The 115,343-nt window shown below is 44.1% G+C and carries 108 protein-coding genes (2 of these 108 running past the window's edge); 62 read left to right on the top strand and 46 right to left on the bottom strand.

Annotation, left to right across the window (positions count from 1 at the left end):
• The 14 genes from rseP to AC3CIA_RS11965 form a co-directional block, all read left to right on the top strand.
• Positions 1-159 carry the 3' portion of a sigma E protease regulator RseP gene (gene rseP / locus AC3CIA_RS12030; protein WP_488518162.1) on the top strand. 1,200 nt of this gene lie to the left of the window's left edge, so the window shows 159 of its 1,359 coding nt (coding positions 1,201-1,359); its start codon lies beyond the left edge, outside the window; it ends in the stop codon at positions 157-159.
• 48 nt (positions 160-207) lie between these two features.
• On the top strand, positions 208-2,613 hold the full coding sequence (bamA, locus tag AC3CIA_RS12025) for an outer membrane protein assembly factor BamA (RefSeq protein ID WP_004734344.1): 2,406 nt from the start codon (positions 208-210) through the stop codon (positions 2,611-2,613).
• Between the two features lie 27 nt (positions 2,614-2,640).
• A complete protein-coding gene (locus AC3CIA_RS12020; RefSeq protein WP_004734343.1) occupies positions 2,641-3,141 on the top strand; it encodes an OmpH family outer membrane protein in 501 nt (166 codons plus the stop codon).
• 4 nt (positions 3,142-3,145) lie between these two features.
• Positions 3,146-4,177, top strand: coding sequence for a UDP-3-O-(3-hydroxymyristoyl)glucosamine N-acyltransferase (gene lpxD, locus AC3CIA_RS12015; RefSeq protein WP_114633898.1), 1,032 nt, complete (start codon positions 3,146-3,148; stop codon positions 4,175-4,177).
• Positions 4,178-4,270: 93 nt separating this feature from the next.
• On the top strand, positions 4,271-4,723 hold the full coding sequence (gene fabZ, locus AC3CIA_RS12010) for a 3-hydroxyacyl-ACP dehydratase FabZ (RefSeq protein WP_004734341.1): 453 nt from the start codon (positions 4,271-4,273) through the stop codon (positions 4,721-4,723).
• Between the two features lies 1 nt (position 4,724).
• Positions 4,725-5,513, top strand: coding sequence for an acyl-ACP--UDP-N-acetylglucosamine O-acyltransferase (gene lpxA / locus AC3CIA_RS12005; RefSeq protein WP_004734340.1), 789 nt, complete (start codon positions 4,725-4,727; stop codon positions 5,511-5,513).
• 129 nt (positions 5,514-5,642) lie between these two features.
• Positions 5,643-6,839, top strand: a complete 1,197-nt coding sequence (gene lpxB, locus AC3CIA_RS12000) for a lipid-A-disaccharide synthase (RefSeq protein WP_004734339.1) — start codon at positions 5,643-5,645, stop codon at positions 6,837-6,839.
• A 33-nt stretch (positions 6,840-6,872) separates the two neighbouring features.
• On the top strand, positions 6,873-7,493 hold the full coding sequence (gene rnhB / locus AC3CIA_RS11995) for a ribonuclease HII (protein ID WP_488518161.1): 621 nt from the start codon (positions 6,873-6,875) through the stop codon (positions 7,491-7,493).
• A gap of 193 nt (positions 7,494-7,686) precedes the next feature.
• Positions 7,687-11,166, top strand: a complete 3,480-nt coding sequence (gene dnaE / locus AC3CIA_RS11990; protein WP_488518160.1) for a DNA polymerase III subunit alpha — start codon at positions 7,687-7,689, stop codon at positions 11,164-11,166.
• A 45-nt stretch (positions 11,167-11,211) separates the two neighbouring features.
• Positions 11,212-12,171: an acetyl-CoA carboxylase carboxyl transferase subunit alpha gene (gene accA, locus AC3CIA_RS11985; RefSeq protein WP_004734336.1), complete on the top strand. Its 960-nt coding sequence runs from the start codon at positions 11,212-11,214 to the stop codon at positions 12,169-12,171.
• Positions 12,172-12,295: 124 nt separating this feature from the next.
• Entirely contained in the window at positions 12,296-13,630 is a 1,335-nt protein-coding gene (gene tilS / locus AC3CIA_RS11980) for a tRNA lysidine(34) synthetase TilS (protein ID WP_488518159.1), read from the top strand.
• A 58-nt stretch (positions 13,631-13,688) separates the two neighbouring features.
• Positions 13,689-14,000: a c-type cytochrome gene (locus AC3CIA_RS11975; protein WP_029222103.1), complete on the top strand. Its 312-nt coding sequence runs from the start codon at positions 13,689-13,691 to the stop codon at positions 13,998-14,000.
• A gap of 130 nt (positions 14,001-14,130) precedes the next feature.
• On the top strand, positions 14,131-14,469 hold the full coding sequence (gene glnB / locus AC3CIA_RS11970; RefSeq protein WP_004738609.1) for a nitrogen regulatory protein P-II: 339 nt from the start codon (positions 14,131-14,133) through the stop codon (positions 14,467-14,469).
• Between the two features lie 61 nt (positions 14,470-14,530).
• Positions 14,531-15,373 (top strand): endonuclease/exonuclease/phosphatase family protein, encoded by an 843-nt coding sequence (locus AC3CIA_RS11965; RefSeq protein WP_237299971.1) that lies wholly within the window; start codon positions 14,531-14,533, stop codon positions 15,371-15,373.
• Positions 15,374-15,473: 100 nt separating this feature from the next.
• Here the strand turns inward: AC3CIA_RS11965 and AC3CIA_RS11960 are convergent, their stop codons facing one another.
• From AC3CIA_RS11960 to gloB, 3 genes are all read right to left on the bottom strand, one after another.
• Positions 15,474-16,160, bottom strand: a complete 687-nt coding sequence (locus tag AC3CIA_RS11960) for a YIP1 family protein (RefSeq protein ID WP_004734331.1) — start codon at positions 16,158-16,160, stop codon at positions 15,474-15,476.
• Entirely contained in the window at positions 16,157-17,731 is a 1,575-nt protein-coding gene (locus AC3CIA_RS11955; RefSeq protein ID WP_488518158.1) for a LysM peptidoglycan-binding domain-containing protein, read from the bottom strand. Before AC3CIA_RS11955 ends, AC3CIA_RS11960 begins: the two co-directional genes overlap by 4 nt.
• Positions 17,732-17,801: 70 nt before the next feature.
• Positions 17,802-18,560, bottom strand: coding sequence for a hydroxyacylglutathione hydrolase (gene gloB / locus AC3CIA_RS11950; RefSeq protein ID WP_004734329.1), 759 nt, complete (start codon positions 18,558-18,560; stop codon positions 17,802-17,804).
• Between the two features lie 53 nt (positions 18,561-18,613).
• On the opposite strand from gloB, the gene AC3CIA_RS11945 reads away from it, so the two are divergent.
• Positions 18,614-19,396: a class I SAM-dependent methyltransferase gene (locus tag AC3CIA_RS11945; RefSeq protein ID WP_237290338.1), complete on the top strand. Its 783-nt coding sequence runs from the start codon at positions 18,614-18,616 to the stop codon at positions 19,394-19,396.
• A gap of 78 nt (positions 19,397-19,474) precedes the next feature.
• On the opposite strand, the gene rnhA is transcribed toward AC3CIA_RS11945, so the two are convergent.
• Positions 19,475-19,939 carry a ribonuclease HI gene (gene rnhA / locus AC3CIA_RS11940; RefSeq protein WP_004734327.1) on the bottom strand — a complete coding sequence of 155 codons (465 nt, stop codon included), beginning with the start codon at positions 19,937-19,939 and terminating at the stop codon, positions 19,475-19,477.
• Between the two features lie 56 nt (positions 19,940-19,995).
• Between rnhA and dnaQ the strand changes: the two genes are divergently transcribed.
• Complete coding sequence (gene dnaQ / locus AC3CIA_RS11935) at positions 19,996-20,763, top strand: DNA polymerase III subunit epsilon (RefSeq protein WP_017084141.1); 768 nt, start codon at positions 19,996-19,998, stop codon at positions 20,761-20,763.
• A gap of 9 nt (positions 20,764-20,772) precedes the next feature.
• On the top strand, positions 20,773-22,020 hold the full coding sequence (locus tag AC3CIA_RS11930) for a TIGR03503 family protein (protein ID WP_488518157.1): 1,248 nt from the start codon (positions 20,773-20,775) through the stop codon (positions 22,018-22,020).
• 191 nt (positions 22,021-22,211) lie between these two features.
• Here AC3CIA_RS11930 and fadE read toward each other — a convergent pair whose 3' ends face one another.
• The gene (fadE, locus tag AC3CIA_RS11925; protein WP_488518156.1) at positions 22,212-24,677 is read right to left on the bottom strand and encodes an acyl-CoA dehydrogenase FadE; all 2,466 of its coding nucleotides are present in this window, start codon (positions 24,675-24,677) and stop codon (positions 22,212-22,214) included.
• Positions 24,678-25,004: 327 nt separating this feature from the next.
• Between fadE and lpcA the strand changes: the two genes are divergently transcribed.
• Positions 25,005-25,580 (top strand): D-sedoheptulose 7-phosphate isomerase, encoded by a 576-nt coding sequence (gene lpcA / locus AC3CIA_RS11920; protein WP_017084137.1) that lies wholly within the window; start codon positions 25,005-25,007, stop codon positions 25,578-25,580.
• A 65-nt stretch (positions 25,581-25,645) separates the two neighbouring features.
• Complete coding sequence (locus AC3CIA_RS11915; protein WP_017079424.1) at positions 25,646-26,491, top strand: class II glutamine amidotransferase; 846 nt, start codon at positions 25,646-25,648, stop codon at positions 26,489-26,491.
• Between the two features lie 141 nt (positions 26,492-26,632).
• Here the strand turns inward: AC3CIA_RS11915 and purN are convergent, their stop codons facing one another.
• Both purN and purM read right to left on the bottom strand, forming a co-directional pair.
• Positions 26,633-27,307, bottom strand: a complete 675-nt coding sequence (gene purN, locus AC3CIA_RS11910; RefSeq protein WP_019821628.1) for a phosphoribosylglycinamide formyltransferase — start codon at positions 27,305-27,307, stop codon at positions 26,633-26,635.
• Positions 27,308-27,439: 132 nt separating this feature from the next.
• On the bottom strand, positions 27,440-28,480 hold the full coding sequence (gene purM, locus AC3CIA_RS11905; RefSeq protein ID WP_008222945.1) for a phosphoribosylformylglycinamidine cyclo-ligase: 1,041 nt from the start codon (positions 28,478-28,480) through the stop codon (positions 27,440-27,442).
• 169 nt (positions 28,481-28,649) lie between these two features.
• On the opposite strand from purM, the gene upp reads away from it, so the two are divergent.
• Complete coding sequence (gene upp, locus AC3CIA_RS11900) at positions 28,650-29,276, top strand: uracil phosphoribosyltransferase (RefSeq protein ID WP_017060716.1); 627 nt, start codon at positions 28,650-28,652, stop codon at positions 29,274-29,276.
• A gap of 147 nt (positions 29,277-29,423) precedes the next feature.
• Here the strand turns inward: upp and AC3CIA_RS11895 are convergent, their stop codons facing one another.
• Complete coding sequence (locus AC3CIA_RS11895) at positions 29,424-30,662, bottom strand: uracil-xanthine permease family protein (protein ID WP_488518155.1); 1,239 nt, start codon at positions 30,660-30,662, stop codon at positions 29,424-29,426.
• Positions 30,663-30,940: 278 nt separating this feature from the next.
• Here AC3CIA_RS11895 and AC3CIA_RS11890 point away from each other — a divergent pair, with 278 nt between their 5' ends.
• Entirely contained in the window at positions 30,941-32,194 is a 1,254-nt protein-coding gene (locus AC3CIA_RS11890) for a DUF2066 domain-containing protein (protein ID WP_019821629.1), read from the top strand.
• A 110-nt stretch (positions 32,195-32,304) separates the two neighbouring features.
• On the opposite strand, the gene AC3CIA_RS11885 is transcribed toward AC3CIA_RS11890, so the two are convergent.
• The 4 genes from AC3CIA_RS11885 to bepA all read right to left on the bottom strand — a co-directional run bounded on the left by AC3CIA_RS11885 (position 32,305) and on the right by bepA (position 35,267).
• On the bottom strand, positions 32,305-32,742 hold the full coding sequence (locus AC3CIA_RS11885) for a DUF2069 domain-containing protein (protein WP_019821630.1): 438 nt from the start codon (positions 32,740-32,742) through the stop codon (positions 32,305-32,307).
• On the bottom strand, positions 32,739-33,332 hold the full coding sequence (wrbA, locus tag AC3CIA_RS11880; protein WP_171316963.1) for an NAD(P)H:quinone oxidoreductase: 594 nt from the start codon (positions 33,330-33,332) through the stop codon (positions 32,739-32,741). The genes AC3CIA_RS11885 and wrbA overlap by 4 nt, the downstream gene beginning before the upstream one ends.
• Positions 33,333-33,338: 6 nt before the next feature.
• Positions 33,339-33,689, bottom strand: a complete 351-nt coding sequence (gene arsC / locus AC3CIA_RS11875; RefSeq protein ID WP_017086244.1) for an arsenate reductase (glutaredoxin) — start codon at positions 33,687-33,689, stop codon at positions 33,339-33,341.
• Between the two features lie 123 nt (positions 33,690-33,812).
• Positions 33,813-35,267, bottom strand: coding sequence for a beta-barrel assembly-enhancing protease (gene bepA, locus AC3CIA_RS11870; RefSeq protein WP_488518154.1), 1,455 nt, complete (start codon positions 35,265-35,267; stop codon positions 33,813-33,815).
• Positions 35,268-35,445: 178 nt separating this feature from the next.
• Between bepA and AC3CIA_RS11865 the strand changes: the two genes are divergently transcribed.
• Both AC3CIA_RS11865 and AC3CIA_RS11860 read left to right on the top strand, forming a co-directional pair.
• The gene (locus tag AC3CIA_RS11865) at positions 35,446-35,685 is read left to right on the top strand and encodes a sulfurtransferase TusA family protein (RefSeq protein ID WP_017107216.1); all 240 of its coding nucleotides are present in this window, start codon (positions 35,446-35,448) and stop codon (positions 35,683-35,685) included.
• Complete coding sequence (locus AC3CIA_RS11860; RefSeq protein WP_054547617.1) at positions 35,678-36,754, top strand: AI-2E family transporter; 1,077 nt, start codon at positions 35,678-35,680, stop codon at positions 36,752-36,754. Before AC3CIA_RS11865 ends, AC3CIA_RS11860 begins: the two co-directional genes overlap by 8 nt.
• Positions 36,755-36,892: 138 nt before the next feature.
• Here AC3CIA_RS11860 and bcp read toward each other — a convergent pair whose 3' ends face one another.
• Both bcp and AC3CIA_RS11850 read right to left on the bottom strand, forming a co-directional pair.
• The gene (gene bcp / locus AC3CIA_RS11855) at positions 36,893-37,363 is read right to left on the bottom strand and encodes a thioredoxin-dependent thiol peroxidase (protein ID WP_017079430.1); all 471 of its coding nucleotides are present in this window, start codon (positions 37,361-37,363) and stop codon (positions 36,893-36,895) included.
• 12 nt (positions 37,364-37,375) lie between these two features.
• Entirely contained in the window at positions 37,376-37,918 is a 543-nt protein-coding gene (locus tag AC3CIA_RS11850; RefSeq protein WP_017079431.1) for a glycine cleavage system transcriptional repressor, read from the bottom strand.
• Positions 37,919-38,291: 373 nt separating this feature from the next.
• Here AC3CIA_RS11850 and dapA point away from each other — a divergent pair, with 373 nt between their 5' ends.
• Complete coding sequence (dapA, locus tag AC3CIA_RS11845; protein ID WP_004734279.1) at positions 38,292-39,170, top strand: 4-hydroxy-tetrahydrodipicolinate synthase; 879 nt, start codon at positions 38,292-38,294, stop codon at positions 39,168-39,170.
• 49 nt (positions 39,171-39,219) lie between these two features.
• Positions 39,220-40,266, top strand: a complete 1,047-nt coding sequence (gene bamC, locus AC3CIA_RS11840; RefSeq protein ID WP_054547618.1) for an outer membrane protein assembly factor BamC — start codon at positions 39,220-39,222, stop codon at positions 40,264-40,266.
• A gap of 165 nt (positions 40,267-40,431) precedes the next feature.
• Here the strand turns inward: bamC and AC3CIA_RS11835 are convergent, their stop codons facing one another.
• The 4 genes from AC3CIA_RS11835 to AC3CIA_RS11820 form a co-directional block, all read right to left on the bottom strand.
• A complete protein-coding gene (locus tag AC3CIA_RS11835) occupies positions 40,432-40,641 on the bottom strand; it encodes a DUF2897 family protein (RefSeq protein ID WP_004734277.1) in 210 nt (69 codons plus the stop codon).
• A gap of 8 nt (positions 40,642-40,649) precedes the next feature.
• On the bottom strand, positions 40,650-41,324 hold the full coding sequence (locus AC3CIA_RS11830) for a M15 family metallopeptidase (protein WP_488518153.1): 675 nt from the start codon (positions 41,322-41,324) through the stop codon (positions 40,650-40,652).
• A gap of 46 nt (positions 41,325-41,370) precedes the next feature.
• The gene (dapE, locus tag AC3CIA_RS11825) at positions 41,371-42,507 is read right to left on the bottom strand and encodes a succinyl-diaminopimelate desuccinylase (protein ID WP_054547621.1); all 1,137 of its coding nucleotides are present in this window, start codon (positions 42,505-42,507) and stop codon (positions 41,371-41,373) included.
• A 99-nt stretch (positions 42,508-42,606) separates the two neighbouring features.
• Positions 42,607-42,954 (bottom strand): ArsC family reductase, encoded by a 348-nt coding sequence (locus tag AC3CIA_RS11820; protein WP_054547622.1) that lies wholly within the window; start codon positions 42,952-42,954, stop codon positions 42,607-42,609.
• Positions 42,955-43,159: 205 nt separating this feature from the next.
• Here AC3CIA_RS11820 and AC3CIA_RS11815 point away from each other — a divergent pair, with 205 nt between their 5' ends.
• Positions 43,160-43,447 carry a winged helix-turn-helix domain-containing protein gene (locus tag AC3CIA_RS11815; RefSeq protein WP_004734273.1) on the top strand — a complete coding sequence of 96 codons (288 nt, stop codon included), beginning with the start codon at positions 43,160-43,162 and terminating at the stop codon, positions 43,445-43,447.
• A gap of 104 nt (positions 43,448-43,551) precedes the next feature.
• Here AC3CIA_RS11815 and AC3CIA_RS11810 read toward each other — a convergent pair whose 3' ends face one another.
• Together AC3CIA_RS11810 and AC3CIA_RS11805 are read right to left on the bottom strand one after the other, a co-directional pair.
• Positions 43,552-43,884: a DUF4156 domain-containing protein gene (locus AC3CIA_RS11810; protein ID WP_054547623.1), complete on the bottom strand. Its 333-nt coding sequence runs from the start codon at positions 43,882-43,884 to the stop codon at positions 43,552-43,554.
• A gap of 12 nt (positions 43,885-43,896) precedes the next feature.
• Entirely contained in the window at positions 43,897-44,241 is a 345-nt protein-coding gene (locus tag AC3CIA_RS11805) for a DUF2956 domain-containing protein (RefSeq protein ID WP_054547624.1), read from the bottom strand.
• A gap of 109 nt (positions 44,242-44,350) precedes the next feature.
• On the opposite strand from AC3CIA_RS11805, the gene AC3CIA_RS11800 reads away from it, so the two are divergent.
• The 4 genes from AC3CIA_RS11800 (at position 44,351) to AC3CIA_RS11785 (ending at position 48,487) form a co-directional block, all read left to right on the top strand.
• Entirely contained in the window at positions 44,351-44,812 is a 462-nt protein-coding gene (locus tag AC3CIA_RS11800; RefSeq protein WP_065205012.1) for a DUF2919 domain-containing protein, read from the top strand.
• Between the two features lie 65 nt (positions 44,813-44,877).
• Positions 44,878-45,801 carry a Dyp-type peroxidase gene (locus AC3CIA_RS11795; RefSeq protein ID WP_171308057.1) on the top strand — a complete coding sequence of 308 codons (924 nt, stop codon included), beginning with the start codon at positions 44,878-44,880 and terminating at the stop codon, positions 45,799-45,801.
• A gap of 121 nt (positions 45,802-45,922) precedes the next feature.
• Positions 45,923-47,056, top strand: coding sequence for a flagellin (locus tag AC3CIA_RS11790; protein ID WP_488518152.1), 1,134 nt, complete (start codon positions 45,923-45,925; stop codon positions 47,054-47,056).
• Positions 47,057-47,353: 297 nt separating this feature from the next.
• A complete protein-coding gene (locus AC3CIA_RS11785; protein ID WP_237297507.1) occupies positions 47,354-48,487 on the top strand; it encodes a flagellin in 1,134 nt (377 codons plus the stop codon).
• A gap of 597 nt (positions 48,488-49,084) precedes the next feature.
• Here the strand turns inward: AC3CIA_RS11785 and crr are convergent.
• The 5 genes from crr to cysZ form a co-directional block, all read right to left on the bottom strand.
• Positions 49,085-49,594 carry a PTS glucose transporter subunit IIA gene (crr, locus tag AC3CIA_RS11780; protein ID WP_004737851.1) on the bottom strand — a complete coding sequence of 170 codons (510 nt, stop codon included), beginning with the start codon at positions 49,592-49,594 and terminating at the stop codon, positions 49,085-49,087.
• 106 nt (positions 49,595-49,700) lie between these two features.
• A complete protein-coding gene (gene ptsI / locus AC3CIA_RS11775) occupies positions 49,701-51,425 on the bottom strand; it encodes a phosphoenolpyruvate-protein phosphotransferase PtsI (RefSeq protein ID WP_017079443.1) in 1,725 nt (574 codons plus the stop codon).
• A gap of 137 nt (positions 51,426-51,562) precedes the next feature.
• Positions 51,563-51,820 carry an HPr family phosphocarrier protein gene (locus AC3CIA_RS11770; RefSeq protein WP_004734263.1) on the bottom strand — a complete coding sequence of 86 codons (258 nt, stop codon included), beginning with the start codon at positions 51,818-51,820 and terminating at the stop codon, positions 51,563-51,565.
• Between the two features lie 302 nt (positions 51,821-52,122).
• Positions 52,123-53,091, bottom strand: a complete 969-nt coding sequence (cysK, locus tag AC3CIA_RS11765) for a cysteine synthase A (RefSeq protein ID WP_017079444.1) — start codon at positions 53,089-53,091, stop codon at positions 52,123-52,125.
• Positions 53,092-53,314: 223 nt separating this feature from the next.
• On the bottom strand, positions 53,315-54,073 hold the full coding sequence (cysZ, locus tag AC3CIA_RS11760) for a sulfate transporter CysZ (RefSeq protein WP_488518151.1): 759 nt from the start codon (positions 54,071-54,073) through the stop codon (positions 53,315-53,317).
• 229 nt (positions 54,074-54,302) lie between these two features.
• On the opposite strand from cysZ, the gene zipA reads away from it, so the two are divergent.
• The 5 genes from zipA (at position 54,303) to cueR (ending at position 60,493) form a co-directional block, all read left to right on the top strand.
• On the top strand, positions 54,303-55,346 hold the full coding sequence (gene zipA, locus AC3CIA_RS11755) for a cell division protein ZipA (protein WP_428783325.1): 1,044 nt from the start codon (positions 54,303-54,305) through the stop codon (positions 55,344-55,346).
• Positions 55,347-55,438: 92 nt separating this feature from the next.
• On the top strand, positions 55,439-57,451 hold the full coding sequence (gene ligA, locus AC3CIA_RS11750; protein ID WP_065205006.1) for an NAD-dependent DNA ligase LigA: 2,013 nt from the start codon (positions 55,439-55,441) through the stop codon (positions 57,449-57,451).
• 524 nt (positions 57,452-57,975) lie between these two features.
• Positions 57,976-59,076: a porin gene (locus AC3CIA_RS11745; protein WP_108122502.1), complete on the top strand. Its 1,101-nt coding sequence runs from the start codon at positions 57,976-57,978 to the stop codon at positions 59,074-59,076.
• Positions 59,077-59,173: 97 nt separating this feature from the next.
• Positions 59,174-59,977, top strand: a complete 804-nt coding sequence (locus AC3CIA_RS11740; protein ID WP_054547632.1) for a DUF2057 family protein — start codon at positions 59,174-59,176, stop codon at positions 59,975-59,977.
• Between the two features lie 123 nt (positions 59,978-60,100).
• Positions 60,101-60,493 (top strand): Cu(I)-responsive transcriptional regulator, encoded by a 393-nt coding sequence (cueR, locus tag AC3CIA_RS11735; protein ID WP_054547633.1) that lies wholly within the window; start codon positions 60,101-60,103, stop codon positions 60,491-60,493.
• Positions 60,494-61,074: 581 nt separating this feature from the next.
• On the opposite strand, the gene AC3CIA_RS11730 is transcribed toward cueR, so the two are convergent.
• The 5 genes from AC3CIA_RS11730 to AC3CIA_RS11710 all read right to left on the bottom strand — a co-directional run bounded on the left by AC3CIA_RS11730 (position 61,075) and on the right by AC3CIA_RS11710 (position 65,689).
• Complete coding sequence (locus AC3CIA_RS11730) at positions 61,075-61,524, bottom strand: NfeD family protein (protein WP_017079451.1); 450 nt, start codon at positions 61,522-61,524, stop codon at positions 61,075-61,077.
• Between the two features lie 3 nt (positions 61,525-61,527).
• Positions 61,528-62,457 carry an SPFH domain-containing protein gene (locus AC3CIA_RS11725; RefSeq protein WP_004734251.1) on the bottom strand — a complete coding sequence of 310 codons (930 nt, stop codon included), beginning with the start codon at positions 62,455-62,457 and terminating at the stop codon, positions 61,528-61,530.
• 197 nt (positions 62,458-62,654) lie between these two features.
• Entirely contained in the window at positions 62,655-63,509 is an 855-nt protein-coding gene (locus AC3CIA_RS11720) for a co-chaperone YbbN (RefSeq protein ID WP_054547634.1), read from the bottom strand.
• 394 nt (positions 63,510-63,903) lie between these two features.
• A complete protein-coding gene (locus AC3CIA_RS11715; RefSeq protein WP_488518150.1) occupies positions 63,904-64,731 on the bottom strand; it encodes an SDR family oxidoreductase in 828 nt (275 codons plus the stop codon).
• Positions 64,732-64,774: 43 nt separating this feature from the next.
• The gene (locus tag AC3CIA_RS11710) at positions 64,775-65,689 is read right to left on the bottom strand and encodes a TIGR01777 family oxidoreductase (protein WP_488518149.1); all 915 of its coding nucleotides are present in this window, start codon (positions 65,687-65,689) and stop codon (positions 64,775-64,777) included.
• 300 nt (positions 65,690-65,989) lie between these two features.
• Between AC3CIA_RS11710 and AC3CIA_RS11705 the strand changes: the two genes are divergently transcribed.
• Genes AC3CIA_RS11705 through yfcE form a run of 5 tightly spaced genes read left to right on the top strand, consistent with a single transcriptional unit; the run spans position 65,990 to position 68,852 of the window.
• The gene (locus AC3CIA_RS11705) at positions 65,990-66,724 is read left to right on the top strand and encodes a DUF1538 domain-containing protein (protein WP_017079455.1); all 735 of its coding nucleotides are present in this window, start codon (positions 65,990-65,992) and stop codon (positions 66,722-66,724) included.
• Entirely contained in the window at positions 66,721-67,515 is a 795-nt protein-coding gene (locus AC3CIA_RS11700) for a DUF1538 domain-containing protein (RefSeq protein ID WP_017090179.1), read from the top strand. The genes AC3CIA_RS11705 and AC3CIA_RS11700 overlap by 4 nt, the downstream gene beginning before the upstream one ends.
• Positions 67,505-67,855: a P-II family nitrogen regulator gene (locus AC3CIA_RS11695; protein ID WP_054547637.1), complete on the top strand. Its 351-nt coding sequence runs from the start codon at positions 67,505-67,507 to the stop codon at positions 67,853-67,855. The genes AC3CIA_RS11700 and AC3CIA_RS11695 overlap by 11 nt, the downstream gene beginning before the upstream one ends.
• Complete coding sequence (locus tag AC3CIA_RS11690; RefSeq protein ID WP_050651629.1) at positions 67,852-68,259, top strand: CBS domain-containing protein; 408 nt, start codon at positions 67,852-67,854, stop codon at positions 68,257-68,259. The genes AC3CIA_RS11695 and AC3CIA_RS11690 overlap by 4 nt, the downstream gene beginning before the upstream one ends.
• A gap of 47 nt (positions 68,260-68,306) precedes the next feature.
• A complete protein-coding gene (gene yfcE / locus AC3CIA_RS11685; RefSeq protein WP_479301274.1) occupies positions 68,307-68,852 on the top strand; it encodes a phosphodiesterase in 546 nt (181 codons plus the stop codon).
• 30 nt (positions 68,853-68,882) lie between these two features.
• On the opposite strand, the gene AC3CIA_RS11680 is transcribed toward yfcE, so the two are convergent.
• The 3 genes from AC3CIA_RS11680 to AC3CIA_RS11670 form a co-directional block, all read right to left on the bottom strand.
• The gene (locus AC3CIA_RS11680) at positions 68,883-69,113 is read right to left on the bottom strand and encodes an Rdx family protein (protein ID WP_488518900.1); all 231 of its coding nucleotides are present in this window, start codon (positions 69,111-69,113) and stop codon (positions 68,883-68,885) included.
• A gap of 236 nt (positions 69,114-69,349) precedes the next feature.
• Positions 69,350-69,865, bottom strand: a complete 516-nt coding sequence (locus tag AC3CIA_RS11675) for a regulatory protein ToxS (protein ID WP_054547640.1) — start codon at positions 69,863-69,865, stop codon at positions 69,350-69,352.
• A gap of 1 nt (position 69,866) precedes the next feature.
• Positions 69,867-70,778, bottom strand: coding sequence for a transcriptional regulator (locus tag AC3CIA_RS11670; RefSeq protein WP_054547641.1), 912 nt, complete (start codon positions 70,776-70,778; stop codon positions 69,867-69,869).
• A 269-nt stretch (positions 70,779-71,047) separates the two neighbouring features.
• Between AC3CIA_RS11670 and htpG the strand changes: the two genes are divergently transcribed.
• The 3 genes from htpG to hemH all read left to right on the top strand — a co-directional run bounded on the left by htpG (position 71,048) and on the right by hemH (position 75,225).
• Positions 71,048-72,952 (top strand): molecular chaperone HtpG, encoded by a 1,905-nt coding sequence (gene htpG, locus AC3CIA_RS11665; protein ID WP_479301272.1) that lies wholly within the window; start codon positions 71,048-71,050, stop codon positions 72,950-72,952.
• A gap of 388 nt (positions 72,953-73,340) precedes the next feature.
• Positions 73,341-73,985: an adenylate kinase gene (adk, locus tag AC3CIA_RS11660; protein ID WP_004734238.1), complete on the top strand. Its 645-nt coding sequence runs from the start codon at positions 73,341-73,343 to the stop codon at positions 73,983-73,985.
• 277 nt (positions 73,986-74,262) lie between these two features.
• Positions 74,263-75,225, top strand: a complete 963-nt coding sequence (gene hemH / locus AC3CIA_RS11655; RefSeq protein ID WP_054547642.1) for a ferrochelatase — start codon at positions 74,263-74,265, stop codon at positions 75,223-75,225.
• 90 nt (positions 75,226-75,315) lie between these two features.
• Here the strand turns inward: hemH and AC3CIA_RS11650 are convergent, their stop codons facing one another.
• On the bottom strand, positions 75,316-76,701 hold the full coding sequence (locus AC3CIA_RS11650; protein ID WP_004734236.1) for a peptide MFS transporter: 1,386 nt from the start codon (positions 76,699-76,701) through the stop codon (positions 75,316-75,318).
• Positions 76,702-77,203: 502 nt separating this feature from the next.
• Here AC3CIA_RS11650 and rfaH point away from each other — a divergent pair.
• Positions 77,204-77,710: a transcription/translation regulatory transformer protein RfaH gene (rfaH, locus tag AC3CIA_RS11645; protein ID WP_114633863.1), complete on the top strand. Its 507-nt coding sequence runs from the start codon at positions 77,204-77,206 to the stop codon at positions 77,708-77,710.
• A gap of 87 nt (positions 77,711-77,797) precedes the next feature.
• On the opposite strand, the gene asnB is transcribed toward rfaH, so the two are convergent.
• From asnB to nagA, 4 genes are all read right to left on the bottom strand, one after another.
• Positions 77,798-79,468, bottom strand: coding sequence for an asparagine synthase B (gene asnB / locus AC3CIA_RS11640; protein WP_004734234.1), 1,671 nt, complete (start codon positions 79,466-79,468; stop codon positions 77,798-77,800).
• Positions 79,469-79,702: 234 nt separating this feature from the next.
• On the bottom strand, positions 79,703-81,289 hold the full coding sequence (locus tag AC3CIA_RS11635) for a cation:proton antiporter family protein (protein WP_017079462.1): 1,587 nt from the start codon (positions 81,287-81,289) through the stop codon (positions 79,703-79,705).
• A gap of 84 nt (positions 81,290-81,373) precedes the next feature.
• Positions 81,374-82,588 (bottom strand): DNA-binding transcriptional regulator NagC, encoded by a 1,215-nt coding sequence (gene nagC / locus AC3CIA_RS11630; RefSeq protein ID WP_004734232.1) that lies wholly within the window; start codon positions 82,586-82,588, stop codon positions 81,374-81,376.
• A gap of 2 nt (positions 82,589-82,590) precedes the next feature.
• Positions 82,591-83,727: an N-acetylglucosamine-6-phosphate deacetylase gene (gene nagA / locus AC3CIA_RS11625; RefSeq protein WP_017079464.1), complete on the bottom strand. Its 1,137-nt coding sequence runs from the start codon at positions 83,725-83,727 to the stop codon at positions 82,591-82,593.
• 517 nt (positions 83,728-84,244) lie between these two features.
• On the opposite strand from nagA, the gene nagE reads away from it, so the two are divergent.
• Together nagE and glnS are read left to right on the top strand one after the other, a co-directional pair.
• Complete coding sequence (nagE, locus tag AC3CIA_RS11620) at positions 84,245-85,762, top strand: N-acetylglucosamine-specific PTS transporter subunit IIBC (protein WP_488518899.1); 1,518 nt, start codon at positions 84,245-84,247, stop codon at positions 85,760-85,762.
• A 302-nt stretch (positions 85,763-86,064) separates the two neighbouring features.
• Entirely contained in the window at positions 86,065-87,732 is a 1,668-nt protein-coding gene (glnS, locus tag AC3CIA_RS11615; RefSeq protein WP_017085952.1) for a glutamine--tRNA ligase, read from the top strand.
• A 199-nt stretch (positions 87,733-87,931) separates the two neighbouring features.
• On the opposite strand, the gene fcrX is transcribed toward glnS, so the two are convergent.
• Positions 87,932-88,381, bottom strand: a complete 450-nt coding sequence (gene fcrX, locus AC3CIA_RS11610) for a ferric iron uptake transcriptional regulator FcrX (RefSeq protein WP_004734226.1) — start codon at positions 88,379-88,381, stop codon at positions 87,932-87,934.
• A 207-nt stretch (positions 88,382-88,588) separates the two neighbouring features.
• Between fcrX and AC3CIA_RS11605 the strand changes: the two genes are divergently transcribed.
• On the top strand, positions 88,589-89,095 hold the full coding sequence (locus tag AC3CIA_RS11605; protein WP_114633860.1) for a DUF4442 domain-containing protein: 507 nt from the start codon (positions 88,589-88,591) through the stop codon (positions 89,093-89,095).
• A 96-nt stretch (positions 89,096-89,191) separates the two neighbouring features.
• Here AC3CIA_RS11605 and fldA read toward each other — a convergent pair whose 3' ends face one another.
• The 3 genes from fldA to AC3CIA_RS11590 form a co-directional block, all read right to left on the bottom strand.
• Positions 89,192-89,725, bottom strand: a complete 534-nt coding sequence (gene fldA, locus AC3CIA_RS11600) for a flavodoxin FldA (RefSeq protein WP_004734224.1) — start codon at positions 89,723-89,725, stop codon at positions 89,192-89,194.
• A gap of 57 nt (positions 89,726-89,782) precedes the next feature.
• Positions 89,783-90,001 (bottom strand): DUF2788 domain-containing protein, encoded by a 219-nt coding sequence (locus AC3CIA_RS11595; protein ID WP_004734223.1) that lies wholly within the window; start codon positions 89,999-90,001, stop codon positions 89,783-89,785.
• Between the two features lie 108 nt (positions 90,002-90,109).
• The gene (locus tag AC3CIA_RS11590) at positions 90,110-90,871 is read right to left on the bottom strand and encodes an alpha/beta fold hydrolase (RefSeq protein WP_488518898.1); all 762 of its coding nucleotides are present in this window, start codon (positions 90,869-90,871) and stop codon (positions 90,110-90,112) included.
• Between the two features lie 93 nt (positions 90,872-90,964).
• Here AC3CIA_RS11590 and seqA point away from each other — a divergent pair, with 93 nt between their 5' ends.
• Both seqA and pgm read left to right on the top strand, forming a co-directional pair.
• On the top strand, positions 90,965-91,504 hold the full coding sequence (gene seqA, locus AC3CIA_RS11585; protein WP_004734221.1) for a replication initiation negative regulator SeqA: 540 nt from the start codon (positions 90,965-90,967) through the stop codon (positions 91,502-91,504).
• A gap of 92 nt (positions 91,505-91,596) precedes the next feature.
• Positions 91,597-93,243 carry a phosphoglucomutase (alpha-D-glucose-1,6-bisphosphate-dependent) gene (gene pgm, locus AC3CIA_RS11580; protein ID WP_054547181.1) on the top strand — a complete coding sequence of 549 codons (1,647 nt, stop codon included), beginning with the start codon at positions 91,597-91,599 and terminating at the stop codon, positions 93,241-93,243.
• Positions 93,244-93,380: 137 nt separating this feature from the next.
• Here the strand turns inward: pgm and AC3CIA_RS11575 are convergent, their stop codons facing one another.
• Positions 93,381-94,139: a DUF1853 family protein gene (locus tag AC3CIA_RS11575; RefSeq protein WP_488518148.1), complete on the bottom strand. Its 759-nt coding sequence runs from the start codon at positions 94,137-94,139 to the stop codon at positions 93,381-93,383.
• Positions 94,140-94,229: 90 nt separating this feature from the next.
• On the opposite strand from AC3CIA_RS11575, the gene AC3CIA_RS11570 reads away from it, so the two are divergent.
• Positions 94,230-94,988, top strand: coding sequence for a Nif3-like dinuclear metal center hexameric protein (locus AC3CIA_RS11570; protein ID WP_488518147.1), 759 nt, complete (start codon positions 94,230-94,232; stop codon positions 94,986-94,988).
• 136 nt (positions 94,989-95,124) lie between these two features.
• Here the strand turns inward: AC3CIA_RS11570 and AC3CIA_RS11565 are convergent, their stop codons facing one another.
• A complete protein-coding gene (locus AC3CIA_RS11565; RefSeq protein ID WP_004734217.1) occupies positions 95,125-96,414 on the bottom strand; it encodes a citrate synthase in 1,290 nt (429 codons plus the stop codon).
• A 414-nt stretch (positions 96,415-96,828) separates the two neighbouring features.
• Between AC3CIA_RS11565 and sdhC the strand changes: the two genes are divergently transcribed.
• From sdhC to sucD, 8 genes are all read left to right on the top strand, one after another.
• Positions 96,829-97,221: a succinate dehydrogenase cytochrome b556 subunit gene (gene sdhC, locus AC3CIA_RS11560; RefSeq protein ID WP_012604532.1), complete on the top strand. Its 393-nt coding sequence runs from the start codon at positions 96,829-96,831 to the stop codon at positions 97,219-97,221.
• On the top strand, positions 97,215-97,562 hold the full coding sequence (gene sdhD / locus AC3CIA_RS11555; RefSeq protein WP_004734215.1) for a succinate dehydrogenase, hydrophobic membrane anchor protein: 348 nt from the start codon (positions 97,215-97,217) through the stop codon (positions 97,560-97,562). The genes sdhC and sdhD overlap by 7 nt, the downstream gene beginning before the upstream one ends.
• The gene (sdhA, locus tag AC3CIA_RS11550; protein WP_009847321.1) at positions 97,563-99,329 is read left to right on the top strand and encodes a succinate dehydrogenase flavoprotein subunit; all 1,767 of its coding nucleotides are present in this window, start codon (positions 97,563-97,565) and stop codon (positions 99,327-99,329) included. It abuts the gene before it with no gap.
• Positions 99,330-99,341: 12 nt separating this feature from the next.
• A complete protein-coding gene (locus AC3CIA_RS11545) occupies positions 99,342-100,055 on the top strand; it encodes a succinate dehydrogenase iron-sulfur subunit (protein ID WP_004734213.1) in 714 nt (237 codons plus the stop codon).
• A 97-nt stretch (positions 100,056-100,152) separates the two neighbouring features.
• Positions 100,153-102,972: a 2-oxoglutarate dehydrogenase E1 component gene (gene sucA, locus AC3CIA_RS11540; protein WP_017079473.1), complete on the top strand. Its 2,820-nt coding sequence runs from the start codon at positions 100,153-100,155 to the stop codon at positions 102,970-102,972.
• A gap of 21 nt (positions 102,973-102,993) precedes the next feature.
• Positions 102,994-104,202, top strand: a complete 1,209-nt coding sequence (gene odhB / locus AC3CIA_RS11535; RefSeq protein WP_114633858.1) for a 2-oxoglutarate dehydrogenase complex dihydrolipoyllysine-residue succinyltransferase — start codon at positions 102,994-102,996, stop codon at positions 104,200-104,202.
• A gap of 206 nt (positions 104,203-104,408) precedes the next feature.
• On the top strand, positions 104,409-105,575 hold the full coding sequence (sucC, locus tag AC3CIA_RS11530) for an ADP-forming succinate--CoA ligase subunit beta (RefSeq protein WP_004734210.1): 1,167 nt from the start codon (positions 104,409-104,411) through the stop codon (positions 105,573-105,575).
• A complete protein-coding gene (gene sucD, locus AC3CIA_RS11525; protein WP_004734209.1) occupies positions 105,575-106,447 on the top strand; it encodes a succinate--CoA ligase subunit alpha in 873 nt (290 codons plus the stop codon). Before sucC ends, sucD begins: the two co-directional genes overlap by 1 nt.
• A 175-nt stretch (positions 106,448-106,622) precedes the next feature.
• Here the strand turns inward: sucD and znuB are convergent, their stop codons facing one another.
• Complete coding sequence (znuB, locus tag AC3CIA_RS11520) at positions 106,623-107,408, bottom strand: zinc ABC transporter permease subunit ZnuB (protein WP_004734208.1); 786 nt, start codon at positions 107,406-107,408, stop codon at positions 106,623-106,625.
• Complete coding sequence (znuC, locus tag AC3CIA_RS11515) at positions 107,408-108,187, bottom strand: zinc ABC transporter ATP-binding protein ZnuC (protein WP_004734207.1); 780 nt, start codon at positions 108,185-108,187, stop codon at positions 107,408-107,410. The genes znuB and znuC overlap by 1 nt, the downstream gene beginning before the upstream one ends.
• Before the next feature lie 83 nt (positions 108,188-108,270).
• Here znuC and znuA point away from each other — a divergent pair, with 83 nt between their 5' ends.
• From znuA to feoB, 4 genes are all read left to right on the top strand, one after another.
• Entirely contained in the window at positions 108,271-109,155 is an 885-nt protein-coding gene (gene znuA / locus AC3CIA_RS11510; protein ID WP_171308848.1) for a zinc ABC transporter substrate-binding protein ZnuA, read from the top strand.
• A gap of 269 nt (positions 109,156-109,424) precedes the next feature.
• Positions 109,425-112,784: a helix-turn-helix domain-containing protein gene (locus tag AC3CIA_RS11505; protein WP_488518897.1), complete on the top strand. Its 3,360-nt coding sequence runs from the start codon at positions 109,425-109,427 to the stop codon at positions 112,782-112,784.
• 657 nt (positions 112,785-113,441) lie between these two features.
• Positions 113,442-113,663: a FeoA family protein gene (locus AC3CIA_RS11500; RefSeq protein WP_004734203.1), complete on the top strand. Its 222-nt coding sequence runs from the start codon at positions 113,442-113,444 to the stop codon at positions 113,661-113,663.
• Positions 113,664-115,343, top strand: partial view of a Fe(2+) transporter permease subunit FeoB gene (gene feoB, locus AC3CIA_RS11495; protein ID WP_488518146.1) — the 5' portion only. 594 nt of this gene lie beyond the right edge of the window; the window shows 1,680 of its 2,274 coding nt (coding positions 1-1,680); the start codon lies at positions 113,664-113,666; its stop codon lies off the right edge, out of view. It abuts the gene before it with no gap.

The raw sequence follows: 115,343 nt of genomic DNA, 5'->3' as shown, positions 1-115,343 counted from the left end.
CCTATGCTTGATGGCGGACATTTGCTCTTTTTCGCTATTGAGGCCATTACTCGTAAACCTGTCCCTGAAAAAATTCAGGAAATGGGATACAGAGTGGGAGGTGCAATCCTCTTCTCTTTGATGGCTCTGGCAATATTTAATGATTTTACTCGTCTGTGAATGGTTTCTCACAGGCATTGGTAGTAGCAAGGAATAATTAGAATAAGTATGGCGATTAAGCAAATTCTGTTCGCAAGTCTATTGGCCACTAGTGTGGCTGCGAACGGAGCACAAAACTTTGTAGTTCAAGATATCAAGATCGAAGGTTTACAGCGTGTTGCACTTGGTGCAGCTCTACTGAAAATGCCAGTGCGTATTGGCGATGAAGTGGATGAAGGCGATGTATCTGAGATCATTCGTGCACTGTATGCTTCAGGTAACTTTGAGGATGTTAAGGTCCTTCGCGATGAAGGTGTTTTAGTTGTTCAAGTAAAAGAACGACCGACCATCGCAAGCATTTCATTTTCAGGGAACAAAGCGATCAAAGAAGAGCAGCTTCAACAGAACCTAGATGCATCTGGTGTTCGTGAAGGTGAAGCCCTTGACCGCACAACGCTGAGTAACATCGAGAAAGGCCTTGAAGATTTTTACTACAGTGTTGGTAAATACAACGCGACAGTAAAAGCGGTTGTGACACCTTTGCCACGTAACCGTTCTGACCTTAAGTTTGTATTTACTGAAGGCGTATCCGCTAAGATTCAGCAAATCAACTTTATTGGTAATGAAGTCTTCTCTGATGCTGAGCTACTGAGCCGTTTCAACCTGAATGTTGATGTTGCATGGTGGAATTTCCTTGCGGATGAAAAATACCAGAAGCAAGTATTAGCGGGTGATATCGAAGCGTTGAAATCGTACTACCTTGACCGGGGTTACCTTAAATTTAAGGTGGATTCTACACAAGTAGCGATCTCTCCAGATAAGAAAGGCGTTTACATCACGCTTGGTATTGATGAAGGCGAAGCCTACACCGTTAAAGATGTCGCGTTTCGCGGTGAGCTGATTGGCCGTGAGGCTGATTTTGAAGCATTAGTACCATTTGAAGACGGCGATACGTACAACGGCTCTTCTGTTACATCACTAGAAGAGGGCGTAAAGCGTATTCTTGGTGAGTCTGGTTATGCGTACCCACAAGTACGTACTATTCCTGAATTTGACGATGAGACCAAAGAAGTGTCATTGGTTATTAATGTAGAAGCGGGCAGCCGTATCTACGTTCGTGATATTCGATTTACAGGTAATAACTCGACCAAAGATGAAGTACTACGTCGTGAAATGCGTCAAATGGAAGGCAGCTGGCTTAACTCTAAGTCAATTGACACCGGTAAGAGCCGCCTTAACCGTTTAGGTTTCTTTGAAACGGTTGATGTACAAACAGTGCGTGTTCCTGGCAGTGAAGACCAAGTTGACTTGGTTTACAACGTTAAGGAAGCGAACTCAGGCAGCATCAACTTTGGTGTTGGTTACGGTACCGAATCAGGTGTCAGCTTCCAAGTCGGTTTGCAACAAGATAACTTTGCGGGTTCAGGTAACCGTGTTGGCGTAAGTGCCATGATGAACGATTACCAAAAGAACGTGAGCTTAGACTACCGAGACCCATACTGGAACCTTGATGGTGTGAGCTTAGGCGGTAAGATCTTCTATAACGAATTCGAAGCCTCTGAAGCGGGTATTGTCGACTATACCAACCAAAGTTACGGCACCAGCCTGACATGGGGCTTCCCTATGGATGAACTGAACCGTATCGAATTTGGTGTTGGCTATACGCACAACAAGATCGGTAACGTTCCGACTTATATCCAAGTGGAACAGTTCGCGAGAAGTATTGACCAATATGGTGACGAAAACATCTTAACCGATGACTTCGATATCAATATCTCTTGGACTCGTAACAACCTTAACCGCGGTTTCTTCCCAACCGAGGGTAACCACCAACGTGCTTTCGCCAAAATGACTGTACCAGGCTCTGACGCTAAGTACTTCAAAGCTCAGTACGATGTAAAACATTACATCCCGCTGACCAAAAAGCATGAGTTCACACTTTTGATGCGTGGCCGATTAGGCTATGGTAATGGTTACGGTCAAACGGATGGTAATGATAACTTGTTCCCATTCTACGAGAACTACTACGCAGGTGGCTTTACAACGTTGCGTGGCTTTGGCTCTAACTCAGCGGGTCCAAAAGCCGTTTACGGGAGCAGTACGGGTAACAACCCTACGTACAGCTCTGCAACCGATGATTCGGTTGGTGGTAATGCGGTTGCCTTGGCAAGTTTAGAGTTAATTGTACCTACGCCGTTTGCTTCTGATGAAGCACGTAGCCAGATTCGAACCAGTGTATTCTTCGACATGGCAAGTGTATGGGATACCGAGTTCGTAGACCGTGGTGCACCTAACAGTGGCAGCCAGTATTACTACGATTACTCTGATCCAACAAATTACCGTTCATCTTATGGTGCAGCCCTTCAATGGATGTCGCCGATGGGCCCATTGGTTTTCTCTCTAGCGAAACCCGTTAAAATTTACGAAGGTGATGATGAGGAATTCTTCACATTTACCATTGGTAGAACTTTCTAATATTTAAAGGACAATATTTTGAAAAATATGATTAAAGCAGCAGGTTTAGGCCTTGTAGTTCTTAGCTCTTCTTTCTTTGCAACAGCTGCTGAAGCTGCGCAAAAAGTGGGTTATGTAAACACTGCACAAGTATTCCAGGCTCTACCTCAGCGCGAAGTTGTTCTTCAAAAAATGCAGGAAGAGTTCAAAGATAAAGCTGCTGAGCTGCAGAGCATTCAAGCAGAAGCAAAAACTAAGATTGAAAAGCTTAAGCGTGATGGTGAACTACTAGGTCCTGACGAAGTTGAGAAGCTTCGTATCGAAGTCGGTCAACTAGATAGTAAGTACAAAATCAAAGCTCAAGCACTAGAAAAAGCAAGCCAACGTCGTGAAGCACAAGAGAAGCAGAAGCTATTCAAAGTGATTCAAGATGCTGTAACTAAAGTTGCAGAGAAAGAAGGCTACGACATGATTGTTGATATTCAAGCTCTGCAGTACGGCAAGCCGGAATACAACATTTCTGAGCAAGTAATTAAATCACTGAAATAAGTTTATGAAGAACCTGACTTTAGCCGAATTGGCAACGATTACCGGGGGAGAGCTACACGGAGACGGTACGGTTACCGTTTCAGCAGTTGCTCCTATGGATAAAGCGCAAGAAGGAAACATTACGTTCCTTTCGAACGTGAAGTACAGCAAGCACCTTGGTGACTGTAAAGCATCCGCTATTATGGTTAAAGAGAGTGAGCGCGAACTGTGTAAGACCAACGTGATTGTGGTCAGCGACCCTTACGTTGCTTTTGCTAAAGTTGCTCAAGCGCTTGATACTACTCCTGCACCCGCAGCGGCTATCGCTGATTCTGCTTCAATTTCAAGCGATGCAACCATTGGACAAAATGTGTCTATCGGTGCGAACGCTGTGATTGAGTCTGGTGTGGTACTTGGTGATGATGTGATCATCGGAGCTGGTTGTTTTATCGGTAAAAATGCAAATATTGGCACAGGCACTAAGCTATGGGCTAATGTAAGTGTTTACCATGAAGTCGTGATTGGTGACGCGTGTTTGATTCAATCAAGCACTGTCATTGGCTCTGATGGCTTTGGTTATGCGAACGAGAAAGGTGAGTGGGTTAAGATTCCACAAGTCGGTTCAGTTCGCATTGGTAACCGTGTAGAAATTGGCGCGTGTACAACCATCGACCGTGGCGCATTAGATGACACAATCATTGAAGATAACGTTATCTTAGATAACCAGCTTCAAATTGCTCACAATGTTCACATCGGATATGGTTCTGCTATTGCCGGTGGTACTATTATCGCAGGCAGCACGACGATAGGTAAGTACTGTATTATTGGTGGCGGTTGTGTGATTAATGGTCATATTGAAATCGTTGGCGGCGTTACAATCACCGGTATGGGGATGGTAATGCGCAGTATCACTGAGAAAGGTATGTACTCTTCGGGTATTCCTTTACAGCCAAACAAAGATTGGCGTAAAACAGCAACGCGTGTACATCGTATTGATGAAATGAACAAGCGTTTGAAAACCGTTGAAAAACTTATCGAGAAGAGCGCGGAAGCATAATTCCAGCATTTCTAATAAAAGGCTCGCGTACAGCGAGTCTTTTTCGTTTATAATCCTTCTAATTAAATAAAGAATATACATAGGAATACGACTTTGACTACTGAACAGACAACGATGAACATTACTGAAATTCAGGAACTATTACCTCATCGCTACCCATTCTTAATGGTTGATCGTGTGACTAGCTTTGAAAAAGAAAAAACACTGACTGCGATTAAGAATGTCTCTGTTAACGAACCTCAGTTCACAGGCCACTTCCCTCAACTTCCTGTATTCCCAGGCGTGTTGATCTTAGAAGCAATGGCGCAAGCAACTGGTCTTCTAGCATTTAAATCATTTGGTGCCCCTTCTGGTAACGAGCTTTACTACTTTGCAAGTGTAGATAAAGCTAAATTCCGCAAGCCTGTAGTGCCAGGTGACCAACTGATTATCGAAGTTGAATTCTTAAAAGAGCGTCGTGGTATTGCATCGTTTAACGGCGTTGCTAAAGTTGACGGCGTAGTTGTATGTTCAGCTGAACTTAAATGTGCTCGTAGAGAGTTTTAATATGATTCATGAAACAGCGAAAATTCACCCGGCAGCAGTAATCGAAGGTGATGTAACTATCGGTGCTAACGTGACGGTTGGGCCTTTCACTTACATTGCTGGTAACGTGACAATTGGTGACGACACTGAAGTGATGTCGCATGTGGTGATCAAAGGTCACACAACCATTGGTAAAGAAAACCGCATCTTCCCACACGCTGTTATCGGTGAAGAGAACCAAGATAAGAAGTACGGTGGCGAAGAGACAACAGTTGTGATCGGTGATCGCAACGTGATTCGTGAGGCGGTTCAAATCCACCGTGGTACAACTCAAGACAAAGCAACCACAGTGATCGGTGATGACAACTTACTTTGTGTTAATGCTCACGTAGCACACGATGTTATTGTTGGTAACCATACTCACATTGGTAACAACGCTATTCTTGGCGGTCACGTAACAGTGGGTGACTACGCTGGTGTAATGGCGCTATCTGCGATTCACCCGTTCTGTTCAATAGGTGCTTACGCCTACATTGGCGGCTGTTCTGCTGTTGTTCAAGATGTACTGCCGTACGTGCTTGCACAGGGTAACCATGCGGCTCCATTTGGCCTTAACTTAGTGGGCCTGAAGCGTAACGGATTTGAGAAACCAGAAATTCGTGCACTACAGAAAGCGTACAAAGAGTTATACCGTTCAGGTAAAACACTTGAAGAAGCGAAAGCGGCTTTAGTTGAAATGGCAAAAGAGTTTACTTCGGTTACTCCTATGCTAGAAATGCTAGAGAACTCTGAGCGCGGTATTATTCGTTAATACTTGATATGATTGTTTACCAATCAGCTCAAGTACGACAATAATGACTTAATCAGATTGGTATAACAAAAAGATCGCTACTCATTGGGCGGTCTTTTTTGTTTTAGGCAAGAAGGGAATTGGAAAACTATGGCACAGCAAGAAGCAGCAACCAATAGCTCGGACTTTGTTTCGAATGAACCTCTACGCGTAGGTATCGTCGTCGGAGAACTCTCGGGTGACACGCTTGGCGAGGGTTTTATTAAAGCGGTCAAATCACAATATCCGAATGCTGAATTCGTCGGTATTGGCGGACCAAAAATGAAAGCGCTTGGTTGTGAGTCTCTTTTCGAAATGGAAGAGCTTGCCGTGATGGGCTTGGTTGAAGTACTGGGACGTTTGCCTCGCTTACTTAAAGTGAAAGCGGAACTGGTTAAGTATTTCACTCAAAACCCGCCAGATGTCTTCGTTGGTATTGATGCGCCAGACTTCAACCTAAGACTTGAATTGGATCTTAAGAACGCGGGTATTAAGACCGTTCATTACGTGAGCCCTTCAGTATGGGCATGGCGTCCAAAGCGTATCTTTAAAATCGACAAAGCAACCGACTTGGTACTGGCTTTCTTGCCGTTCGAAAAGGCATTCTACGATAAATATAATGTTGCTTGTGAATTTGTTGGCCATACATTGGCAGACACCATTCCACTAGAACCGAATAAAAAAGAAGCTCGCGAGCTTTTAGGTTTAGATCAAGATAAGCCTTGGTTAGCCGTATTACCGGGCAGTCGCGGTGGTGAGATGAGTTTGATTGCTCAACCCTTTATTGAAACTTGCCAGCGTATTAAGCAAAAATACCCTGATATCAATTTTGTTGTTGCGCTCGTTAATGAGCAGCGTAAAAAGCAGTTCACTGAAATTTGGCAATCGACGGCACCTGAACTTGAATTTACGTTGGTAGAAGATACCGCCACCAACGTGATTACCGCTGCTGATTCTGTTCTGTTAGCTTCGGGTACTGTTGCTCTCGAATGCATGTTGCTGAAACGCCCGATGGTCGTTGGCTACAAAGTCAACAAGCTCACTGGCTATATCGTTAAGAAATTGTCGATCACAGAATTTGTCTCGTTACCGAATATCCTAGCGGGTGAAGAAATCGTAAAAGAGCACATTCTTGAAGAGTGTCACCCAGACTTCTTGTTTCCGTCTGTCGATAAGATGCTATCCGCTGATAACAGCGCATTAATCGAACGCTTTACCGAGATGCATCATTGGATTCGTAAAGACGCGGATAAACAAGCCGCTAATGCGGTATTGAAATTGATAGATCGACCATGTGTTGAGTCATAAAGTGCTTGTTTACAGAACATTAAGAGAAGAATTATGGCAGTAAAAGAGAAAAAAGAGCTTCCTCCTTTTGAGTATCCTCAAGGCTACCAGTTATTTGCTGGTGTTGATGAAGTAGGGCGCGGGCCGTTAGTTGGCGATGTTGTTACTGCTGCGGTTATCCTCGATCCTAATAATCCAATCGAAGGTTTGAACGACTCAAAGAAACTGTCTGAGAAGAAGCGTCTGGCTCTATTTCCTGAAATCAAAGAGAAAGCCTTGGCTTGGTCTGTTGGCCATTGTTCCCCGCAAGAAATTGATGAGTGGAATATTCTGCAAGCGACCATGGTTGCTATGCAGCGAGCGGTCGCAGGGCTAAGCGTTCAACCTGATATGGCACTAATCGATGGAAACCGCGTTCCTGAACTGCCGATGGATGGTCTTGCGATTGTAAAAGGGGACTTGCGAGTTGCTGAAATCAGTGCGGCATCTATCATCGCTAAAGTCGTTCGTGACCAAGAGATGGAAGAACTTGATAAACTTCATCCAGAGTTTGGTTTTGCTAAACATAAAGGTTATCCGACCAAAGCGCATTTCGAAGCGATTGAAAAACACGGTGTAACCGAGCATTACCGCAAAAGCTTTAAGCCAGTAAAGCGCATTTTAGGTCTCGACTAAAACTCGTCGGCTAAGGCTGTATATTGATTAGGGCTTAGTATTGGTTAGAGCTTTATATTGATTAGAGCTTTATATTGCTTAGACTCATGTTGACCGGAGCAAGGCATCGAATAAAGTTGCTTATTTGCGGTAGAAAAAAATAGAATACACACAGTTGTAATCCTAGGCCTAAACCTAGAACTCAGGAAAAATAATGTCAGATCCAAAATTTGTTCACCTACGCGTACACAGTGATTTTTCGATGGTGGATGGCCTCTCTAAGGTGCCACCATTAGTTAAGAAAGTCGCTGAAATGGGTATGCCCGCTCTAGCATTGACCGACTTTACTAACCTATGTGGCTTGGTGAAATTTTACGGTACTGCCCATGGGTGTGGGGTTAAGCCAATTATTGGTGCTGACTTCTTGATGCAGTCTCCGGATTTTGGCGATGAATTAACCAAACTCACTGTTATTGCAACGAATAATAAAGGTTATAACAACCTAACATTATTGATTTCAAAAGCTTACCTTCGTGGTCATGTTCAACATCAGCCAGTTATTGATAAAGAGTGGCTGATTGAACATGCCGAAGGCCTGATTCTTCTATCGGGAGCAAAAGAGGGTGAGATTGGTAAGGCGCTGCTGAAAGGCAATCGAGAGTTGGTTGCAAGCAGCGTTGAGTTTTACAAAACACATTTCGCAGACCGTTTTTATCTGGAGCTCATTCGTACTGGGCGCCCGGACGAAGAGTCTTATCTGCACTTTGCACTAGAGCTTGCTGAACAAGAAGACCTGCCTGTTGTCGCGACCAACGAAGTGGTTTTCATATCTGAAGACTTGTTTGACGCCCATGAAATTCGTGTGGCGATTCACGACGGTTTTACAATGGTTGATCCACGTCGACCTAAAAACTACAGCTCACAACAATACTTGCGTAGTGAAGAAGAGATGTGTGAGTTGTTCTCAGACATCCCTGAAGCACTGGAAAACAGTGTCGAGATTGCTAAGCGTTGTAACGTAACTGTTCGACTGGGCGAATACTTCTTACCTAACTTCCCAACGGAAGGTTTGGCGATTGAAGACTTCTTGATTAAAAAATCAGAAGAAGGCCTTGAGCGTCGTTTAGCGTTTCTATTCCCTGATGAGAAAGTTCGAGCTGAACGCAGACCTGAATACGATGAGCGACTTAAGATTGAACTTGAAGTTGTCAACAATATGGGGTTCCCGGGTTACTTCTTGATCGTAATGGAGTTCATCCAGTGGTCAAAAGATAACGACGTACCAGTAGGCCCAGGTCGTGGTTCTGGTGCCGGTTCTTTGGTGGCTTACGCATTGGATATCACCGATCTTGATCCACTTGAATATGACTTGCTGTTCGAACGTTTCTTGAATCCAGAACGTGTATCTATGCCCGATTTCGATATCGACTTCTGCATGGACAAACGCGACCAAGTTATTGATCACGTAGCCGAGATGTACGGTCGTGATGCCGTTTCTCAGATCATCACCTTTGGTACTATGGCGGCAAAAGCGGTAATTCGTGACGTTGGTCGAGTATTGGGCCACCCGTTTGGTTTCGTTGACCGTATTTCTAAGCTGGTTCCGCCTGATCCGGGCATGACGCTAGAGAAGGCCTTCCTTGCTGAGCCTGCATTGCCAGAACTCTACGACGGTGATGAAGAAGTACGCGAACTGATTGATAAGTGTCGTATTCTTGAGGGGTGTACGCGAAATGCCGGTAAGCACGCGGGTGGTGTTGTTATCTCACCCACCACGATCACTGACTTTGCACCCATCTATGCCGATGCAGAAGGTAACTTCCCAGTAACGCAATTCGATAAGAATGACGTTGAAACCGCCGGTTTGGTTAAATTCGACTTCTTGGGTCTACGTACCCTGACTATCATCGATTGGGCGTTAGGCCTCGTAAACCCACGCTTGAAGAAAGAGGGTAAAGAGCCGGTTCGTATTGAATCTATTCCTCTAGATGACCAAGCGTCATTTAACCTGTTACAAAATTCTGAAACGACGGCGGTATTCCAACTGGAATCACGCGGTATGAAAGATCTGATCAAGCGTCTACAACCCGACTCTTTTGAAGATATCATCGCATTGGTAGCTTTGTTCCGTCCGGGCCCTCTGCAATCAGGCATGGTAGATAACTTTATCGACCGTAAACACGGCCGAGAAGCTGTATCTTACCCTGATGAAACGTGGCAACACGAATCACTTAAAGAGACACTTGAGCCTACGTACGGCATCATCCTGTATCAAGAACAGGTAATGCAAATCGCACAGATCCTTGCGGGCTATACGCTTGGCGGAGCGGATATGTTGCGTCGTGCAATGGGTAAGAAAAAGCCTGAAGAGATGGCAAAACAGCGCGGTACCTTTAAAGAAGGTGCTGAAGCCAATGGTGTTGATGGCGAACTGTCCATGAAGATCTTTGACTTGGTAGAGAAGTTTGCGGGCTACGGCTTTAACAAATCTCACTCGGCTGCATACGCACTGGTTTCTTATCAAACGCTATGGCTTAAAACGCATTACCCTGCAGAATTCATGGCGGCAGTAATGACCGCGGATATGGATAACACCGAGAAGGTTATTGGCCTTGTTGATGAATGTTTCCGTATGAAGCTCAAGCTTCTTCCACCCGATATTAATTCCGGTTTATACCGTTTTAATGTGGATGAAGATGGTGCGATTGTTTATGGCATCGGTGCGATTAAAGGGGTGGGTGAAGGCCCAATTGAAGCCATTATTGAAGCGCGTAACAAAGGAGGTTACTTTAAAGACTTGTTCGACTTCTGTGCACGACTTGATCTGAAAAAAGTGAACAAGCGTGTTATTGAAAAGTTGATTCTGTCGGGCGCCTTAGATAGATTAGGTCCTCACCGAGCGGCGATGATGGCATCATTGAAAGATGCGGTGAAGGCTGCGAGCCAACATCACCATGCCGAGTCGTTTGGTCAATCGGATATGTTCGGTGTGTTAACCGATGCTCCGGAAGAGGTTGAACACAAGTATACCCAAGTAGCTAAATGGCCTGAAAAAGTTTGGCTTGAAGGTGAACGTGAAACGCTGGGCTTGTATTTAACAGGTCACCCGGTTAATGCTTACATTAAAGAGTTAGCCAAATACACTAGCTGTCGTTTGAAAGACGCTACGCCAACTCGTCGTGATCAGTCTTTAACGATTGCAGGTTTGGTGATCGCAGCTAGGGTAATGACCACGAAGCGTGGAACTCGAATTGGTTTGATGACTCTCGACGATCGATCGGGACGAATGGAAGTGATGTTGTTCTCTGATGCGCTCGATCGCTACGCTGAATTGCTTGAAAAAGACAAAATTGTGGTCGTTTCTGGACAGGTCAGCTTTGATGATTTCAATGGTGGGCTTAAAATGTCCGCGCGCGAGGTCATGGACTTAGGAAGCGCCCGTGAGAAATATGCTCGTGGGGTGTCGATATCTATCGACCAATCCCAAATTAATGGTCAATTTTTTGAACGCTTTAGTCAAATCTTAGAACCTTATAGAGCCGGAACGGTCCCAGTCAATGTATACTACCAGCGTGCCGACGCTAGAGCGCGGTTAACATTGGGCACAGAATGGCGTGTGACGCCAAGTGATACATTACTAGACGAATTAAAACAGCTGCTTGGAAATAGCCAAGTAGAACTCGAATTTAACTAAAATTTAGCTCCATGAATGCGGAGCTGAATCAACAAGGATTCATAGATGAGCCTGAACTTTCTAGAATTTGAAAAGCCTATCGCTGAACTTGAAGCAAAAATCGAAGCGCTACGTGACGTTTCACGTCACGGTGGTGACACAGCGGTAGATCTAGACAAAGAAATTGAACAACTAGAGAAAAAAAGCTTAGAGCTTAAACAGAAAATCTTTAGTGACCTAGGTGCATGGCAAGTAGCTCAACTTGCTCGTCACCCGCAACGTCCGTACACCAAAGATTACCTGGAGCATGCCTTCACAGAATTTGAAGAGATGGCGGGCGATCGCGCTTTCGCTGACGACAAAGCAATTGTGGGTGGTATGGCTCGTCTAAATGGTCGTCCTGTTATGGTTATTGGTCACCAGAAAGGTCGTGAGACTAAAGAAAAAGTGATTCGTAACTTTGGTATGCCAAAGCCAGAAGGTTACCGTAAGGCACTTCGCCTAATGGAAACAGCTGAGCGTTTCAACATGCCAATCATTACTTTCATCGACACAGCGGGTGCATACCCAGGTGTTGGTGCTGAAGAACGTGGTCAATCTGAAGCTATCGCAAAGAACCTTAAAGTTATGGCTGGCCTATCTGTGCCAGTTATCTGTAACGTTGTTGGTGAAGGCGGTTCAGGTGGTGCACTGGCGATTGGTGTTGGTGACTACGTGAACATGCTTCAGTACTCTACGTACTCAGTAATCTCTCCAGAAGGTTGTGCTTCAATCTTGTGGCGTGATTCAGATAAAGCACCACAAGCTGCTGAAGCGATGGGCCTAGTTGCTCCTCGTCTGAAAGATCTTGAGCTTATCGACGAAATCATTCCTGAGCCTCTAGGTGGCGCGCACCGCGATCCAGTACAAACGGCTCAGAACATGAAAGACATGCTAGTTAAACAGCTAGAAGAGCTAGAGCAGTTTGATAACGAAGCACTACTTGAGCGTCGTTACCAACGCCTAATGAGCTACGGTTACTGCTGATAAGCGTGCCTTGAAATGAGGCAGCTTCAAGTAACAAGATGATGAAAGGGTTGGACTCAGTGCCAACCCTTTTTTATTATTAGAACATTCTCCCTTCAAACCTATTCTCATGGTTCACTCACTCATGACTCACATAATCGAAACCTTCACATCTGTACTTCATCAAAGCGCACTCAAGCCTAATCGGTTGATCGTGGCTTTCAGTGGCGGTGTTGATTCTCGAGTTTTGTTAGAGTTAGCAGCGCAGTACGCGCAAACGCATGGCATTGAGTGCTGCGCGGTGCACGTTCACCACGGTTTAAGCAAGAATGCTGATCACTGGGCTGAGCAGTGCCAAACATGGTGTGATGCTTTGTCAGTTTCGTTAGCTGTAGAGCGAGTCTCGCTGGATATCGACAGTGGTGAGAGCGTAGAAAAGCTGGCTCGAGATGCTCGCTATTATGCGTTTCAGAAGCACCTGAGTTTTGGCGATGTTCTCATTACAGGTCAACACATCGATGATCAACTTGAGACTTTCTTGTTGGCGTTGAAGCGTGGCAGTGGTCCGAAAGGGCTCTCTTCAATGGCGAAAATGATGCCGTTTGCTAATGCTCATATCGTTCGCCCACTGCTGTCGGTGACGAGAACTGATATAGAAGGGGCGGCGCGCGATATGGCTTTAACTTGGGTGGAAGATGAGAGTAATCAAGACGTTCGCTTTGACCGCAATTTTATTCGTCATCAAGTCACTCCGACACTGACCGAGCGTTGGCCTAGTTTCCGAGAATCGGTCAGTCGCAGCGCTCAGCTATGTGCAGAGCAAGAGTTACTGTTGGATGAGTTGCTTGAATCACACTTTCAGCAAGCTTTAGGGGATAGCCAAAACTTAAGCGTTGAGGCGTTATCTCAACACTCAGACTTGTTACGAGCACGCCTGCTAAGAATGTGGTTGAGTCATTGCAATCAACCGATGCCGAGTAAAAAGCAGCTCAAGCTTATTTGGGATGAAGTCGCATGCGCTCAGGCGGACGCCAACCCTAAGCTGGTGTTGAATGATGCCGAAGTTCGACGCTTTAATCATCAGCTCTATTTGGTGAGAGAGACCAAAGACTTGTCGAACTGGCAAAGCGATATCTCGATGGAAGGGAGCTTAGTTTTGCCTGACGGCTTAGGGGAGCTACGCTTAAATTCAGCACTGAGTGATGACGCATCGAACAACCGTGATGTGCAAAGCTTTAGTTTGTCGGATACAAACGCAACACTAAGAGTGATCTTTAGCCCTGAGGGATTGTCTGCACATCCTGTTGGGCGCGGGCATAGTAGAAAGCTCAAGAAGCTGTTTCAGGAATACCAAGTACCCAGTTGGTTAAGACGCAGAACGCCGATATTAATGGATGGCGATCGAGTGATCGCTGTTTTAGGCTTATTCGTAGATAAAAACTACGAAGGTCAAGATTGTGAAGCGCTTTGGAGCAAGTAGAAAAAGTTTGTGTCACAATTCACCGTCACTTTAATAAAAATAATTAATGGAATATGCAATGAAGAAAATTACACTAGGATTAGTTCTCGGACTTGGACTATTGAGTGGTAACGCTCTGGCGGGTGATGTTGCTGCGGGCCAAGCTAAAGCAGCAATCTGTGCGGCTTGTCATGGCGCCGATGGTATCGCTATGATCCCAGGTTACCCAAACCTGAAAGGACAAAACGAGCAGTACATCGTTTCATCGATCAACGCTTACAAAACAAAACAGCGTAATGGTGGCTTGGCCGCTGTGATGCAGGCTCAAGCTTCTATGCTGAGTGATGAAGATATCGCTAATCTAGCCGCTTACTACGCAAGCCTTAAGTAAAACCTTCTCAAAGCGCTGATTAAACAAGATGATAAATTTCGAGCCAGAGCTTTAAAGCTCTGGCTTTTTTCATTGAATGTTTACTATAGCTAACCGATAATGAGTTATTCGCACAGTTTAAGGGATGAACATGAAAAAGATTGAAGCCATTATCAAGCCATTCAAACTTGATGATGTACGTGAAGCACTTGCAGAAGTGGGTATTACGGGTATGACAGTATCTGAAGTTAAAGGCTTTGGACGCCAGAAAGGTCATACTGAGCTATATCGCGGCGCAGAGTACATGGTCGACTTTTTACCTAAAGTGAAATTGGAAATCGTTGTGACCGACGAAGTGGCTGACCAGTGTGTTGATACCATTATCGAAACGGCTCAAACCGGTAAAATCGGCGACGGTAAGATCTTCATTACTGACGTTGAACGTGTGGTACGTATTCGTACTGGCGAAGAAGACGAAGACGCCGTATAAAAAAACTATTACCCTAAAAGGAGCGTTTATCGCTCCTTTTTCATTTCTGGTAGGGTGCTGTATGTTTAAGAAAACCATCATTGTTATCGCCGTATTGATAACGCTTGCTGTCGTTAGTTTTCATTTTATCTTCGTGATCCCGAATAAACCCAACCTGATCACTTCCTCTCAAAGTACCAGTAACGACATCTACAGTTGCTACCAAAACTCCGCACCGAAAGCGATTGATGTGTCTGATGGACTAAGCATTACCGTGTGGAATATCTACAAGCAAAATCGCAGTAATTGGCAGAGTGAACTGAACAAATTGACGGCAGGAAGCGATCTTGTATTGCTGCAAGAAGCGAGTATGACAATAGAGCTTCGCCAATGGGTGACAAGCGGGCAGTGGGGAAGCACTCGTGTGAATGCGTTTGAAGCCTTTGAACAAAGTGCTGGTGTACTTAACTTAGCGACGCATTTACCGATCGAAGCTTGTGCGTATACTCATGAAGAACCTTGGCTTCAATTGCCTAAATCGGCGCTTTGGTCGCGTTACCAACTAAGCAATGGAGAAGAGTTGGCTGTGATTAATATCCATGCCGTGAACTTTACCTTTGGCACGGAAGATTACGAGGCTCAGCTCAAGAGCTTAACTGACAATCTGCAACAGTATCGTGGGCCTGTTATTTTTGCTGGGGACTTTAATAGCTGGAGTGAGGCTCGCTTTGCGGTATTGAAAGATGCGTTGGAACAGGTCGGTTTGACGGAGGTTGCCTTTGAACCGGATAACCGAACTCAGTTTATGACAGGATTGGTGCTCGACCATGTGTTCTATCGAGGGCTAGAGGTAGAAAATGCAAAAGCGCCCATTACGGACGCTTCTGATCATAACCCTATGCGAGTGACCTTTAAGGCTAAATAGTTATTAGCTATTGGAGCTTAACCATTCGCACGGTGGTTACGTTGGGTAATCTAACGGAGCAAATAGGCTAGAGAGTTTTCGCTAGCCTTATCTCTTCAACTTAAAATATTAAAATGTAGAGCGCCCAGATTAGGTAGTAGCCAACCCATGGCAAGCCAGAGATGACCAATGCTTGACCACGCTCAAACTCAGTCCACGTTAATACCGCGGCATAACCCAACACGATATACCATGGTAATAACAGTGGTAAAGAGCTGGCAAACTGCGACCAATCATTGGTTAGTGGTAACTTGATTAAGCCGTTTAAGCTGTTCAAGTCAGCAGCGTAGCTCATCACTTGTCCATGCTTGAGTATCAGGCTTGCGTAGCTTGCTACATCACCTAAAACAGCCGGGAATATCACAACCGATGCCGCTGCAAACCATCGCCAAAAGCTATGTTGATGCTGGCTTGGTTTGGTTGCTAGATTAAACCAGAATGCCAACAGAATAATGGTTAACGTACGGCCAAACACATCGCTGATGATTTCACTGGCGAGTAGGGTATTACTGTCAAGTAACGCCAATTGGTCAGGGTTCGTTTGAGCCAGTTGTTGTGACAATTCTGCACTTAACCATGCAAAATCTACATTCGAAAAATAAGCACCCCAGAATAAAAACGGGCTGAGCATTAATACGACGTAGGGTTGCCATCCCCAAGCACTTCGCTGATAAAGCGCTAAGAAACAAGCTGTTGGTGAACGGAATATATCCAACAGCATGACGAGTGGGTTACTTGACGGGTTCATACACTTACCTTAGTTACATCAACATACAGCTTCAGTTTTTGTCCTGGCTGTAGGTATTTCTTGTTCTGCAAAGCGTTCCATTTTACAACATCTGCGCTTTTTACTTTGAACTTTGATGCAATACCGCTGACTGTGTCACCTGATCTTACGTTATAAAAGACAGTTCGGATGATGGCACCGTCGGAACTATTCTTCCAAATGACCAGTTCTTGACCAATTCGAAGCGTGTCGCGTGGCCCCATACCATTCCACTTAGCCAGTGATTGGTGAGATACCTTATTTGCGCGTGCAATCGTCCATAGGCTGTCACCACTTTTTACGGTATGACTAAGCTTATATTGACCACGACTCTTCGACTGTGTGCTTGCTAGGCGATTTGAAGCGCTTAGTGCGTATGTCTTGTCGTCTTTGGTGGATGTTGGGATAAGTAAGTGCTGTCCAATACGAATATTGTTGTTGCTCAAACCGTTTGCAGAGCGGATCACTTTGCTGGTGGTGTTATATTTACTTGCTAGTACGCTAATGCTGTCACCAGGCTGAACCTTGTAACGCACCAACTTCATGCCTTTGCCTTTATTGGCCGCCACTTCTTTGTTGAACTTTTCAACAGAGCTTAGGGGAAGCAATAATTGCTGATGCTTTTCAGGTGCGGTCGCCCATTGGTTATAAGCGGGGTTGTAGCCTTGCAGTTCTTTGACTGGAATATCTGCGTAGCTTGCAGCAATCGCTAAATCAAGCTGTTCGTTTGGGTTAACCAGGGTCAGTACTGGCTTGTTTGGAATCGCAGGGATATCGATGCCATACTTTTCTTGGTTGGCAATCACATCAGCTAGCGCAAGGAGTTTAGGTACGTAGCTGCTGGTCTCTTTTGGCAAGTCCAAAGAGAAGAAGTCGATTGGCTTACCCAGCTTCTTGTTCTTGCGGATAGCACTGTTTACACGACCGCCGCCACTATTATAGGCAGCAATGGCATGGTTCCAATCGCCATCGAAACGTCGGTTAAGGTCTGAGAGGAAATCCAATGCGGCGTCAGTAGAGGCAGCGACATCACGACGACCGTCGTACCAGAAGTTCTGTTCAAGTCCGTAGTCTTTGCCTGTGCCAGAAATGAATTGCCATAGACCTGCTGCGCTGCCATGAGAGTAGGCAAATGCATCGAAAGAACTTTCTACAACGGGTAATAGTGCCAATTCTAGTGGTAAGCCTTTTTCTTCAATCTTAGTGGTGATCAGATAAAGGAAAGGTTCAGCACGTTGTGAGACGGTTTTTAGATGACTAGGGTGTTTTAAATACCAAGTTCGGTAGTAATCAACCTTCTTTTGGTCGGGTACTTCCATTTCTAGTTGCATCGCAATACGTTTCCAAACATCTTCTTGTGTTTGTGGAGTAACGACAGGTGCTTCAACTTTTTGATCTTCTTTGGCTGTTGCTTCTGATGAAACGTTCGCTTGAGAAACTTCTTTAGTAGGAGGTGTGTTGGTTTGCTCGGAAGCTTGGTCTGGATTCTCTGACTGAGTTAATTGGCAACCAGAAAGTAGTAATACCAAAGCCCAGCTGTACTTAACTCGCATGTTACAGCCTTTTTAATTAACGGCCGGTGATAATACTTGCCACCCCCTATGAGTGACAAGTCTGTATTTGTTAAAATTCGTTCTTCCACGCACGTAAAGCGGTAAATACCGATAAAGGATCGGTCTGCTCAGTACGATTAGATACTGATTTCACTACACTTGGCTCGGTATAGCGCAAGAAAGGGTTCACAAACTTCTCTTGTCTCAAATTTGTGGGGATGGTCGACTTATTCTGAGCTCGCAGTCGGTTTACTTGGTCGCGATATTGCTGCAAATGTTGGTTGTCAGGCTCAACCGCTAATGCGAAAGCGATGTTCGCGGCGGTGTATTCATGAGCACAGTAAACCTCGGTTTCTTGAGGAAGTGCTGTGATCTTGTTCAGTGCATCAAACATTTGCTGTGGCGTGCCTTCCATGATTCGACCGCAACCTGCTGAAAACAGCACATCGCCACAAAATAGTTTGGCATCGCCTACATAACCAATGTGACCAGCTGTGTGGCCACTGAGCCCGAGTACTAAAAAGACTTCACCAAACAATTCTAATTGATCACCATCATCAACGGGGTGAGTTAAGGTCGGGATTGGTTCATTCCTTGGACCCACAACATCGATGCTTGGAAACTGTCTGACTAGTTCTGGAACGCCACCAATGTGATCATGGTGGTGGTGTGTAATCAAGATTGCATCTAAAGTTAGCTCATGATGTGCTAAGTACTCTAATACTGGAGCCGCATCACCAGGGTCGACGACAGCACAACGGCGATCGCTATTTTGAATCAGCCAGATGTAATTGTCGTTAAATGCAGGTATGCTTTTGATATGTAACATTATTGATTCTCCAGTCACTTTTAGTGAGACAGAATAAGTGAGACAGGTTATTGATGAAGCCAGCACGTAGCAGAAAGAAGTTTGAGCGTCCTTACACTTGGGCACAATTGCACAATGGGGACTGGTTGAGAGAATCTATTCAAACTCGACTCGATGAGTGGTGCCCAAAGCTATTTGGTTACCATATGCTCAAGCTTGGCGGTCTCAGTAGTGAGATTTCTAGCTGCACATGCAACATTCAACATCAAGTAAACCTAGATATCCAGAACCCATTACATAATGTGATAGCGGATGTCTATAATTTACCCTTTTTGGAGAAAAGCTTTGATGTTGTGGTGCTGAGTCATCAGTTAGATTATAGCAATGACCCGCATCGATTATTGAGAGAAGTCGACCGAGTGATGATGGACGATGGTTATATCATCATTACTGGCTTCAATCCGTTTAGTATTACCGGACTCGCAAGTTTACTGCCTTGGCGAAAGAACAGCTTGCCTTGGAGTGGACGTATGTACACGCCAAACCGAATTAAAGACTGGTTAGGTGTATTGAACTACGAAGTGATTCACTGCGATACCTATGCACTATTTCCGATGAGTAAGTATCAGGCGATGTGGACGTGGTTAGAGAACAGCTTGGGCGGCTGTGCTTCCTTTGCTGGTAGCCAATACTTTATTGTTGCTCGTAAACGAACTTACCCACTTAAGCCTATCAAGCCACATTGGCACCTTAAGCGACGTTTTTCTCCGGTTGGAGCAAGCTTTAGAACCAATACGCGTCGTACCATGGATTCAACTAAAGCTTCATATCCGTTGAAAACAGAAAAAGCCGATTAGTTGTCGGCTTTTGATCTGCTAATTCGGTTGAGAAATTATAAATCGCTTTCTGAAATGTGCGTCTAATTTAAAAAGCGGTTAGCTTGGCTGATAGCCCGTATCTTCTTGAGTCGGATTTTCCGCTGCGTTTCTTGCTAAATCATCACACATTTCATTTTCTCGGTGCCCGGCGTGTCCTTTAACCCAGCGCCAATCAACACTATGACGAGCAGTTTCTTTATCGAGCCTTTGCCACAGGTCTGCGTTTTTAACCGGTTTCTTATCGGCGGTTTTCCAGTCACGCTTTTTCCAGTTGTGGATCCACTGTGTGATGCCTTGGCGAACGTATTGGCTATCCGTGGTCAGAATCACAGAGCAAGGTTCCTTGAGTGCTTGGAGAGCGATGACAGCTGCGAGCATTTCCATACGGTTGTTGGTCGTTAGTGTAAAGCCTTCGGCTAGTGTCTTTTCTACTTTTTTATAGCGAAGTACGATGCCATAGCCACCAGGACCTGGGTTGCCTAAACAAGAACCGTCAGTGAAAATTTCAACTTGTTTCGTCATGATTTGATACTATTACCTCAAGCACATTATCGGCATAGTCTGACACAGTTATCCTTATGAATACCAGTAGCACTCCAGAACAAAACACGAACGAAAAAAACAGTTCGGACGAAAATAAGCGCATCATTGTACTCGATACCGAAACCACCGGTATGAATACAGAAGGTGGCCCTCACTATATGGGGCATCGCATCGTTGAAATTGGTGCGGTAGAGATCATCAACCGTAGGCTGACCGGGCGTCACTTCCACGTCTATATAAAGCCCGATCGTGCGATTCAAGAAGAGGCGATTGGCGTTCACGGTATTACCGATGAATTCTTGATTGATAAGCCAGAATACCAAGACATACATAAAGAGTTTCTCGACTTTATCAAAGGTGCTGAGCTGGTAGCTCATAACGCGCCCTTCGATACGGGCTTTATGGACTATGAGTTTGAGAAGCTCAACCCAGCGATAGGTAAAACGGATGACTACTGTAAAGTTACCGATACCTTGGCCATGGCGAAGAAGATATTTCCAGGCAAAAGAAACAACCTAGATATCTTATGTGATCGTTACGGTATTGATAACTCGCACCGTACCCTCCACGGTGCATTGCTCGATGCGGAAATCCTAGCCGACGTCTATTTATTGATGACGGGTGGGCAAACTTCGCTGCAATTTAACGCAGGGCAAAAGGAAGGTGAAGGTGAAAGTATACGAAGAGCAGAAAGTGGTCGAAAATCCCTAAAGGTTTTACGAGCTACGGCCGATGAAGTAGAAGCGCATCAAAGTCGTTTAGATCTCGTCGAGAAAAGCGGAAGCTGCCTCTGGCGTCAGTAGGGAGAAACTATGTTAAGGGTATTGGCTACCGGTTACTTATTGCTGTTAAGCTTTAGCTTACATGCGGCAACAGAATCCGTAATGAGTTTATTGGACAACCGTTTTCGAGTTGATCCCAGTATTGAACAAGTCACCTTTGTGATTTATCGAGCCGATAACTCTAAACCTGTCGTTTTGGTTCGTCCGGATGGCAAGAAATACTACGCTTGGCGCAATGCTGATAATGTCCGTTGGTACGAAGAATCATCCATGGACATCATATCTATCGACAAACCGATGCCAGGACCTTGGCAAGCGGTTGGTAAAGTCTCACCTAAGAACAACATCAAGCTATTGTCTCACCTTGTTTTAGATGCCAATGACTTCCCAGACAAACTGTATCAAACCGAACACATTAAATTTACGGCTCGTTTGACCTCTGACGGCAAGCCTCTTGTGCTGCGTGATTTTTTAGATCGCGTGAAACTTAAGGTCACTTTTACTAAGTTCGTTGAAAATGAAGAGTCTTTAGTGAGAGAGGCGCGCCCAATTCCGGTTGTGATGGGCGAGTTTGCCGACGATGGCAGTGGTCTTGATGAACAAGCCGGAGATGGCGTTTTCACTGTGTCGTTGCCGATTGATATTGAGCCCGGTAAATACCGCGCGCGTATTACTTCTGGCAATGGTGTGTTCCTGCGAGCGCAAGAGCAAGAAGTTTTGGTGTACCCAACACCGATCACTACAACCTTCATTCAGTCTCGAAAAGAGGGGCAGCCTCATACGATTGTCGTTTCAGGGGAGCCGGGCATGATTGCGCCGAGTTCGTTAGCGGTTCATGTTGAACACAAGGCTCCGGATGAATACGAAATGTATAAGCAGGGCCAAGCTGAAGTCGATGCAATGAAAGTTGCTTTAGAGGTGCCTTATAATGGCGATTTGGGGATTTATAACTGGTCAGGGATGGTTTACGCCACTGATGCCTCAAGCCAACGTCCACTGATCTTTCCCATTACCGAGCACTCGTACAGCGTTGTTGAAGATATCGACTTAGCGGAGTCACGACGCCTGCAAGAACAAGCGCTTGCTGAGCAAAAGCGTATCGCAGCAGAGTTGATGATACTTCAGAAGCGTGAAGATGACAGACAGCGCAGTATGATCATTATTGCGGTGGGTAATGTGGTCGCGATTCTATTGGGCTTATTGATTTGGTTTGTGGTTCGTCGGGTAAAGGCGAAGAAAAAAGCTCAACCAGAGATGCAGCTTAAGGCACCAAAGTAACTTGTCTATATCATTAGAGTTGTCTTGAGATTGTTGTCTTGAGTGAGTAAACGTCGGGACAACAAACCTCGAGAGACTAAACTTAGATAGAGCAAGCTTCGAGAATGTCAGCATTAAAATTTGTGACAACGATGTCATGAACAAAAAAAACGGGACTCATAGGAGTCCCGTTTTTGTTTCTTTTTCTAACCTTAAGCGACGTTATCAATCGATTGGTCTGGGTACTGAGACTTTGCTGCAAGCTCCTCTGGAGAGAAGTCGTCAACGTTAATCGTGTACAGTCTATGTTCCTCGGCGCTAATCAGCAAATCTGCCTCTTCTTGCGTTAAGATGCCTTTCTCTAACCCTAATTGAGCAACAAGGTCTAGTCGTAAGAAAGCGCGCTTTTGGTGCGTCTCTTTGCAGACTTTGTTGAATAGAGGTTCTGCTTGAAGAATCACTTCTAGTGCTTTTTCAATCTTACCCACTGGGTTGTATTCAGTCGCTTCCAAATATTGGCCACGGCCGATACGAGAACGCGTTTCGCTTGGCGTTTGTAGAATGTGCGCGACTTGGCTGTCCAGTTTGTCGTTTGGTGCACGACGAATGCGACCGAATGGCATCAACACAACACGAAGTAAACGGCCAATCACAGGATTAGGGAAGTTCGCTAGGAACTCATCAATCGCAACTTCAGTCTGACGTAAACTATCTTGCATACCCCAATGTACTAACGGTAAGTCTTCAGCGTGGCTGCCTTCACTTTCGAAGCGCTTAAGTGTTGCTGAACCTAGGTACAGTTGGCTTAGGATATCGCCTAATCTTGCTGATAGGCGCTCTCTGCGTTTCAGTGAACCACCCAAAACGGCCATTGAAATGTCAGACAGTAGCGCTAAGTTGGCACTGTAGCGGTTCAATTTTTGGTAGTAGCGTTGAGTTTGTTTGTCCGCTTTATTAGATGGTGTTGGCGTGTCTGAGCCTCGACCATCAGTTAAACCAAACCACACACTGCGGACTAGGTTGCTCATCGTAAAGCTAACGTGTCCTGCTAACGCTGAATCAAACTTATCAAGTGCATCGCTGCTTTCAGAATAAGCGGCTTCCATTTCGTTTAGTACGTAAGGATGACAACGAATTGCACCTTGACCATAGATGATCATCGAACGAGTTAGGATGTTGGCACCTTCCACGGTAATCGCGATTGGCGCGCCTTGGTAGCTACGAGCTAAGAAGTTTGATGGACCTAAACAGATGCCTTTACCACCGACGATATCCATCGCATCGATGATGCTGCGTTGGCCACGGTGAGTACAGTGGTACTTCACGATTGCTGAGATAACCGAAGGCTTTTCGCCAAGATCGATACCTGCAACCGTTAGGTTACTCGCTGCATCCATTACGTAGGCATTACCTGCTAGGCGTGCAAGCGGCTCTTCAACTCCTTCCATACGACCAATAGGTTGTTTGAACTGGCGACGAATACGAGCGTAAGCACCGGTTGCAAGCGCGGCCGATTTAATGCCGCCCGTTGAGTTTGAAGGCAGTGTGATACCACGACCAACAGATAGACACTCAACCAGCATACGCCAGCCTTGGCCGGCCATTTTCTGGCCACCAATGATGAAATCGATAGGAACGAAGAGAGCATCACCTTGGGTTGGGCCATTTTGGAACGGTACGTTAAGTGGGGAGTGACGATTACCAATCTTCACGCCTTTTAAATCTGTAGGGATAAGCGCGCAAGTGATACCGAGCTCTTGCTTGTCACCAAGTAGGCCGTCTGGATCTCGTAATTTAAACGCAAGTCCCAATACTGTTGCGACAGGTGCAAGGGTAATGTAGCGCTTGTTCCAAGTGAGGCGCATACCTAGAACTTCTTCGCCTTGCCATTGACCTTTGCATACGATGCCATAATCGGGGATTGAGCCAGCATCTGAGCCTGCTTCTGGGCTAGTTAGGGCAAAACAAGGGATCTCTTTACCTTCCGCTAAGCGGGGTAGGTAGTGGTTTCTTTGTTCTTCTGTACCGTAGTGCTGCAATAGCTCACCGGGGCCTAACGAGTTAGGTACGCCAACGGTTGATGACAATACGCTAGAAACGCCCGTTAGCTTCTGTAGCACTAAAGACTGAGCGTAAGCCGAGAACTCTAAACCGCCATACTTTTTCTTGATGATCATTGCGAAGAATTTATGGTCTTTCAGGTATTGCCATACTTCTGGTGGCAAATCAGCCAGCTCATGCGTTACTTGGTAATCATTGACCATTTCACACACTGTATTTACTGGACCATCTAAAAATGCTTGCTCAGCTTCAGACAGCTTCGGGTCAGCGATGTTTTGAAGTTTCTTCCATTCAGGCTTGCCTTTGAACAGCTCTGCTTCCCACCACACAGTACCAGCTTCCAATGCTTCCTTTTCTGTCTGAGACATTGCAGGCAGTACTTTTTTAAACAAAGAAAGCGCTTTTTGACTGATGATGGTCTGACGAATTGCCGGTACAGCAAAAATCGCAATGGCTAAGAGATAGCAAAGCCAGCCAGTGACAGCTACGCCGCCAAACAGTGTTAATGCTACCATTGTGCCGGTTAATACGATTAATGCGCGTACTAGGCTAACTCTATGGTAAAGGCAGACGCTTAAGACTGCTGTCATGCCGAGTAGGGAGAGCAATATGTTCATGATCGATTTCCTTTTCAGAGATCACTTATTGTTATTAAGTTTAGGTAAGAGGTCTAACCAGTCAAGTGTAAACAAAATATTAAATATTTGTAAAACTCTAAAGTGGATAAAAAGTGATCTCAATAGAGTTAAAGTTCTAATTGTGAGAGGTTGGTGGCGAATATTTGGGCGGATCGGCAGCGACAGGCTAATAAAGGTGGCAATCTTTGGGCTTAAGTGTCGACACTATTTCATGTTTGTGGGTAAACTCAGGTAATAGAGGGAAAAACCCTCAGCTCTCATTTCACGTACTTTAAGTTGCGTAAAAAAATATAAGAGATAAGCCTTATGTACCAAGACCTAATCAAAAGTGAATTGAACGAAGCTGCTGACGTTCTTAACAAATTCTTGAGTGATGACCATAACATTGCTCAAATTGAAGCTGCTGCAAAGATGATTGCTGACTCATTCAAGCAAGAAGGCAAAGTGCTTTCTTGTGGTAATGGTGGCTCACACTGTGACGCGATGCACTTCGCGGAAGAGCTTACTGGCCGATACCGTGAAAATCGTCCAGGCTTCGCTGGTATTGCGATTTCAGACCCTAGCCATTTATCTTGTGTAAGTAACGACTTTGGCTACGACCACGTATTTTCTCGTTATGTAGAAGCCGTAGGCCGTAAGGGGGACGTGTTGTTTGGTTTATCGACTTCAGGTAACTCTGCCAACATTTTGAAAGCGATTGAAGCTGCTCAAGCTAAAGGCATGAAAACCATTGCGCTAACCGGTAAAGATGGCGGTAAAATGGCAGGTTGTGCCGATATCGAAATTCGAGTTCCACATTTTGGTTACGCTGACCGTATCCAAGAGATTCACATTAAGATCATCCACATTGTGATTCAGCTTGTTGAAAAAGAAATGGAATAATAGTTTTAAAGACATTTGGGGCCCAACTTAGGCTCCATTGGTTTTGATAGGGAGTAGATTAAACCATGTGTGAATTGCTCGGTATGAGCGCGAATGTGCCAACTGATATTTGTTTTAGCTTTACTGGTCTTATGCAGCGTGGAGGCAATACCGGCCCGCACCGCGATGGCTGGGGTATTACTTTCTATGAAGGAAAGGGTTTCCGTACGTTTAAAGATCCTAACCCTAGTTGTGAATCCAAGATCGCTGAGTTGGTTCAAAACTACCCAATTAAAAGTCAAGCTGTTGTCAGTCATATCCGTCAAGCTAATCGTGGTGGCGTTAATCTAGAAAATACTCACCCATTTACCCGTGAGCTTTGGGGACGATACTGGACCTTCGCCCATAATGGCCAATTAACGGATTACGACGATCTGGTTAGTGGTCGTTTCAGACCGGTCGGTGAGACGGACAGTGAACTTTCTTTCTGTTGGTTAGTGAAACAATTAGAAGATCGTTTTCCTGAACCACCACAGGACATGGAAGGTATGTTTCGCTTTGTCGCTGAGTGTTGTGATCAGCTAAGAGAGAAAGGCGTCTTCAACATGTTACTCAGTGATGGTGAGTACGTGATGACCTACTGTACGAATCATTTGTACTGGATAACAAGACGCGCGCCTTTTGGCAATGCGAGCCTGATTGATGAAGATGTTGAGATAAACTTCCAAGAAGAGACCACGCCGAATGATGTGGTCACGGTGGTAGCAACTCAGCCTCTAACATGCAATGAAGAGTGGTTTAGAATGAAGCCGGGCGAATACGCGTTGTTTCATTTTGGTGAGCTGATCGGCAATAACCATAAAGCCTTGGAAGATGTTGCTTATGCACCTAAAAAGGTTGCAAGCCAAGCACCAACTGAGCCATTGAGCTAAACGTTCCGAATAGTATCATTTTTGATCCGAACATAAGAAAGGCCGCTTACTGAACCAATAAGTCAATAAGCGGCCTTTTTATTTTCTGATTTTTAAGGGCTTGCTCTTTAGTGATTTACTTTGCGAGAACAGCTATACGAATTACTCTTCTGCGTAACCGTGTTTGCCTAATATTTTACCGTCTAAGACAGCTTGCCCGTTTACCATCGATAAACGATCTTCGGCAAACCATTTACAGACCATAGGGTAAATGCAGTGTTCTTGGGTAAGCACTCGGCTTGCTAATATGTCAGCATCATCATCTTTAAATACTGGCACCTTAGCCTGTAAGATCACTGGGCCACCATCGAGCTCTTCGGTAACAAAGTGAACGCTGGTGCCGTGTTCTTTGTCTTGCGCATCAATGGCACGTTGGTGGGTGTGTAGGCCTGGGTATTTAGGTAACAGGGAAGGATGGATGTTGACCATTTTACCCGCATAGTGACGAACAAACTCTGAACTCAGGATACGCATGTATCCCGCAAGTACGATTAAATCGGGTTGGTATGCATCAATCTGAATCATCAATTCATGATCGAACTCTTCACGTGAACCAAAGTCTTTTGGATTCACTGAATGTGCGTCAACACCTGCGGTTTTCGCTCGTTCTAATCCAAAAGCCTCTGCTTTGTTTGAGAAGACAGCCTTAACTGAAGCATCAATCATATTATTATCACAGGCATCCAAAATTGCCTGTAAGTTACTTCCGCTTCCTGAAACTAACACAACGATGTTTTTATTAGAGTGACTGGTTTTATTTGAGTGATTGTTTTTCATAGAGTGGGTCATACGATTGATTAACTGAACTGTTTACAATGTACCTACATAAACTAAGGTTTTCTGCGGGCTAAATAGCAAAATGAGGACCATTAGGTCCTCATTGATTAACTAAGTAAGTGAACGTATCACTTATTTGATTTCTACTTGCTCTTCGCCAGCTTCAGCGTTTGCGATCTCACCGATAACCCAAGCGTTTTCGCCTTCAGCTTTCAGTAGTTCAACAGCAGCGTCTGCTTGATCTTTAGGTAGAGCAACAACTAGGCCTACACCACAGTTGAAAGTGCGGTACATTTCAAATGTCTCCACGTTACCTTTCTCTTGTAGCCAGTTGAAGATAGCAGGCCATTCCCAGCTCTTGCCATCAATGACGGCTTTAGTACCTTCAGGAAGTACGCGTGGGATGTTTTCCCAGAAACCACCACCTGTGATGTGCGAGATAGCATGAATGTCATGCTCTGCAATCATCTTAAGTGCCGATTTGATGTAAATCTTAGTAGGTTCTAGTAGGTGCTCACCAATAGTGCGACCTTCTAGCTCTTCACTCTTATCAGCACCAGAAACTTCTAGAACTTTACGAATTAAAGAGTAACCGTTTGAGTGTGGACCACTTGAGCCAACAGCGATAAGTGCGTCACCTGCTGCTACTTTAGTACCGTCGATGATGTCAGCTTTCTCTACAACACCAACACAGAAGCCAGCTACGTCGTAGTCGTCGCCTTCGTACATGCCTGGCATTTCAGCCGTTTCACCGCCGATTAGTGCACAACCAGCTTGAACACAGCCTTCTGCAATACCAGAAACAACGTCTGCTGCTGTATCTACATCTAGCTTACCTGTTGCGTAGTAGTCTAGGAAGAATAGCGGCTCACCACCTTGAACGATTAGGTCGTTCACACACATTGCCACTAGATCGATACCAATGGTGTCGTGTTTTTTCAGATCCAAAGCAAGGCGAAGTTTAGTACCAACACCATCAGTACCTGAAACAAGTACTGGCTCTTTGTATTTCGTTGGAAGTTCACATAGGGCGCCAAAGCCACCAATACCGCCCATTACTTCAGGGCGACGAGTGCGTTTAACAGCACCTTTAATACGGTCTACTAGTGCATTACCTGCGTCGATATCAACACCAGCGTCTTTGTAGCTTAGAGAAGAAGTATTACCACTCACGGGATAGTCCTCGAACTTAAGTTGGATGTGAAAACGGCGCTATTCTAACAGGGCTTGATTACCAAGAGCAAACGTTTGCGCGGTTTTTTTTATTAGAATAAAGATTCTGAAATAACCACAAAGTTCGTGTATAATCTACAGGTTTGTTTAAATATTGCCGGAGTTGGAAATGAAAGTTGTTGAAGTGAAACACCCGCTAGTAAAACATAAAATTGGCCTGATGCGTGAAGGTGAGATTAGCACTAAGCGTTTTCGTGAGCTAGCGACAGAAGTGGGTAGCCTTCTAACATACGAAGCGACATCAGACTTTGAAACTGAGCGCGTAACGATTAACGGTTGGAACGGTCCAGTTGAAGTTGACCAAATTAAAGGTAAAAAAGTAACTGTAGTGCCAATCCTACGTGCTGGTCTAGGCATGATGGACGGCGTTCTTGAGCACATCCCAAGTGCACGTATCAGTGTTGTTGGTATCTACCGTGACGAAGAAACGCTTGAGCCAGTACCATACTTCAACAAGCTTGCATCTAACATCGACGAGCGTATTGCTCTAGTCGTAGATCCAATGCTTGCGACAGGTGGTTCTATGATCGCGACTATTGACCTGATGAAAGAGAAAGGTTGTAAGCACTTTAAGATTCTTGTGCTTGTTGCTGCTCCTGAAGGTATCGCTGCTCTAGAAAAAGCGCACCCAGATGTTGAGCTTTACACGGCCGCAATCGATGAGAAGCTAAACGACAAGGGTTACATTGTTCCTGGTCTTGGCGATGCTGGTGATAAGATCTTCGGTACTAAGTAATTCGGTTTCAGCTTAAGTGACTCTAAACCGTTTCTTAACTCGCTGAATTTAGCCGTATTAATAAAAAGGGAGAGCATTCGACGCTCTCCCTTTTTTGATCTGGCTAATTTGCGATGCTTTTTACTTAGTATCACAAGCCTCAATCAGTTAGTCGATTTGCGCTTTGTCTACCACAGTGTTGTCACCTAGCTCTTCTGGAAGTACTAGGTTAAGTAGAATCGCCACGATACCGCACAAGCTTACGCCCTGTAGGCTGAAATCACCGATACCAAAAGCCATGCCGCCAATACCAAAGACTAAAGTAATGCCGACAATCACAAGGTTGCGTGATTTGTGTAGGTCAACTTTGTTTTGAATTAGAGTATTCAAACCTACGGTTGCGATAGAGCCAAACAGTAGAATCATGATGCCGCCCATTACAGGAACCGGAATCGTTTGAAGTAGTGCACCTAGCTTACCGACCAATGCAAGAACGATAGCTGTTACAGCAGCCCAAGTCATGATCACTGGGTTGAATGCTTTGGTCAGCATTACTGCACCTGTTACTTCACTGTACGTAGTGTTTGGTGGCGCGCCCAGCATTGAAGCGGCAATGGTTGCCACGCCGTCGCCAGTAATAGTGCGGTGTAAACCTGGTTTCTTAAGGTAGTCTTTGCCTGTTACATTAGAAATAGCAAGCATGTCGCCTACGTGCTCAACAGCAGGTGCAATCGCGACAAACACCATAAAGAAGATAGCGTTGATGTTGAACTCTGGCGCTGTGAAGTTTGGTAGTGCTAACCAAGATGCTTGCGCTACTGGAGTGAAGTCTACCGCGCCGTATACCAAGCTGGTGATGTAACCCGCAACAATACCACCGAAGATTGGCAGTAGCTTAAGGAAGCCTTTTGAAAACACACTGATGACAATCGTCACTAACAGTGAAATCGAAGAGATCCACAGTGCAGCGTCTGCATCAACAAGCTGAACCGCACCATCGCCTGTCTTACCTAGCGCCATGTTAACTGCAACAGGTGCAAGACCTAAACCGATAACCATGATCACAGGGCCAACCACCACGGGTGGAAGCAGTTTATGGATGAAGGCTACGCCACGCACTTTAATCAACGCGCCCATTAAGATATACACAACACCTGCTGCCATTAGGCCGCCCATGGTTGCACCAACACCCCAAGTTTGAATACCAAACATGATAGGCGCGATGAATGCAAAAGAAGACGCTAAGAAGATTGGCACTGAACGGCGTGTAATAAGTTGGAACAAAAGGGTACCGATACCCGCGCCAAAGAGTGCAACGTTGGGATCAAGTCCTGTTAGTAGCGGCACGAGTACAAGCGCACCAAACGCTACAAACAGCATTTGCGCACCTTGCAGAGCATTTTTCATGTTATGTCCTTAAAAATGGTCGTTATATGAAAAGTGAAAAATAAAATTCGCGGGATTCTATCACTTAGCAATCGATTGCCACACCAAATAGATCAAATTTATTTATCTTAGTGATGTTTTATATCCATCTAAGCCCTAGAAATTCAGTTTATAAGTGAGCGATTTATCATGGCCAGGTGATATTTTGTGGTTATTAAACACAGTGGGCGCTATCGACCTTGCCCCTCAATCCATAGTTGCTTATCATCTAGGCACAAGATTTGAATATTAGGATCAGTATGCGCTACATAGCATTGTTGTTGATGGGACTATTAGCCTCTCCGAGTTATGCCTTAACTCAAGTAGATATTTTTAGTGCTGAAGTTGCGATTAACGCTGAAGACAAACAGCCAGAACAAGTGGCAAGAAATACAGGTATGGAGCAGGTATTGATACGTGCGACCGGCCAAACTGATGTCGCTTCGAATGAGACGATTCAAAAGGCGATGCGCAAGAGTTCGCAGTACATGTCTCAAATGAGTTTTGGTGAAAGCAATGACCAATCAACATTGCGTATGCGTTTTAACGGTGCTCAAATCCGTTCGCTATTGACTCAAGCACAGTTACCGTACTGGCCTGACACGCGTTCAAACATCCTTGTTTGGCTGGTAGAAGAGGACAACTACGACAAGAATATCGTATGGGAACACTCTAACTCGCAGTTAGCAGCGGGCTTGCAAGCAAACGCAAAAGAGCGCGGTTTGCCTCTAACGCTGCCTGTGGGTGACTTTGACGATATTACGGGTATTGCAACTTCTGATTTGTGGGGTAGCTTTGTTACGCCAATCAGTAAAGCGAGTCAGCGTTATCCTGTTGATGCTGTGTTGGTGATAAAGGCTCAATCTTCAGGCCTACGTTGGGCTCTATACGATCAAAAGCCAAGTCAATTGACGAGCGCACCAACATCGCCTGTAAGTGGTTCTTTATCAGGTAACAGCGCAACGACCTCTAAGAAGTTAGTCGACCAAATCAGTAACTACTACGCAGGTAAAAGTGCCGTGACGGTAGCGAGTGAGTCATCAGAATCGATTTTAACGCAGTTTATTAGCTTGAATAATGCTCAAGACTTCTTCCAGTTGGAGAACGCACTTAAGCGTCTAAACTCGGTGGCAAGCCTAGATATCCTGAAGATTCAGAACAACGAAGTTACTTTCCGAATTCACTTATTGTCGACTCAACAAGAGTTTGAGCAAGAAGTCGCAAGTATTCGTCAAGTTGCGAAGGTTGAAGAATCTTACATTGAGCCTGAAGTGAGTCCTGAATTTGAAACTCAAGACAACACAATGTCTGTCGGTGATGATTCAACAGACGCTGCTGAAGTCGTTGGTGACGAAACTGACTCAGGCGTACAAGTTATTAAGGGCAACGAGGTATCTGAGGATTCTGAGCTAACGCCTGACGCAACGTTAGAGGATTCTAGTACAGAAGATCTAACCATCACTGCGCCAGTACATGCTAAGCCAAGCTTGGTCTACGAGTGGGTTCGCTCATAATTGTCAGCTGACATGACTGATTGAAATGAAAACATGAAAAAAGCCCTGCAAGAGCAATCTCGCAGGGCTTTTTGTTTATAAGCGGTCAGTTTAAAAGCATGGGTTTAATATTACTGCTCGAACTTAGCTTTCTCTTTCTTTTCTACTTCAGAAAGGCGCTTAAGCTTAATACCTAATTCTTTGGCTCTAAAACGGGTAAACAAGATATTACCTGCGAAGCCTAGGCTAGTCAGGAGTAGCTCTACAGCTGCTAATAAACGTTCACCATCGTCTACATACATAATCGTTAACGCGTGTAGGAAGTAGAGCATTAAGACGAAATTCGCCCAAGCGTGCGTATAAGGCTTACCTGCTAGAATGCCCGGTAATGGCAGTAACAGCGGCACAGCCCAAGCGATCGCAAGTGTGATATTACTAAGATGCGGGTGCGGTGAAAGCGTCATCTGCCAAGCCACCACCCAGAATAAAAGTGACAAGTTGCCCGCTAAAGCAAGGTAGCGAAATAGCTTGGTTTTGGGAGACATAGCCTTCTCTGGCATATACATCATTGAGAAATTCCCTTCTGGTTTATTGCGATGCGCGCTAGGCGTTTGCCTAGGTTTTGCGCCAACTCAATTTCATCTTTGCTTAATGAAGCGCTCTCTCCGGTACTACTCGCACCATAGGGTGTGCCACCAGTTTGAGTGGTATGCAGCGCAGGTTCTGAGTAGGGGATGCCCACCACTAACATGCCATGGTGAAGCAGTGGCAACATCATACTTTGTTGTGTGGTCTCTTGCCCGCCATGTAATGATGAAGAAGAGGTAAACACGCAAGCTGGTTTATCGATCAGATCGCCATTTATCCACAGTGATGTTGTGCTGTCCCAAAAGTGCTTCATAGGTCCAGCCATGTTGCCAAACCAAACCGGACTGCCTAGTGCTAAACCATCGCAAGAACGGAGCTCTTGCAATGTCGCGATAGGATCGGTTGGCTGATAACGCGAATCAGGCTGCTCTTCTGCTGTGTATACGTCGTTCACGGTTCTTAACATGGCTTCGCAGTTAGGGATAGATTCAACCCCTCGTGCAATTTGCCTTGCTAGCCCTCGTGTGTTGCCGTGGCGGCTGTAGTAGAGAACAAGAATATTGATGCTCATATTGGCTTACAGAATCTCTAGCACTTGCTCTGGTGGACGACCAATCTTTGCTTTGTTGTTCGCAACAACAACAGGGCGTTCAAACAGTTTTGGATTTGTCGCCATTGCTGAGAATAGATCTTCATCGGTAACCGATGCATCGCCAAGATTAGCCTCTTTGTAATCCGCTTCTTTGGTGCGCATCATTTCGCGAACACTGTCAAAACCAAGCTGCGTGAAAAGCACTTTAAGTTGCTCGATAGTTAAAGGCGTATCTAGGTATTTGATAACTTCTGGCTGTACGCCGTTTGCTTCAAGCAGTTCGAGAGTTTGACGGCTCTTTGAGCAGCGTGGGTTATGATAAATCACGACGGACATGGTTCTTCCTCATTATTATTTTTGATTTAATTGTTCAGTTGAAGCCACTTGAGTGGCTTCTTTAACTATGTAACGTTGAGCTTTCTTTTTCTTCTGACAACTAACCGCTGCCAATAAATACACTTACTGTAACGACAAGAAGCGTTCACGCTGAATCATTAGTTGATCAATTCGGGCGTCGTAACGTGCTTGTTTTAGGCTGCCGAGCTCTGCGATTTGACTAGCCTGCGTATAGTACTGAATCGCTTTGTTCCAGTTGGCTTGCAGTGCCAAGATCTCTGCACGAGCAGCCAGTTCTTCGTCGCTATTACCCAGGCTTGTATTTACTTTTGAAAGTAGGTGCCAACCATTGGTGTCGTTCGGGTTATCGTGCGTGTAACGTTGCAACACGCGAACGGCTTTCTGTAGGTCTTCATTTTCAATCAGCGCATTGGCGTAGTTAATGGTTAGAACCGGGTTGTTTGGTTGGCGAACCAGCGCTGATTCGAGTTCTTTAATCGCAATCTCAGGCTTTTTCTGTTCAATGTGCAGGTCTGAGATCGCATCTAAATAGAATAGATTGGTTGGATCGCTGTTGATGAGCTTGGTCAGAATCGGCTCAGCTTTGTCTAATTTTTTAGAATCTAGGTAAACCAGTGCTTGGCCATACTCTAATGATGGAACCAAGGCTTTAGGTGCTTTCTTCAGCTTACGTTCAAACCAATCTAGAGCAGCATCATTATTAATGCCCGCATAGCGCGCGACAATGCGGGCTCTTGCTAGATGGTAATCCAGTGATGGAGCCAGTTTAAGTGGCGGATAGCTGCGAGCGCGAGCGCGAGAATCGGTGATTCGATCTTCTGGTAATGGGTGAGTCAGCAGCATTGGGGGGGGGGTGCTTGCATAGCGGTATTCATCAGCCAAACGACCGAAGAAACGCGGCATCGCATTCACATCGAACCCTGCTTTCGCCAGTGTGTTGATACCAAAGCGGTCAGCTTCTTTTTCATTACTACGGGTGTAGTTGATCTGGCTCTGCATGTTACCAGCGGTTGTGGCAGTTAGAGCTGCGATACCTGCTTCAGGTGCTGCAATGGCCAATAATACAGAGGCTGCTAGCGCTGCGATGGTTGCTGGAGAACGGCGAGCTTGATCTTCCATACTACGCGCTAAGTGACGTTGGGTAACGTGCGCGATTTCGTGCGCTAATACTGAAGCCAACTCACTTTCAGATTGTGCATGCAGGAACAGACCTGAGTGCAAAGCAACATAACCACCAAAGAATGCAAAGGCGTTGATGTTACGGTCACGGATCATAAAGAACTGAAAAGGGGTCTTTACATCATTCGCGTTCGCGACAAGGCGATGGCCGAGCGTATCGATATATTGGTTTAGAACAGGGTCGTTGACGATGGGCTGGCTGCTTCTGATGATGCGCATGTAGGCATCACCATAGATAAGTTCTTGGTCGATAGTGAGGGTGCCGCCAGCAGCGGTGCCGATATCCGGTAGCTCCAAACCATTGGTATTTGCCAAAGTTGGGGTGCTTAATGTGGCTGCGATGCATAAGCAAGCAATTGAACGAGCGCGTTTAAACATATTAGTCAGTAATACTCCGTTTCTTCTGACAGTAAGACAAGAGCAATGCAAATTGGTTCTTTATCTGATTTAACCTTTACTAAGTGCGTGCGCTATCATTAAGGAAGATGAATGAATGATGGCGCGTTTTCAAAAACAGATTACAATACGACCCTTATAATAAGCATCGAGCCCAAGAATGACACCTAATATTCTAGATTTACGCCAAGAGCGATGTCCAATGGCTTTATTATTAGCCAAGCGTCACAGTGTAAAGTTAGAAGTAGGACAGTCATTGTCAATTTATGTCTCTGATAACAGCTCGATGAAAGATATTGTTACTTTTTTGTCTAAGCAAGCCTATGACGTCATCGCTGAGGTTTGCTCTAATTACCATCATATCCTCGTCACTAAAAAGGAATTGCAGTCAGATGCTTGAAATGGTCAATCGTTGGTATAAACGACGTTTCTCTGATCCCCATGCTGTCAGTTTGGTTGCCATCATTCTATTCGGCTTTATTACGATCTACTTTTTTGGTCACCTTATTGCGCCACTCTTGGTTGCAATTGTGTTGGCTTACTTACTTGAGTGGCCGGTTACCCAACTTCAAAGACTCGGTGTTCCAAGAACCCCTTCAGTGATGTTGGTGATCTTAATGTTCTTTAGCGTGATGCTATTGGCGATATTTGGTTTGGTACCGACCATTTGGGAGCAAGTGGGTAATCTCATCAATGATATTCCAAGCATGTATGGCGGCTTACAGAAGTTCATCGCGACGATTCCTGAGCGCTATCCTGAGTTAGCAAACTTGCAGATCGTTGAATCGATTGTGTCTAACGCGAAAAATAAAGCATTGGGCTTTGGTGAAAGTGTTGTTAAAGGTTCTTTAGCTTCTCTTGTGAGCTTGGCTACGCTTGCGGTTTACTTGATTCTTGTGCCGCTGCTTATCTTCTTCTTACTAAAAGATAAAGAAGAGATGATCAGCATGGCGAGTGGCGTGCTACCGAAAAATCGTCGTCTAGCGACCAAGGTTTGGGTTGAGATGAACCAACAAATCTCGAACTACATTCGCGGCAAGGTGCTTGAGATCTTGATCGTCGGTGGTGTCAGCTATGTGACCTTTGCGATTCTAGATTTGCGTTATTCAGCTCTGTTGGCTGTCGCGGTCGGCTTCTCGGTACTGATTCCTTATATCGGTGCGGCAGCTGTGACCGTTCCAGTTGCGATTGTTGGCCTGTTCCAGTGGGGATTAGAGCCTCAATTTTACTGGCTGCTTCTTGCTTACGGTATTATCCAAGCACTAGATGGCAACGTGCTCGTTCCTGTTCTGTTCTCTGAAGCCGTGAACCTACACCCAGTAGCGATTATTGTAGCGGTATTGGTGTTTGGCGGATTGTGGGGATTCTGGGGCGTGTTCTTCGCTATCCCGCTTGCTACGCTGGTAAAAGCGGTTTGGAATGCTTTACCGAGTCATGCTCTCGACGATGACCCTGAGCATCAATCGTAATTGAAGAACAATACAGTTGAGTAAGTATTAAAAAGGCCGAATATCCATGATATTCGGCCTTTTTGTATTTGGCTTAGTCAATTGTTAACTTAGATCATCTAGGTATGAAATTAGGTCATTAATTCACTAGAAACAACATTAAGCTTCTGGATTGAAGTAGTCTAGAACCACTTCGTGGTGAGTTTTAGTCTTGAACTTGTTGAAGACGTGTTCAATCTGGCCTTCTTCATCAATTAGGAAGCTAATACGGTGCAGACCGTCGTACACTTTACCCATGAATTTCTTCTCGCCCCAAACGCCAAACTGTTCAGCAACGCTGTGGTCTTCATCAGATAGCAGTGTGAAGTTTAGAGATTTCTTCTCGACGAAATTTGGTAGGCGTTTTACTGGATCAACACTCACACCTAGAACAACCACATTTAGGTCATCAAGTTGTGCTTTGATATCACGCAGGCCTTCAGCTTGCACAATACAACCTGGAGTCATTGCTTTTGGGTAAAAATAGAACAGGACTTTTTTACCTTTGAAGTCACCAAGAGATACGATATTGCCATCTTGATCAGGAAGAGAAAAAGCAGGTGCTGGAACACCAGCCGTTAGCGTATTCATGATATTTCCTTTTTAAAAACTGTTTTTGATAAAGTTGAGCGAGCCTTGTACGGATAGGCTCTGACACAGCGCGTCAAATTCTTCTTGTAGCTGCATCAAATTACATTCTGATTGCACAGAAGCGGTAATAGAGATATGGAATTGGTCGTTATCGAGCTGAACTTTAGATTTATTGATGGTTCGCGCACTTAACGAATCGAGGCCGATGTTACGGTCTGCGAAGAACTGGGTAAACTGCTCGGTAAGGCCGATTTTATCGTCTGACTCAACGAACACCTCTACGGTGTAAGAGTTCTCAATAACATCATGAGTTGAGGTTCGCTTCATAATCGTAATCAAGTCGTGCTCTTGTCCAAGCAAGGGCAGGGTGGTTTCAACGCGGGTGATGTTGTTTGCCTTTCCAGACAGCAGCATGATAAGCGTAAATTCTTCGCCAAATAGAGCGATACGGCTATCAATAATGTTACAGCCTGATTGGGTGACTAAATGAACCACTTGGTTGCATACACCTGGGCGATCTGTGCCCACAGCTGTGATTACTAGATGTTGAGTCATAAAATCACGTCTCTTTATATTCCATTGATTCATGCATGTTAGCACAGTTAGCTTGTGGAATAAGCGTGCGTACGGGGCTTTTTATGAGGCACCTTGCTTCTAACATGCAACCAATGATAAGAATATTGAGAGCGTTAAAAATGAGATTGAGCGGTGAGAGCACAGCTTACTTGTTACTGACATCCAGTGCTGTGCTATCCGCTAGATTGAGCGCAGGTTACCCAAATTCTCGGTAGAACGCCGTTAGAAGTCGTTTTACCTCAAACATACGACAATATTTAATGCAGATGTTGCCGGTAAGCCACTTTAATGTCTTGTGTTTATTGATTGGCTTACAGTAACATGCAAAAAGAATAAATTAAGGGAGATAGACATGTTTTCAGGAAGTATCGTTGCGCTAGTTACGCCATTTAATACAGATGGTGAAGTGGATTTCGACAGCCTTAAAAAGTTAGTTGAGCACCATGTTGCTGCAGGTAGTGATGGTCTGGTTGCGGTTGGCACAACAGGTGAGTCTTCAACACTCACTATTGAAGAGCATGTCAAAGTCGTCAATAAGATCGTTGAATTTGCTGATGGTCGTATTCCCGTTATCGCTGGTACAGGTGCAAATGCAACTCACGAATCTGTTCTATTCAGCCGTTTGCTGAATGGTTCTGGTATTGCTGGTTGCCTGAGCGTAACGCCTTACTACAACAAACCGACTCAAGAAGGTTTGTACCAACACTACAAAGCGATTGCTGAAGTCAGTGACGTTCCACAAATCCTATACAATGTACCGGGTCGTACTGCTGTAGACTTGTTACCTGAAACGGTTGCTCGCCTTGCTGAGATCGAAAACATCGTTGCACTTAAAGATGCGACGGGTGATCTCGACAGAATTGCAATTCACCGTGAACTTTGTGGCGAAGACTTTATCTTACTAAGTGGTGATGACTTAACAGGTCTAGAATTTGTTAAGCGTGGTGGCGATGGCGTGATCTCTGTAACAAACAATGTTGCAGCCGCTGATATGGCAACCATGTTCAAGTTAGCGAAAGAAGGCAAGTTTGAAGAAGCAGAAGCGATCAATGAGCGTTTGATGCCTCTACATAAGAATTTGTTCGTTGAGTCCAACCCTATTCCCGTAAAATGGGCGGTTCATAAAATGGGTCTGATTGCTGAAGGTGGCTTACGTCTACCGTTGACTGAATTGTCAAAGCCAGCTCAACCCGTTGTTGCTCAAGCAATGACTGAAGCGTGCATTTACTAAAAACGTATGAAGTGATGCCGAAGCGAACCTTCGGCATTTAGGAGTATAAATGAAGTATTCTCACCAGCTAGTGATTGGATCACTGGCTGTTTTCGTTCTTACAGCATGTTCTGGCAGCCCGACTCAACGTCGCCAAGCCAAAGATGATTTCGAATACTTAGAAACACCTGAGTTTTCACAATGGCAGCTGCCTGAAGATGCTCAACCTCAGTTCTATCCAAATTTTGACATCCCAAGCGGTGAGTTCAGTGGTGGTACAGGCCGTGAAGTGGATATTCGTCCGCCGCAACAGGTTCTTGAGCTGATCCCTGGTGCTCGAGCTGAACGTCAGAATGGTGAAGTGACACTATGGCTTCTTCGTGCTGAAGAAGCAGACCGCGTGTGGCAAACGGCTGTAGATATGCTGGCACAACGTGGCATTGGTATTCGTGAACAGTCAGAAAACGATATTGAGACCGATTGGGTTACTTGGGTTTCTGAAGATGAAGAAGTAGAGATCGGCAGTCGCTACTCTATCTCTCGTTTCCAAGCGAACAACCGCCATGGCTTCAAGATTAACCTGATTGATTGGCGTGAAGGCTCTGAAGAGAAGCCGGTATCGGCAACCAATAAGGAGCGTTACAACGCGTTCTTAACGAACCTCGTGATGGCTAAGTACGATGAGAACCTTCGTGCTGAAGCGGCGTTGAAAGCACAAGAGTTGGTTAAACGCATTCCAATCTCAATGGGTGCTGACCGCAGTGGCTTCCCTGTGATCATTGCTCGTACTCCATACAATGTATTGTGGCAGCGTTTGCCTACCTTGCTACCGACGATGGGCTTTGAGCTTGAAGAGCGTAACCAGTCTCAAGGTACTGTAAAAGCTAAGTATGCTGCACCAGATGATGAATTCTGGGAAACAATTGGCCTACAACCCATTGATTTGGCTCCAGGCACTTACACCTTCTTGTTTGGTGATCTTGGTAACCGTACGTCAATTAACGTAACGGATGCATCAGGTAAACCAGTAGAAGAAGCGTTACTTAAGTCTATGGTACCGGTATTAGCACATGTTGCTGACCAAACCAAAGATGACAAAGAAGCTGATGCAGAGTAAGTAAACTGATGAGCATAGCTGAAAAACCACAGAGTTAGTCATATCAGCCCTGTGGTTAGCTAAAGCCAATAAAAAAGAGGACACATTGTGTCCTCTTTTTTGTATTCGTTGATTAGTCGTCAGCGGATTATTAGCAAATTAGATTGGCTCCTTAGAGCTACAAAATTAAGCGTCTTTGTTGTCCGTAGACTCATCTTTTTGAGCTTTCTCTTGGTTCTGTTTATCCAATTGATTGAGCTTGTCTAAGTCTTTCTCTGTTTTGTTACGACCAGTCAGATCCATATTGGCGGTCTGTTTGAGCGCAGCAATATTACCCACCACAACGCTAACCACGATGATGATGATAACCCAAGGGTTTGTAAGCCACTCCAACATAAGCGCTCCTAATGACTGATATTCGCCACGAAGCGCGCATAGATCTCGTCTAGCTGCTCCATAATAATCTCATACCCTAATATTGGCTTAGATTGGAGTTGCTTGCCAAGTAAAGAGGGAGATAACTGTGATAAACACAACTCCGATACTTTTCGATGGCTGATATGCCAAGGTTCTATCGCCACACCGCCGAGGTCTTGACTGTACGGAAAGAAGAACCCAAATTGAGATGCATTGGCATAAAGCCATTGGTAAAATGCTTGCTGGTGGCCAGTAAGGTATTCCCATGGTTCCAGTTGCAGCTGTGTGCCTTCAGGCAAGTGATTACGAGCAAAGACATCAAAGTCACAACCCCAATGGTGACGACTCGCCCCAGGCAGTGCAGACCACCTCAGTATCGCTGACAACTTTTGCTGTTCACTGAGTCTTGAAGCATCAAGTGGTTGGCTTTCTGAGTCTAATATTGGTGCTTCACCAGAAAACTTACGGTTCCAAATCAGAGATTGCCTTTCATAGTCGCGAAAGCCACTGGCAATCTCCATTTTAAAGCCAGCGAGTTGAGCAGCTTCAATCAAACTGTTTAGGTCATCTTTGACAGTACTGTGAACCAAGAATGTCTTGGTGCCAATCAGGTTAGGTTCCAGATGAGAATCTGATTGCCCGGTAAGCTGCTCTGGTGTCATAACGCGTCTCTCAATAATTAGAAGCTATCAATCGCTGATGAAAGAACTATTTAGCGAACAGGTTCACTAATGTTCTCTCATACATGTCGGTTAGCTTCTCTAAGTCAGCCACTTTCACGCATTCGTTAACCTTGTGAATGGTGGCATTAACCGGACCTAGCTCTACGACTTGCCCTTTCATGCGCGCAATAAAGCGCCCGTCAGATGTACCACCTGTAGTCAGTAGTGCTGGTTTTACGTCATTAACGTGGCCAACGGCATCAACAATAGCATCAAGCAGTGAGCCTGCGTCTGTTAAGAACGGGTCGCCATTGAATGTCCATTTCAAATCGTATTCGAAATCGTATTTGTCGAGTGTATTTGTGATTCTCTCAACGATGATGTCGTTGTTTAACTCTGTGCTAAAACGAAGGTTAAACTGAACATTAAACTCACCAGGAATCACGTTTGATGCGCCTGTGCCCGCACTTACATTTGGGATCTGGAAGCTTGTTGGTGGGAAGTAGTCATTACCTTTATCCCACTCGGTAGTAGCCAGTTCATTGATCGCAAGCAGAGAGCTGTGTACTGGGTTGTTCGCTAGGTGAGGGTACGCAACATGACCTTGTGTGCCTTTAACTGTTAGATCACCAGTGATAGAACCACGACGGCCGTTTTTCACGACATCACCAACGTACTCAGTACTTGATGGTTCACCAACGATACACATATCGATGTTCTCGCCACGAGCCATCAGTGCTTCAACAACACGTACCGTACCGTTGATGAAAGGACCTTCTTCATCTGACGTGATAAGGAAGCCGATTGAGCCGCTGTGGTCCGGGTGTTTAGCAATGAACTGCTCGACAGCAACAATCATTGAAGCCAAAGAACCTTTCATATCTGCCGCGCCGCGACCGTGCAGGAAACCGTCTACGATAGTCGGTTCGAATGGTTTAGTGTTCCACTGGTCAATTGGGCCTGCAGGTACAACATCAGTGTGGCCAGCAAAGGCAAACAGAGGCGCCTCTGTACCACGGCGAGCCCAAAAGTTTGTAGTATCTTCAAATACCATCACTTCGATTTCAAAGCCGAGTGCTTTTAAGCGTTCAATCATCAGGTCTTGGCAACCTGCATCTTCAGGGGTTACCGATTGACGGCTAATGAGGTCTTTTGCCAGAGCCAAAGTTGGGCTATCTGTCATCCTTGAATTCCTTGTTTAAATAAAACGTCTAGTCATTAATTTTTAGGACGCTGATTCCGAGAACAACGTCCAGTTGTCTGTCTATGTAAATAATACGCTCTAAGCAAAAATAGCGGCGTATTGGTCGGCTTTAAATCCGATATGAAGCTTGCCGTCTACTTTTAGTATCGGTCGCTTAATCATTGCTGGTTGCTTAACAAGCAGAGTCACGGCTTTGTCTTCCGTTAATGTATCTTTCTGTTCTTGTGAAAGTTGGCGATAAGTTGTACCACGTTTGTTCAATACAAGTTCCCAGCCAAGTTCTGAACAGAAGGTCGTAACCAACTCTTCAGTGATGCCTTGTTTGCGATAATCGTGAAATTCGAACTTGATCCCTTCAGCTTCGAGCCATTTCTTTGCTTTTTTAATGGTGTCGCAGTTCGGAATGCCAAACATAGTGATAGTCATTGTTCTTCCTTTGGGTGATTTTATTTCGTTGTTATGAGTTGAATCCTATCAGGAAGCTGCAATTCAGACAAAATAGAGTGAGGAATATTTCATAGAGTGAAAAAAAACAGTAAGAAAATGTCACTATTGGAGACTTATTGATCAACCTCAACATGTTGTCAGCGAAAAAAGAAATAATTGAGTTGCACATATATAGGAGGTGTCAATGGAGTTGAGTCCTGTTTTTGCAAGGCGGCTATATTTAGCATTGTTAGTGGAAAGCCTTGATAGGCCAAATGTGCCTAAACTCATCGAAAAAACGGGTTGGCCTCGTCGTACTATTCAAGATGTACTCAAGGCGTTACCGGGGATCGGTATCGAACTTATGTTTGTTCAAGATGGGCGACGTCATAATGATGGCTATTACCAGTTATCCGACTGGGGTCCATTTGACAGTCAATGGGTTATCCAACGTAAAGGCGATATAGCAACAAGCCTTGGATTTAGTGCATAAGCCAGCGAAAGCTGGCTTTCTTTTTTGCAGTAGAAGTAGAAGTAGAAATCGAAGTGGTAGCATCTTGCTCATTTGAGCACCGAGCTACCTAATTATGTTTCTCCCTAATTACACAGATAGGCAGTGCCCAACATAGTCACGGAAGTGGAAAAGTCTTGGGGGAGTGTAAATATCACGGTATCTGCACCTAGCTCAATCGTATTTGACTTGAGCTCATTCATGGCGCCCTGAATCAAGGTGTCGTTTGGGTAAAACAGGTAACTATACCAATGGCCCTCGCTGCCAGTGACTTCCCCTTTATACTCGCACTGCGCAATATTGATAAGGCCGTGGAAATCCATTTGCACGTTGTCAGCTTCGCTATGAGGCATTGATGTCGGTGTCGTGCAACCAAGTAGCACGCTACTCATAGCCAAAGCGATTAATTCCTTTTTCATACGCTTATCCTGTTATTTCATCAAATAAATCGCGAAGCCTATCCAGCTTGCGAACAATAACAACCACGGCAATTTACTGGCGTGATTTGATGTTGTTTCTTTGTTCGATTCGACATTCTGTTCTTGGTCTTGGTTCGCTTGCAGAGTCTGCTTCTCTTTCTGTACGCGTTTTTTAGCTTTATCGGCTTGACGGCCACGTTCTTTCTGCTGCTTTTTATAGAGTGCGATGCCTTTCTCGATACCTTGAGCAATCAACTTGGTTTGTTCTTTGGTTTGAGCTGGCTTTTGTGTCGCTTTGGCTATCTTCAGTGCTTCTTGTTGTGATTCAACAGATGGTGTATTAGTTTTCTTTTTCATACTGAGTTCGATAATTAAAACGGATTAACCAATAAGATAACGCAAACCTAGTTAAGTATGAATGATTTGCGTTAAAGTGTTGGTTTGAAAATAAGTGAAAGTGAGATTTGTGCGGTACTCCATAGAACAATACGACAAGCACGGCTTTTTAAAAGCCCCAATCCTATTATGGTTAGGTTGGCTATTTCTGGCGAAAGCTTTGGTCGTTTTCATTGTTGCAGGTGCAAGCCGAGAGTCGGGCACTGATATCCTCGAAATCATCTATCCAGATCATCAAATGTTTTATGTTGGGATTGCATTGAGTATTCCGATCTTGTTACTCATGTGGTTGTTTGGACTCAGAACACCAGAGAGAAAGCGCCTCAATAAAGTCGTATCTTGGGGGCGTTGGGTCACCATGGTGGCTATCTTGGCACAGGGGTCTCATACCATTTATTTAATCTATCTGGATAATGGATGGTTCCGTTGGTCAAATGGCATCACCCTGTTATTGCTCCTATGGTTAGCGCTTTTTCTAACCAATAGTCATGCCGCTAGGGATTGCTTTAAAGTGGTTGAGCTCGAAGACTGATTCTCATCAAAACATTTGTCCCATTCACAATTATACTTAGAAGCTAAAACTGGAAGGAATAATCTATGCTTAATGTCTCAAATGAGCAGCCTAACGTTCAAAGTGCTATCTTGCCAGAAGCAGGGCCTTTCGCTCTTTACGTTCAACTAAAAGTGAATGCTAACGCTGCTAACGTATTAGCGGAAATTCAAAAGATTCCTGCGCTAATCGAAGAGCTCAACCAAACTCAACCAGATGCGAACTTAACGGCGTCAGTTGCGTTCTCAAAGGCTTTTTGGGATAAGTTCGAGCAAGCTGCTCCGTCTGACCTCATTGATTTCCCTGCGCTTGGGAAAGGTGATGTCACTGCACCGAGCACATTGTCTGATGTTCTTATTCACTGTCATTCAAATCGACACGATCTGCACTTTTTCATCCTACGTAAATTGCTATCTGAAGTAGCTGCGGACGTTGAAGTAGTTGATGAAACCTACGGTTACCGCTTCCTAGATTCACGTGACATGACCGACTTCGTTGATGGCACTGAAAACCCGAAAGACGTACAGCGCGCTGAAGTAGCGATTGTGCCTGAAGGTGAATTTGCGGGTGGTAGCTATGTGATGGTGCAACGTTTTGTGCATAACCTGCCTGCTTGGAATCGATTGAATGTATCGGCACAAGAGAAAGTCGTTGGTCGTACTAAGCCCGATTCAATTGAGTTAGACGATGTTCCTGCGGCTTCTCACGTTGGTCGTGTGGATATTAAAGAAGAAGGCAAGGGCCTTAAAATTGTTCGTCACAGCCTACCTTACGGCACAGCGACAGGCGATCACGGCTTATTGTTCATTGCTTACTGTAATGTTCGTCATAACTTTGATGCGATGCTAGAGAGCATGTACGGCGTAACAGATGGTAAAACAGACCAACTGCTGCGTTTTACTAAAGCGGTGACAGGCGCTTACTACTTTTCACCGTCGACTGACATGTTGAGTGCATTAACGGTTAAGTAAATCGTCTCAAAATAGAATAAACAAAGGGAGCCTCAGGCTCCTTTTTTATTAAAGCTTTAGATGAATTGGTCGATACAAGAGCAATCGTGAGTTTTATTCATCTTTTTGTAAGTGAAGGTCTATGGCTATAACTGTTAATACAAATGTCTCAGCGCTGGTGGCTCAGAGGAATCTGTCGAATGCCAACAACATGCTGAACCAATCTTTGGAGCGCTTAGCTTCAGGGAGTCGTATTAATAGTGCAAAAGACGATGCGGCTGGCTTACAAATTTCGAATCGATTAGAAGCGCAGATGAGCGGCATTGATGTCGCGGTTCGAAACGCTAACGATGGCATCTCCATTATGCAGACTGCAGAAGGAGCGATGAATGAAACCACCAATATCATGCAACGCATGCGAGATTTGTCGCTGCAGGCGAGTAATGGTTCGAATAGCCAGTCTGAAAGGACAGCGATTCAAGAAGAAGTGACAGCTCTAAATGATGAGTTGAATCGAATTGCTGAAACGACTTCATTTGGCGGTAAAAAACTTCTTAACGGTAGTTTTGGTAGTTCGTCATTTCAAATCGGTGGCAGTTCTGGTGAAGCGGTGCAGATAGGTTTGAAAAACATGCGCACCGATGACATCAATATGGGTGGTTTTAGCTATGTCGCCAATGGCATGGCAAGTGACTCGTGGGCAGTCAAATCCAACCAGAATGATATGACGATGTCGTTTACCGACCGTTTTGGTCAGCCACAAGAGATCACCATCAAGGCGAAAGCGGGCGATGATATCGAAGAGTTGGCGACCTATATTAATGGTCAAACAGATCAGGTCTCGGCTTCAGTTAATGATGAAGGGCAGCTTCAGATCTACATGTCTGGCGAAGACACGGCTGGTACTGTTTCTTTTTCAGGTTCGTTAGCCAGTGAGCTTTCGATGTCGGCGGGTTATTACGAATCAGTCGATGACATCAATGTGACCGATGTGGGTGGCGCGCAGCGTGCTGTCTCTATTTTGGATACAGCGATGAAGTACGTGGATAGTCATCGCTCCGAACTCGGCGCAATGCAAAACCGCTTTGATCATGCGATTAATAATCTCGAAAATGTTCATGAGAACTTGGCGACATCCAACAGCCGAATCAAAGATACCGATTACGCCAAAGAGACCACTCAAATGCTCAAGCAGCAAATATTGCAGCAAGTGAGCACCACAATACTGGCTCAAGCAAAGCAAGCGCCGAATCTTTCTTTAACCTTGCTCGGTTAATAAATTACCTCAAATCTTATAAAGGTAGTTCAGCTTAACTAAAGCCCTTTGGTTAATAAAAATACAACTTCTCGCTCGACTGACATCTCGACAACTTTAGCGCTTTTCTCATCTTTTTTTGATAATTTTACGGCCAGTCACGCTTTCTTCTTCTTTATCGCTATTTCTTTAATTTTGTTGTTTTTTTCCTAAAGGTTTCAGCATTCACGCCGTTATTAATAGTAACTTAGAGATAACTACTTGGTTTTCCGAGACGTCGGAAACCGCTATACCGGAAAATCAATTGGAGAAGTCACCATGGCAGTGAATGTAAATACCAACGTTTCAGCGATGACAGCACAACGTTACCTAAACAACGCAAACAGCGCACAACAAACATCAATGGAGCGTCTAGCTTCAGGCTCTAAAATCAACAGCGCGAAAGATGACGCTGCGGGCCTACAAATCTCGAACCGTTTGAACGTTCAGAGTCGTGGTCTTGATGTTGCTGTTCGTAACGCGAACGACGGTATCTCTATTGCACAAACTGCTGAAGGTGCAATGAACGAGACAACAAACATCCTGCAACGTATGCGTGATTTGTCTCTACAATCTTCAAACGGCTCAAACTCAAAATCTGAGCGTGTAGCGATTCAAGAAGAAGTAACAGCTCTGAACGACGAACTGAACCGTATCGCGGAAACCACGTCTTTTGGTGGCAACAAGCTGCTTAACGGTACTCACGGTACTAAATCATTCCAAATCGGTGCGGATAACGGTGAAGCGGTAATGCTTCAACTGAAAGACATGCGCTCTGATAACGCTCAGATGGGTGGTAAAAGCTACCAAACTGAGAACGCGAAAGATAAAGACTGGAACGTTCAAGCTGGCGCAAACGACCTAAAAATGTCGTTCACTGATAACTTCGGCCAAGCACAAGAAATCGATGTGTCTGCGAAAGCGGGCGACGACATCGAAGAGCTAGCAACGTACATCAACGGTCAACAAGACTCTGTTAAAGCGTCTGTAACTGAAGACGGTAAGCTACAAATGTTTACTGGTAACAATAAAGTTGAAGGCGAAGTGGCATTCTCTGGCAGCCTTGCTGGCGAACTAGGTATGCAACCTAGCAAAGACGTAACGGTTGATACTATCGACGTAACATCAGTTGGCGGCGCACAAGAGTCTGTAGCAGTTATCGATGCGGCACTTAAGTATGTAGATAGCCACCGTGCTGAGCTAGGTGCTTTCCAAAACCGTTTCGACCATGCTATCAGCAACTTAGACAACATTAACGAAAACGTTAATGCATCTAAGAGCCGTATTAAAGATACCGATTTCGCGAAAGAAACGACTCAGATGACTAAGTCTCAGATCCTTTCTCAAGCTTCAAGCTCGATTCTTGCTCAAGCGAAGCAAGCGCCGAACTCGGCACTTAGCCTACTAGGTTAATCGATTGAAAGGCCACGTTGCCAAGTTGGTTATAAGCGCTGTTGATCATTAGTGCTGTTGATCATAAACGTTAACGTTAGGCTTCCACAAATTAGCTCGTGGTGAGAGATGAGCGCTAAACAGACCCAGCTTCGGCTGGGTTTTTTATTGCCTGTTATTTAGCTAAGATATATTTGGAAAAGTGCTGTGCGGATAAACAGAAGCAAAAGTGAGATTCCCTATCACGCTCGTTCCTCACTGTAGGGAGTGACGACTATAGGGCGGTATTGATCCATTGTTTACCTGAATCGAAGTCTTTAGTCGTATCTCAGAATCGAGTAGAACGAGATATCAGAGATCTCTGTTTGTTAAAATTCACAAGTGTAATTTGATGTATAGGCGAAATGCCTTGAATAGCGCTTAACAACGTTTAGTAAAAAACTAGGTCGGATAGCAGGAGATAAACGGTCAGTGTAGTTTTCATTGGTTGAGGGAGCTAGGAGAAGGGTTTCGGTGTGATAGTCAGTAATGCCTATCTGAGGTATTGAACAAATATAGCAGGCACAAAAAACGCCACCCTTAGGTAGCGTTTTAATTAAAGCAGATAAGTAATCGAAATTACTTAGTTACTTTAAGAACTGGAGTTTCGCCAACAGTTACAGAACCAGAAAGCTTGTTCAGCTCCTTGATTTCGTCCATGTTAGAGATAACAACTGGAGTAAGCGTAGATTTCGCTTTCTCTTCTAGAAGCGCTAGGTCGAAAGTGATGATAGTGTCACCAGCTTTAACAGATTGACCTTCTTCAGCTACACGAGTGAAGCCTTCGCCTTTAAGTTCAACAGTATCGATACCGAAGTGAACGAAAAGCTCAACACCGTCGTCAGACTCAATAGAGAATGCGTGGTTAGTTTCGAAGATCTTACCGATAGTACCGTTAACTGGAGCTACCATTTTATCGCCAGCTGGTTTGATAGCGATGCCGTCACCAACGATTTTTTCAGCGAAAACTACATCTGGCACGTCTTCGATGTTTACGATTTCACCAGAAAGAGGTGCGATGATTTCGATTGCACCAGCATCAGCGCTGTCATCAGATACAAGCTTTTTCAGTTTGTCAAACAGACCCATTGTGTCATGCTCCTAACGTTTAGTTTTATTCTGTAGAATATACTATACCAATCTAACAAATTAGACGACTATTTTTAGCCGTCTAACTTTATTAAGCTCTTGGTGATTACTGAGTTTTCTCAGCGATGAATTTTTCTACGCAAGCTTCAATTTCTGCAGCTGTAGGTAGAGATAGCGCTTCGTCAGCCATAGCTTTAACTTCTGCGAAGTTAGAGTTACGGATTACTTTCTTAACTTTAGGGATAGAGATACCGCTCATAGAGAACTCATCTAGACCCATACCAAGAAGAAGTAGAGTTGCACGCTCATCGCCTGCTAGCTCGCCACACATACCTGTCCACTTGCCTTCTTTATGAGAAGCATCGATTACTTGCTTGATTACAAGAAGAACCGCTGGAGATAGTGGGTTGTAAAGGTGAGAAATCATCTCGTTACCACGGTCAACTGCAAGAGTGTATTGCGTTAGATCGTTAGTACCGATAGAGAAGAAAGCCACTTCTTTAGCAAGGTGGTGTGCGATTGCAGCAGCTGCTGGAGTCTCAACCATTACGCCAATTTCGATGTCTTCATCGAAAGCATGACCTTCAGCGCGAAGTTCAACTTTGTACTCTTCGATTGCTTTCTTCAGTTCACGGATCTCTTCAATAGAAATGATCATTGGGAACATGATACGTAGCTTACCGTGTGCAGATGCACGAAGAATGCCGCGTAGTTGGTCACGTAAGATTTCACGACGATCCAAGCTGATACGCACTGCACGCCAGCCTAGGAACGGGTTCATCTCTTGTGGTAGATCCATGTATGGTAGATCTTTATCGCCACCGATATCCATAGTACGGATAATCACTGACTCACCGTGCATTGCTTCAGCTACTTCTTTGTAAGCAACGTATTGCTCTTCTTCAGTAGGAAGTGCAGTACGGTCCATGAATAGGAATTCAGTACGGTACAGACCAACACCTTCGCCACCGTTGCGCAGGATACCGTCACAGTCTTTAACTGTACCGATGTTGCCGCAAACTTCTACCTGATGGTTATCAAGCGTGATAGCTGGTAGGTCTTTAAGTTTTGCTAGCTCAGCCGCTTCTGCTTCAAAATCAGATTTGATTTTCTTAGCTTCTGCTAATTCAGCGTCAGAAGGGTTGATGATGATCTTATTGTTCATCGCGTCTAGCACAAGCATGTCGCCGTTCTTAACTTGCTTAGTGATATCGTTAGTACCAACGATAGCTGGAAGCTCAAGTGAACGTGCCATGATTGAAGTATGAGATGTACGACCGCCGATGTCACAAGCGAAACCAAGAACGTAGTCTAGGTTGATTTGTGCAGTTTCAGATGGCGTTAGGTCGTAAGCAACTAGGATAACTTGTTCATTGATATCTGCTAGAGACACAATGTTAATGCCTAGTGCATTTTTAACGAAGCGAGTGCCGATATCACGGATATCAGTCGCACGTTCTTTTAGGTACTCATCATCAAGTGACTCAAGTGCAACAGCTTGCTCTTCGATCACTGTGTAGATCGCGTTGTCTGCGTGCATTTTGTCTTTCTTGATGAGTGCTAAAATCTCTTCTTCTAGCTCTTCATCTTCAAGCAGCATGATATGGCCTTCAAAGATTGCTTCTTTTTCTTCGCCAAAAGTTTCAAGTGCTTTTTGCTTTACAACTTCAAGTTGTTGAGAAGATTTGTTACGAGCGTCAAAAAAACGCTGAACTTCTGCTTCAACTTGATCGTCTGAGATAGATTGAGTGTTTAGGACAATTTCATCTTCTTGAAGTAGTAGTGCTTTACCGAAAGCAATACCAGGAGATGCTAGGATGCCTGAAATCATAGCCTTACCTTAGTTGTTCAACTGTAAACGGGAGAATGTGTGACTTTAAGTCGTCGACTAAATGTCGCGCTTATCGCTATCTATTTCGAACAAAGCCACTTTGCTGTGCAAAATGGCTTTGAAAGAAGGAGACCGTATTAGTGTAGTTGATCCATAAGAGCAACTAGGTGGTCTACTGCTTGCTGAGCTTGAGGGCCTTCAGCAGAAATAGTAACGTTAGTACCTTTTACTAGGCCTAAAGTTTGTAGTTTGAACAGGCTTTTAGCGCTAGCGCTTTTGCCGTTAGAAGTCACTGTGATGTCAGCATCGAAAGATTTTGCTTCTTTAACGAACTGTGCAGCTGGACGTGTGTGAAGGCCGTTTTCTGCTGTGATTTCTACTTGCTTCTCGTACATTTGATATACCCCAATTAATTTATTTTTTGTAAGTTTGTAACCAGTTCAGCTTAACTGCTTTAACGTAAGTTCGCTAGAGGCTAGTACGCTATGTTCGTGTTAGAACTTAGACTGGTTATAAATTTTTATCCAGCCATGGTCGTCTTTTGTTGAGTACTCATGACTTTCAGAATTTGTTTATTGCTTCTTTTATTTTGAAGCGAAAAATAAAACAGACCCGATATTACCAAAGGTGGGGCAGGGATCAACAAAAAAGCCCCTAAACGGGGCTTTTTTGGACGAAAAATTGATTTGACCACATATTATTGTTGGTTCTCTTTCTCCGTAAAGATGCCTGCAAATAGGGCTGTACTTAGGTAACGTTCGCCAGAGCTTGGCAGTACGGTAACAATAGTTTTTCCTGCAAATTCAGGTAGTTCCGCGATTCTGTTCGCCGCTACTACTGCTGCGCCAGATGAGATGCCCGCTAGAATACCTTCCTCTTTCATCAGGCGTTGAGCCATCTCAATCGCTTCTTCAGAAGTTACTGGCTCTACACGGTCGATAAGGTCTAAATCTAGGTTTCCAGGGATAAAGCCTGCACCAATACCTTGGATTTTGTGCGGAGCTGGTTTGATTTCTTCGCCAGCAAGCGCTTGTGCAATCACTGGAGACTCTGCTGGTTCAACCGCTACAGAAGTGATCGCTTTACCTTTCTCGCCTTTAATGTAACGGCTTGTACCAGTAAGCGTACCACCGGTACCTACGCCAGCGACAAATACATCGATTTCGCCATCTGTTGCTTCCCAAATTTCAGGGCCAGTTGTCTTCTCGTGAATTTGTGGGTTCGCTGGGTTGTTGAATTGCTGAAGTAGCAAGTACTTTTCTGGGTCTGAAGCGACAATTTCTTCTGCTTTAGCTATCGCGCCGTTCATACCTTTTGGTGCTTCAGTCAGTACTAAGTTTGCACCTAGTGCTTTAAGCAACTTACGACGCTCTAGGCTCATTGACTCCGGCATAGTTAGCGTTAGCTTGTAACCGCGAGCGGCTGCTACGAATGCAAGAGCAACACCTGTATTACCACTGGTAGGTTCAACAAGTTCAATACCTGGTTTTAAAGTTCCTGCTTTCTCCGCTTCCCAGATCATGTTTGAACCGATACGACACTTAACGCTGAAGCTTGGGTTACGAGCTTCTATCTTAGCTAGAACATTGCCTTTGCTTACTTTGTTAAGGCGGACTAGCGGTGTGTTACCAATCGTTAGGGTGTTGTCTTCGTAGATCTTGCTCATGCGATATTCCTTCATTTAATGACAGAACTAAACGTAGTATATCAATCACTTTACCGTCTAGTGTCTTTCGATGTTTGTTCAGCTTGAATTTAGATTAAACAACTTGAAAAAAAGGTAAAAGGATTAAAAAGTTATATCATATAGATATGTAGGAGAGTTCACGCCTATCTTTACTGGTCATTGAATTTTCAAAAGATAGGCGCGGAAAGGTAAGTGGGGTCGTTTATCGACGAGAGTTTAATGCTTGTTCTTTGAATTCAACAACCCACATGGCTGTGGCACCACAAACCGCAACAGGCACTACGATCAGGTTTAAAATTGGAATTGTCGTAAACACAGAAACAAGCGCACCGAAGCTGTAGGTCTTACCTTGTTTTTGTTTCAAAATGTTTCTCATATCATCGAATTTGATTTTATGGTTATCAAATGGGTAATCAGCGTACTGGATAGCGAGCATCCATGCGGTGAAGATGAACCATAAAAACGGTGCAACGGTTTGTCCGAGTGCTGGAATTAACAAAAGTAGGAATAAACCGATCGCTTTTGGCAGAACGTAGACAAGTTTGCGCCATTCTCTCGCTAATATACGTGGCGTATCTTTGAGGACATCAAGTAAACCATCGTCATTGACTTTTTTGCCACTAAGCAGCTCTTCTACCTTTTCTGCGAGTAATCCATTGAACGGCGCAGCAATGAAGTTAGCGAGCGTGCTAAAGAAATACGAAAACGTGGCCAAGACGGTTATGACAAGTAGCGGCCATAAAATGTATGACAACCACGACAAGAAGCTTGGCAATGCACCAATCCATCCTTCAATCCAAGTGTTGAGATTGGAAAAGATATAAAACAAAGCACCACCAACGAGTAACACGTTAGCGATGAGTGGAAGTAAAACAAACTTACGAATGCTCGGCGACAAAGCGATTTTTATTCCGAAAATAAAATAGCCAAAGCCTGAGCGGGGAACAGATTCAATAGTCATATTAAAATTAGGTCACATGTGAATTTGGTTAAATAGCAAACATCCCTAGTGTACTAGACCGAAATTAAGAAAAAAAGCGTGGTGAAAATCACACCATGTAAGGAACTAATTGTATTAAGTTGTTCTAAAACAGTGGCTACTTTTGATAGAGTAGTGAGATTAGCCAAATTAACCCAACTTAGTGACAGCGTGTTTATAGCTAGTCGACTAAGAAAGCTGAGAGCGAAAAATGCAGGAATTGCGATTTGTACTCATTATTGTTGGCGCATTAGCTATCGCCGCATTATTGTTCCATGGTCTATGGACGAGTAAAAAAGAAGGGAAAGCAAAGTTTGGAGATAAGCCGCTTGGTAAGCTTGATAACGACAGCTTAGATGAAGCAGAAACGATCCCAAACCGTTCATTCGCCCCAGAAGATGATTTTGAGATAATCCGAAAAGAGCGTAAAGAGCCGGATTTTGCAGTCTCACCATCTGAGACTGATCCGCTGATTGACTCAGATCCACTTACTGCGCCACAAACGAAAGAAGTTATCGAAGACGACATCGAATTGAATGATCTTCCTTCCTTCAGTGTTAAAGAAGAACCAATTCAGATCGAGAGTGAACCTGAAGACATACAAGAGGCCACTGAACCAGAGGTTCCAAGCTTTGAATTGACTGACGAGCAAAAAGAAAGTCATGCTGGTTTTCAAGAGCAGTACGGTTCGTTTGAAGAAGCTTCTGATTCGGTTACCGAACCACTCGTTCCTAGTGGATCATTGACGCCAAGTGAACCGCTTGTTTCGAAAGAGGTCGTTGCTCCACAAAGCGCCGCGCCTGTTGAAGAAGCTAAGCCAGATGAAGAACTTGGCTTAGAAGTGATTGTTCTTAATGTTCACTGTGCTGGAGAAATCCCATTCGTAGGGACTGAACTTTTCCGTAGTATGGAGAATAACGGCCTAACTTATGGTGAGATGTCTATCTACCATTGTTTTGCACAATCTAGCGATGAGCCAAAAGTTATTTTCAGTGTTGCGAACATGATGCAGCCGGGAACTCTAGAACATGATGATCCTGCTGACTTTACAACGAAAGGTATTTCGTTCTTTATGACGCTGCCTTGTTACGGTCAAGCTGATCAGAACTTTAATGTAATGCTGAGTGCAGCTCAGAAAATTGCTGATGATATGGGCGGAAACGTTTTGGACGAGTCACGTAACTTAATGACGCCCAATCGTTTGTCAGACTACCGCAAGCAAATCAGAGACTTTATGACCGCTACGAATGCCTAGCCGTATTGTTTAGCCTTGTAAATAATCTATATTTATAGAAAAGGGCTCCTAAGGGAGCCCTTTTTGATATTTCAATCACGACAGAGAATGATATGAAAGAATCGATTCAAGTTACCTTAGAGCAGTTAAGAGAAACTCTGCACTATCATGCCGTTCGTTATTATGTAGAAGATAGCCCTGAGATCCCTGATGTCGAGTACGATCGATTGATGCAACAGTTGCTAAAGATCGAGGAAGAGAATCCAGAGCTTGTGACGGTGGATTCTCCGAGCCAACGTGTCGGTGGTCAGCCTCTCGATGGCTTCACTCAAGTGACTCATGAGATCCCGATGCTTTCTCTGGACAATGCATTCTCTGATGAAGATTTGGATGCGTTTAATAAGCGTATGTCTGATAGAGCGCCAATGGCCAATCTTAAGACTTTCTGTTGTGAGCCTAAGCTTGATGGCTTAGCGGTAAGCCTACTCTATGTAAATGGCACCTTAGTTCAAGCTGCAACGCGTGGTGATGGCGCTACTGGCGAAAACATCACAGAAAACGTACGAACGATCAGCTCGATTCCGCTTAAGTTGCAAGGCGAAGGTTGGCCAGAACGCATTGAGGTTCGTGGTGAAGTGTTTATGCCTAAAGCAGGCTTCGATAAACTGAATGAGATGGCTTTGAAGAAGGGCGACAAAGTTTTTGTTAACCCACGCAACGCCGCTGCAGGTAGCCTGCGTCAACTTGACTCTCGCATTACAGCGAAACGTCCACTGGCTTTCTACGCATACAGTGTCGGTGTTGTGCAAGGTGCTGAGCTGTCAAATAGTCACTACCAACGCTTCTTGCAGCTTAAAGGTTGGGGCTTACCTATGTGTCCCGAGACTAAGCAACTGAGCTCTCTTGAAGACGTGAAAGCCTATTACCAAGATATTATGACTCGTCGTGATGCGTTGGCTTACGAGATTGATGGGGTGGTGATTAAGGTTGATGACATTGCCGCACAAGTCACTCTAGGCTTTGTTGCACGAGCACCTCGTTGGGCTATTGCATACAAATTTCCCGCTCAAGAAGAGATTACATTACTTAACGATGTTGAGTTTCAGGTGGGACGTACAGGCGCAATTACGCCGGTGGCTAAATTAGAACCTATCTTTGTTGGTGGTGTGACGGTAAGTAATGCCACGTTGCACAACGCTGATGAGATTGCTCGTTTAGGTGTGAAGGTCGGAGATAGCGTAATCATTCGTCGTGCTGGTGATGTTATTCCACAGATTGTAGCTGTTGTGCAAGATCGCCGCCCTGATAGCGCTAGAGACATTGTATTCCCTGATGCTTGCCCAGTATGTAACTCTGCAGTAGAGCGCGTTGAGGGAGAGGCTGTAGCGCGTTGTACTGGTGGCTTAGTCTGTCAGGCACAGCGTAAAGAAGCGCTTAAGCACTTTGTGTCTAGAAAGGCGCTGGATGTTGATGGTCTTGGCGTAAAAGTGATCGAGCAGCTTGTAGACCGTGAAATGGTAGAAACTCCAGCCGATCTATTTAAGTTAAGCGCTGGCGTTATTACGGTTCTTGACCGTATGGGGCCTAAATCGGCACAGAATGTAGTGAGTGCGCTTAATAAAGCCAAAGACACGACATTAGCGCGTTTCCTTTATTCTCTAGGGATTCGCGAAGTGGGTGAAGCGACGGCTATGAACTTAGCTCAGCACTTTAAGACGTTGGAGTTGGTTCAAGCTGCCACTCATGAACAGTTGGTTGAAGTGTCAGATATTGGTGACATCGTAGCAAGTCACCTCACGAGCTTCTTCTCGCAGGAGAAAAACAGAGCCGTAGTCGAGCAGTTGCTAGAGCTTGGTGTTAACTGGCCTGCAATCGAAGCTGTTGCAGATGACCAAGAGCTACCGTTAGAAGGTAAAGTGGTTGTGTTGACGGGTTCATTGTCGCAATTAGGTCGTAGTGAAGCGAAAGCCGCTTTGCAGGCTTTAGGTGCAAAAGTGACAGGCAGTGTTTCTAAGAAAACCGACATATTATTCGCTGGTGAAGCCGCAGGTTCTAAACTGACTAAAGCACAAGATTTAGGTATCGAAATAAGAACAGAAGAAGATCTAATTGCACTTATTTCGTAAGTAAATACAGATAAAAAAAGCTCAAAGGCACTCCTTTCAAGGGAGTGCCTTTTTTGTTTCTGATATAAAAATGACTGCTTTTTAATCGTTGAGAATTTTGTTCCTATACGAACTCTAAAATCAGGACAGTGACGCTGGTCAACATTAATGAAATGCCGTTATAGTTGTATTGAAAATGCGAGTCACTTCTATTTTTTTAAGAGTGTATTCATTGTAAGTTATTGATATTAATTTATTTTATTGCTTTCGGTTATGATCTTTACAATTTATCGATCTGGATCACTAAGTACCTACTAAATTTGCACCAACTCATATTTTTTTAGATGAAAATTAAGTTCTCATTGATCTTTTTGAGGGCGAAGTTAGTCTTAATGCCATGGATGCACACGATGTGTATAACCAGAAAGGAAATAGAGAATTCGAGTTTAGGGTTCTCAAACAAGAAAAGGTATTTCTCTCTACGGCGGCCAACTTTAGGCGGGGAATATTCAAACAGCTATATCCATTTTTAGGAGTTTTATTCCATGGAAAACAAAATTTTCAAACGTACTCTACTAGGTGCAACGGTTGCACTTTTATCGACAGGCGTAATGGCGAAAGAAGTCGGTATCAACTCTGATTTCAACGTTGACGTATACGGTGTTGCAGCTATCTCTCTAGTTAACTACAACACGACTGATAACAATGACTCTAGCTCAGGTTACGCTGTAGAGAATGAATCTCGTATCGGCTTCCGTGCTCATAAAGAGATGTTTGATGACGTATTAATCACAATGCAGATTGAATCTGGTTACGTAGATAGCACAGATTGGTCTCATGGTGGTGTTTCAGGCGGTGTGCTTGGTTTCCGTGATACGTTCGTTGGCGCTTCGGGCTCTTGGGGTAACCTACGTGTGGGTCGTGTTCTTACGCCACTATACGAAATCGTTGATTGGCCATTCTCTAACCCTGGTCTAGGTTCTGTATTCGATTGGGGCGGCATCAATGGTCACTACGATCGTCAATCTAACCAAGTACGTTACGATTCAGCTAAATTTGGTGGTTTCTCTTTTGCAGCTTCTGTTGGTCGTGATGATAACGACAACGGTGGTGGTGCCGCGACTCGTGACGCAAACTTCGTTGGTGCAAGCGCTAAGTACAGCTTCGAAAAAGTGACATTCATGGGTGCTGTTGAATCGGGTACTCGTGTAGTCGCGGCTTCAGGTGGTGACTGGTCATTTGATGAAAATGGTAATGCAGAGCAAGCTCCGGAAGTTGCTGGCTACGATGATGATACGTTCGCATATATCGTTGGTTTCGAAGCAAGCTTACCTGCTGGCTTCGGTATCGCGGCAGCATTTAAAGGCGAAGAGCTAGACAACGGTATTCGCAAGCAAACACAAGATTCTTATTCTGTTATTGGTCAATACTGGAACGGTCCAATTGGTTTCAAACTGGGTTATGCAGCGAACCTAGAATCTGAACTTAACGGTAATAAAGAAGCTAACTCAGATAGCAACACTATCTCTGGTCAGCTAATGGCAGTTCACAACGGTTTCGTGCCTTACCTACGTGTAGCGGGTCGTACTGTTGGCGACGCTGATACAGATATCGTAACTCGCGTTGGTCTTGAGTACGGTTTCTAAGCTAAAGTTATCAGCTTAAAATAGTTAAAGAGAATCAAAACGCTGGTAAATTATTTTGCCAGCGTTTTTCCATAGTGAACATAAGGAATTAGTCATAATGAATAAAGTTAGTGTAGTTGTATTATCATTATTTTTGGGAGCTTGTAGTTCACTCGATTCAAAAAGTAATTTTTCAGATTCAGTTGCGGATGTACAGCCTAAAGGTGGTTATATTCAGGTAACTGGGCAATCTTACGTTGCGGAAAGTAAAGCGAATGTTGGAGCAGACATCTTGAAATCGTCACTCTACTTTACGTACAACAAAGAAGTAACACAGAATTCGGCTCCAGAATCTTCAATTATAATGGATGTGAGCTACTTCCAGAGCTATAAAGAATATGAAACTGTAAGCTTTTTCGGCAAGACGATAGAGCTAGAAGAGAGACAGGTTCCAAGAGAAAGTTGCAGCGAGCACTGTACAAAGACTCAATATATTAAATTTCCATTAAGCGACGCTGATATCCAGCAAGCAAGAGAAAAAAATTTAGAGTTTACGCTTGATGGACAAAACTCAACAATGAGTACAAACTTTATTGTGCCGAAAGCGTATATAGACACGATCTACAATGGTGCGAATAATCATACTGCGATCGCGGTTGCCCCAGTCGCGGTGCCTGTAGCAGCGGTTGTTGCTGAAGAACCAAAAGCTTCTCAAGCTCAAGAGATGGTTAACTACTGGTATAGCCAAGCAACAAAAGAGGAGCAGTCTGCAGTGACAGATTGGGCATTCAAAAATCGTAAAAACGCTTCTCCAGCATCAATTGAAGGCTCAAAAGAAATCGAGATGGTTTCATATTGGTTCAATAAGCTAGACAGCGAAGAAAAATCTCAAACTATGATTTGGCTGTTAGAGCAAGAGTAAGCCTTTAACGTAAGTCTCTAGCTATGTTTTTCAACCGCAGTATTGTATAACAGCAGTACTGCGGTTTTTCGTTTTAGGTCGCGCTCTTTGTTTTAGGTAACAATTTGAATTGTAGGTAATAGAGTGAATATTGGTGAAGTAGCAAAACGTGTTGGTACAACAGCTAAATCCATTCGTTTTTACGAAAGTAAAGGAATGATGAGCCCACCACACCGATCAGAAAATGGTTACAGGCAATACGGCGAGATTCATATCGAACAGTTAGAGTTCGTACTGAGAGCTAAAATGGTTGGATTCACTCTCGATGAGTGTAAGTCGCTTGTCGAGTTGGCAATGAACCCAAACAGACAAAGCTACGAAGTAAAAAAGAAGGCCACTCAGAAGTTAGATGAAATTGAATTGAAACTTGCTGAGTTAAATAAAATGAAGGCTCAGTTACAGTCTTGGGTGCATGATTGCCCGGGAGATGCTTCAAACGAATGCCCAATTTTGAACAATTTGTCAGGCCGAAAATAACATATTTTCTTTAAAGCTTGCCTAACAATCAAATAGTGTGTCAGGCAACAAAGAATATTACTTGCCTGACATTAGTTACCTATCAAAGTACCTTTCCGCCATAGTGTTTACAGATTAAAAGTGGCACATGAGTGACCGCGTTTCCATCTGAACACTTAACAATAGGCCCCATGTTTCCGTTACCTGGAGACTGACTGCTCGCCAGAGCGCTTCCGAATGTTAAGCTGAAAATAGCCGTTAGAATTATTAAAAAATGTCTCATACAAACTCCATTAGGTTTATCTCTAGTTGAGATAATTGAAAGTATGGACAAGGAAAAGAAAATTTCAAAAATTGGACGGGCTTAACATTTTTAATAATTATAATTAAGGGAGAGTAAGGTTAACTATTCATATATATTTTGGATAAGAAAACTGACTTTCTTATATCTTTTTAGCTCAATCAAACTTTTTAGCTTTACGAAATAAGAACTTATTTTTTTTTCAATTCAATCTATCACAATGATAATTCGAATGTTCTTTGCTCTCTAAAGTTATTAAAGCCTACATTTATCGATAATGTAGGCCTAATATGCTAATTAGCTATAAAGGCTGGATTATTAGAATTATTCCGTCTAATGCCACAATCTTAATTTCTGTGCCTGATGGAATATCTTGGCTAGCTCTTGCTGACCAAGAAGAGTCTCCTACCTTAATTCGGCAGTTGCCTCTTTTGACCTCTTCGGTAAGAAAAACAGTTTGCCCTACAAGTTGTTTTTCTCTTTGATTTAGCTCTCGTCCAGCGTCTGACTGCTTGTCATTAGATAGTTGTCTTCTCCACCACAACCAAGTGGTGATAAGTGAAAAACTCGCAAAGGACAACCATTGCATCTGCCAACCGATTGGTAGCGCGCCTAATAGCGCTCCGACCAACATGGCAGATATGCCTATCCACAAAAAGTAACCAGCAGTACCAACCAGCTCTAGGGCTAGCAGCGCTAGACCAAATGCTAACCAATGCCAGTGGTTTACTTGCTCTAGTAACTCGAACATAAGTTAGTCCTTACTACCCTTGTCGTTGCTTTGTGCAAACATCTCTGCGATACCTGCAACAGAACCCATTAGGCCAGTCGCTTCGAGTGGTAGCATGATTATCTTGCCGTTTTCAGCTTGGCCAATAGACTTCAGTGCGTCGGTGTAACCTTGTGCAATAAAGTAATTGACCGCTTGCATGTCACCTTGAGCGATGGCTGTCGATACCATTTCTGTCGCTTTAGCTTCTGCTTCTGCTGCACGCTCACGAGCTTCTGCTTGCAGGATTGCTGCTTGCTTTTGACCTTCCGCTTTTAAGATTTCTGATTGCTTATGACCTTCTGCTTTTAGGATCTCAGCTTGTCTTACACCTTCAGCCGACAAAATGTCGGCACGTTTGTTTCGCTCAGCTTTCATCTGGGCATTCATCGCGGCGGTTAGATCAGCTGGTGGCTGTACATCTTTGATTTCGATACGAGTAACTTTTACGCCCCATGGATTAGTTGCTTCATCCACGATATTTAGCAGCTTGGTATTGATCATGTCACGCTGGCTAAGCATTTCATCCAGTTCCATAGAGCCAAGTACTGTACGGATATTGGTGAGGGTTAAATTACGGATCGCATGCTCAAGGTCATTTACTTCATAAGCCGCTTTCGGTGCATCGATAACTTGTACGAAGCAAACTGCATCAATCATGACATTAGCATTATCTTTGGAGATGACTTCTTGAGCTGGGATATCGAGAACTCGTTCCATCATACTGATGCGTTGTCCGACTTTATCGATAAATGGAATGATCAGGTTTAGGCCTGGTTTGAGTGTCTGTGTATAGCGGCCAAAGCGTTCTACGGTCCAGTTATTGCCTTGTGGAACGGTTTTGACACCAGCGAAAATGAACAGTAGTGCGACGACAGTAAAGACGCCAATAGTAATCAATGTATCAATAGCCATACAAAATCCTTTGTAAGTTTAAGTTTTTGATAGTTCACTATTGATACTGGCTCATATTTAAATTCTGAGCAAATTTATAAACGAGAAATGGGCCATAAAATATTGATTTTATGGCCCATTTTATATTGTTTCATTCGATAAACTAATTGATTAAATTGTCAGTTTTCGATGTTTAATCTAACGATTTTAGGGTTTTGTTAGTAAAGCAGAGAGTACAGTTGTCGACGGTACTTACTGGCAACTGGGTTTCCTTGCCCAAGCGCACTTAAGATGTCCATGAACTCTTTTTTCATATCGCCATCGCAAGTATTTAGATCTTTTGCTAGGAAAGACCACAACAGCTCCATCGCTTCTTCGTTGCGGTTCACTTGGTGATATTGCAATGCTAACTCAGAGGCAGTCTTAGCGTCATTCGGGTCTTGCTGCAGAGCGGTTTCTAATGCCTGTATTTCAGGGCTGTCTGCTGCTTGCTTGTGAAGTTCAAGTTTCGCGACTAGGCCTTTGTAGTAGTTGTCTTGGTACTCTAGAGGAATGGTGGCTAGCTGAGTTTCAGCAAGATCAAACTGTTGCGTTTCTAACAAACACTCTGCGATCGCCAGTTTTACTTCACCTTTATTCGTCAGCTCTGCTGGGAGTTGCTGCATGGCTGCTAGTGCTTGTGTGTGCTCACCAGCTTGCATTTGCTCTAGAGCTTGACGTAATGCAAGTTCATCTTGGCTAGGAAGGTGCTTGTTTAGCATTTCAACAATGGCTTCTAAGCTCTGAGGGCCACCAAGCCCATCGACAGGCTGACCGTTAACAAACAGTGCAATAGTCGGTAGTGCTTGAACCCCAAATTGGCTAGCAATGGCTTGCTCTTGCTCACAGTTCAATAGGGCTAGGGTGAAAGCGCCGTTGTATTGCTGAGTTAATGTTTGCAGTTCAGGAATGACTTGGGCGCTCTCCTGGCTCATTGGTGCCCAAAATTGGATGAGTACAGGGGTCTGCATCGAACCTTCTAATACTTGACGAAAGTTCTGCTCATTAAGTTCAACAATATGCGGAGATTGCATTTACGTTCCTTGAGGTGTGTTTTGTGGGTACGTTGCAAATATGGGGGGAGATGCTGGTAACTTCAAGATCTAACTTGGTTATCTCAAATAAAAAGAGCCAAAATAGAAAACGCTATGCTTCAATGTTGATAGGTGGTTATCTCAACAGGGAGGGCATAGCGTTATCATTGAGGTGGTCAGTGAGGTATTGCGTGAGATACTCAAAACAGAATAAACAACGTAATCGCCACACTCACACCTACCCAATTAAGGCGGTTTAAAGTCATGAAATATCCAGATTAGATTCACCAATTGGGAGTAATTGATGAGATAGGATAAATCATGACATCTTATTGTTACGGAAAAATTACATCGTTACATTAAAGTTTGCGACTGTGCATTCAAAGTTAGAAAATTATGCAGCTTTTCTCAAAATAGGGTCTAGCCAGCGACTCGGCAGAATCCTTTTCAATACCGCGAACACTGTAGTCGGGGTCGTAACTCGGTATCTTAGCTTGGGTTTATTGGCCGAAAGTGCGTGAAATACAGGTTCGATACAACTCTCAGGTGGCAGAACAAAAGCGTTGTTCGATGACTCCTTTTCGAGTCGGTCTTTTTGTTGTTGGTAAGCGTCTTGGTGAGCACTGCCAGAAATGTTGATCCATTTATTGAATGCTTTCAGGGCATTGGTTCTAAATTGAGTCTCAATTGGCCCAGGTTGCAGTAACGAGATGTGTATACCGCTGCCATGCAGCTCTAAACGCAAGGTATCCGTCCAGCCTTCAATCGCGAACTTTGACGCATTATAAGCGCCACGATATTTCATGGCGGCAAAACCTAATACGGAACTGTTTTGCACGATTCGGCCTTCACCACGTTCGCGCATGTGCGGGAGGATCTGACAAACAAGATGATGCCAACCAAAGAAGTTGGTTTCGAATTGCTCCCTGAGCCCCTGGGTCGGTAAGTCTTCTAGCGCGCCTGCTTGACCGTAAGCGCCGTTATTGAATAACCCATACAACCCGTTAGGTGCGAGTGCAATCGCAAGCTTGGCGCCATTCTCGATACTCTCTTGGTTGGAAAGATCTAATTGAATACAAGTGAGGCCTTCATCTTGAAGGCGTTGAACATCCTGTGGGTCACGGCAAGATGCAATGACATGAAAGCCACGTTTTTGAAGTGCATGAGCACATGTATAGCCAATGCCTGTTGAGCAACCAGTGATAAGAATCGACTTGTTCACACTTAATCCTTTATTAGAGTATCTATCGCTTTAGAGTAAAGAATTAGTCTTGATGTTGTAACAAGTTTTTTAGTGCCGGTTCGATTCTTGAGTAACTAAAGATAAATCCCATTTCAGTGAGCTTCTTTGGTTTGGAACGAATGCTGTCAAAGAGCAGACAAGAAGATTCACCCATGAGTAGCGACATTGCCCATTTAGGAGTGAATAAGAAATGAGGTCGACGTAGTTGCTTGGCGAGTGTGCTGCTGAACAGTTTGTTGGTGACAGGGTGTGGGGCACATAGATTAAATTCCCCTTGAGCGTGAGGCATCGACAATAAGTGGTTGATGGCTCTCACCATATCCAGCATGTGAATCCAAGGCATGTATTGCTCGCCTGAACCTAGCGGTCCACCAACTCCTAGTTTGTACGGCATAAGCATCTTTTTGAGCGCACCGCCATTTTCACCAAGTACAATACCTGTTCGCAGTAGTATCACGCGTGTTCTTTCTGATTGTGCTCTCTTGGCTATCTCTTCCCAATGAGCGCAAACTTTGTGAGGAAAGCTTTCATCTTCTACTTGTAGTGATTCGTCAAACGGATGTTGCTGTTGATCACCATAGTAACCCACGGCTGAGCCGCTAATAAAAGCCTTCGGCGGGTTGCTGCTGGCATGAATTAACTCGACCAGTTTTTCAGTAATGTGCCAGCGGCTGTTACAGATCTTCTCTTTTTGCTCCGCACTCCAACGCTTGTCAGCGATAGGTTCGCCAGCAAGATTGACCACTACATCGAAGTCATTGAGATCGCTCAGTCCATCAAGAGATTGAATGTAATGAAGGTTATTCTGGTTCAGATGATTTAGGTTTTGCTTCGCTTTTTCGGGGCTCCGCGTCAATAATGTTACGTCGTCAGTGTTCCAGCTTTTGACCAATTCAGAACCAATAAATCCCGTACCACCAGTTAACAATATCTTCATACCAATCTCCCTATTAAACATAATTATAGACATGGCTTGTTTTTGAACGCCAATCAATACGAAAAAATCACTATAACGATCAGTTGGTTTCAATCGTGTGATACCCAAATTACGCCGTATCAATTTACGAAAGAATGAAATTAAATTCATCAAGTTAGGATGTATACCGCTATCACACTTATGGACTTTACTCGGATATGTTACCAACTGCGTAATATTTGTCACATAAGGAATGATAAGGATTTGCCATGATTATTAGTAATTAATAACCAGACACAATTTCAATGACTAGGAGTTGCGATGACGGCAGTGCTTGCTTTGTTTCGAGCCATGTTAGGTAGTCTAAGGGATCTCTTGCCGATCGTGGCGGTGATTGCTTTCTTCCAGCTTGCTGTTTTGCAAGAGCCACTCCCTCATCTTTTGTCTATTCTAACTGGCTTAGTGCTGGTGGTTTTTGGACTGACTTTTTTTATCTTTGGCCTTGAAATGGGTCTGTTCCCAATTGGCGAATCGATGGCGCAAGCATTTGCTCGTAAGGGGAGCGTGTTTTGGTTATTGACGTTCGCTTTTTGTTTAGGCTTTGGTACCACCATTGCCGAACCGGCGTTAACCGCAGTGGCTGCTGAAGCAGCAGAAGTTGCAGCTGAAGGTGGTGTTATTCCCAACTCTTTAGATGAAAGGGAACAATATGCCGATGGCCTGCGCTTCACTGTGGCGTTATCGGTCGGTATTGCCATTCTATTAGGCGTACTTCGGATCTTAAAAGGTTGGCCAATTCAGTACATGATCATCGGTGGTTATATTGGAGTAGTGGTGCTCACGGCTTTTGCCCCGGAAAACATTATTGGGATTGCGTACGACTCTGGCGGCGTCACAACATCGACGATCACCGTTCCGTTAGTGACCGCATTAGGCGTAGGTTTAGCCTCGGCGATTAAAGGACGAAATCCTATGATTGATGGCTTTGGATTGATCGCGTTTGCTTCACTTCTGCCGATGATGTTTGTCATGGTGTACGGGATGGTGGTGACATGATCAGTGTGCAGCAATTTATCGACACCTTTCTAGGCACTGTGATGGATGTGATTCCGATTGCGGTGATCATCTTCGGTTTTCAGTTAGCGGTACTGCGTAAGCCTGTCAATAACCTTGCCAAAGTGCTCATCGGTTTCTTTTACGTCATTCTTGGCTTATCACTCTTTTTGATGGGGTTGGAGCTCGCATTATTCCCTCTAGGGGAGACGATGGCAATGCAACTCACCGAACCAAGCTTTTTGACTGAGTTTAAGATCAGCTCTGGTCTTTCATTGGCTTGGTTTGATTATTACTGGGTTTACCTGTTTGCGTTTTGTATTGGTTTTAGTACCACGATAGCCGAGCCTTCTTTGATTGCTGTAGCGATTAAGGCAAACCAAGTATCCGGTGGCAGTATCAGTGTTAACGGACTGAGAATCGCTGTGGCATTAGGCGTTGCCATCGGTATCTCATTGGGTAGCTACCGTATTGTTGCGGGCGATCCTATCCATTACTACATTATTTGTGGCTATGTAATTGTTGTGATTCAAACCTTTTACGCCCCCAAATTGATCATTCCATTGGCCTACGATTCAGGCGGGGTTACGACATCTACCGTGACTGTGCCTTTAGTGACGGCTCTTGGATTAGGGCTTGCTTCAACTGTACCGGGACGAAATCCAGTAATAGACGGTTTCGGCTTAATCGCCTTTGCGAGTTTGTTCCCCATCATTTCGGTGATGAGCTACGCCCAAATAACCCAATGGTTAAACCGTTTACACACCTCTAAGGAGAGCAAAGATGCGCTTTAAACTTATCCTAGCGTTTGTAGAAGAGAGCAAAACCGACACTGTGCTCGATGCCGCGCGTGATGCGGGCGCAACCGGAGCAACCGTGATTAATAATGCCAGAGGGCAGGGCTTAAACCAAAAGCGCACCTTCTTTGGATTAACATTAGAGGTGCAAAAAGATGTGCTGCTGTTTGTCGTTGAGGAGCATCTAGCAAGGCATATTCTCGAAAGAATTAGTGAAGTGGGGGAGTTTGACCAAGAATCGGGACAGGGTATTGCAGTACAGATAGATGTGGAAGATGCAGTAGGCGTTGCGCACCAAGTTGAGACGTTAACAAAGGTTGTGGAGGATGAGCTATGAGTACCAGTGAAAAGATCCGAGTAGGCGATGTCATGGCCAATACGTATGTGATTATCGATGGGCTAACTACGGTGTTAGAAGCGATAGAGATGGCGAAGAAGCACAAAGTGAAGGCAATCATTGTCGATAAACGCCACGAGGATGATGAGTACGGTATCGTGTTGATGAATGATATAGCAAAGAAAGTGTTGGCTAAGAATCGATCTCCCAAGCGAACCAATGTTTATGAAATCATGACCAAGCCAGCGCTAAGCGTGTCTGCTGAGATGAACGTAAAGTATTGCGCTCGCCTGTTTGAACGCTTTGGTATCAGTCGCGCGCCAGTAGTTCGTGATAACAAAATAGTCGGTATGGTTAGTTACAATAATATCGTGATCAACGGTATGGTGAGAGATGACGTGTAGCATTTAGATACGTACAATAGGCTCATAAATTTTATGGAGAAGTACGTGTGAAATTATTTTTTGCTTCAGACCTACACGGTTCGCTGCCAGCAACAGAAAAGGTATTAGAACTCTACCAAGCGTCTGGTGCGCAATATTTAGTGCTATTGGGTGACATTCTGAATCATGGTCCAAGAAACCCGATTCCCGAAGGATACAATCCACCGGCGGTTGCAGAGAAGTTGAATGCGTTTTCTCAAGAGATCATTGCCGTTCGTGGTAACTGTGACAGTGAAGTGGATCAGATGTTGTTGTCTTTTCCAATGATGATGGATTACTCATGGGTGTTATTGGAATCAGGTCAGCGTATCTTTCTAACCCATGGTCATTTGTATAACACCACTAAACGACCAGCACTAAAAGCGGGTGATATTATTGCCCATGGACATACCCATATTCCAGTTGCCGAATACCAAGATGATATCTTTATCTTTAACCCTAGTTCGGTGACATTCCCACGAGATGGTCACGCAGCGAGCCATGGCATCTATGAAAATAATACCTTTAAAGTCATTAGCCTTAAAGGTGACGTAATTGTGAGTGGCGAGCTTTAAATAAACTCAATCGGCGGCGTTAGAAAAGGCTCACTTTGAGTCTACGTGGCCGAGGTCCCTGTCTGGAGCAATGATGTTTCGCACTCTTTGCTTCAGAACTTTCGCTTCTGGAAAACCTTCATCTGCTTTTCTTTCCCAAATCTGCACACCATTACAAAAGATTTCGAACCTGCCTCCGGTGTCTGGATGCAAGCTCACTTGTTCAATTTCTTCGCTAAAGGTATGCAGCAGCTCTTGGGATAACCAACTTGAACGAAGCATCCAATTACACTGACGGCAATAGTGTATTGCGATTGTCGCTTTTGTTGCTGTCGCTTTTGTTGCTGTCGCTTTTGCTGGCGTCAGGTTTGGTTGATCCGTATTCATAGTTAATCCTTAAAATGCTACATCCGTAATTTGATGCCAACGGCTAACAAAAAAGGGGCATCATGCCCCTTTCTATTGATATACCGTTTAATGGTATTCAGCTATTGATATACATAAATAACTGCAGAGTTTTAGTTTGAGAACAAAACGGTAGAACCGTGATTTAAGCTAGTGAGCAGCAGTGCTTTCTGATTAATAATATCAATGCGTCGGCTTTGCTCTGCATCCATCTTAATCACTTGAGTGATAAGTTCGAGTTGCTCTTCCGAAAAGTCTTGGCGCTCAGCAGAAGTTACATCTTTAAACTCCGTTGGCGAAATCAGTAAATAGTTATCGTTAATATCCCACTGACCTGTTTCAGATATGTTGATCACATTCGCAGGTGCAGTTTGAGTGCTGTACAGCCTAACCACTGACATTCTCAGGTACGTACCATTTGGTAGGTATTTCGCATTCGATGACAATTCAACTTTACGAAGCGGCCCGATTGAGTCAGCTTGCTTGTTATCGCTAATCAGAGTCACCATTTTCGATTGCCATTCATGCTGAGTGAGCAAGCGCTCTACTTTTGCATCGCTGCCCCAATATAACCAACCACTTAAAAATGCAGATAGAACCAGTAAAATAATCGATACTTTTAATTTCATGTTACTGACCACCGTTACAAATGTCGTTTACATCCGACTGGTTTGCGTAAATTCTTAGGGTTACATTTTCGCTAGAGTAATCTTGCGGGTGAATGTAGTTGAGGGCAAGGTTGTTGGTTTGTCCACCAGTTGCAATCACCTCAGTCGGTTTCAGCATGCCAGTGTGATTGGTGTTGTAGCGCAATACACACTTCTCTATCGCAGGTAGCCAACTGCTGAGATCAGGATGATTGATTGGGGTTTGAATTTTTACACCATCCACTTCAGTCAATGTTCTGAACTCGGATTCTGCGGGGTTAGTAAACGTTAAAACCAGAATTGGCATGATGAAAGCCGCAAGCAATAACGAAAACGCTAACCACTTATTGGTGCTTTTAACCGGGGTCGCAGTTGGTGTTGTTGCTGGTTCCACTTCAACTTTGGTTTCTTGAAACTTTGTAATTGACTCGGGCTCAACAGCTTCAGTCATTGCTTCTTCGGTCATTGTAGGCGTTGCAAACGTTAAGATAGGTTCTACGTCATTTTCTGCAATTTCAGCCGCTGCTGGCTGATCATTTGATGAAAGTGGTGCAGAGCGTTCAACGGTTGCAATAAATTGGTAACCGCGTTTAGGTACCGTTTTTACGAATTCTGGAGATTTGGTCGAGTCCTTGAGCATCTTTCTCAGGGTCGAAACTGCTTGCGTTAAGCTTGAGTCATCAACCTCAAAGCCTTGATCTCGCCAAACATACTCGTGCAATTCATTACGAGTGATAACTTCATTGGGTCTTTCTGACAGCATCAGGAGAATGCGGCTTTCATTGCTGCCAAGGCGCACGACTTCGCCGTCGCTCATTTGATCAACAAGTGAATTGCTATTTGGGTCGAATACGAACCGCTGTGCGAGAATAAACTTTGTGCCGATATTGCTCATTGAATTCTTCTATTTTGGATAATTTTGAGTGCGAAATAGACAAATCTCAGGTGAAGTTCCGTTAATTCTTCACCAAATCATGGCTTCTTTTATGTTCTTTTATATTTATCAGACTCAAGGATAATAAAAACAGATCAAAAAAACAGTGTTTTTATGATTTTTGACCTTGAATTTACATTTGTCATCCTCATGTTAATGAACATAAGAGTGGCATCAAGTGTTACGCCCCTATGGTATTCAACATAAAGTATAGATGTTTTGGAGTAAAAATGAGCGAAACAGCAACGCAAAATAAAGAGACTCGTGGCTTTCAATCTGAAGTAAAACAACTACTTCACCTAATGATTCACTCACTGTATTCAAATAAAGAAATCTTCTTACGTGAGCTGATCTCTAATGCATCTGACGCGGCTGATAAGCTTCGTTTCCAAGCCTTGTCAAACGGTGACCTTTACCAAGGTGATGCAGACCTAGGCGTAAAATTATCTTTTAGCGCTGAAACCAATACTTTAACGATTTCAGATAACGGCATCGGCATGAGCCGCGACAACGTTATTGAGCATTTAGGTACGATTGCTAAATCGGGTACTGCAGACTTTTTCTCAAAGCTGTCTGAAGACCAAAGCAAAGACTCTCAATTGATTGGTCAATTTGGTGTTGGTTTCTATTCTGCATTCATCGTTGCAGACGCGGTAACGGTTCGCACACGTGCAGCAGGTCTAGCGAGTAATGAAGCTGTTCAGTGGCACTCTGCAGGGGAAGGTGATTACACCATCGAAGACATCACTAAAGAGTCTCGTGGTACTGATATCATTCTTCATATGCGCGAAGACGGTAAAGAATTCCTAAATGAATGGCGTCTGCGTGAAGTCATTGGTAAATACTCTGATCACATCGGTATCCCTGTTTCAATCTTAACTGCGGTTAAAGATGACGAAGGTAAGGACACCGAAGAGAAACATTGGGAACAGATTAACAAGGCTCAAGCGCTTTGGACTCGTAACAAGTCTGATATCGAGAAAGAAGAGTACCAGGAGTTTTACAAGCACGTATCTCACGACTTTGCTGATCCATTAACGTGGAGCCATAACAAAGTTGAAGGTAAGAACGACTACACAAGCCTACTTTACATCCCTGCTAAAGCACCTTGGGATATGATGAATCGTGACCATAAGAGCGGCCTTAAGCTTTATGTACAGCGAGTATTCATCATGGATGATGCAGAGCAGTTCATGCCATCTTACATGCGTTTCGTTCGCGGCTTGATTGACTCAAACGATCTACCACTGAACGTGTCTCGTGAAATCTTGCAAGATAATAAGGTAACTCAGTCTCTTCGTGGCGCATGTACCAAGCGTGTCCTGACTATGCTTGAGCGCATGGCGAAGAATGACAACGATAAGTACCTAGAGTTTTGGAAAGAGTTTGGCCTTGTACTGAAAGAAGGCCCAGCGGAAGACATGGCGAACAAAGAAAAAATCGCCGGTTTACTTCGCTTCTCATCAACGGAAGTTGACTCTGCTGACCAAGCTATCAGCCTAGTGTCTTACGTTGAACGTATGAAGGAAGGTCAAGACAAGATTTATTACCTAACAGCAGATAACTACGCTGCCGCTAAGAACAGCCCGCATTTGGAGCAGTTCAAAGCAAAAGGTATCGAAGTGGTTCTAATGTACGATCGTATTGATGAGTACGTAATGAACTACCTGACTGATTTTGATGGTAAGCAGTTCCAATCGATCACCAAAGCGGGCTTAGACCTAAGCAAGTTCGAAGGCGAAGAAGAGAAAGAGAAGCAAAAAGAGGCAGAAGAAGAGTTCAAATCTGTTGTTGAGCGCACTCAATCTTACCTAGGTGATCGTGTTAAAGAAGTTCGTACCACTTTCAAGCTAGCGACAACGCCAGCGGTTGTAGTCACTGACGACTTCGAAATGGGCACGCAAATGGCTAAGCTTCTTGAAGCTGCGGGTCAAGCTGCACCTGAAGTTAAGTACATCTTTGAGATTAACCCTGAGCACGTACTGGTGAAGCAGATGGCTGATGAAGCGGACGAACAAGCGTTTGGTCGCTGGGTTGAGCTATTACTTGGCCAGGCTATGCTGGCTGAAAAGGGCTCAATGGAAGATCCGTCACAATTCTTAGGTGCAATCAACGAGCTACTAACAAAACGTTAGTCTTTCGACTTTGGGCTAAGCCCATAATTATGAATAAAAGCTCGCCAATGCGGGCTTTTTTTATGAACGTCGCTTAACTTCATCGAAATGTTGCTAAAGTTGCTAACAAGACGAACGCAAACGCTGTCGATACATTCTTTAGTCTTAATTTCAGCCAAATTGAATATTAATGTGATAGAATGCTCGACCTAATCAGCTGGGACTATGAACCTATCATCTCCAGTTGTATGATTTTTAAACGTTATACCGAAACTTACCGTTTTGCTTCTGTTTACAGTTGTGCTTAGCCTCAGTTGTTACCTAACCTCTCTTGTTTGACCTAAATTAAACCAGAAAGGCGGGATAGTGAGCTTCGGTATAAATCATAATTTTTATAAGAGGATTAAACATGCGCATCATTCTTCTAGGTGCTCCTGGCGCGGGTAAAGGTACTCAAGCTAACTTCATCATGAACAAATTTGGTATCCCTCAAATTTCAACTGGTGACATGCTACGTGCTGCTATCAAAGCGGGTACTGAGCTTGGTAAGCAAGCAAAATCAGTAATCGACGCTGGTCAGCTAGTTTCTGATGAAATTATCCTTGGTCTAATCAAAGAGCGTATCGCTCAAGATGACTGTGAGAAAGGTTTCCTACTAGACGGTTTCCCACGCACAATCCCACAAGCGGATGGCCTAAAAGAAATGGGCATTGCTGTTGATTACGTTGTTGAATTCGACGTAGCTGACGATGTGATTGTTGAGCGTATGGCTGGTCGTCGTGCTCACCTTCCTTCTGGTCGTACATACCACAGTGTGTACAACCCACCTAAAGAAGAAGGTAAAGATGACATCACTGGCGAAGAGCTTGTTGTACGTGATGACGACAAAGAAGAAACAGTTCGTGCACGTCTAGGCGTATACCACGATCAAACGGCTCCGCTTATTTCTTACTACGGTAAGGAAGCAGAAGCAGGTAACACTAAGTACCTTAAATTTGATGGTACTAAGCAAGTTGCTGAAGTTAGTGCAGAACTTGAGAAAGCACTAGCATAATTGGCTAACAGCCAGTTTTAGAATTTGATATATTGGAAGCGACCGTTAAGGTCGCTTTTTTTGTTTCAATTTTTAGTCATATACCAATCTAGATAAAATCGATTGTGCATAATTTCCGCGCTGCGGCTTAGATTTACGCGGCTAACGATCAAGGTAATGTTGCGATAACTCAGGTTAAGAACGACTATTCTTAAATTTAGTTGCGTAACAATGATCTTAAACTTATGCAGATTAGTATATTACGTTCCAGAAAATCACACATTGGTCTCAGGTATCTATGGAAAATAATAAAAAGCAGGGCGTTTTACTGGTGAACTTAGGAACACCAGATTCGGCGACTCCAGCTGGCGTTCGTCGATTTTTGAGTGAATTCTTACACGATAAGCGAGTCGTAAACCTAACGCGTTGGCTTTGGTGTCCTATTTTACATGGGGTGATCTTACCGATTCGAGCTCCGAAAGTGGCTAAATTGTATCAGTCTGTCTGGATGGACGATGGATCACCGCTGCTTGTGTACTCACAAAGACAAGCTGAGAAACTGCAGAAGAAATTGCAAATGCCGGTTGCGCTGGGTATGACCTATGGCAACCCAAGTCTTAAGACGGGTGTCGAACAACTGATGGAGCAGGGTGTCGAAGACATCATCGTACTACCTCTGTATCCTCAGTACTCAGGAACAACGACAGCGGCCGTTTCTGATGGTTTAACTAAAGCCTTCAAAAAAATGCCTGTTATCCCGAGCTATCGCTTTATTCGAGATTATTATTCTCACCCTAGCTATGCGAAAGCACTGGCTGAAAGTGTTCGTAGCCATTGGGAAGAAAATGGTAGAGCCGATCATTTAGTGTGTTCTTTCCACGGTATTCCGAAGCGACTCGCTGATGAAGGTGACATCTACCCTCAGCATTGTGAAGCGACGACCAAATTACTTGCTGCTGAGTTAGGCTTATCAGCGGACGATATCACCATGACATACCAGTCTCGATTTGGTCGAGAAGAGTGGTTGAAGCCTTACACTGACGAGACACTTGAATCACTGCCGAGTAAGGGCATCAAGAAGATTGATATCATGGCTCCTGCGTTCTCGGTTGACTGTTTGGAAACGTTGGAAGAGATTTCTGACCAGTGTAAAGAGACGTTCATTGATGCTGGTGGCTCAGACTTTAGCTACATTATGTGTCTTAACGACAGAGACTCACACATCGATATGATGGCTGAGCTAGTGGCGCTTCATCGCTAACTAATATACCAATAGAATAAATAACAAAAGGGCTGCTCATTGAGCAGCCCTTTTTGATCCTGATGTTTCTTTTTGAAATAGATCTAGATATTAAGCAACAGAAGTTTCTGCTTTTGGCTCTGCTTCAAGCGTCATGTTAGTTTCTACACCATGCATCCATGATACAAGTTTACCTGCACAAAGAAGCAGTAAGACGCCACTTATTGTCGCTGTAATTGCGATACCACCGAAGATAGACATTGCGCCAAGCTCACCAACGTGAGAACCCACAAGGCCAGCGACGTAGTTTGCGACAGCATTAAAACCAAACCATGCGCCCATCATTAACGATGCCAGACGAAGCGGAGCTAACTTAGTGACCAACGACAGGCCAATAGGAGATAGACAAAGCTCGCCAAGGGTATGGAAGAAGAAAGCACCGACTAGCCATAGCATTGATGTTTTGACTGTTAGGTCGCCACCTTGCTCCATTACTGCGCCCATCATGCACACAAAGCCTAGTGCTAAGAAAAACAACGCCATCGCAAATTTCACTGGCGAGTTTGGTTCACGCTTACCAAGCTTGACCCAAAATGCAGCAATGATTGGTGCAAGTGTAATGATGAAAAATGGGTTCAGAGATTGGAACCAAGCTGCAGGAACTTCAAAGCCACCAATCATACGGTCAGTATATTGTTGAGTGTAGATGTTCATCAAACCGCCAGCTTGTTCAAAGCCAGCCCAGAAAACGATTACGAACAGACCCATAACTAGAATAACTTTTAGTCTGTCGAACTCTTCTTTGGTCAGTGGTGTTTTCTCTTTCGATTTGTTCAGCGCTTTCGCTCGTGCAGCTGCAGGTACTGAGCCAATGTTGCCTAACCATGACTGAGCCATCGTCAATTGCATAACTAAGCTAATAACCATACCGATACCAGCGGCTAGGAAGCCAGCTTTCCAGCCGAATGAATCGACTGCAGCACCTGAAATTAAGCCACCCAGTAGCGCGCCTAAGTTGATGCCCATGTAGAAAATGGTGAAAGCGCCGTCACGTCGGTTATCGCCTTCTTGGTATAGGTCGCCAACCATGGTTGAGATGTTTGGTTTAAACATACCGTTACCACTGATAAGCAGTGCTAAACCCAGATAAAGAGCATTTACTTGGTCTAAGCCAATAGCGCCGTTAGGAAGAGCGAGCGTAAATTGGCCTAAGGCCATTAATACACCGCCCACTAGGATCGATTTACGTTGTCCTAAGTAGTTATCGGCTAGCCAGCCGCCGATTAATGGCGTGATATAGACTAAACCAGTATAGATGCCATAAAGATCGAGGGCATCTTTCGTTGACCAACCAAGGCCACCATTGATAGTGGTATCGGTAAGAAATAAAACAAGGATGGCACGCATTGCATAGTAGGAGAAGCGTTCCCATAGCTCTGTGCTAAAAAGTAGAAATAGGCCTCTAGGGTGGCCAAAGATGTTGTGATTGCTTGGCATAAGTTTTACTAATTTTAGGTATTAAAAGATTTTATAGTCACTCATGTATACACAGTGGGATAAAAGTCTGCAATAGGTGTATTTTATGGTTACGATAACTGAATTTTGTTAAGTCATTGATATTAATGCTCTTTGCTTTTGATGTTGATTATTTCGAGTGTGCTGCAAACTAACTTTCCAGATTTGAGCTGGTTGATAAGTGAGCTTTTTTAAAGCAACATCGAATAAAAGTGTTTAGATATATTGGTCTGGCGTATTGGTTTGAGATTAAATAGAATGAAATCCCCATTAAAGGTGGGATACATATGCTTACAACAATGAGCCTTTTGATCTCTAAATGATCTCTGTACAATGCTTAACCACTTTTAGCTCCTATAACTTTTTGTTGATAAATTGGTCTGCTACGCAATATTTCTTGCTCACAATGATTCATTTTATTAATGGCGATTCAACCGTTTTAGGCATGTGGTAAAATATCTAAAAATATAAAATGGCTAGTTAAATGAAACGTTGGTATTTACTTTACTGTAAGCGTGGTGATCAAAAACGCGCTCAACAGCACCTAGAAAATCAGGGGGTAGAGTGCTTTTATCCTCAAATCGATGTCAAGAAGGTCGTGAGAGGGAAAGAGAAGCAGGTCAAAGAACCGCTGTTCCCGTCTTATATCTTTGTTCGCTTTGATTATGAGCAAGGCCCTAGTTTTACGACAGTTCGTTCGACTCGTGGCGTTGTCGACTTTATTAAGTTTGGAGCAAGGCCACATGAAGTCCAAGGCGACTTAGTGTATGAGCTGAAAGAGTTTGAGAAGTGTTGCGAAGATGAACCTGAAGAGTGCTGTTTTGAGTTTGAATCAGGGCAAGTGGTCAAGATCAATAGTGGTCAGTTTGCTGGGGTTGAAGCTATTTTCCATCAGAAAGATGGTGAAGCTCGATCTATTATGCTGGTAAAAATGATCAGCAAAGTGGTTCCGATCAGTATTGAGAACGAAGCACTACAAGCTCACGCATAAGTGCAGTAATACAAAGCAAAAAATAGGCTTAAAACAAAAAGGCGCATAATGCGCCTTTTTTAGTCTTTAGGGTTTGTTCAAAACGCGCTAAGCGTTGTAAGCATCGTTGTGAACGGCTTGTACTGCACGGCCTGATGGGTCGACACAGTTTTTGAATGACTCATCCCACTCAATCGCTTTCGCTGATGAACAAGCAACTGAAGGACCACCAGGTACACATTCTGCCGCTGATTCTAGAGGGAATAGCTCCTCAAAAATTTCACGGTAAGCATAACCTTCTTTGGTTGTTGGCGTGTTGTAAGGGAAACGGAACTTCGCAGCTTCCATTTGTTGATCCGTTACTTTTTCTTCAGCCGTTGCTTTTAATGTATCAATCCAATCGTAGCCAACACCATCAGAAAACTGCTCTTTTTGACGCCATGCAATTGAATCTGGTAGGTAGTCTTCAAAACACTCACGTAGAATGTGTTTCTCCATTTTACCGTTACCACACATCTTATCTTCAGGGTTCAAACGCATTGCTACATCGATGAACTCTTTGTCCAAGAATGGAACACGACCTTCGACGCCCCATGCCGCAAGAGATTTGTTGGCGCGAGCACAGTCAAACATGCTTAGAGCAAGAAGTTTACGCACGGTTTCTTCGTGGAACTCTTTTGCGTTTGGCGCTTTATGGAAGTACAGGTAGCCACCAAAGATCTCATCAGCACCTTCACCAGACAGTACCATTTTGATACCCATTGCCTTGATCTTACGAGCAAGCAAGTACATCGGCGTTGAAGCTCGAATCGTCGTTACATCGTAAGTTTCAATGTGGTAGATAACATCACGGATTGCATCTAAGCCTTCCTGAATGGTGTAAGTCATCTCGTGGTGTACGGTACCAATCTTATCAGCAACTTCACGAGCAGCGATAAGGTCAGGCGCGTTTTCTAGACCTACTGCAAATGAGTGTAGTTGTGGCCACCAAGCTTCTGATTGCTCATCGTCTTCGATACGCATTGCAGCAAAACGTTTAGCGACTGCTGAAGTGATTGAAGAATCAAGACCACCAGATAGAAGTACACCATAAGGTACATCTGTCATTAGTTGACGTTTTACTGCAGCTTCTAGCGCTTCAGTCAGTTCTTCTTTACTTGTGCTGTTACCTTGTACCGCAGCGTATTCATTCCAATCGCGGATGTAGTAGCGATGAGGCTCTGCATCTTTCGAAGAATAGAAGCTACCAGGAGGGAACTCACTGATCGTCTTGCATACTTCAACGAGTGCTTTCATCTCTGAAGCAACGTAGTAGTTGCCGTGCTCGTCGTAGCCTTGGTAAAGCGGGATGATACCAATATGGTCACGGCCGACTAGGTATTCGTCTTTCTCTTCGTCGTATAAAACGAATGCGAAAATACCGTTAAGTTCTTCTAAAAGGTCCGCGCCCATTTCTTGGTATAACGCTAGGATAACTTCACAGTCAGAGTCAGTCTGGAACTGGTACTTATCTTCATAGCGTGCACGAAGTTCTTTGTGGTTATAAATTTCGCCATTCACTGCAAGAATATGCTTTTTATCTTGGCTGTATAGTGGTTGTGCACCACTGTTAAGACCAACGATAGCCAAACGTTCGTGAGCAAGAATTGCTTTTTCACCAGCATAGATACCAGACCAGTCTGGGCCACGGTGACGAAGCTTTTTAGACATTTCTAAAGCAATAGGGCGAAGTGCTGCGGCATCACTTTTAATGTCGAGAATGCCAAATACTGAACACATAGAACTTCCTTTTAAATAATTTCTAAATCAACTGTATTCAATTTGCCATTCTGGCTAAAAAAAGCAACCGAATGTGAGCAAAAAAATAATATAAAGGGGTTTCTGTTAGAAATTATCTAATTTTAAGGTGGTTTTGGTGAGTGGCGTCTAATTGCGGTTGGTTTTTTAAACAAAAATCTCTCAAAAGTGCAAAAGAACAGCAATTTTGAGAGGTTAACTAGACAATGTTTAGGATTAGATCTTATTGATGTTAGGGTTTAATTGCTCACATACGTGTCGAGCAAAACCACTACCAGCTTCACTGTAGATGTTGAATGCTGCATCGACACCATTCTCTTTCAATGTTTCTAGCTGGTCGGAGTATTCAGCAATGGCTGCGATTTGACCTTTAAAATTACGTGATTTTAGCTGTTCTAAGGCTGTTTGATTACCTTGGTGATGAGGCATCGCCAAGATCACTAGCTTCACGTTTGCTGTGTCTAAGATACGCTCCCAGAAATCTGGGTCAGTTGCATCGCCAGAAATAACGTTTCTTCCAAGGCTTCTATGGTTGTGTGCGGCTTCTTCACGAACTTCGACACCTAAGCTAACCTTGCCATAGCGTGAACGCAATTCATCGTAGGCGCCGGTACCAATACGTCCCATACCAAGAATAAGCACTTGTGCGCGACCAGGATCAATTCGTTTATCACGTTGGTGAAGCTTTTCAGCAGCGTGCTCTTTGAGCCACTTACCTGACTGTTGATAAAGCTTATGACCCGCTTTGTTTAAAGGAGCAGCGATTAAGAACGATAACGAAACCGCAATCGCCACCGCCACTAATATATCGCCAGACATCCAACCCATCTTAAAGGCAAGACCACCGACGATAAGACCAAATTCACTGTAGTTAAACAATGATAGAGAGGCGAGTAGAGAGGTTCGAACACGGAATTTGAAGCGGTTGAGTACCAAGAAGTACAGCACGCCTTTCACTGGCAGCAACAGCAAGAATAAGATGGCGAGCATAAAGCCTTGAATGGTAGGTTGCTCGGATAATCCAATATTCAAGAAGAAGCAAACAAGGAAAAGCTCTTTGAGGTTAAACAGCGATTTCGACAGCTCTGAAGCTTTTGGGTGACCGGCTAGCAACATACCTAAGATAAGAGCACCTAGATCTGGTTTAACCCCTACAAACTGGAACAAACCTGCACCGACGACCAATGCGAAGAAAATGCCGAACAGCACCAACATTTCGCCGTGACCAACCCAGTCGAGGACTTTGTAGAACAACGGACGACAGAATGGCAAAGCGAACAGTGCGATGGCATACCATTCTGGAATTTTGCCTGTCGATGCCGTTAAGAAGACCACGGCAAAGATATCCTGCATGACCAGAATACCGATCGCTAATGTTCCATAGGTCGCATTCATTTCCCCTTTCTCTTGCAGAGACTTAACTGCGAATACGGTACTAGAGAATGAAAGGGCAAAGCCGAGTAGAACAATCTGTTCTATTGACATGGCTGCCAACGAGGAAATACCTAGGAATTTAAAACCAAACAGGGCGACCGCAAAAAACAGAGTGGATAAAAGGTTGTGGATTGTTGCGCCAGCCCAGATCTCTTTAGAGAGCAGGGTTTTGATATCGAGCTTTAAGCCAATCGTAAATAGAAGCAGGGTGACACCAAGGTCAGCCAAGGTAATGATGGTGTCATTGGTTTCAAAACCCAGAGCAAAGAGCCCAAAACCAGCGACCAAAAAGCCGACCAATGGGGGAAGGTGACACTTTAAAGCAATAAATCCTGCAATAAACGCAGTGGATATTAATATAAGTTCCATAACTTGTAGTAGTAGTTCCCTAGCTTAAAAAAACGGGCCGTGTTTATACAAACACGGCCCGCGGAAAATCAGAGTTGTTTTTCTTTAGTCTTCAAGAAGCTTTTGAAGTAACACACCGTTGAGCATGGCGCGCTTAATCATGGCAAAAGCTCCCATCGTAGGATGTTTATCGATCTGTGATGCTACAATAGGCAGGCCGCTATGGAAAGCCGTTAACGACTGATTCTCTACATTGCGCTTAATTGCAGGGAAAACAATCTCTTGTGCCTTTGTAATATCACCAGCAATGATAACTTTCTGAGGATTAAACAAGTTAATCGTCATTGCGATAGCTTTACCCAGTTGATTACCTACTCGAACCAAACTTTGCTTAGCCAGTTCGTCGCCATTGATAGCATGGTCACATACATCTTGAATGGTAATGTGTTCAATCTCTGTTAGCGAGGACTCATAACCTTGCTTAATTAGCTTTTGGACACGTTCAACAATGGCAGGGTTTGCCGCTACGGTTTCAAGACAACCGAAATTACCGCATTGGCATTGCTCGCCAAGTGGATCAATTTGGATATGACCAATTTCACCCACGTTGCGGTTATGGCCAAGGAAAACCTGACCATTAACAATAATACCAGCACCAGTACCACGGTGAACGCTAACCAAAATAGAATCTTGGCTGTCTTTGCTTGCACCGAAGTAGTGCTCAGCAAGCGCCATTCCTCGAACGTCATTACCAACAAAACAAGCAACATGGAATGTGTCGCGAATAATGTCGCTTAACGCAAGGTTATCGATGTCTGTATTTGGCATGTACTCAACGACACCTGTCGTTGGGTTAACCAAGCCTGGAAGAGTGACACCAATGGCAATCAGTTGGTCGATCTTTGGTTGGTGTTCAGCAATGAAAGCCTTCAAGTTATTGACCAAGCCTTGGGTGAGGTCTGATTGGTCTGAGTAATTCAGGTCTTGCTGTTGGAAAGCCAGCTCACGACCGCCAAGGTCATGCAGGCTTATTTGAATGTAATCTCGACCCAAGCGCACAGCGACAGAGTGAAAAGGCTCTACTTCTGTGGTTAGGGAGATAGCGCGTCTACCGCCAGTAGACGCTTGCTGCGCAACCTCTTTAATTAGGCCGCGCTCTAAAAGTTGGCGGGTAATTTTTGTAACACTTGCCGGTGCGAGTTGGCTTACATCAGCCACTTGTATACGACTGATAGGCCCTTGTTGGTCTATTAGTCGGTATACCGCCGCACTGTTTAGTTGTTTAACTAAGTCTACGTTACCTATTTGTCCGCCATTCATACTTAATTGTGCTCGTATTGTCCGTTAACAACAGTCGCTTTAACGTTAAAGTCTCGGTCAAATACAGCTAGGTTTGCAACCATGCCTTTTTTGATTCGACCTAGCTTGCTTTCTACACCGATAGCCGTAGCTGGGTATAGCGTAGCCATGCGAAGAGCTTCGTCTAAAGCGATACCGGCGTGCTCAACTGTATTCTGAACTGCTTCAATCATAGTCAGAGCTGAGCCGCCCAGTGTGCCGTTTTCATCAACACACTTACCATCACGGTAATATACTTTCTTACCGACAAAAATAAAGTATTCCATGTCAGCACCTGCAGGAGCTGTGGCATCCGTCACTAATACCAACTTTTCTCCCTTGATTTTATGCGCAATTCTGATGTTTGCGTAATCAACATGGAAGCCATCGGCAATAATGCCAGCATAAACCTCAGGCGTATCGTAAATCGCGCCAACAACGCCAGGCTCACGACCAACCATAGGAGTCATTGCATTGAATAGATGAGTGGCAAAAGTGATACCTGATTCGAAACCTTGACGAGCTTCTGCGTACGTTGCATTCGTGTGACCAATCGAAACAACCACACCAGCTTTGCGCAGACGCTCAATGTGTTCTGGGTCGTTGAGTTCTGGAGCCAATGTTACTTTTGCAACAAGGTCATTGTTCTCACAGATAAGCTCAATCATTTCGCTGTCTGATTTACGAATGTGATCGACGCTGTGAATGCCTTTTTTCGCGACGTTTAAATACGGACCTTCAAGGTGTAGGCCAAGAGATTGGTTTTGGTATTGGTTGTGATACTCACGAGCTGCGGTAATAACCGCGCGCATGTCTTCGTCAGAAGAAGTGATTAGCGTTGGCAGGAAGCTAGTACAGCCAGATTTAAGGTTTGCTTTGTGCATGATCTGCATTGTGTCTGCAGTGATCTCATCGTTAAGCATTACACCGCCACAACCATTCAATTGTAGGTCAATGAAGCCTGGGCTTAGGTTTGCTCCGTTTAGGTCGCGAACTTCGATTCCTTCTGGTAATTCAGAGATAGGACAGACTTTTTTGATCAGTTCGTTTTCGATTACAACAGCATGATCGGTTAGAACATCACTACCAGTGTAAATTTTACAGTTACTTAGCGCGTACATAGTCAGCTAATCCTTATTTCGTGAGATCTTTAAAATTTGTTCGTTACCTAAATGTGAACTTAGTTTGCGAGCATCATTTACGTAACGATTTATCTTTTATGGGCAAACGGCTTCAAAGCGGGAAGCAATTTAAGTTATTGAAAAATATATGAACAATTGATTGTTGATATACATTTAGGTTCACCTTTAATGATTGTTTATTGGACAGTGTAAACCCAGGGATACCATCATTTTGTCTAATGATTAGGTTTAGATTTTATCTATAAACGTTCATTTTTTTGAATGATAAAATAAGTTTTATGATCTCGCTAGCAAAAACCTCTGGATTTGGTAAAAACTGGTGATTACGATCACAAATGGTAAGGTTTTAATTTGCGGAGCAAAATTAATTGAATACACTGAATAGGACTAAATTGAGCGACTAAAATAAGTTTCTCAAACGAATTCTAAAAAATCCTATAGGGGGAAACAACTGGTGAATATTCTAGGATATGCACAGAAGCTTGGTAAGGCGTTAATGCTACCAATCGCAACGCTTCCGATTGCGGCGCTTCTTTTACGTTTAGGTCAAGGCGATTTACTTGATATTCCATTCATGGCAGAAGCTGGTGGTGCTATCTTCGGTAACCTACCATTGCTATTTGGTCTAGGTATCGCGATTGGTCTTTCTAAAGACGGTAACGGCGCAGCGGGTCTTGCTGGTGCAGTTGCTTACTTCGTACTAACAGCAACAGCAACCACAATTAACGCAGACGTTAACATGTCATTCTTCGGCGGTATCTTCGCAGGTATCATCGCAGGTCACTCTTACAACGCTTTCCATGCAACACGCCTTCCTGAGTGGCTGGCTTTCTTCGCGGGTAAACGTTTAGTACCTATCATGGCCGGTCTATTTGCACTTGTTGCAGGTGCTGTGTCTGGTGTGGTTTGGCCTGGTATTCAATCTGGTCTAGATGCACTAGCTCACGCGGTATCAACGTCTGGTGCTGTTGGCCAATTCGTTTACGGTACTCTTAACCGTGCACTAATCCCTGTAGGTCTACACCACGTATTGAACTCATACTTCTGGTTCGGTATGGGTACGTGTCAAGAAATCATCGTTGCTGGTCAAGGTGCATTCGCTAACATCACTCAACTTTGTGTTGACCCTGCACTGGCTAAAACTCTAGTTGTTGGTCAAGAACATACATTCACATTCGCTAACTCAGTAACTCCAGAGATTACTACTGTTGTTAAAGAAGTGACTGAAACAGTTAAATCTGGCGACCTACACCGTTTCTTCGGTGGCGATAAAGGCGCTGGCGTATTCATGAACGGTTTCTTCCCAGTAATGATGTTCGGTCTACCAGGTGCTGCACTTGCAATGTACCTAGCTGCTCCTGCTGAAAAACGTAGCCAAGTTGGTGGCGCATTGTTCTCAGTTGCATTCTGTTCATTCCTAACAGGTATCACAGAGCCGCTAGAATTCATGTTCGTATTCCTAGCTCCTGCTCTATACGCAATGCACGCGGTATTTACAGGTCTGTCTCTAGTAGTGGCAAACATGTTTGGTACTCTGCACGGTTTCGGTTTCTCTGCTGGTCTAATCGACTTCGTATTGAACTGGGGTCTAGCAACTAAACCATTCACTCTACTATTGATTGGCTTAGCATTCGGTGCTCTATACTTCTTCACTTTCTCTTTCGCAATCCGCGCTTTCAACTTGAAATCGCCAGGTCGTGAAGATGATGACGAAGCTGCAGTAGCTCCTGCTGGTGACGCGCCAAAAGGTGACGTAGCTCGTCAATACCTGAAAGCTCTAGGTGGTCACGAAAACCTGACTTCAATCGATGCTTGTATCACTCGTCTACGTCTAACTCTTAAAGACCGCTCTATCGCTGATGAAGTTGTTCTTAAGAAACTTGGCGCTAAAGGTGTGGTTAAACTAGGTGAGAACAACCTACAGGTTATCCTAGGCCCACTAGCTGAAATCGTCGCTGGCGAAATGAAAGCTATCGGTGCAGGTGAAGACCTATCTGATGTAAAACTTCCATAGTAAAGGAAGTACTTGTTAAGACGTAACAACGGCTCTTAACTAAGTTTCAAATTGAAAGCCTCCCACACGGGAGGCTTTTTTGTGCCTGTCATTTAAGGCCAGTGAACAAGGTTCGTTCTATTCTTCATCGAATAGCAGAAATAATCACAATTAACTGATGGTTCTTATTGTGCAAAGGCGAAGAATTGTGGATGATTAGCAACAATGATCTTTCTATCTTTGATAGGCAGCAAAAGCCGCCTTTGTCTCGGATATGAAAGATAACTTTCTCTGACAATACTAAATACATAGAGGTGCTATAGATGAGTGAAGCTGAGGCTCGTCCATCGAATTTCATTCGCCAAATTATCGATAAAGATTTAGCGGATGGTACACACAGTAGCGTGCATACTCGTTTCCCGCCGGAGCCAAATGGCTACCTGCACATTGGTCACGCTAAATCTATTTGCTTGAACTTTGGTATTGCTCAGGACTACCAGGGACAATGTAATCTTCGTTTCGATGATACAAACCCTGAAAAAGAAGACGTTGAATACGTTGAGTCAATTAAGAATGATGTAAGCTGGTTAGGCTTCGAATGGTCGGGTGATATTTGTTACTCATCAAACTACTTCGATACGCTTTACGCTTATGCTGTGGAATTAATTAATAAAGGCTTAGCGTATGTTGACGAGCTAAGTCCTGAGCAGATCCGTGAATACCGTGGCACGTTAAAAGAGCCTGGTAAAGCGAGCCCATATCGTGATCGCAGCCCTGAAGAAAACCTAGCGTTGTTTGAAAAAATGCGTGACGGTGGCTTCGAAGAAGGCAAAGCATGTCTACGTGCTAAGATCGACATGAGCTCTTCATTCATGGTTATGCGCGATCCAGTTATCTACCGTGTTCGTTTTGCTCACCACCATCAGACTGCTGACAAGTGGTGCATTTACCCAATGTACGACTTCACTCACTGTATCTCTGATGCGCTAGAGGGCATTACGCACTCTATCTGTACGCTTGAATTCCAAGATAACCGTCGTTTGTATGACTGGGTTCTAGACAACATCACGATTGATTGCCAACCTCGTCAGTACGAGTTTAGCCGTCTGAATCTTGAATACACGGTAATGTCGAAGCGCAAGCTGAACCAACTAGTGGTTGAAAACCTAGTTGAAGGCTGGGACGATCCACGTATGCCAACTATCTCTGGTCTACGTCGTCGCGGTTTCACTTCAAGTTCTATCCGTGAATTCTGTAAGCGTATTGGTGTGACTAAGCAAGAGAACATGATTGAGTTTGGTTCACTTGAATCTTGTATCCGTGATGATCTCAACGAAAATGCACCTCGTGCAATGGCTGTTCTTGATCCGATCAAGGTCGTGATTGAAAACTACGACGCTGATACAGTAGAAACATTGACAGTGGCAAACCACCCGAACAAGCCAGAAATGGGTACTCGTGAAGTTCCATTTACACGCGAAGTTTGGATTGAACGTGACGACTTCCGTGAAGAAGCAAACAAGAAGTACAAGCGTTTGGTTCTAGGTAAAGAAGTTCGCCTACGTGGTGCTTACGTGATCAAAGCTGAACGTATCGAAAAAGATGCAGAAGGCAACATTACGACTATCTTCTGTTCTTACGACAATGAAACACTCGGTAAGAACCCTGCAGATGGCCGTAAAGTAAAAGGCGTTATCCATTGGGTATCGGCTGATAAAGCACTGCCTGCTGAGATTCGTTTGTACGATCGTCTATTCACTGTGGCAAACCCAGCCGCTGCTGATGATTTCGCTGCAACGCTTAACCCTGAGTCACTTGTTACGCTAAACGGTTTTGTTGAACCTAGCCTAGCAGAAGGTGTGGCAGAGCAAGCGTATCAGTTTGAACGTACAGGTTACTTCTGCGTAGATTCGAAAGACTCGAAAGCAGACGCGCTAGTATTCAACCGTACTGTTGGCCTACGTGATACTTGGGGTAAAACTGAAGCTTAATGGCTTAGTTTTCTATAGCTCAGCTTTCTAAAGCTTAGAACCCTAAAGCTTAGCTTCTCAAGATATACTTAATAAAAAACCGGCCTAGAGCCGGTTTTTTTGTATCTGGATAAAATAACAAATTGTGGGTCAAGTTACTGTGATTCTTAATACGGTATCAACCCAAATAAAAAACGCCGGCCTAAGCCAGCGTTCTGTGTTACTTCTTCGCTTTATGTGCGTCTGGGTTGCCTTTGCAATCCCCAGTGATGCTTTTACCATACAGATATAAACTATGGTTAGTTAACTGTACGTTGTAGCGTTGAGCGATTTCTTTTTGTCTTTCTTCGATAAGATCATCAGAGAATTCGATAACTTCACCGCAGTCTAAACATACTAGGTGATCGTGGTGATGCTGTGTTGAAAGTTCAAATACAGACTTGCCGCCTTCGAAGTGGTGACGAGTTACAATGCCAGCATCATCGAATTGGTTCAGTACGCGATAAACGGTCGCAAGACCTATCTCTTCACCTAAGTCGATCAGCTTTTTATATAAATCTTCAGCACTAATATGTTGGCAGTCTGGTTGTTGTAATACTTCTAAAATTTTGAGCCGTGGGAGGGTCACTTTAAGACCAGCATCTTTTAGCGCTTGATTATTGTCTGACATATACTTTCCTGTTGATGATCTGCAGCAATTAACAGAATTCAATATTAATACCATTATAGTTTAGTCAGGCATAACAATAAACCACGAACTTCAAAGGGTTACTTACTGACATCACAATCTGTTTTGTAAATTGGAAGTATCTCACTTATAGTGGAGGTACGACCAGTCAAGCTGACGGTGTTTCTGATATGAACATGGAATGTTGTTATGAATAAGCAACTCGCAAAAATATATAAACCCAACATTGTAAAATTTGCTCTCAATATTTGGCCTCCTTTTTGGGGATCGGGAATTCGAATAGCTCACATTAGCCATGACTTTAGGGTTGTTAAGACGATACTAAAGCTGCGCTGGTGGAATAAGAACGCCAATCGTACTCAATATGGCGGCAGTATCTTTTCTCTTACCGATCCAGTTTACTCTTTGATGTTAATGGGTATTTTAGGTGAGCGATATTATGTTTGGGATAAAGAGGCGAGTATTAACTTTATCAAGCCGGGTCAATCCGACTTGTATGCAGATTTTGAGATAAGCCAAGGGCAACTGGATGATATCTACCGTCAGACACAGCTTGGTGAGAAGTGCTTCCCCGAATTTATTATCCACGTTAAAGATAAGCAGGGGAATGTGGTGTCAGAAATTCAGCGAACCCTGTATGTGAGAAAGAAGCCGCAGTTCAGAGAGGATGACGAAGCATTAGAAGCTGAGTGTTGATTGATGAACATTAAATAGCAAAAAACCTCCTATAAGGAGGTTTTTTTATATCTACATATCGGTCATTAATTGTAACAATTAACAATCGCTAGAGAATTAGTCTTCTAACTCTGCTAGGCACATTTCTTCGTGGATTTGTTTAACCCAGTTAGATACACGCTCATCAGTTAGCTCAGGTTGACGGTCTTCATCGATACATAGACCAACGAATTGGCTGTCATCGCCTTCAACTAAGCCTTTCGATGCTTCAAATTCGTAGCTTTCAGTTGATGTGTGACCTAGGATAGTACCGCCTTTCGCTTCAACGATGTCACGGATAGTACCCATAGCATCACAGAAGTATTCTGCGTAATCTTCTTGGTCGCCACAACCAAAGATAGCAACAAGCTTAGTTGAAAAATCAATAGCTTCTAGCTCAGGGAAAAAGTCGTCCCAATCACATTGTGCTTCGCCGTAGTACCACGTAGGGATACCAAGCAGCAGTAGATCGAAGTTATCGATATCTTCTTTGCTGCTTTTTGCAATGTCTTGAACTTGAACGAGCTGCTTGCCCAATTGCTTTTGAATCATCTTAGCAACAGCTTCAGTGTTACCTGTATCGCTACCAAAGAAGAGACCTACACTTGCCATAGAATCATTACCTTTCATTTTGTCTGTTGTCGGTGTAATAAAGTTCGGAGGAAATCGTTAGATTCCAGTTCCTTCCCAGCTTAGTTGGATTATCCCTTTTGCGATAAAACCTGCGCAGCCAAGGAAAAGTACTAACCATACGATGCGACGACCAAATGCAGGAACATTTCCTTCCTTTAGAACGTCTTTAATTGCCATTCCGATTAGAAAGAAAATCGCGGCAAACAGAAGATCTAAACCAATGGATTCAATGATGTTCATGTAGTCGTAAAGCATGGGAACCTTATATACCAAATTTGCTTGGGCGCACTATATCACTGTTGTGAGATAAAGTTAATCTGCTGTGATTACACAGCTCTCATTTATATCGACTAATCAACCTATCTAAGCGATGAATTTTCTTATTGCACGGAGTACTTCAGCTGGCTTTTCCGCGTGTAACCAGTGTCCCGTGTTAGCGATAACATGAGCCTTTGCGTTGGAAAACTGCTGTTGAACGGCGGTTTGATGCTCAGCTGTGAGGTAATCAGAATCCCCACCTTTTATTAGCAAGGTTTTGACCGAGGTTTTCTCGATCGGTTCCCAACCAATAATATGTGGATAGTTGCTCAATAACGAAGCAACGTTGAAGCGCCATTCCATGATGCCTTGTTCCGTTTTGAACAAAGATTTGGTCAAAAACTGGCGAACCCCATCAATTTCGATATGTTTTGCGAGGATCTTAAGCGCGTCTGAGCGTGATGTCGGTTTTTCTTCTATCACGGCTTGTAGGCCGGCGAATACGTTGTCGTGACGACTTTGGGTGTACGCGACTGGTGCCATATCCAAGACAATCAATTTATGCAGCGTAAGATGTTGTGTCAGCGCCATCGCTACCTTGCCACCCATGGAGTGACCAATCACAGTGACATCATTTAACTCAAGATCATTCAGTAGTTGAGCCACATCTTGTGCCATTGCTTTATAGTCGTGAGTGTCACTATGGAAGGATTGGCCGTGGTTGCGTAGATCGATACTAAGTACCTGGTGATCGGCTTTTAGATCCCTAGCGAGCAAGCCAAGGTTGTCCAGATTACCGAATAATCCATGGATCAAAACAATGGTGTGACCCGCACCTTCTAATTTATAGTTGAGCTGTACTGACATTTTTATCTTATTCATGGTGGGTTTGACGTAGAGTATCCGCGCGGATCTCGCTATAATCCCCCAGAGTTTAAACATTGAGATTGTGAAAAGCGAATGAAAACAATTGAGGTTGATGAGGACCTATACCGTTTTATTGCGGGTCAGACAGAACGTATTGGCGAAAGCGCTTCAGATATTCTGCGCCGCTTATTACAGGTTGATAGCCAAGGCATGGTTCCGATCGAAGAGATCGTTGAGCCAAAAGGTATCGTTGTTAGCAAAGAGGTAGGCTTTACTCCAGAGAAGTTCGATGGTGTTAAAGAAATGCGCTCACTACTAATATCAGATGAGTTTGCATCACTGAAGAAAGCCATTGATCGTTTCATGCTTGTGTTATCGACACTGCATAAAATCGACCCTTTAAGCTTTTCAGAAGCAACTCAAGTAAAAGGCCGCAAGCGTGTTTACTTTGCAGACAACGAAGAGACCTTGCTAGCAAACGGCAACACAACGAAGCCTAAAGCCATTCCACAAAGTCCTTTTTGGGTTATAACTAATAATAACACTAGCCGTAAAAGACAAATGGTTGAACAGCTTATGAGCCGCATGAGTTTCCAAGCAGAATTGATAGAAAAAGTAACAGGTTCAATTTAACGAAATCTGATTTAAACCTCATAATATCCATGGATAAGAAGATATTATGAGGTTTTTTTGTTTTTAAATTTTATATATAAGGATGTCGAAAAATGGCTATGCACCCTCGTGCTGGGCAGAAAGCTCAGCAGGAAGATCTTCATAATATTCCGGCTTTAGTTGCTAACTATTTCTTACAGCAACCGGATGCTACTAACCCAGATCACAAAGTACTGTTCGGTACTTCAGGTCACCGTGGTACAGCAGACAAATCAACATTTAATGAAAACCACATTCTCGCGATCGCACAAGCGGTGGCTGAAGTTCGTGCTGAGCAAGGTACAACAGGACCTCTTTTCCTAGGTAAAGATACTCACGCTCTCTCTGAGCCTGCGTTTTCTACTGTAATCGAAGTGCTTGTAGCCAACGATGTTGAAGTTATTATTCAAGAAAACAATGGCTTTACTCCAACACCAGGTATCTCGCACGCGATTCTTACGCATAACCTAGTGAATGACAAAAAAGCGGACGGCATTGTTATCACGCCTTCGCATAACCCACCACAAGACGGTGGTATTAAATACAATCCGACACACGGTGGCCCTGCTGAGGCTGAGCTAACTCAAGCGATTGAAGATCGTGCGAACGTCATCATTGCTGAGCAAATGCAAGGTGTAAAGCGTACTCCTATCGCACAGGCTAAACAGTCTGAGCTAGTGAAAGAAGTTGATCTCGTTGCTCCTTACATTGCTGATTTGGTTAACGTGGTTGATATGGAAGCGATCCAGAAAGCAAACATCAAGATTGGTGTTGATCCACTGGGTGGCAGCGGTATTGATTACTGGCGTCAAATTGGCAAAGCGTACAACCTAGATCTTACTCTGGTCAGTGAAGCGGTTGATCCTTCGTTCCAATTTATGTCTCTAGACAAAGATGGTGTGGTTCGTATGGATTGTTCTTCTCCGTACGCAATGGCAGGCTTACTGGCGCTTAAAGATGACTATCAACTAGCGTTTGGTAACGACCCTGATTACGATCGCCACGGCATTGTTACGCCAAAAGGCTTGATGAATCCAAACCACTTCCTAGCGGTTTGTATTGACTACCTATACCGTAACCGTGAAGGTTGGGGCAAAGACGTTGCAGTGGGTAAAACACTAGTATCAAGTGCACTAATCGACCGTGTTGTTGCCGACTTAGGTCGTGAACTTTGTGAAGTGCCGGTTGGTTTCAAATGGTTCGTTGATGGCTTATACAACGGTCAGTTTGGTTTCGGTGGTGAAGAGAGTGCTGGCGCATCTTTCTTACGTAAAGACGGAACGCCTTGGTCAACAGATAAAGATGGCCTAATTCTTTGCCTGCTTGCGGCTGAGATCACAGCAGTAACGGGTAAGAATCCACAAGAATACTACGAAGAGCTTGCTGCTAAACACGGCGAATCTAAGTATAACCGTATTCAAGCGGTAGCAAACGGTGCACAAAAAGACGTACTTAAGAAGCTGTCTCCAGAGATGGTTTCTGCTGAGACGCTGGCTGGTGACCCAATTACTGCACGCCTAACGCACGCTCCGGGTAATGGCGCTGCGATTGGTGGCCTAAAAGTGACGACTGAAAACGGTTGGTTTGCTGCTCGTCCATCAGGTACAGAAGACATCTACAAGATCTACTGTGAAAGCTTTAAAGGTGAAGAGCACCTGAAAGCAATCGAAGCAGAAGCTCAAGAGATTGTTAATCAAGTATTTGCAGCCGCTGGCCTATAATCGAATACCGATTAGTAGAGTCATCAAGTAAATAGTGAAAGGGTTGATGTGAAAGCATCAGCCCTTTTTTATATCAGCTCGTGGGTAAAGCGGCTAAAGCTAGGTGGTTGAATTACTGTACAACTGAGTAGGTTATACTATCCGTGTGGCCAACTTTGTGGCATCACAAACCAAAACTGCCCTGATTTAGTTTGCCCATGAACGAAGCGATCACCAAATTCGGTGATAGGTTCACAGGTGAAGTCATCAGTGCCAGCTGCCCATTGCTCTTTGGTGAGAGGGTAGAGTACATCAGTAATTAAATGGGCTTGGTTTTGATAACACCAAAAACCGTTTACTTGGCTTGAATTAATGTCGTAGCCCAAACATTCGGTAGGTACTTTTTGAGCTAAGAATGGGTTGGTATATAGACGACCCTGCATGAGGAGATGTTTTGAGTCGACATCGATCTCTGGATATTGCTCCACAAACGCCGCTGAAGAGGACATGCCAAGTTGATGGGTGAGCATCCTGTCTAACTTCTTATCCAATTGGTCATGAGAGTTAGGACCAAACCATGTCTGTTCATGGAGCAGGTAAAACTTGATCGCGACTTCCCAGTGTTGCAGCTTTTGGTTGTTCTCTTTTTCAAGAATAAAGTCGATAGCACCGAGTGTTCTTCCCTCAACATTAATTTGAATCTCATCGTACTTGACCGAATAATCAGGTGAGGCTTCAATGACTTGTTCACATAGATGCTGGTAAAGGAAACCTAACCTTGGGTTTCCGTTATAAGTGTGTGATGAGTCGATGGCATGGGTGCTTAAGAATGCACCAAGATCGGAAATCGGTGGCTTAATTTTCAGTAACGGCGGTGAGTCGATGACCCATTGGTAAAAACGTTGCAGTGCTGTCATCGGTTCCTCATAAACTCATCGTGGGGCTTTCGACATTCTACCCGTAAATTGATATAACGACGTTATTATAAAGTTAAGCTGGAAAGAAAAATGAATAACTTACAATTAGAAAAGCTACTTAACGAAAAACTTCAGCCACAGCAGATTAAAGATTACTGTCCTAATGGTCTTCAAGTGGAAGGTACTTCTCAAGTAAAGCGGATTGTTACTGGTGTGACAGCTTCTCAAGCATTAATTGATAAAGCGGTAGAACTGAACGCAGACGCTTTATTGGTCCATCACGGTTTCTTTTGGAAAGGTGAGTCAGAAGCCATTCGTGGTATGAAGGGTAAGCGCATTCGTACCTTGATTAAAAATGACATTAACCTTTTGGGTTACCACTTGCCTCTTGATATTCACCCTGAGTTAGGCAACAACGCCAAGCTTGCTGAGTTGCTTGATATCGAAGTTGAAGGCGGTTTAGAAGGGCACCCACAATCAGTTGCGATGTTTGGTAAGTTGAGTTCACCAATAACTGGTGCGGAGTTCGCAGAAAAGATTGGCCAAGCTTTGAACCGCAAGCCATTACATATCGCTCCAGAAAACCAAGATAAAATGATTACGACTGTCGGTTGGTGCACTGGTGGTGGTCAAGATTACATTGAGTTAGCTGCGTCTCAAGGTATTGATGCATTTATCTCTGGTGAAATTTCAGAGCGCACAACGTACTCTGCACGTGAGCAAGATATTCATTACTTTGCAGCAGGCCACCACGCAACAGAACGTTATGGTGTGAAGGCATTAGGTGAGTGGTTAGCGAAAGAGCATGACTTAGATGTAGAATTTATCGATATTGATAATCCAGTGTAACCACGTTTAGAGGTTATGACTTTCTGGATATTTGTACCTTCATTGAAGTGATACGAAATACTGGAAGACAAAAAAGGGTTGATGTTAATACATCAACCCTTTTTGATTTCAATCGATTAGAAAAGTTTAAACTTTACTATTCGCGCTCGTGTAGAGCTTGGAAATCACGCTGTTCTTCACCAGTATACAACTGACGAGGACGACCGATACGGTTCGTCGGATCGCTGTGCATTTCGTTCCAGTGTGCAATCCAACCGATAGTACGAGACATCGCGAAGATTACTGTGAACATTGATACAGGAATACCGATCGCTTTCAGAATGATACCTGAGTAGAAATCTACGTTCGGGTATAGCTTCTTAGAAACAAAGTACTCGTCAGAAAGAGCGATGCGCTCAAGTTCCATTGCTACGTCTAGTAGTGGATCTTGAATGTTTAGCTCTTTAAGTACTTCGTGACACGCTTCACGCATTACTGTTGCACGTGGATCGTAGTTTTTGTAAACACGGTGACCGAAGCCCATTAGGCGGAATGGGTCATCTTTGTCTTTTGCTTTTGCTACATATTCTTCAATGTTGTCTACGCTACCGATCTCTTCAAGCATCATTAGACAAGCTTCGTTAGCACCACCGTGAGCAGGACCCCACAAAGAAGCGATACCAGCAGCAATACAAGCAAATGGGTTTGCACCCGAAGAACCTGCTAAACGAACCGTTGACGTTGAAGCATTCTGTTCGTGATCAGCATGTAACGTAAAGATTTTGTCCATTGCGCGAGCGACAACAGGGTTTACTTCATATTCTTCACATGGGTTTGCATACATCATATGTAGGAAGTTTTCTGCGTAGCCTAGGTCATTGCGCGGGTAGATAAACGGTTGACCGATAGAATATTTGTAACACATTGCAGCCAGTGTCGGCATCTTAGAAATTAGGCGGTATGCCGCAATTTCACGGTGTGTGTCGTTATTAACATCTAATGAATCATGATAGAACGCAGCAAGCGCACCTACCACACCACACATAACAGCCATTGGGTGAGCGTCACGACGGAAGCCGTGGAAGAAACTAGCAATTTGCTCGTGAACCATGGTGTGACGTGTGACTGTCGTCTTGAACTCTTCGTATTGAGCTCGAGAAGGAGCTTCGCCGTATAAAAGAATGTAACAAACTTCTAAGTAATCAGCGTTATTGGCCAGTTGATCAATTGGATAACCACGGTGTAGAAGGATACCTTTTCCACCGTCAATATAAGTTATTTGCGATTCACAAGATGCAGTGGCAAGAAAACCAGGATCAAAAGTGAAAAAACCATTAGAACCCAGTGTACGAACGTCGATGACTGGAGTACCAAGTACACCTTCTGTAATCGGCAATTCGATCGGTGCTTGACCTTCAATATGAAGGGTAGCTTTCTTATCCGCCATAACAATCTCCTTTGTTATTATTAATCCGTCCAGGATGTTTATGTGCCATTTTTTTACTGGTCTTACGTGAGAAAGTCAATTTTTCTGCAGCTTTGTGTGCACTTGTTAGTGTTTTTTACATTAAATTCGTTAAAAATCTGTTCTGTGTAGCATTATTTGTTGCATCAATTGTATTAGAATGTTGCCAGCCGTATAGTGGCGCTGAAAAGTTTGGTTAAAACCTTATAAATGCAAGGCTAAGAAGAAATGTGAGGTGTCTTCAGAAACCTAGCTGTTAACAATTATTTTACAATTATCTAAGGCTCAACCTACGTTATTTGTTAAGTTAATGTTAAATTTTGAGGGTTTGCAATCAAATTTTGTCCATAACAATACATAAGGTTATTTAATGACCATCATGCTCAATGGAGCTGAGTGAGCGAGCCCGTGAAAGAAAGAAAGACAAGACCTGTTAATTTAGATTTACAGACCATCCACTTTCCTATCACAGCAATAGCTTCCATCCTACACCGTGTGTCTGGGGTGATTACTTTTGTTGCGATCGGAATTCTGCTTTGGTTACTATCCATTTCCCTCTCTTCCCCTGTAGGCTTTATGGAAGCTAGCGACATTGTCGACGGTTTCTTCGTGAAGTTTATTCTGTGGGGCATTTTAACCGCTTTGGCTTACCACATTGCTGGTGGTATTCGTCACCTTCTTATGGACCTTGGTCACTTTGAAGAGCTGGAATCTGGCGCTAAGAGCGCGAAGGTTGCATTCGCAGCAACAGCGGTATTGTCTCTACTAGCGGGGATCTTAGTATGGTAAACAACGTTTCTACTTTTGGTCGTAATGGTGTGCATGATTATCTATTGATTCGTGCAACAGCCATCATTATGACGCTTTACACTATCTACCTAGTGAGCTTCTGTGCTTTCTCAGGTGATATTTCTTACGCATCTTGGACGCAATTCTTTGGTGGTACCTTCACTAAAGTCTTCACCATGTTAGCACTTACTTCAATTTTGGTTCACGCGTGGATCGGCTTGTGGCAAGTACTAACTGACTACATCAAATGTGCAAAATTGCGCGTTGGTCTTCAAGTCGGTGTTGTTGCGGTTCTTCTAGGATATTTCTTCTCTGGTCTGTTTATTTTGTGGGGTGCGTAAGTGACTATTCCTGTTCGTGAGTTTGATGCTGTAGTAATTGGCGCTGGTGGTGCTGGTATGCGCGCCGCGCTACAAATTTCTGAGCAAGGCCTATCTTGTGCATTGCTTTCTAAAGTTTTCCCAACTCGTTCTCATACTGTATCTGCGCAAGGTGGTATCACCGTTGCTCTTGGTAATGCGCATGAAGATCACTGGGAACAACACATGTACGATACGGTTAAAGGTTCCGATTACATCGGTGACCAAGATGCTATCGAGTACATGTGTAAAAATGGCCCTGAGTCAGTTATCGAATTAGAAAAAATGGGTCTTCCATTTTCTCGCTTTGATAACGGCAGTATTTACCAACGTCCGTTTGGTGGCCAATCTAAGAATTTTGGTGGTGAGCAAGCGGCTCGTACTGCAGCGGCAGCTGACCGTACTGGTCACGCACTGCTTCATACGCTTTACCAACAAAACATTAAACACAAAACGACGGTTTTCTCTGAGTGGTATGCACTGGATCTTGTTAAAAACGAAGATGGTGCAATCTTAGGTACTACCGCGCTTTGTATGGAAACGGGCGAGGTTTGCTACTTCAAAGCGAAGGCAACAATCCTTGCTACTGGTGGTGCTGGTCGTATCTACGCATCAACAACGAATGCACACATTAACACTGGTGACGGTGTTGGTATGGCGATTCGTGCAGGCGTTCCAATGCAAGACATCGAAATGTGGCAGTTCCACCCAACGGGTATCGCTGGCGCAGGTGTTTTGGTAACAGAAGGTTGTCGTGGTGAAGGTGGTTACCTTCTCAATAAAGACGGCGAGCGCTTCATGGAACGTTATGCTCCGAATGCTAAAGATTTAGCAGGTCGTGATGTTGTAGCTCGTTCGATGATGGTTGAGATTCGTGAAGGTCGTGGTTGTGATGGTCCATGGGGTCCACACATCAAGCTGAAACTTGATCATCTAGGTAAAGAGACGCTTGAATCTCGTCTGCCGGGTGTATGTGAGCTTTCTCGTACCTTCGCTCACGTTGATCCAGTTAAAGAACCAATTCCTGTAATCCCAACGTGTCACTACATGATGGGTGGTGTTCCAACTCAGGTTTCTGGTCAAGCAATTAAACAAACTGAAGACGGTACAGACGTTGAAATTCAAGGTCTATTCGCTTGTGGCGAAATCGCTTCAGTATCTGTACATGGTGCAAACCGTCTAGGTGGCAACTCGCTACTTGATTTGGTTGTGTTCGGTCGTGCAACAGGTCTTCACCTTGGTGAGACTTTGAATAAGCAAGCTGAAGCAAAACCTGCAACTGAAGCCGACATTGAACGTTCACTAGAGCGCTACAATCGTTGGGAAAACAGTACTGACGGTGAAGACCCTGCGGTAATTCGTAAAGATCTTCAGCAATGTATGCAGAACAACTTCTCTGTATTCCGTGAAGGTAAAGCGATGGCTGATGGCTTAGAAGAGCTTAAAGTGATTCGTGAGCGTCTTAAGAATGCACACCTTTCAGATAAGTCGACAGAGTTCAACACGCAACGTATTGAGTGTTTAGAGCTTGAAAACTTGATGGAAACGGCATTCGCAACTGCGGTTGCAGCAAACTTCCGTACAGAGAGTCGTGGAGCGCATGCTCGTTTTGACTTCCCAGACCGTGATGATGAGCAATGGCTATGCCACTCACTTTACAACCCAGAATCAGAAAGTATGACTAAGCGTGGCGTGAACATGGAACCTATCCATCGTGAAGCATTCCCGCCGAAAGCACGTACGTACTAAGGAGATATGACCATGAAACTGAATTTCTCTTTATACCGTTACAACCCAGATGTGGACCAGAAGCCTTACATGAAAGAGTACACCCTAGAGGTGGAAGAAGGCTCTGACATGATGCTTTTGGATGCGCTTATTCTTTTGAAAGAGCAAGATCCAACGATTTCATTCCGTCGTTCATGCCGTGAAGGTGTATGTGGTTCTGATGGCTTGAACATGAATGGTAAAAATGGATTGGCGTGTATTACACCTCTGTCTGCTCTTACTGGCCAAGATAAAATCGTAATTCGCCCACTTCCAGGTTTGCCTGTGGTACGTGATTTAATCGTAGACATGACTCAGTTCTACGATAACTACGAAAAAGTTAAGCCGTTCTTAGTGTCTGATGGCAATGTGCCACCGGCTCGTGAAAACCTACAAAGCCCTGATGAGCGTGCTCATTTAGATGGTTTGTATGAATGTATCATGTGTGCATGTTGTACGACTTCGTGCCCATCATTCTGGTGGAATCCAGATAAGTTCATCGGACCAGCTGGCCTGCTTGCAGCATACCGTTGGCTAATAGATAGCCGAGATACGGCGACAGACGAACGTCTGTCCGATCTTGATGATGCATTTAGCGTTTTTCGTTGCCATGGCATCATGAATTGTGTAAGTGTTTGTCCTAAGGGATTAAATCCGACGAAAGCGATTGGTCACATCAAGACCATGCTTGTGAATCGTTCGGTTTAAGTTATATAAAAATTGCCGCCCTAGAAGTTTTGGGGCGGCCTTTTAATAGCTCGGCATAGACCGCAGCAAACGTGAAAACTACTGGTTAAGGGAAAATATGCACAACGGCGTGATGAAGGCATGGCTCGAGTCTTCACACTTGGCTGGCGCCAATGCAACGTACGTAGAAGAACTCTATGAACTGTATCTAAGTGACCCCGATTCGGTAAGTGACGAATGGAGAAGTGTTTTTGAAGAATTGCCTGTGCAGGCTTCAGAAGCAGTGGAACAACCACACTCTCGTGTTCGTGAATACTTCCGTCGACTCGCTCAAGAAACAAAGCATTACAGTGTCCAAGTTAGTGATCCAGATGTCGATGCGAAACAAGTAAAGGTTCTGCAACTTATTAATGCCTATCGATTCCGAGGGCATCAATCAGCAAATCTAGACCCTCTAGGTTTATGGGAAAGAGATACAGTCGCTGAACTGGATCCTTCTTTCCACACTCTTACCGAAGATGACCTCAATGAGACGTTTAACGTCGGCTCTTACGCCATTGGCCAAGAGACGATGGTGCTTCGAGATTTGTACAAATCTTTAAAGCAAACTTATTGTGGTTCGATTGGTGCTGAATACATGCACATGACTAACACAGAGCAAAAGCGTTGGATCCAACAACGTTTAGAGTCTGTTTCTGGTCAACCCTCTTTCGATAAAGAAGAAAAGCAAGCTTTCCTAGAAGAGCTAACTGCTGCTGAAGGTCTTGAGCGCTATCTTGGTGCTAAATTCCCAGGCGCAAAACGTTTCTCGTTGGAAGGTGGTGATGCGTTGATCCCAATGACGAAGGAAATTATTCGTCATGCAGGTGGACAAGGCATGCGTGAAGTTGTTGTTGGTATGGCTCACCGTGGTCGTCTAAACATGCTGGTCAATGTGCTTGGTAAAAAGCCACAAGACCTGTTTGACGAGTTTGCGGGCAAGCACAGCGATGACTCGTGGGGCACTGGTGATGTGAAATACCACCAAGGTTTCTCTGCGGATTTCGCAACACCAGGTGGCAACGTTCACTTAGCACTTGCATTTAACCCATCTCACTTAGAAATCGTAAACCCGGTAGTTATCGGTTCTGTACGTGCTCGCCAAGATCGCCTAGACGATAAAGATGGCAGCCGCGTACTTCCAATTACTATCCATGGTGATTCAGCTATCGCTGGCCAGGGTGTAGTACAAGAGACGTTCAACATGTCTCAAGCTCGTGGTTTCTGTGTTGGTGGTACGGTTCGTATCGTTGTAAATAACCAAGTTGGTTTTACAACGTCTAACCCTCGCGATACACGTTCTACGATGTACTGTACCGATATCGCGAAGATGGTTCAGGCTCCGATTTTCCACGTTAACTCTGATGATCCAGAAGCTGTCGCTTTCGTAGCACGTCTTGCATTAGATTACCGTAATACGTTTAAGCGTGATGTTGTTATTGATTTGGTTTGTTACCGTCGCCACGGTCACAATGAAGCCGATGAGCCGAATGCAACGCAGCCTTTGATGTACCAAAAAATCAAGAAGCATCCAACGCCACGTAAGCTTTATGCTGACGTGCTAATGGAACGCGGTGAGTTTGGTATTGATACGGCAACTCAACTCGTTAACGAATATCGTGATGCACTTGATCACGGTGAAGTTGTGGTTAAAGAGTGGCGCCCAATGGCACTTCACTCAGTGGACTGGTCACCTTACCTAGGTCACGACTGGAACATCGAATGGGACAACAAGATTGATATCGAGCGCCTGAAAGAGCTTGGTAGCAAACTTTGCCAATACCCAGACAGCCATAAGCTGCAAAGCCGAGTAAACAAACTGTACAACGATCGTACTGCCATGGTGAATGGTGAGAAACAAGTCGATTGGGGTATGGCCGAGACTCTGGCTTACGCAACACTTGTTGATGACGGTAAGCGTATTCGTATCTCAGGCCAAGATTCAGGTCGTGGTACGTTCTTCCACCGTCACTCAGTACTGCACAATCAATCAGATGCAAGCACGTATGTTCCTCTTGCGAACATTCATGATAAACAAGGGCCATTCCAAGTATTTGACTCTGTGTTATCTGAAGAAGCGGTACTCGCATTTGAGTATGGTTATGCAACGGCAGAACCAAGCGGTCTAACCCTTTGGGAAGCGCAATTTGGTGACTTCGCAAACGGTGCACAAGTTGTGATCGATCAATTCATTTCGTCAGGTGAGCAAAAGTGGGCACGTTTATGTGGTCTAACTATGCTGCTTCCTCACGGCTATGAAGGCCAAGGCCCAGAGCACTCATCTGCACGTCTTGAACGTTACCTTCAATTATGTGCTGAACAAAACATGCAGGTTGTTGTTCCTTCAACACCGGCACAGGTTTATCACATGATTCGCCGTCAGGTTGTCCGACCAATGCGTCGTCCACTGATCGTAATGTCACCTAAGTCATTGCTTCGTCACCCTCTATGTACGTCTTCTATGGAAGATTTAGCAGAAGGTACGTTCCAACCAGCTATCGCAGAAATTGATGATCTGGCTCCTGAGAACGTAAAACGCGTCGTGTTCTGTTCAGGTAAGGTTTACTTTGACCTGCTTGATCAAAGACGTAAGAACGAGCAAGACGATGTCGCTATTGTACGTATTGAGCAACTTTACCCGTTCCCTTACGAGGACGTGAGAGCTGCAATCGCACAGTACACAAATGTAGTCGATTACGTTTGGTGTCAAGAAGAGCCACAAAACCAAGGTGCTTGGTACAGCAGCCAACATAATTTCCGAGCTGCTATCCCAGTGGGTGCTGATATTCAATACGCAGGTCGTCCTGCATCAGCATCACCAGCTGTTGGCTATATGTCGGTACACTTGAAACAACAAAAAGCGTTAGTTGACGACGCTTTGACCCTACTTAAGAACTAGAAGTAAAAGGAAAATACGCACATGACAATTGAAATTCTGGTTCCAGATTTACCTGAATCTGTGGCTGATGCAACAGTGGCGACTTGGCACAAAAAACCAGGCGAAGCCGTTGCACGTGATGAAGTCATTGTAGACATCGAAACAGATAAAGTAGTTCTAGAAGTACCGGCTCCTGAAGCGGGTGTTCTGGAAGCTATCCTAGAAGAAGAGGGTGCTACGGTACTTTCTAAGCAGCTTCTTGCAAAGATCAAACCTGGTGCTGTCGCTGGTGAACCAACGAAAGATACCACTGAAGATACAGAAGCTTCTCCTGATAAGCGCCACAAAGCGGCACTGACAGAAGAAAGCAACGACGCACTAAGCCCTGCTGTTCGTCGTCTTCTTGCAGAACACAGCCTACAACCAGCTGACGTCAAAGGCACTGGTGTTGGTGGTCGTATTACTCGTGAAGACATCGACGCACACCTAGCAGCAGCGAAAGCGGCTCCGGCAGCAGCATCTGCACCTGCAGTTGAAGCGCCAGCAGCGGCTCGTAGCCAAAAACGCGTGCCAATGACTCGCCTACGTAAGACAGTTGCAAACCGTCTTCTAGAAGCGAAGAACAGCACAGCGATGCTGACTACTTTCAATGAAGTGAATATGAAGCCAATCATGGACCTTCGTAAGCAGTACAAAGACCAATTCGAGAAGCGTCACGATACGCGTCTTGGTTTCATGTCTTTCTATGTGAAAGCAGTAACAGAAGCGCTGAAGCGTTTCCCTGAAGTTAACGCTTCGATTGATGGTACAGATATCATTTACCACAACTACTTCGATATTAGCATGGCGGTATCTACGCCACGTGGTCTAGTGACTCCAGTACTGAAAGACTGTGACACACTAGGTTTTGCTGACATCGAAAAAGGCATCAAAGAGCTAGCAATCAAAGGCCGTGACGGCAAGCTAACAGTTGATGAGCTGATGGGCGGTAACTTCACTATCACAAACGGTGGTGTATTTGGTTCTCTAATGTCTACGCCAATCATCAACCCGCCTCAAGCGGCAATTTTGGGTATGCATAAAATCCAAGATCGTCCAATGGCTGTTGATGGCAAGGTAGAAATTCTACCAATGATGTACCTAGCGCTTTCTTACGATCACCGTCTAATCGATGGCCGTGAATCAGTTGGCTTCCTAGTGACAATCAAAGAGCTTCTAGAAGATCCTGCACGTCTGCTATTAGACGTTTAGTATCTCTAAAACGTCTAGTTAACCCCGTTAGCTAGACGTAAAAAGTTTCAAAGGCTAGGCTGCTCAACGTCTGGCCTTCACTTGAACTGTAAAGCCATTAGAAAATGGACAGCAGTTGATTTGAGAAGACCCTACAGACGTACCACAGGAAACTGTGTCGTTATGGAAATAATAATCCCTTAAGGGAAAATAAACGGAATATCAAAATGAATTTGCATGAATACCAAGCCAAACAGCTGTTTGCAGAATTCGGTTTGCCTGTACCTGAAGGTTTCGCGTGTGACACAGCACAAGAAGCTTTCGAAGCTGCAGGCCGTATTAGTACAGCCAAGAAAGTTGTTAAGTGTCAAGTACACGCTGGTGGTCGCGGTAAAGCGGGCGGCGTAGAGCTACATGACACTAAAGAAGGCGTTAAAGAGTTTGCACAAAAGTGGCTAGGTAAAAACCTAGTGACTTACCAAACAGACGCTAATGGTCAGCCTGTAACAAAGATCCTAGTTGAAGAAGCATCGAACATTGCTAACGAGCTTTACCTAGGTGCTGTTGTTGACCGTGCAACGCGCAAAATTGTATTCATGGCGTCAACTGAAGGCGGTGTGGACATTGAGAAAATCGCTGAAGAAACCCCAGAGTTGATTCACCAATCTGCGATTGATCCTCTCGTTGGCCCTCAAGCTTACCAAGGCCGTGAATTGGCGTTCAAACTTGGCCTAGCTGGCGATCAAATTAAACAGTTCGTTAAGATCTTTATGGGTCTTGGTGAAATGTTCGCTCAGTACGACCTAGCTTTACTAGAAATTAACCCGCTTGTTATTACAAATGAAGGTAACCTTCTTTGTCTAGACGGCAAGATCAACATTGACTCAAACGCAATGTACCGTCAGCCAAAGCTTCGTGAAATGCACGATCCTTCACAAGAAGACGAGCGCGAAGCGCACGCAGCTCAGTGGGAACTGAACTACGTAGCACTTGATGGCAACGTTGGCTGTATGGTTAACGGTGCAGGCCTTGCTATGGGTACGATGGATATCGTAAACCTACACGGCGGCAAGCCAGCAAACTTCCTTGATGTAGGCGGCGGCGCAACAAAAGAGCGTGTAGCTGAAGCATTCAAGATCATCCTTTCTGATGACAATGTTAAAGCAGTACTAGTAAACATCTTCGGTGGCATCGTTCGTTGTGACATGATCGCTGAAGGTATTATTGGTGCAGTTAAAGAAGTTGGCGTAACAGTTCCAGTCGTTGTTCGTCTAGAAGGTACAAACGCAGACTTAGGTCGTGAAGTACTTGCTAATTCTGATGTTGATATCATTGCTGCTGTATCTCTAACAGATGCTGCTCAGAAAGTTGTTGCTGCTGCGGAGGCTAAATAATGTCTGTATTAATTAACAAAGACACTAAAGTAATCTGTCAGGGTTTCACTGGCGGTCAAGGTACATTCCACTCAGACCAAGCTATCGCATACGGTACGCAAATGGTTGGTGGTGTTTCACCTGGTAAAGGTGGTCAAACTCACCTAGGCCTTCCAGTATTCAACACAGTACGTGAAGCAGTAGAAGTGACTGGCGCAACAGCAACAGTTATCTACGTACCAGCACCTTTCTGTAAAGATGCAATCCTAGAAGCGATTGATGCAGGTATCGAACTGATCGTAACGATCACTGAAGGTATCCCTACTACAGATATGATCGACGTTAAAGTGAAGCTAGAAGAAACTGGCGTTCGCATGATCGGTCCTAACTGTCCAGGTCTTATCACTCCAGACGAGTGTAAGATTGGTATCATGCCTGGCCATATCCACAAGAAGGGTAAAGTAGGTATCGTATCTCGCTCAGGTACTCTGACGTACGAAGCAGTTAAGCAAACAACAGATGAAGGCTTTGGTCAGTCTACATGTGTTGGTATCGGTGGTGACCCTATCCCAGGTTCAAACTTCATTGATATCCTAAAACTTTTCCAAGAAGACCCAGAGACTGAAGCAATCGTAATGATTGGTGAGATCGGTGGTACTGCGGAAGAAGAAGCTGCTGAGTTCATCAAAGCAAACGTAACTAAGCCAGTTGTATCTTACATCGCTGGTGTTACTGCTCCTCCGGGTAAACGTATGGGCCACGCTGGCGCAATCATCTCTGGCGGTAAAGGTACTGCTGAAGATAAATTCGCAGCACTAGAAGCAGCAGGCGTTAAGACTGTTAAGTCTCTTGCTGACATCGGTAAAGGCCTACGTGAAATCACGGGTTGGTAATCAGCTGGCTTTTATCTAACGAGATAGAAGCTAACTGAACGATATAAGAAAGGCTTGGTCATTGACCAAGCCTTTTTCTTTTGTGACCGATTTTTTTGTAAACGGTTCTTTTATAAACGACTGCCGCGTCAACTGTTGTGTTGTTAAAAGCCAGAATGAATCCCGACTTTTCACTTTAGGCGCGGGTTCTGTACATTTGAGACAGCATAAACATTGCCGCAGCACTGATAACAACAGAAGGGCCGGCTGGCGTGTCATAGAACCAAGACAAGCTCAACCCTCCGAACACAGCGATAGAACCAATTACAGAGGCGAGGAATGCCATTTGTTCGGGTGTATTAGCGAATTTCCTTGCCGTTGCTGCTGGGATTATCAGCAATGACGTCATGATCAATGCACCAACAAATTTCATACCGACCGCAATTACGATACCAACCAGCAACATCAGAATTAGGCGCATTAAGTCAATGTTGATGCCATCTACTGCTGCAAGATCTTCATTTACTGTCGTTGATAGCAGTGGTCGCCAAAATATCGCAAGCACTAAACCAATCACTGCAGCACCCGCGTAGATGAACACCAAATCTGTTGGAGACACCGCAAGCAAGTCACCAAATAGGTAACTCATTAGATCGACACGAACGTTGTCTAAGAAGCTGACAGCAACAAGGCCTAAAGAGAGTGCACTGTGCGCCAATATACCGAGTAGGGTATCGGTCGCGACTAGCTTTTGTTTTTGTAAAGTCACTAGCAACACGGCCAGCATCAAACAACAAATCAGCAGCGCGAAATACAAGTTAATGTTGAACAGAAAGCCAAGTGCTAAGCCCATCAAAGAAGCGTGAGCAAGCGTGTCACCAAAGTAAGCCATCTTGCGCCATACTACGAACGACCCTAATGGGCCTGCAATTAGCGCAATACCCAAACCCGCCAAAATAGAGGGAAGAAGAAACTCAAGCATTAGTGATGTCCGTGTTTATGGTTTGAACATTCATGCACGTCGCCTTCGACAGGCTGGCCTGCAAGATCATGATGGTGATGTTCGTGTTGGTGATGATAAAACGCCAGTGTTTCTTGGGTCGCGGTGCCAAAGAGCGCAATATACGAAGGGTGGTGTTTGATGTCTGCAGGTGCGCCTGAGCAACAGATATGGTGGTGCAAGCAGATAACATCGTCTGTTTTGGCCATCACTAAATGCAGGTCATGTGAAACCATAAATACGGCACAACCAAAACGGTGACGAATGGTGTCAATTAGGTCATACAAGTCAATTTGTCCTTGTACATCAACGCCTTGAGCAGGTTCATCAAGAACCAGTAGGTCTGGTCTTCTTAGCAGTGAACGAGCAATCAGCACACGTTGGTTTTCACCGCCAGATAGCTGGTGCATGTTACTCTTTTGCAGATGTTCAGCACCAACTAGCTTCAATGCTTCAAGGATCTCTTGCTGACTGAACTTGCCAGTGAGCTTTAGAAAACGTTCTACATTAAGCGGTAGTGAATCATTAAGCTTTAATTTTTGTGGTACATAGCCAATTTTCAGTTTTTTAGCTTTTGTTATTGTGCCTGAAAATTTGGTTTGTAAACCCAGTACCACTTTTACTAATGTCGACTTTCCTGCACCGTTTGGCCCAATGAGGGTGGTGATTCTGCCGCGCTCTATATTTAGAGAGATGTTGTCTAGAACTTTTCGACCGTCAAACTCGACGCTCACAGAATCTAGTTGGATTAAGTTATCCATGAATAGAACTCATTTGCAATTCGCTAATGTTATAATGTAACATTTACCTCAAGCCTAAGCTACTTTTCTATTATCGAGGGATTATGTCACGTTCATCTTTTATACTTGCTACTTTGCTTTTAGCGCCAAGTGTCGCAAGTGCCAATACTATTCTAACAAGCTTTAAACCGATTCAAATGATTGTGACAGAATTAACGCAAGGCGTTAGTGAGCCGGATGTGTTGATGAACAGCAATGCTTCGCCGCATGATTATGCGCTTAAGCCATCGGATGTCAAAAAAGTTCATAGTGCCGATATGGTTATCTGGTTCGGCCCTGACCTAGAAGCCTTTTTGACTAAGGTGATTGGTTCAAAAGAAAATGTTATCAAGATCAGTGAGATTCCTGGAATCAACTTGAGAGAGTTTGGGCATGAAGACCACGATGCTCATGAAGGACATCATCATGGTAGCCATGACCCGCATTTTTGGTTGGGCATCGACCAAGTTGAAGTCGCGGCAAAATATATCTCAGCTAAGTTGATTGAAGCTGACCCTGATAACGCAATGGCGTATCAAGAGAACCTAGACTCATTCTTGATTGCTTTGAAAGAGAAGAAGCAGTCAATTAATGAACAACTTGCGCCAGTGAAAGACAAAGGTTACTACGTATTCCATGATGCGTACGGCTACTTCGAACAGGAGTTTGAGTTAAATAACTTAGGTCACTTTACCGTGAGCCCAGAGCGCAAGCCGGGTGCAAAAAGCTTGATAGCTATCAAGAAAACCTTGGTGCGTGAAAATGTTCAATGTGTATTTGCAGAGCCTCAATTTACACCGGCTGTGATCGAATCGGTGACTCGTGGAAGCAATGCTAAGCAAGGGCAACTTGATCCTGTTGGTTCACAGGTCGAAGTGAAGAGTGGAAGTTATTTCGAATTTCTTCAGCAACTTACAGACAGCTATACCAGCTGCTTGAGTGCTAAATAATCAATAACCAATATTCCTAACGACACTTTGCTCTCGTTAATTTATGAATCATGCCGCTTTTTGCGGCATTTTCGTGACCGCTAAGATAAAACCTCTCAACAAATAGCAAACCTCCTTTCTCCTTTGTTAATTTCCGCTAAAATAGAAAGATAATAATAAGCACAAAAAAACTGGATTTTTGGTTAAGCAGCGAATAAGACGTTGTGGACACCATAATTTCATGTGTTATTGCTGTTCAGGATGAAAAGTTGTATCGAATTATCTTCAGAATGTTCATGTTAATGAGCATTTCATTTAGCGTTCTCGCGGTAAATACATCACCCTCCGTTTTCTATCCTTTGCCCGTTCAAGCGCAAGGGAATTTTCTTGCGGCTAAAAACTTGTACTTAGGTGCCGGTGGCGGGCTATGGGTTCATGATGTCCATGGAAAAGTACTCTTTTATGATGGCCGAACCCTATTCCCTAGAAAGGGTAGCCTTCTGCAATTTTCTTCAGAAAGAGTCGCGTTTCTTAACGATGAGTTTTGGACATTTTTTGATAATGAGGTGTACCGACATAATCCGGGGATTGGCAATGAACTTGCGTTTAGTTTAAGCCCGGGTGCTGAGATCACGAATATAGGCTCATCAGGTGATTATATTTGGGTCACAGATGGCAGTAATTTTTATACATACAACACTCAATCTTTAGAATTTACCACCTACTCACTACTCAAACTGTATCGATACAACAATAGCAGTGATATTGCGATTAACGATGCGGAGTGGGTGTTGTCAAAATGGGTACTCGCGACCAGTTCTGGTGCTTACCTTTCCGAGGCGCAAGAGTTTACTCACATCACTGCATCAGATAAGCACCATATTGAGACGGTTTATTTTTCTAATGCTAGACGAGAGTTAGTGATCGGCACTTTAAATGGGGCGGTGATTGTTGATCTCGCGAATCCAGATAAAGAGAACAAAATAAAAGGGTCGCACGTTCTCTCGCTTGCTGAAACTTCAGACCAATATTGGATTGGCACAGAGCATGGACTCATTAGTTACAACTTCATTACGGGTCAAATTACACGATTCGAACAAGCCGCTAACCAAGATTTCTCGTTACCGGGAGAGAAAATATATTCGTTAATCAACGACCATGCTGGTGGGATGTGGGTTGCGACAAATAACGGCATCCGATATTTCTCACTGTTCAGTAAGACATTCTCAAGAACGCCATTAACGGGTATGGGGATGCACTCAAGTAGTGTCGTGATAAACAAAGTACAGCCGGTTAGTGAACAATTATCTTGGGTTGCTTCCTCACTGGGCCTCTATTTGGTCGATGCTCAAAGCAAAGAGAATCCAATTCGTGTTTATTCCAACTCGGTACAGGACTTTGAGATCTTTGGTTCTTCCATTTGGTTGGCTACTGAAGAAGGTATTATTAGTTTTAATACCAATACGTTAGAGCCTGAAGAACTCGGTTTACCAAGGTCTATCAAGGGGGTACACGTTGAGAACTTTGCGCTTCAAGCTGATAACGTACTTTGGATAACATCGGGGCAAAACCTCTATTCGTTATCTATCGAAACCATGAAGCTGACGGGGTACGGTACTGACTGGTTAGTTGATAAGTTTTTGCCAGCAAAAATCACGGCTCTCAATATAGGGTTACAAGGTCGTATATATATAGGCACTGACCACGGCTTCTACTCTTTTATTGATAAACGGATTAGCTTTAGTCGCTCAAGCGAACGATTTGGCAAAGTGGTCGATATTGAAAAAGCGAAGGATGGGGCTCAATGGTTTGCGAGCAGTTATGGCGTGTATCGAATCCCTTATGACAGCTCTATTATTCAAGAGGTCATGCTTGTTGAAGACAATATTAGCCCAAATTGCTTAATAAGCGATGACAATGGTGTGTGGTTAGGTTCTTCGAAAGGTATCAGCTATTACGGACTGGATGGGCAACTGCATAAACATATCGGTTCACCATTTGGCTTGATCACCAATGAACTGGCAGCAGGGGCATGCGACTTGTTTGACAGCGAAGGCAGCCAATCTACGAGGCTTACTTTTGGATCAAAGTATGGCGTAGTCAGTGCGTTATCTGATGAGTTATTGGTATCAACAACACCCCATAGTCGAGCATTACTGAGTAAGATCAGTGTTGATCAGCAAACCGTATCACTAGGTGGTAAGACAGCTGATTTGGATGAGATCCCTTATGGTTCATCTATGAGTTTTAAGTTGGGTATTCTACCTGCGACGTTTGCCCCTGCGATGGAGTATCGCCTGAACGACGATGAACCTTGGAGTGAATTTGAAGGAGGTTTGTTAACGCTCGATCATCTTCTTCCTGGGGACTATACACTGGAAGTTAAACCCGTTAAGGACTCGCATTATCGCTTTGTGTCAACGAATCAAAGCTTCTCAATCGCTGAGCCTTGGTATCTGACCAATTGGGCTGCCGCAAGCTCTCTGGTGCTGTTGATTGGTGTCGTGACTATCTTGGTCTTTTGGCGTTCGCGTTATGTCACTTTTGCTAATAGACACCTAAAAGCGCAAGTTGCATTAAAAACCGATCAACTGAGGCACCAAAGTCGCATTCTGTTGACGACCAATCAACAGCTTAAAAAGCAGCTATCAGTTAAGAGTGCGCTTGTGTCGCACACAGCAAATGAACTCTCATCTGAAGTTAATCATATTGCAGCGATGCTCCCGAATTGGAATGAGAAAGGCAAGTCGCCAATCTTAACGCTGAAAAATGGCTTGGCTCAATTGAGCAATACACCTCAAGGAGAAGGGAAGGTCAGTTACGATATAATTTTGATCTTAGAAGCGGTACTCAAAGCTTGGCAAGATGATTTAGCCAAAGCGGGTATTGAACTGGATATTAGAGTTGATACCAAACAACGATACGTATCCTTACTGTATTTTAATCTCGATATTATTTTCAACAACTTGGTTGCGAGCATCATCAAGAGAAACTTTAAGTCACAAAGCATGGTGGTTCTGGTTGAAGAAGTGAAGGAGCATCTTGTCGTTACGATTCGAGATCATGGGATGCCTTTTCCTAAATTGGCATCAAGCATGAGTGACAACACCGGAAAATCGACTGATCTAAATATCGAAAAATTACCTCTATTGATGAATCAGAGTGGTGGTGAACTGAACGCGTTTGTTTCTGACTATCAAAATAAGGTTCAGCTTTCGTGGCCGATTGAATATCAAGTGCTGGATAATCTGGAAGCCAGCACAATTGAGCAGATAGAAACCATTAAGCTTGCCGCTTCAACGCCAGAGCAACAAAGGTTGAGTGCTGAACAAGAGTGGAAAAACAGAGTGTCGCAGCTTGTGAGCGAAAACTACGCCGATGCAGAGTTCAGTACTGCAACTGCTGCTAAGTACTTGTTCATGTCAGAGAGAAGCTTACAGAGACGCTTTAAATCGGCTTATAACAAGACCTTTAAAGAGCACTTGAATGAAGTGCGTTTAGAGCATGCGTGCGAGCGGTTACTTGCGGGAGAGAAGATCTCAGACGTCGCGTTTGATTCTGGTTTTAATGACCCTTCCTATTTCAGTCAGAGGTTTAAGCACCATTTTGGTATGTCGCCATCTAAGTTTGCTGAAAACAGCGAAGAGTAGTGAGCTGCGGATTTACTCTACTTCCACATAGATAAAGATACTCTAAGCCTCGACATTCGTGTTGGGGCTTTTTTATGCTTCTACGAGATACGAGATACGAGATACGAGATACGAGATACGAGATACGAGATACGAGATACGAGATACGAGATACGAGATACGAGATACGAGATAGAGAGCTGTGGGGCGTTTAAAAGGCTGTTGGGATAAAACAAAAGGAAGAAAAAAAATATCGTGGTATAGCCGGGGGGACTATACCACGGGTGCCAAGGACACCTTCGCTTGCTGCCGGAGTGATATGGCAAGCCACATCACCTCTGGAATAAAATTAAAGAGAAGTAGTTTCTCTTCGTTGGAGTAACTATACGTCTGCCCACTTATTTTACTTATAAAATTAACGACAGATGGCCATGAGAAAACCGACATTATTTTAAGTTATTGATAATTAATGATTTGTGTTGGTTTTTCTTGATTGGTACTAGTGAGGTAGTTCTCGTTGTTTGTTGAAAGTAACGTTTTTGACGTAAACGTTTTTAACGAAATTTACGAGTATGTATTTTCGAAAACATTGATTTCACACAATGGAATTGTGGTCATGTATGTGTATCATGGCGGTAATAACAATCTTTCTCATTATCAGTCACGAATTGGGCATTTATGAAACTCTCACAACTCGAGCAAGGAAAAGCGGCTTCTATTGTTGCACTAACAGGCTTAACACCGGACGTTAGAAAAAAACTTATGGTTATGGGCATGTTGCCAAAAACTGAGGTGACGCTAATCCGTCGTGCGCCGATGGGTGATCCACTTCAAGTGGAGGTGAGAGGTGTTTCTATCGCCATTCGTGAAAGCATTGCAGAACAAATCGAGGTTATCTAAATGGATTATCAAGTTCTTACCGTTGGTAACCCGAATAGTGGTAAAACAACATTATTTAACGCCTTAACTGGTGCTAAGCAGCACGTTGGTAACTGGGTTGGTGTAACCGTAGAAAAGAAGACGGGTTTGTATTCGCACGCTGGTGATCAGTTTCAGCTAACGGATTTACCGGGTATCTACGCACTAGACAGTGGTAATGATGCGAACAGTATCGATGAATCTATCGCGTCTCGTGCTGTGCTAACTCACCCTGCAGATGTGATCATCAATGTTGTAGATGCAAGCTGCTTAGAACGAAGCTTATACATGACATTACAATTACGAGAGTTGGGTCGCCCAATGATCGTTGTATTGAACAAGATGGATGTATTAAAGCGTGAGCGTCAGGTGATTAACCTTAAAGCGCTAGAGAAAGAGCTTGGCTGTCCAGTTTTAAGCTTGTCTGCAAACGACAAAGGCCAAGTTGCACGTTTTAAAGAGCGTCTGCATAAACTGCTTGTTCAAGGTGTGAGTCTTGATCCTATATCTATTGATTACGATGCCGCGTTAGAAGCTCTTATCCCTTCTGTTGAGTCACAATTTGATGATGCTGACGTATCTTACCGAGCTCTGGCTATTCGTGCTTTAGAAAATGATTACTTAGTATTGAACGGATTGGCTCCTCAAACTCGTACTCAAATTGACAGTGTTCGTCTTGGTGCCGATTTCGATATTGACCTTGCTGTTGCTGACGCTAAATACACTTTCTTACATGACCTTTGTAAACGTGTTCGTCGCAGTGAAGGAAAACTAAGCCGTAACTTTACTGAGAAAGCAGACCAATTCATTTTGAATAAATGGGTCGGTATTCCTTTCTTCTTCGTCATCATGTACCTAATGTTCATGTTCTCTATCAATATCGGTAGTGCGTTTATCGACTTCTTTGATATTGGTGTTGGCGCAATATTAGTTGATGGTGGACACCACTTATTAGATGGCCATCTACCGGTTTGGCTAGTCACCATTCTTGCCGATGGCATCGGCGGTGGTATTCAAACGGTTGCGACCTTTATTCCGGTTATTGCCGCGCTTTACTTGTTCTTAGCGGTATTAGAAAGCTCGGGTTACATGGCTCGTGCAGCATTTGTACTTGATAAAGTGATGCAGAAGATTGGTTTACCGGGCAAAGCGTTTGTTCCGTTAGTACTTGGTTTTGGTTGTAACGTACCTTCAATCATGGCAACTCGTACTCTTGACCAAGAGCGTGAACGTAAACTGGCAGCATCAATGGCTCCGTTTATGTCATGTGGTGCTCGTTTGCCAGTATACGCACTATTCGCAGCTGCGTTTTTCCCTGGTGCGGGACAAAATGTAGTATTCGCTCTGTACATCATGGGTATTGTTGCTTCTGTATTTACGGGCTTATTCCTTAAAAATACTATCTATCCTGGTAGCAGTGATAGCTTGGTTATGGAGATGCCGGATTACGAGTTGCCGACCGTGCAAAACGTGATGCTGAAAACTTGGCAGAAGCTGAAACGTTTCGTGCTTGGCGCAGGTAAAACCATCGTAATGGTTGTGGCTATTCTTAGCTTCCTGAACTCATTAGGTATGGACGGCAGTTTTGGTAACGAAGACAGCGAAAGCTCAGTGCTATCTAAAGCGGCTCAAGTTGTGACTCCAGTGTTCCAACCTATTGGT

Source organism: Vibrio sp. QJM3NY_27 (assembly GCF_057785955.1).
This window is presented reverse-complemented; position numbering and strand designations above follow the sequence as displayed.

Bases quoted from the DNA above. Each gene is read 5' to 3' on its own strand.
- AC3CIA_RS11815 (WP_004734273.1), top strand. From the start codon at position 43,160: ATGGAGTTGAGTCCTGTTTTTGCAAGGCGGCTATATTTAGCATTGTTA.
- bcp (WP_017079430.1), bottom strand. From the start codon at position 37,363: ATGAATACGCTAACGGCTGGTGTTCCAGCACCTGCTTTTTCTCTTCCT.
- purN (WP_019821628.1), bottom strand. From the start codon at position 27,307: ATGAAAAACAATCACTCAAATAAAACCAGTCACTCTAATAAAAACATC.
- fldA (WP_004734224.1), bottom strand. From the start codon at position 89,725: ATGGCAAGTGTAGGTCTCTTCTTTGGTAGCGATACAGGTAACACTGAA.
- cysK (WP_017079444.1), bottom strand. From the start codon at position 53,091: ATGAGCAAGATCTACGAAGACAACACCCTAACGATTGGTAACACACCG.
- AC3CIA_RS11650 (WP_004734236.1), bottom strand. From the start codon at position 76,701: ATGCCAAGCAATCACAACATCTTTGGCCACCCTAGAGGCCTATTTCTA.
- AC3CIA_RS11850 (WP_017079431.1), bottom strand. From the start codon at position 37,918: ATGACTCAACATCTAGTAATCACAGCTGTGGGCACAGATCGCCCAGGT.
- AC3CIA_RS11975 (WP_029222103.1), top strand. From the start codon at position 13,689: ATGAAGAAAATTACACTAGGATTAGTTCTCGGACTTGGACTATTGAGT.
- AC3CIA_RS11590 (WP_488518898.1), bottom strand. From the start codon at position 90,871: ATGTCAGTACAGCTCAACTATAAATTAGAAGGTGCGGGTCACACCATT.
- AC3CIA_RS11740 (WP_054547632.1), top strand. From the start codon at position 59,174: ATGAATAAAGTTAGTGTAGTTGTATTATCATTATTTTTGGGAGCTTGT.
- AC3CIA_RS11720 (WP_054547634.1), bottom strand. From the start codon at position 63,509: ATGCAATCTCCGCATATTGTTGAACTTAATGAGCAGAACTTTCGTCAA.
- AC3CIA_RS11725 (WP_004734251.1), bottom strand. From the start codon at position 62,457: ATGGCTATTGATACATTGATTACTATTGGCGTCTTTACTGTCGTCGCA.
- rnhA (WP_004734327.1), bottom strand. From the start codon at position 19,939: ATGACGAAACAAGTTGAAATTTTCACTGACGGTTCTTGTTTAGGCAAC.
- bamA (WP_004734344.1), top strand. From the start codon at position 208: ATGGCGATTAAGCAAATTCTGTTCGCAAGTCTATTGGCCACTAGTGTG.
- AC3CIA_RS11805 (WP_054547624.1), bottom strand. From the start codon at position 44,241: ATGAAAAAGAAAACTAATACACCATCTGTTGAATCACAACAAGAAGCA.
- AC3CIA_RS11545 (WP_004734213.1), top strand. From the start codon at position 99,342: ATGAAACTGAATTTCTCTTTATACCGTTACAACCCAGATGTGGACCAG.
- dnaE (WP_488518160.1), top strand. From the start codon at position 7,687: ATGTCAGATCCAAAATTTGTTCACCTACGCGTACACAGTGATTTTTCG.
- AC3CIA_RS11700 (WP_017090179.1), top strand. From the start codon at position 66,721: ATGATCAGTGTGCAGCAATTTATCGACACCTTTCTAGGCACTGTGATG.
- AC3CIA_RS11710 (WP_488518149.1), bottom strand. From the start codon at position 65,689: ATGAAGATATTGTTAACTGGTGGTACGGGATTTATTGGTTCTGAATTG.
- tilS (WP_488518159.1), top strand. From the start codon at position 12,296: ATGACTCACATAATCGAAACCTTCACATCTGTACTTCATCAAAGCGCA.
- AC3CIA_RS11820 (WP_054547622.1), bottom strand. From the start codon at position 42,954: ATGACTATCACTATGTTTGGCATTCCGAACTGCGACACCATTAAAAAA.
- AC3CIA_RS11895 (WP_488518155.1), bottom strand. From the start codon at position 30,662: ATGAAAAATGCTCTGCAAGGTGCGCAAATGCTGTTTGTAGCGTTTGGT.
- asnB (WP_004734234.1), bottom strand. From the start codon at position 79,468: ATGTGTTCAGTATTTGGCATTCTCGACATTAAAAGTGATGCCGCAGCA.
- bamC (WP_054547618.1), top strand. From the start codon at position 39,220: ATGAAGTATTCTCACCAGCTAGTGATTGGATCACTGGCTGTTTTCGTT.
- AC3CIA_RS11575 (WP_488518148.1), bottom strand. From the start codon at position 94,139: ATGACAGCACTGCAACGTTTTTACCAATGGGTCATCGACTCACCGCCG.
- AC3CIA_RS11605 (WP_114633860.1), top strand. From the start codon at position 88,589: ATGAATAAGCAACTCGCAAAAATATATAAACCCAACATTGTAAAATTT.
- AC3CIA_RS11945 (WP_237290338.1), top strand. From the start codon at position 18,614: ATGAAGCCAGCACGTAGCAGAAAGAAGTTTGAGCGTCCTTACACTTGG.
- znuB (WP_004734208.1), bottom strand. From the start codon at position 107,408: ATGCTTGAGTTTCTTCTTCCCTCTATTTTGGCGGGTTTGGGTATTGCG.
- AC3CIA_RS11745 (WP_108122502.1), top strand. From the start codon at position 57,976: ATGGAAAACAAAATTTTCAAACGTACTCTACTAGGTGCAACGGTTGCA.
- AC3CIA_RS11960 (WP_004734331.1), bottom strand. From the start codon at position 16,160: ATGAACCCGTCAAGTAACCCACTCGTCATGCTGTTGGATATATTCCGT.
- glnB (WP_004738609.1), top strand. From the start codon at position 14,131: ATGAAAAAGATTGAAGCCATTATCAAGCCATTCAAACTTGATGATGTA.
- ptsI (WP_017079443.1), bottom strand. From the start codon at position 51,425: ATGATTTCAGGCATCCTAGCATCTCCTGGTATTGCTTTCGGTAAAGCA.
- nagA (WP_017079464.1), bottom strand. From the start codon at position 83,727: ATGTACGCGCTAAGTAACTGTAAAATTTACACTGGTAGTGATGTTCTA.
- dapA (WP_004734279.1), top strand. From the start codon at position 38,292: ATGTTTTCAGGAAGTATCGTTGCGCTAGTTACGCCATTTAATACAGAT.
- AC3CIA_RS11695 (WP_054547637.1), top strand. From the start codon at position 67,505: ATGCGCTTTAAACTTATCCTAGCGTTTGTAGAAGAGAGCAAAACCGAC.
- lpcA (WP_017084137.1), top strand. From the start codon at position 25,005: ATGTACCAAGACCTAATCAAAAGTGAATTGAACGAAGCTGCTGACGTT.
- AC3CIA_RS11835 (WP_004734277.1), bottom strand. From the start codon at position 40,641: ATGTTGGAGTGGCTTACAAACCCTTGGGTTATCATCATCATCGTGGTT.
- accA (WP_004734336.1), top strand. From the start codon at position 11,212: ATGAGCCTGAACTTTCTAGAATTTGAAAAGCCTATCGCTGAACTTGAA.
- AC3CIA_RS11675 (WP_054547640.1), bottom strand. From the start codon at position 69,865: ATGAAATTAAAAGTATCGATTATTTTACTGGTTCTATCTGCATTTTTA.
- rfaH (WP_114633863.1), top strand. From the start codon at position 77,204: ATGAAACGTTGGTATTTACTTTACTGTAAGCGTGGTGATCAAAAACGC.
- AC3CIA_RS11865 (WP_017107216.1), top strand. From the start codon at position 35,446: ATGACACCTAATATTCTAGATTTACGCCAAGAGCGATGTCCAATGGCT.
- sucA (WP_017079473.1), top strand. From the start codon at position 100,153: ATGCACAACGGCGTGATGAAGGCATGGCTCGAGTCTTCACACTTGGCT.
- nagE (WP_488518899.1), top strand. From the start codon at position 84,245: ATGCTACCAATCGCAACGCTTCCGATTGCGGCGCTTCTTTTACGTTTA.
- dnaQ (WP_017084141.1), top strand. From the start codon at position 19,996: ATGAATACCAGTAGCACTCCAGAACAAAACACGAACGAAAAAAACAGT.
- cysZ (WP_488518151.1), bottom strand. From the start codon at position 54,073: ATGACTATTGAATCTGTTCCCCGCTCAGGCTTTGGCTATTTTATTTTC.
- sdhD (WP_004734215.1), top strand. From the start codon at position 97,215: ATGGTAAACAACGTTTCTACTTTTGGTCGTAATGGTGTGCATGATTAT.
- dapE (WP_054547621.1), bottom strand. From the start codon at position 42,507: ATGACAGATAGCCCAACTTTGGCTCTGGCAAAAGACCTCATTAGCCGT.
- AC3CIA_RS11930 (WP_488518157.1), top strand. From the start codon at position 20,773: ATGTTAAGGGTATTGGCTACCGGTTACTTATTGCTGTTAAGCTTTAGC.
- nagC (WP_004734232.1), bottom strand. From the start codon at position 82,588: ATGAATGGCGGACAAATAGGTAACGTAGACTTAGTTAAACAACTAAAC.
- AC3CIA_RS11795 (WP_171308057.1), top strand. From the start codon at position 44,878: ATGCTTAATGTCTCAAATGAGCAGCCTAACGTTCAAAGTGCTATCTTG.
- htpG (WP_479301272.1), top strand. From the start codon at position 71,048: ATGAGCGAAACAGCAACGCAAAATAAAGAGACTCGTGGCTTTCAATCT.
- AC3CIA_RS11785 (WP_237297507.1), top strand. From the start codon at position 47,354: ATGGCAGTGAATGTAAATACCAACGTTTCAGCGATGACAGCACAACGT.
- AC3CIA_RS11690 (WP_050651629.1), top strand. From the start codon at position 67,852: ATGAGTACCAGTGAAAAGATCCGAGTAGGCGATGTCATGGCCAATACG.
- bepA (WP_488518154.1), bottom strand. From the start codon at position 35,267: ATGTTTAAACGCGCTCGTTCAATTGCTTGCTTATGCATCGCAGCCACA.
- AC3CIA_RS11705 (WP_017079455.1), top strand. From the start codon at position 65,990: ATGACGGCAGTGCTTGCTTTGTTTCGAGCCATGTTAGGTAGTCTAAGG.
- AC3CIA_RS11680 (WP_488518900.1), bottom strand. From the start codon at position 69,113: ATGCTTCGTTCAAGTTGGTTATCCCAAGAGCTGCTGCATACCTTTAGC.
- AC3CIA_RS11890 (WP_019821629.1), top strand. From the start codon at position 30,941: ATGCGCTACATAGCATTGTTGTTGATGGGACTATTAGCCTCTCCGAGT.
- AC3CIA_RS11565 (WP_004734217.1), bottom strand. From the start codon at position 96,414: ATGGCGGATAAGAAAGCTACCCTTCATATTGAAGGTCAAGCACCGATC.
- sucC (WP_004734210.1), top strand. From the start codon at position 104,409: ATGAATTTGCATGAATACCAAGCCAAACAGCTGTTTGCAGAATTCGGT.
- fcrX (WP_004734226.1), bottom strand. From the start codon at position 88,381: ATGTCAGACAATAATCAAGCGCTAAAAGATGCTGGTCTTAAAGTGACC.
- sucD (WP_004734209.1), top strand. From the start codon at position 105,575: ATGTCTGTATTAATTAACAAAGACACTAAAGTAATCTGTCAGGGTTTC.
- AC3CIA_RS11770 (WP_004734263.1), bottom strand. From the start codon at position 51,820: ATGTACGAGAAGCAAGTAGAAATCACAGCAGAAAACGGCCTTCACACA.
- fadE (WP_488518156.1), bottom strand. From the start codon at position 24,677: ATGAACATATTGCTCTCCCTACTCGGCATGACAGCAGTCTTAAGCGTC.
- AC3CIA_RS11790 (WP_488518152.1), top strand. From the start codon at position 45,923: ATGGCTATAACTGTTAATACAAATGTCTCAGCGCTGGTGGCTCAGAGG.
- hemH (WP_054547642.1), top strand. From the start codon at position 74,263: ATGGAAAATAATAAAAAGCAGGGCGTTTTACTGGTGAACTTAGGAACA.
- AC3CIA_RS11505 (WP_488518897.1), top strand. From the start codon at position 109,425: ATGTTCATGTTAATGAGCATTTCATTTAGCGTTCTCGCGGTAAATACA.
- AC3CIA_RS11955 (WP_488518158.1), bottom strand. From the start codon at position 17,731: ATGCGAGTTAAGTACAGCTGGGCTTTGGTATTACTACTTTCTGGTTGC.
- adk (WP_004734238.1), top strand. From the start codon at position 73,341: ATGCGCATCATTCTTCTAGGTGCTCCTGGCGCGGGTAAAGGTACTCAA.
- AC3CIA_RS12020 (WP_004734343.1), top strand. From the start codon at position 2,641: ATGATTAAAGCAGCAGGTTTAGGCCTTGTAGTTCTTAGCTCTTCTTTC.
- gloB (WP_004734329.1), bottom strand. From the start codon at position 18,560: ATGTTACATATCAAAAGCATACCTGCATTTAACGACAATTACATCTGG.
- pgm (WP_054547181.1), top strand. From the start codon at position 91,597: ATGGCTATGCACCCTCGTGCTGGGCAGAAAGCTCAGCAGGAAGATCTT.
- ligA (WP_065205006.1), top strand. From the start codon at position 55,439: ATGAAAGAATCGATTCAAGTTACCTTAGAGCAGTTAAGAGAAACTCTG.
- znuA (WP_171308848.1), top strand. From the start codon at position 108,271: ATGTCACGTTCATCTTTTATACTTGCTACTTTGCTTTTAGCGCCAAGT.
- wrbA (WP_171316963.1), bottom strand. From the start codon at position 33,332: ATGAGCATCAATATTCTTGTTCTCTACTACAGCCGCCACGGCAACACA.
- upp (WP_017060716.1), top strand. From the start codon at position 28,650: ATGAAAGTTGTTGAAGTGAAACACCCGCTAGTAAAACATAAAATTGGC.
- AC3CIA_RS11635 (WP_017079462.1), bottom strand. From the start codon at position 81,289: ATGGAACTTATATTAATATCCACTGCGTTTATTGCAGGATTTATTGCT.
- crr (WP_004737851.1), bottom strand. From the start codon at position 49,594: ATGGGTCTGTTTGACAAACTGAAAAAGCTTGTATCTGATGACAGCGCT.
- zipA (WP_428783325.1), top strand. From the start codon at position 54,303: ATGCAGGAATTGCGATTTGTACTCATTATTGTTGGCGCATTAGCTATC.
- AC3CIA_RS11965 (WP_237299971.1), top strand. From the start codon at position 14,531: ATGTTTAAGAAAACCATCATTGTTATCGCCGTATTGATAACGCTTGCT.
- AC3CIA_RS11810 (WP_054547623.1), bottom strand. From the start codon at position 43,884: ATGAAAAAGGAATTAATCGCTTTGGCTATGAGTAGCGTGCTACTTGGT.
- glnS (WP_017085952.1), top strand. From the start codon at position 86,065: ATGAGTGAAGCTGAGGCTCGTCCATCGAATTTCATTCGCCAAATTATC.
- AC3CIA_RS11670 (WP_054547641.1), bottom strand. From the start codon at position 70,778: ATGAGCAATATCGGCACAAAGTTTATTCTCGCACAGCGGTTCGTATTC.
- lpxD (WP_114633898.1), top strand. From the start codon at position 3,146: ATGAAGAACCTGACTTTAGCCGAATTGGCAACGATTACCGGGGGAGAG.
- seqA (WP_004734221.1), top strand. From the start codon at position 90,965: ATGAAAACAATTGAGGTTGATGAGGACCTATACCGTTTTATTGCGGGT.
- AC3CIA_RS11830 (WP_488518153.1), bottom strand. From the start codon at position 41,324: ATGACACCAGAGCAGCTTACCGGGCAATCAGATTCTCATCTGGAACCT.
- AC3CIA_RS11570 (WP_488518147.1), top strand. From the start codon at position 94,230: ATGAATAACTTACAATTAGAAAAGCTACTTAACGAAAAACTTCAGCCA.
- znuC (WP_004734207.1), bottom strand. From the start codon at position 108,187: ATGGATAACTTAATCCAACTAGATTCTGTGAGCGTCGAGTTTGACGGT.
- arsC (WP_017086244.1), bottom strand. From the start codon at position 33,689: ATGTCCGTCGTGATTTATCATAACCCACGCTGCTCAAAGAGCCGTCAA.
- rnhB (WP_488518161.1), top strand. From the start codon at position 6,873: ATGGCAGTAAAAGAGAAAAAAGAGCTTCCTCCTTTTGAGTATCCTCAA.
- AC3CIA_RS11915 (WP_017079424.1), top strand. From the start codon at position 25,646: ATGTGTGAATTGCTCGGTATGAGCGCGAATGTGCCAACTGATATTTGT.
- AC3CIA_RS11860 (WP_054547617.1), top strand. From the start codon at position 35,678: ATGCTTGAAATGGTCAATCGTTGGTATAAACGACGTTTCTCTGATCCC.
- AC3CIA_RS11500 (WP_004734203.1), top strand. From the start codon at position 113,442: ATGAAACTCTCACAACTCGAGCAAGGAAAAGCGGCTTCTATTGTTGCA.
- AC3CIA_RS11595 (WP_004734223.1), bottom strand. From the start codon at position 90,001: ATGCTTTACGACTACATGAACATCATTGAATCCATTGGTTTAGATCTT.
- odhB (WP_114633858.1), top strand. From the start codon at position 102,994: ATGACAATTGAAATTCTGGTTCCAGATTTACCTGAATCTGTGGCTGAT.
- lpxA (WP_004734340.1), top strand. From the start codon at position 4,725: ATGATTCATGAAACAGCGAAAATTCACCCGGCAGCAGTAATCGAAGGT.
- lpxB (WP_004734339.1), top strand. From the start codon at position 5,643: ATGGCACAGCAAGAAGCAGCAACCAATAGCTCGGACTTTGTTTCGAAT.
- AC3CIA_RS11885 (WP_019821630.1), bottom strand. From the start codon at position 32,742: ATGATGTATATGCCAGAGAAGGCTATGTCTCCCAAAACCAAGCTATTT.
- AC3CIA_RS11730 (WP_017079451.1), bottom strand. From the start codon at position 61,524: ATGTTCGAGTTACTAGAGCAAGTAAACCACTGGCATTGGTTAGCATTT.